Below are 115343 nucleotides of genomic sequence, written 5' to 3' on the forward strand. Positions count from 1 at the left end.
TAACCGTTTGAGAATTGCGCGTTCCATAGACATATTTCCGGACAATTGATCGGGATTGGATTGGAGTGCCCGATACACTTGCTTATTTAGCCTGTTGATCATCTGTGAGTCGTAAAGATTCTGGTGAATCTCTGTAAAGCCAGACTATGTAGCTGTAGTGTATAGATGTTATTGTAATTCATATCTTTTGTATAGATATTTTATACAAATAATTTTAAATTACAATATTTAATATATATTTGTATATTAAATCTATACTAGTTATTTATTGTTAAATCTCTAATTATGCAACTTAACACCCAATTATTGGTCGATCGATTGGTTCATCGGATTGATTTAGATCGTATTTTTTTGTTCAATTTTCTAGATGAGAACCGTGAAAGTCCACATCTTTTATTAGTTGTTAATCCTATAAAGGGCATCTCTGTTCAAAGTATTGAACCTATTATCCGCCTCTGTATGGCTGACATACCAGATCTACCATTTACTGTTATCTGGACTGGAGAGTGGAGTAATCAGTTGAAAAAAGGAAGCCTTTATTATACTTATGCTTCTCTGCCGGGACACCAACTTTATCAATCGGGAAGGAAAAGTTATCCAATTATATCAAATAAGTTGGTCGCTAGTTTATTGGAATTGTCTCAGGTGGAATATGGTAAGGGTAAAAGGACAGCCGATGATTTTATGACGGCCTGTTATTCTTTTAGATCAAAAACAGATTATTTCCAGGCGACTACGATGTTGCATCAATTTATCATGTTGCGGTTAAAAGGTTTTCAAACTATGGTGGGCGTATCACTAGGCAAATCGCAGAATCTGGAACATATCCTTAAGCAGATGCGTGGAGCTGTTCCAGGACTCTTTAAGATTTTCACTTATGATGTTTATAGTACGCCGTTGCTTCGACTGTTGGATACTAGTCATGCTTATTCGAAGAAAAAGGATCGTATTGACATTTTGGAGGAGGAGTTTGAGTTTTTATTAACGCATTGTCAGGCATTTGGTCAGGCTTTGGATAGCATGGTTGATTTTATATGGAATGGTGTAGCTGTCTATCGAAAGAATCGGGAAGATAATGCCGCCAAAACAGTTCAGAATATTTCAAGTGTAGAAAAAGTGTTAATTCCGGTGGAGAAGAAGCGTAATGAAAAAGATGTGGGACCTCATATCCTCGAAGATTTTACAGGCTTTCCATGGCCACAAAAATATAAGGATGATGCTAATTTACTTCTTGATAAGTTGTATTCAGGCTGTCATCCAGAACAGATTTTATTGGTCAACTATCAAACGGAAGGCTTATCACATGGTAATCCTTTTCAGGAGCGTGTTGCAGAAGAGGAGAGTGGTATCAAAGTTGAACTTTTTCTGGTTGTGCTTACTAAACGGAACTCACCCTATACATTTCAGATTAGGAAAGTGGGTGATGTTCGCGCTTCAGTTGTATTTCTTGATTTACCTTATGTGGAAAAGCAGTTGATTCTTGGAGGTCGGTTTGTGAGTATTGTCTGGCAGAAGTCCTGGGTTTTGCGGCAAAAGTCCACTTTCAATTCTATAATGGTTCCTGTGGTAATAGATTGGTCTGCAAAATTTCAAAAAATTAAATTCATATCGGAAAACGCGGTTGTTGTCATGCGTAACATACTATTAACGATGACAGACTCTCCTCTATTGATGGCAGACACAGCTTTGTTGCTATTGCGCGAATTGTACAGTATCGGTATACAAACCTATCTACGCTGTGCTGTCGGATATATTCCCAAAAATACTGATTTATTGGATCTCATGGAATGGTCTGCTATTGCCAGTACCGATGTAATACAGGGTATTCTGAATGATAATGAACTCGATATGTTGATTCTTTCTATCATTTTGAAACCACAGGATATCTGGTGGAAAAGTGCGGCAATGGATATGGATGATCAGCACAAAAATTTAATCATAACGCGAGCTCGTGCTGTGGTTGAATTGTATGAACGACTGTTAAAAGCCGTCGTTCAATCTATAGAACAGCGTATTGAGAAACAAGCAAATGTAGAGACGATATGAAAAGTGATATGATGATTAAGAGTTCCTATTCAGGAATGATGTATTCGCACGATTTTCAATTGTGGTATACATACTTTAACCGGAGGCTAAAAATAGGGTGGAGTCCTCAGGATCTTTCTTTTTTATTAGGTAAGCCTGATCATGCTTATCTGGATTTTGAAAAACTATTTGAGGTTCCTAAATTTTTATTATCTGAATCTATTTTAATGGATCGCATTTATGCTTGTTCGGAAGTTGTGCCGATGGAATTTTTTAGGGAACCGTACGAAGGTTCTACAGAGCGAATTGTTCGTGTTAAAGTAGTCGAAGATGAGGTTAAATGGTATTATAAAATAGAATTAGGCTGGACGTTTCAGCGGGGTAAAGATAAACCTGCTGCTCCTTTGCTTTCTCTGGAAGAATGGAAGCCGGAAATTAATCTTCTACTGGAGTCTGATGCCATGATTCATGTGCGCTCTAGATTGGAAGGATTGTTCTCGAGAGGGGAATTTGAAGAAGGGAGATCGTCATGGGAATTATTTCAAAATGTGCGGCATACGGGTTTGTCGAAATTAATTATTTATCCGAGGCATTTGAAAAACTGTTTGTATCAAATGATTCAGCAGGGAAAAATAGTGGTGCGCATTGTAGATGATCGTTATTGTTTTAGTTCTGTGAAATAAGAGTGATTTAATATGATAGAATTATTTAAAAGTGACAAGGAGAAGCATCGTTTTTCTTCAACGATGAAGTATGCAAGTTCGATCTATTTTTTGCTGTTGCATCGAATAAGTTGCGATTACAGTCCTGAAGAGCTTTCATTCTTATTAGGACAGGATGATGACTTTGTATATCAATTAGAGCGGTTTAAGATATCTATGAGTAATCTAGAACTGATGACTCACCTAACTTGGGTTTTTGAAAAAAAGGAGCTAAGTTTTGAATCTTATGATGACAAAACAAGTTATGAGTTTGAACTTGGGGTTTGGGTGGAGAATGGGGTGAGATACTACCAAATGGATTATTTTATTAATGCAGTTGAAAGCATTTCTTTTTTTAGATTAATGGAAAATCTAAATATCAAAAGAATTGAAGATGCTGAAAGTCCAAGTTCATTTGAACGGGGTGTATGCCAAACATTTTTTGAAGCGATATTGTCCACCGATTATTTTAAAAGGCCTAGGACAGCTAGACAAATCAAGGATTGCCTTGACGGCCATTTGGAGGATTATAAGATTCCTGTTATTTATTTTAAGAGAGAGTTGGATTTGCTCTGGGGTAGGAAGGGAACTGCTCCTCTAAAAAGAAGCAAAGCAAATAGCTATAGTTATCGGTATAGCCTGCATAAATAAACAGAAGTTATTATTTTTTAAACTAAAAATCTATGAAAAATATGGATTCAGAGGCTATTGCTATACCCCAAAGTTTTCAACTCGCTTGTCAGCTTTTTGGTATTAAAGTGGCTGACTTTTTACAGCTTTATGTAAATCATTTTTCTTACATGGACCTGCATTTTGATGACAAATCTGTGTATTCTTTGGTAACTAAATCTTTCGATTATGTGATTCCAAAACAAGAAGAGGATAAACATAAATTGAATATTGAATTAACTGCAATAGAGCGCGATAAGGGGGTGAAATTAGTTCAGAGGCAAATTAAACTGGCGATGAACAGAAACTACAGTTATTCGCAAAGGAGAATGAAGGGTAAGCTGTTGACGAATCAACTTTATGATCTTTTTTCAAAAGATTGTGAGATAAAGAATGTCATTTATCTGGATGAAGAAACCAAAATAACACTAAATAAAGATTTGATGTTTAGATCACTTGTTTCGGGTATTTCGGCAACGCAGTTTTTGAATGGTATCATGCAATGTGTGGCGATCCCAGATTATCTAGCGAGAATACATTTAAATAAATTCATCTATAACCCAGTTTTAGGTGTATTTATTAGGGTATTTGATGGTTACGGTAGTATACGTGATAAGGAATTTCAAGATTCGGTATCATGCAGAGAAATGATGATGGAAATTCAAGAATTGAATAAGCGTTATTTCTTTTGTAGAGATTTGGACGAGAGAAAAGCGCATTATCAGGGATGGTTAAATAACTATTTAGAAAATAACAGTTTAATTTAATGATATGAAGAATTTAGAGAATATTAAGCTCACTGATGAGTTTAAACAATTTTGTGATATTTTTGATTTCACACCTGAAAATGTTATTCAGGCTTTTGTTGATAAAGTTGATATAGCGGCGTACATGTGCTTTCCTTTGGATCCTGATCGATGGGCCAATTTGTTTATGATGGAGTATTTAATTAAATATACGGATTCGGAAGGAGTATTGCAGGCTTACTTTGAATTTGGGGAAAAGTGGGCTATGATTATGAGAGCAGGGGAAAAGGATGCTCTTGAGAAAACTAAAAAACTGCTGGCGGATTGGCATAAATCTGTATTGGAAGACCGAATTAATCAGATTATGATGGGGGATGACGATAAGTTACAAAAATAAAAGTTTGAGACCTAACAGTTGAATTATCATGTTATGTTTACGTAAAGCTGTAGCACTCCTTCACTTATTTGCGTTATCTTTATACTAACGATATATAAACTATGACAAAAAAAATTTTTTATGGTGTTGCTGTTCTGGCATTAATTAGTAGCTGTGCAAAAGATAGTGGTACTCCAGACCCTGACTTTTCGAAAGATATTCAAGTTCGATTGGGGGCATATGTGTGGCATCCTGTTGTAGGGAACGTGAAGGAAACCGATTATAATCTAGATGACTGCGAAATGGATAACAGTTACCGCTTTATCTTTCAGGAAAAGTCAAATCAATTGAATTTGGATAAAGGAGTGAAGATCTGTGAGGCGAATAAAGGAGCTTTTGAAAAGTTTACTTTTAAGGATAAAAATAATATAAGCTTTACTTTTAATAAAGAGAACGGAGTAATTAAATTTGAAAATCAGGATCAGTATTCTTCTTACGCGGTTGCGATAAATGGTGATAAGTTGGTGTTAACAAGTCAGAATAATAATCCTGCGGCTTTTGTTGCTCCCGTGAAATATTATTTTAAAGGGGTGAAAGCTCCATAATTTCGAAGATGTTAATTGCGAGGGTTATAGTGTCGTTCTTTTTTTAAATTATTTAGAACAACAAAGGGCTTCAAATCTTCTAAGAGTCAGCGATTATTTACCATATTTGGACCATGTTGTTTCTTTGCAACAGATTTATACACTCCATAAAAAAGGACGATCAAAATCGTCCTTTTTTATGGAGTGTATTTTTAGTGTTATTATCATGATGAATTGCTGATTATTAATGCTAAAACGTTAATTTAGTGTTTTACAAACCGACCAATGGTCTCTTTTATATCATCTTAAATGAAACTTAGCAGTATATTTTTTAGTGGAGTGCTATTTCTAGCGATTCCAAGCTTACAGGCGCAGCAGTTACCTTATAAAAACAGTAAACTTCCTACAGAGAAAAGGGTTCAGGACCTACTGGGAAGAATGACTAAGGAAGAAAAAGTTGGTCAATTATCGAAATTGTTAGGTTGGGAGATGTATGAGAAGGGTGCCAAAGGTGTTGGTGTAAGTGCTAAACTAAAAAAAGCAGTTCAGGATCAGCATATTGGTTTGCTCTGGGCTACCTTGCGCGCTGATCCATGGACTCAAAAAACATTATTAAACGGTTTGAGCCCAGTAGAAGCGGCACGAGCGACAAATGCGATTCAACGCTATATGTTGGATAGTACACGTTTAGGTATTCCTTTGTTGTTATCTGAAGAGGCTCCACATGGTCATATGGCTATCGGTGCTACTGTTTTTCCAACGGCAATTGGTCAGGCAAGTACTTGGAATCCGGTTTTGATTGAACAGATGGCGTCTACGATTGCAAAGGAAACTTACGCTGTAGGTGGAAAAAATGGTTATGGTCCTGTATTGGACCTGGCACGTGATCCGCGGTGGTCACGAACAGAAGAGACTTATGGTGAAGATGCGTACTTGATCGGTCAGATGGGGAGGGCGATGGTGAAGGGCTTCCAGGGTGATGTCATTGGGAAAGAAGATAAAATAATCGGTACACTTAAACACTTTGTTGCCTACGCTGTTCCTGAAGGTGGGCATAACGGTGAGGGTGTTTCTGTTGGTGAAAGAGCAATGCGTCATCATTATCTGTATCCTTTTGAACAAGCTGTTCGCGCAGGAGCAGGTTCTGTGATGACTGCTTATAATAGTATTGATGGTATTCCTTGTTCTGCAAATCCCTGGCTACTGAAAGATGTATTGCGTAAAGATTGGGGATTTAACGGTTTTGTTGTATCCGATTTATTAAGTATTTCTGGATTAAACGGAGGACACGCCACAGCTTCTACTGCAGCAGAGGGAGCCTCACAAAGTATACATGCCGGTCTTGATGTAGATTTGAGCGGTACAGGATATGGTGCTAATTTATTGGAGGCGGTCAATAGTGGTCTTGTAGAAACTTCAGTTCTTGATACTGCTGTGGCACGTGTACTGCGTATGAAATTTAATCTGGGTTTATTTGACCGTCCTTTTGTGGATGAAAAACTGGTTGCAAAAAAGGTTGCTACTGTTGAAAATGTAGCAATAGCACGTAAAGCAGCTCAAGAGTCTATTGTATTGCTTAAAAATGAAGGAGACTTATTACCTCTGAAGAAAACGGTTAAACGTATTACTGTGGTTGGTCCTAATGCAGATAATGCCTACAATCAATTGGGAGACTATACTGCTCCGCAGGCTGATGGTAAAGTGAAAACAGTATTGGCTGGTATTCGCGCTGCGGTAGGTAAAGGTACACAGATTGATTATGTGAAAGGCTGTGCGATCCGTGATACTTTAAATAGTAATATCGAAGATGCGGTTGCTGCAGCACAACTATCGGATGTGGTTGTCGTGGTATTAGGAGGTTCTAGTGCTCGTGATTTTAAAACAACTTATCAAGCTACAGGTGCAGCAAATGTGGATATCAATGCTGTCAGTGATATGGAAAGTGGCGAGGGGTTTGACCGTGTCTCTTTGGATATGATGGGGCATCAGCTACAGTTATTGCAGGCTTTGGAGAAAACTGGTAAACCTATTGTTCTTGTAACCATTATGGGAAGACCTCTGAACCTGAATTGGGCGGCCGCACATATCCCAGCTATTGTCAATGCCTGGTACCCTGGTCAGGAGGGTGGACTTGCAATAGCTGATGTTCTTTTCGGAGATTATAATCCTGCTGGACGTATGCCGATTTCAGTACCTCGTTCTGTAGGGCAGTTACCTGTTCATTATAATCATAATAAGCCTAAGCATCATGATTATGTGGAGATGTCGGCTAAGCCTTTATATGCTTTCGGCCATGGTTTGAGCTATAGTAAATTTGAGTATTCTAATCTTGTTGTTGATGTGAAGGAAAGTGCAGACGATTTTGCATGTACGGTTTCTTTTGATGTGGAAAACAAAGGACTGTTAAATGGTGATGAGGTGGCTCAGCTTTATGTTGTGGATGAGGTTAGTTCAGTAGTTACGGCTATCAAACAATTGAAAAGATTTGAACGTAAGTCTATTGGAGCTGGAAAACGTGAAAGGGTCTCTTTTCAATTGACAAAGGAGGATCTGAAGCTTTGGGCTGTGGATAACCGGTGGAAAACTGAGAAGGGAAAATTTAAATTACTGATTGGTTCGGGATCTGATGATGTGCGATTGGAAGGTGTGTTGGAATTGAAGAAAGACTATTTGTAGGAAAAATAATACACTCGGAAAGTATACTATACTTGCTTCTTTAATGATCCTACTCGTTTAGGATGTAAAATAAAATTGGGGCTGTCTATTATTGACAGCCCCAATTTTATTTTAATACAATGTGTTTAATACTCTTTCTATTCGAGGTGTAGGTAATATGTATCAAACCATCATCATCTTGTATTATTGTCGGGTAGGAGTATTCATCTCCCTTTTTACCATCTTCTAAGATCAATGCATCTTTCCAATTCAGACCATCTTTAGATAATGCCACGCGTAGTTTCGTACGTCCTTCCCACCAATCTTTTCCGGCAAGATCGGGATTATAGACGATCATAAATTGTCCGTTTTTTAATCGTATCGCATCTGTTGCGGAATTTGGGTTAAGCAGGTTTGTCGCTTGCCAAGGTTGCCATGTCTTTCCGTTATCGTTGGAAAAGGAGCTCATCACTTTGTTTTCTTTACTACGACACAGTACTTGAATTTTTCCATCTGCATGTTGTACAATACTCGGTTGGATCACCTGAACTGGGCTCTCATGGTTAATGTCAACCATTGACCACGTGTTACCTCTATCTGCGCTGATCTCTAAATGTGCTTTCCAAATTTCGTCTTTTGATTCGGTACTTGAAGGGGAAAGGATAGTTCCATTTTTTAGGGTGATGGGTTTATTTTTAATGGGACCTAAAATGTTTTGGGGTAATGCTTTAGCTGTTGACCAGGTATTGCCTTTATCTAGCGAATATTTGTAATAACCTTTCCATTCTCGAGGATTAGGTCCTATTTTATAATAAAGATATAAGCTGTCTGATTGTGGATGTTGATAAAATACGGGGTTCCATGTTGGATAGCGTTTGTCTCCAAGGACTCCATCAGCTACTTGAACGGGCTTCTGCCATTTGCCATTAATATAATGTGAAGTCCAGATCACAACATCGGGATTGGATTCATGTGTACCTCCAAACCAGGCGGCAATTAGGCTATCTTTTCCAATTTGTTCGATGGTAGAGGCGTGGCACTGTTTGAAAGATACCTGACTTTCATTAAAAATCTGAGTTGATGTTAATAGTGCTGGTCTATAATTATTGCAAGAAGAAAGTATAGTTAGTATGATAATAGAAAAGAAGAATAGTTTATTCATATAAGTTTATTTGGTCCTGCACTTTTTCATATGTTAAACGAAGTGCAGGAGTCTTTTTGGTTTTATTTTTTAGTTCGTTAATGTTTTAATATTTGATATATTGATTCCGGTAAAGCAATCGTCCTGACAATTTCCTATGACATAACCACACGATGAGATCATCCCATTATTTTTCGTTTCAAAAAATATCTTTTTCTTTTCTTGTGCTACAAGCCATTCACCTTTTGCTTTGGTATAAATGTCATCGAGTGTCATAATTTCAGTTGCTCCTAATCCATTATATTTTCCTAATTCTTTTTCAGATTCTGACCAGCTGAGGTATTCTTTTAATGTAATTTTCTTGCTAACCAGATAATTTTTAAAAGATTCTTCTAGGTTAGCATAGATTGCATCTATTTCTTGATCTGTCCAACCTGTTGGTGATTTTGATACGGATCCATTGAATACTATTACGCGATGTTCTCGTTTTGTAACTTTCCCATTGATTACTGATATCGTCGTTTTGGAACTTTGTTCCATTGTTACAATACTAGTTTGGTACTGATAGGAATTATTATTTTCTTTTTTGAATTCTTTAAATTTGTCAAAACTGTCTTCAAACTGATTTGAATACTCAAGATCGCTATTTTTACAGGAAAATACAGACAGAATCAACAATAAAGATAAGGTGTAAATGATCTTTTTCATATATAGGTATATTTATTGGTTGAAATGATAACGAGATTTGATGAAATATTGCTACAAAACAAAGGAAGCCACTTATGTGGCTTCCTTTATTAAGATTATTTTAATGTTAATTAACGTCCCAGAAAAGTTTGGTATTGACATTATCTTGTGCTTTTACTGCTTCATAATTTGTCGCATTGTACACACTTTCTGAAGGAGGCAATGTAAATTTAACAGGTACCGTTTTTTGAATATCTGCGCCTTGTACTACAAAATCAAATTTAGGGAAATCTAGTCTTCTTTGTTCTGACCATGCTTGTACAGTTTGGATAACATTAAAATGAATCCATTTTTGTGTTGCTATTAATTCCAATTTATTACCTGCCGCATCCCAGTTAATGTTGTTAATGTAAGCGGTAATTGCCGATTCTGTGGGATTTGCAGGAGCAGGAATAAGATTATCATTCGATTTACTTCTAATAATCTTATAAAGATCGATAGATTCTTTTATACTTTTTTCAAATGCTGTTTTTGCAGCACCGGCATTTCCAGATTTGTTGTAATACTCTGCTAGTAATAAATTTGTTTCTGTAGCTGAAAATAATACACCCGGGAAGTATTGATTTCTTGAATATGTTGATCTATTAAATATAGACAGTGTACCCCCGTTTACTAAGGCAACCTGATCTGCACTTGGTTTAGTTTGATCAAGTCCAATGAATTTACCAGTGGCTGCAGTTCCTGGTTCAAACATATAAGGTAATCTAGGGTCAACCTTATCAACCATGTGATCGATCATTCTTTTACTAGCTAAGTTGGCATACCATCCACTAGCTTCAAAAGCATCTCTAATATTTTTGGTGTTAATACTGTTATCATCAAGATTATAAATATCCAATTGCGCATTTTCAGCATTTGTTAAAATTAATGGATTTGTATTTTGATTATTGATGATTTCGGCAATTTCTTGGTTTGCCTGAGTTCCAAATTTTGAACTAGCTGCTACTCTTGTCAATAACCTTAAACGAAGCGAATTACAGTATTTTTTCCAAAGATCAATATCACCGTTATTAATGATATCCTGTGTTTTGAATTTTTCTGTCATAGATTTACCTACCGTAATTGTGTTCAATTCAGCACTTATACTTTTTAAATCGCTGATCATGGTCGAGTAGATATCTTCCGGCTGATCATAAGCAGGATATGAATTTTGGTAATCACTTTTGTTGGTGCTTAACATACCTGCTTTTGACCATGGAATAGGGCCATGTAAATCTACTGTTTGCTGGGTTTGATCGTAAAAAAGAATTTTAGCCGTTAGGAAAAAGATTCTTTTTTCTTCTTTCTCAGCCGCGACTGAATTATTATAGATTGTTTCTAATTCACGATATTGTGAAAGTCCTTCATAATAACGGCTCCATCTATCCTCAATTGCTGCTCCACCCGGTAGAAGTTGATTAGTTTCATTGATCCAACCGGTTGTATGCAAATATCTAAAGATTGTTGGACGTAATGTCACAAACAAATTTCGATACTCAGGCACAATTAGTTGTCTATAACTATAGATCATTCCGGCAAATTGTTTCTCGACAGTAGTTTCAGTCACCTTTCCGGGATCCCGATACATTTCCTCAAATGAATTCTTTTTACAAGAGCTTGTATAAGTTAATGTGGCTGCACATAAGCCTATAAATAATAAGTGTCTTTTCATGTTTTTAATTTTTAGAAGCTAGCGCGTAGCATTAAACCATATGTTCTTGTGGCTGGACTTGTTCCTGCATTGGAAACTTGATTTATCCAGTTTGATCCACCTGTCATTTGTTCTGGATCTAAATCTTTTATACTTCTATAAATAAAGAATAAATTACGTCCAAATGCTGAAATTTGAACATTTTTAGCTCTTAATTTCTCAGCTACAGATTTTGGTAATCGATATGCTAGTGAGATTTCACGCATTTTGATATAATTATTTTTTTGGACGTATAATTCATATCTTGAGTTTGAGTATTGTGGTCCACCCCAATTATACGTGTTGTTGTAGTACGTTGCTTGAGAAATGATGTTATCATTTTTAGAGCCATCTGCTTTTACTCCATCCATTAACATCCCATCGTGATACACGATTTCTCCGTTAGGTCCTTGTGTTGCATTGGTTGCGATACCTTGTGTACCAACTTTATAGTAGCTTAACCCACCATGTTCTGCATCCATCGCAGTTAAACTTTCTTCTAATAAACCTCTACTGATCATCCAGTTGATCCCGGTCGGCATGACATGACCACCCCATCTGAAATCCATCAGTGCATCTAAAGTAAAGTTTTTATAGGTGAATGTATTTGTAAATCCACCCACAGCTTTTGGCATTGCATTTCCAGCTTTGATCCATGTGTTTCCATCAAGCTGATAAAGACCGTCACTTTTAACAATTTTATTGCCGTTACCATCTGTCGCGACTGGGCGCACCATAATATCTCCCATTGGTTGACCAACTTTTGATATCAATTGTGCAGCAGAACCATCATAATCTCTATGTAAAAGTTCAGAAACTCCTCCTGGTAGGGCCTCCACAATGTTTTTATTCATGGAAAAGTTTAAAACTGAATTCCACTTGAAGTTTTCATGCTGTATAGGTGTACCGTTGATTCCAAATTCCCATCCTTTATTTCGTAATGTTCCGACATTTGCTAATATAGAGTTAGATCCCATCGAGATTGGTAAGGTGTAATTTAAGATTTGATTTTCAATCAATCCGTTGTAGTAAGTGATATCAAATCCTAAACGATTACTGAATAATCTAGTTTCTAAGCCAAATTCATACTCTTTCTTTCTTTCCGGTTTTATTTTTTCATTACCGAATGCAGTCGTAGGCACATTAGTATAAATAACTGCTGCTCCTCCTTGCGTCTGTACTCCTAATGTACTTTGTGTATAACTTGTAGCGCTTTTGTATATTTCAGGATAATTACCAACAATTCCGTATGATCCTCTTAATTTTGCATATGTAAAAGCTTCAGGAAGTTGGAAAGCCTCGGATAATAATAAACTGGAGTTTACAGAAGGATAAAAAGTCACGTTGTCGTCAGGATGCATCGTTGAGATGATTTCTCTTCTTAATGTTCCTTCCATAAACCAGTAATCTTTCAAATTGAAATTTACGGTTCCGAATAATGCATCTCTTAATTGATTTCTTCTGTAATTAAGGTTTACATTTCCACCGATTGTATTTGTTGATGCATTGATGTCAAACCAGTCTCGTACACTTAATCCGCCTGCTGTTTCTCTTTGAACATATGTGTCCAAACTTTTTGTTGCGGTATATCCAGCAATTGCACCAATTTTAATATCAGTAGTGATCTGCTTGTTGTAAGTAGCTAAGAAGTCACCATAATAGATATTTGCATTTTGAAGACCCAAACCGAAGTATCCTGTATTGGCAAATGCCAAAGGTTTTTCATTAGGCTGTTTATCTTCAGTTCGCAAATTGGTCATATCTGCTGAAAAACGAGCTCTTAAAGAGAAATCGCCTGTTACCTGCCATGTATTGGTAACAGAGCCTAATACACGATTAGAGTATTCATCATATTGTCTGGCCTTAGAATTCCACATAAAGTCTAAGATGTCGGTTTTAGCACCGTTGTATTTTATGTTTTCATCTGGAGTTAAGCTTTCAACATTTGGTTCTTGAATAACGTATTTATAGCCCAAACTTGTCTTATATTTATTAAGATACCATTCTGGATTATCAAATGTGGACATCATTCCTGTGAAATTGTTGATTAAACGATCTGTTAGGAAAGGTCTGTTGTGTGTATGTTGATTGACATAATTAACAACGATGTCAGTAGTTAATTTGTCCCAAAGTTTGAATGAAGTGTTTAGATTAGCAATGTTTTTCTTGTTGTAAGAATCCAGTGCTGTCATTTGGTTGTCCTGCCTAGTGATGGAAAACCGTGTATTTGAGTTTTCAGTAGCGTGGCCCAGAGCAAGGTTAAAAGTGGTGTTGTTAGGATTATTAAAAAGTTTATGGTATGAATTCTGAGCTTCGTAAGGCCTAACAACTCCATCCCAGGAGATGACATCTTTGCCGTCAAATTTTGGTCCAAAATTTACGGTTGCGGGTAAAACTCCTCTAGTAACTCCGTTGATTGCGCGGTCTGCTGAATAATAATAAAACATATCATCAGCTTGGCCGTCATTTTGATATGCTTTGGTGTAACCAGGCCCTCTTACATCTTGGAATCTAGGTAAATAAGCAATCTGATCATGTGTGTAGGTTGCATTGAAATCGACGGAGAATCCTTTTCCTCCTTTTCCAGATTTTGTGGTTACTAAAACAACTCCGTTCATGGCTTCAGATCCATAGAGAGCGGCAGCAGATGCACCTTTTAAAATGGTAATATTCTCAATATCCTCTGGATTTAAATCTTCTAAACCATTACCGCGAGCACGTTGGTCACCCCAGTAATCGGAGTTATTAAAAGTTGTTTGGCGCATTGGAACTCCATCAATAATGACTAAGGGCTGTGAGTTTCCTGTAATGGAGTTTGTTCCCCGAATATTGATGTTGATCCCTGAAGTTGCTCCACCTGGCGCCGCCGTAATACGGACACCTGGTGCTTTACCGTATAATGCCCCAGCGAAGTTAGGACTTCCTGTTTTGGTAAGCTCTTCGGCTCCAACCGTACTCATGGCGTATCCCAGCTCTTTTGGAGCTCTTTTTATACCCATCGCGGTTACAACAACTTCATCCAGTGCTGAAGCATCTTCTGTTAAAGTAGCATTAATCGTTTTAGTTGATCCAACTACAATTTCTGTTGACTTGTACCCAATATTGGAAAAACGTAAAGTTTCGCCTTGTGAGGCTTGAATTGTAAAACTACCATTTGCGTCCGTCTGTGTTCCGCGAGCTGTTCCTTTTACGGAAACTGTTACACCGGCGACCGGTCCTTTTGCATCTGTTACTCTCCCGGTAATAGTTTGCTGTGCGAAAAGGGAGGATGCACTAAATAAGGTGCATAATGCCAATCCCGCACTTTTTTTGTAAAAATAACTCATAACGAATGGTTTATAAGTGTGATTAGTTTGTGTGAAAAAGTGTTTGTATAAAGTTGTCTATAATGAAGGCTGAAGTTCCTAGACTCTGGGCCTGTTTATTGGTATCAGATATTTTAAGTTGTGTGGCTTGCGCTAATCGTGGAATACAAAACTCGTTGATTGCGGTTTGGATCTGAGGCATTAAAATGGTTCCTGCCCGAGCTCCTCTGCCACTAATGATGATTGCTTCAGGATTGAGGATGTGAATTAATGTCGCTATTCCTTTTCCTAGCATGTAACCTATTTTTCCAAGATTGGCGACAGCTAATTGATCGCCATTCAGTGCACTTTCTAATAGTGCATCACCCTGAGCTAACAGATTATTATGCTGATCACTTTCTAAGCTTGATTTTTCTCCAGCATTAATTGCTGTCTGCACGTTTTTTACTGCTGCAGTAAGAGAAGCTTCTACTTCAAGACAGCCTTTTTTTCCGCAGGAGCATAATTCGTTACTGTCACTGAGTGGAATATGACTGAACTCGCCGGCGTAACCGCTTGATCCTTTGAATATTTGGTCGTTCACGATCATGCCTAGACCTACGCCCCAGTTGAGATTAATGACTAAAGAACTTTTTATATTTTTAGCAGCACCAAATTTTTGTTCTGAAAAAGCAATACAGGTAGAGTCATTCTCAATGATGGTTGGGATTTTAAAATGATCGGATATGTGCTTTTTAATATGATATAGCTTAGATTGTTTATCATATGAATCATTGATACCTTTCTCTGTATCAACGAAGCCAGGCATACTAATACCTATACCTAAGAAATCGGTAACAGGAATTTTTGATTCAACAATTATGGCTTCTGTTAGACTGATAATTGTCTCTAAAGCTTTATTGCTATTTTTTAAGGGATTATAGTTATCGACATTTTCTGCAATCACGTTATTTTCCAGATCAAATATGTAAATGGAAGTGTAGAATTGGTCCAATGCTATAACTAAAGTATAAGTATTTAAATTGTTATTTATTTTAAATTGAATAGCTCTTCTTCCACCAGTAGATGCTGCAAGGTCATTACCCTCAATTAAATTCATTTCAAGTAATGAATTTACTGACTTTGTAATGAGTGGAATACTCTTATTAAATGTCTTACTTAACTGCGCAATCGATTGCAGTTTTTGAAAGTATATTGCTTTTATAATCTGGTTATTCATAATTGGATTGGTTTTCCGTAATAGTAAAGTTACAGTTATATTATTAAGATGCAAATACTTTTTACTTTTTTTTAATAAGTAAATTTTCTTAATAACGGGAATTAATATCATTTTAATCTAGTTAAGATATTTTGATTAAGATTTCAATATTTTGTAGGGAATAAAATGGGGAATTTAAAATTTTTGGGAGATTTTATTATTTTAAAACTATTTTTTGAGAAGAGATATAAGTTTCGAACAATTGTAACAGGATTCGATGAGATGGGCAAAAAAAAACCTACTGCAGGGTCAGATGCAGTAGGTTTTGTCTAATTATTTATTGTTAAACCTTATTTCGATTTTAATTGAATAACGGTAGCATAGTTTAATTTTGTGCTTGGATTCTTAACAATAATTTTATTTTCCCTTTGTGTCCATTTTAATTTTCCTTTGTGGCCTAAGATACTCATGTCTTTAATTTTGAAATTATCTGGAACATTGAATGTAAACTCAGTTGGTTGTTTATAGCTGTCGCCTTCGACAATATGGAAAACATTGACGGTCTTGCTATCCTTACTTCTGGTATAGTAATAATCTCCTTCGTGATAGGGAGCAACCGGACGGGTAGCATATACTGCGCCTTGGTTGATTTGTATCCACGAAGCTAATTCTTTTAATCTGTCATAAGCCGCTTGGTCGTAGTCCCCATTTGGTCCAGGCGCGATGTTCATTAAATAATTGCCTCCTCGTGCGATAATTTTGATTAAAGTTTCTACAATTTTTTTAGTGGGCTTGTACTGATCATTTGGAACATAGCTAAAAGAGTTACCCATGGTGATGCAACTTTCCCACGGGATGTCTAATGTGTGTTCTGGGATGGCTTGTTCTGGTGTGACATAATTTTCCCACTTACCTGGTACAGTACGGTCGACGACAATGATTCCGGGTTGATTCTTACGCGCCATATTACCGATACGGTCCATATCAATATCTTGTTCTACCTTAATGGTTCGTTGCCAGTCAACAGATTGGTCAATAGTTTTGAATGGTCTTACCCAACCGCCGTCTAGCCATAAAATATCCACTTTTCCATATTCAGACGTCAACTCGTTCAATTGGTTGTAAGTATAGTTTTTAAACTTCTCCCATCTTTCCGGATGTTTTTGCGGATCGTAATTTACGTTACGATCTTTAGGCGGGAAATAGTTCCACCAATAAAAATCGGTATGCCAATCCGGTTTCGAAAAATAAGCACCTATTTTAAAACCATCGTTTCGGAAGGAATTGAAAATTTCTTTAGTGATATTTGCTTTCGGATTCTGTGAAAATGGTGTATTGGGCGAGGTAACTTTGTAGTCAGACTCTTTCGTGTCAAACATGGCAAATCCATCGTGGTGCTTTGTGGTAAATACAACATATTTCATCCCGGCAGCTTTTGTGGCATCTGCCCATTTTTTAGGATCGAAATCTGTTGGGTTGAATGATTTTTGTAAGTTTTCGTAATTTTTCACATAATCAAAATAGTTTTTCCCATGCTCTGGTTTACGTTGTGTCCAACCTTCATCTTCTGGACATAAGCTCCAGCTTTCGACAATTCCCCATTGACTGTACGTGCCCCAGTGCATAAAAAGTCCGAATTTCATGTCCTGCCACTGTTCTAGATTTTCAATAACTAATGGGTCGGTTGGTTTTTGGTAACCAGAAGATACATTATGAGCCTGCCCAAAACTATGTTGTCCCGACCATAGCAGTGCAAGGGTAGGGATTAAGGTTTTTAATTTCATATGGTTATAATTTGTTATTATAAAACTAAAGCCACTTACGTGGCTTTAGTTTTAAAGGTAAAAAAAAATTATTTTACGGCCCAAAATATTTTGGTGTCTCTCTTATCTTTCCCTTTTACTGCTTCATAGTTTGCTTGATTATTAGCAATTTCTTCAGAAGGGTACATCAAACGTGTTGGTGGTGTCGCATAGTTAGCTAAGCCCCCTTCTGGGTGAGTTAAGACAGGGTATCCTGTTCTTCTTAATTCTGCCCATGCTTGTTGTGCTTGAAGGAAACCGTAATGCAACCATTTCTGTGTCCAGATCAATTCAAGATCTTTAGTTTGATTGTTTGTGAATGAAATACTCGATTTTTCTGTAAAGTCATTAATCACAACATCATTAGGTTTAACTTCTGTTTTTAATCCGGAATCATTGATGTTGTTTAGATAATAGTAAAATGAAACCGACTGTTTTACAGCTGTATTATAAGCTTCTTTTGCTGTAGTACTAGCTCCCCACCGTAATAATGCTTCTGCTTTATTAAAGTTGGTTTCAGATGCTGAAAATACAATTCCTGGTAAAGCATTGTTATCAAAGATGGTTGCAGAATCTAATACAGCATAGTCTTGGTAGTTCGTATTGATTTCTTCTGATGTGAACGTAATAGGCATAGCTTTGTATTCTTTGTTTGGATAGAATACACCCTTAATAGTTCTTCCGAATTTATCGAAAAGTACAGGAATACGTGGGTCATTAGATGGCAACATCACTTTATTGAGCATATAGTCTGGCGCATATTGATTCGGACCTTCAATCAATGCTTGTCTCAAACTTCCGGTATAATTCGTTAATGGCTGTAATAAAATGTCTTCTGTTGCAGGATTGTAGTTTGCAACATTGCCCCCATCGGCCAAAGGATATTGAGCGGGGTTATTTAGCATTTCTAGTGCTTCAGTTCTGGCTTTATTTTCATCTACAAAAGAGATACGCATTAATAAACGAAGTCTCAGAGAGTTCGTATATCTTCTCCATTTATTGACATTTCCACTATTAAGGATATCGTATTTAGAAAAATCAGCATTTGTCTGAGCAGTTGCTAAATAGGTGTTGATTTTTTTTAATTCATCAATAAATAAGTTGTACAATTCTTTTTGGTCGTCGAACTTAGGTTTTATTATTTCTCCAGTAGCGGGTAAACTTCCAGCTTCGCTGAATGGAATATCCCCGAAGTTATCAATCATTTTTGCAGCTTCATCATACATCAATACTTTTGCTGTTTGCATGAAAATTTCCATATTCTTTTTTTCAGTTTCTGAAAGTTCTGAATAGGCTTTATTCATACTGCGGTTCAATCCTAACACTCCGGTCGAATAAAAGTCTGACCAATAGGTGTACGAGTAATTATCTCCTGGTTGATACATACTCAATGAAGGAGTAAAAGATGCCGTTTGCGTATAGACGGTCTGATTTGATAGTATGAAAGTTCTATAGTGATAATAAGAAGGTCTCACACGGTCATTGTTGAGCATTTTCGCAAAAAAAGCAGGAATATTTGCTTTAGTGGAGGCATCTGGATTTTGGAATTTCTCCTCCAATTGCGATTTACAACCCACCATAGTAGTGCAGGCTGTTATTAATGTTATGATTGATAAAAATATTTTTTTCATGATTTCAGTAGATTAATGTTAGAAATTAGCATTTAGTGAAAAACCAAAGCTTCTTGTCGCAGCTGTTGAACCTACGTCAACACCTTGAGACCACCATGCATTTCCAACTGGAGCTTCTGGATCCAGGTTCTTTAATGTTCTATAGATATAGAATAAGTTTCTTCCTAATAGGGATACGCGAAGATTGTTGATTTTCAGCTTGTTCGTGAAACTGTCAGGAATCTTGTAACCGATCGATAGCTCTCTTAATTTAATGAAGTTATTGTCGTATACTGCCCCTTCTTCCGACCATGAGTTTGCTCCCCAGCCGAACGTATTCATATAGTATTCAGGAGCACTTAAATGTACATCATTTGCTTTTCCTGTATTTGCATTTACTCCTTGAAGCGTTACGCCAGTCTCTCTATATGGGAGTGTGTTTTCATATAAACCTGCACTCATACCGTATTTTAGGTTTTCAGACACCATTTGTCCACCGAAACGGTAGTCTGCCGTAAAATCTAACATAAAGTTTTTGTAAGTAAAGGTATTGGTCCAACCCCCGATTGCTTTTGGCATAATGTTACCTACGTGTTTATACTTTGTTTTATCGATTACATATAGACCTTCATCTGAAATTATATTATTGCCTTGCTGATCTTTTGCAATGTCGTATACATAGATATTTCCTAATTTTTCACCTTCTCTAGCTGTGATTTTTAAAGAGTTTTCATCTGCAGAATAAAAAAGAAGTTCGTCAACGCCTGGTGCTAATGTTTTTACTTTAGAATTGTTGAATGAATAATTTAGTCTTGATGTCCAAGTGAAGTTATCATTTTGGATCGGCGTGCCGTTTAAAGATACCTCTAAACCATTATTTGCAACTTTACCTATGTTAAGAATCTGACTTCTAGCACCTGTTGAAGAGGGAAGTGTCAAGTTAAGGATTTGATCTTCAATGTAGTTATTGTAGTAACTTACATCTAAGCCTAATCTATTTTTAAGAAACTTTAACTCTACACCAAATTCCATTTCGTATTTACGTTCAGGTTTTAGGTTCAGATTACCATAATTGCTGGTATATGTTAATGAAGGTACTGCACCATTTACACTTAAAAGTGGTGCTTGCGTATTGGAGATATTAGCGGCATAAATTGGGGCATCGTTACCTACAATACCGTATGAAGCACGTAATTTACCATACGAGAATTTATCAGACTTTAGATTGAAAGCATCGCTGAAGATAAAACTTCCACTAACTGATCCATACTGGTAGTTGTTGTTTGCTGGAGGTAATGTTGAAGAGTACTCGGAACGATAGGTTCCGTCTAAGTAAGCGTAGCCTTTATAACCAATGTTTAATGTTCCAAAATACGCATATTTAAGCATTTCTTTTCTGCTATTGCTGGTCTCAGCTTGAGCATAACTGTTATTTATACTAAACCAGTTTTCAGTGACTAGACCAGCTGCTGTATTTGAAGATTGGTCATTATAATTTTCAGTTCTGGATTGAAAACCGAAACTCGCAGAATAGTCAAAATCTTGATTAATCTTATTTGTGTACGTCAACATTGCATCACCATATAAAATCGAATAGGCTCCTTTGGAAGTTCCAAAACCACCTGTGCTACTTTTTGGCGAGTTGTAAGCAGTTGCATATTCGGTATATTGCTTATTTGTACTGGTCGCTGAGGTGAAATCATTACCAATACGTCCTCTGAATTTTAAATGATTGACCACATCCCAATTTAAGGTTGCACTGGTTAAAATTCTATTCTCTGTTTCATCGTAGCTGTTTTTGTACTGATTCCAGAAGTAATCCAACAGATTAGATGCTCTCATGGTATAGGTGAAATCTTCTGGTCGACCCGTTCCAAATTTAGAGTACTTATAACCATCAGAAGTTTGGTATGCATTTTTCATAGCAGACATATCTTCTGTTCTGCTGAAAAATCCATCAAATGTTCCTAAAACCTCACCTAATAAACGAGCTCTGTTATGCGTATTTGTATTGACAAAGTTGGCTACGATATCGGTTGATAATTTACTGCTTAATTTAACAGTACTGTTTAAATTGAAGGTGTTTTTATTTTGCTTACTGCCTGGACTTGTACTTTTGTAGTCCATACGTGTTGCGCTTAAGCGATAGTTAATTTTATCGGTTTGATTGGATATCCCAACGTTGGCTGTTGAATTATATCCTTTGTCAAATACTTCGTAATAATTATTTTCTCTTAATTTATAAGGTCTTACTTGACCATCCCACCATAGCACATCTTCGCCTGTGAATTTAGGCCCGAAACTTCCGTATGCTCTGTAGTAAGGACGACGGCCACTTGGTGATTTGTCGTCTATAAACCAGCCTTCTGCAGTAGCACCATTGGCAATATTTGTTGCTGCATCATAACCAGGACCATAAGTATTCTGAAATTTAGGCAGGAAAGCCGCTCTTTCAATTGATCCATTGTAATTAAAATCAACACCTAATCCTTTTCCTTTAATACCTTTTTTAGTTGTGATCACAATAACGCCACTTGCTGCATCGGAGCCATATAATGCACTTGCGGCCGCACCTTTTAAAATAGAGATATTTTCGATATCGGAAGGATTGATATCTAACATACCATTACCGCGGATGCGTTGATCATTCCAGTAATTATTATTATTTGCGCCACTGGACCCATTTTGCTGATCATTACGGATAATGATACCGTCAACTACATAAAGAGGTTGTCTTTGAAAATTTAATGAGTTAATGCCTCGAATTTGTACGTTTACGGCACTTGCAGAACCACCTGGTGCTGTTGTGATTTTTACACCTGGAGCTTTACCATATAAAGCCGATCCAAAGTTCGTGTTACCCGCTTTTGTAATTTCTTCTGCTTTGATACTGCTGACAGCATATCCTAAAGCTTTTGCATCGCGTTTAATACCCATTGCTGTCACAACCACCTCATCTAAAGCTGAAGCGTCTTGTATCAACGTTACATTAATCGATTTAGTTGAACCAACCAAAACTTCTGTTGGTTTGTATCCAATCGTAGTAAATCGTAAAGTTTCTCCTGGTGAAGCCTGGATGGTAAAGCTGCCGTTTGCAGTGGTTTGTGTCGCTCGTGAGGTTCCTTTTACGGTAACCGTTACGCCGGATACTGGTCCCGAAGCATCTTTTACTGTTCCGGTAATGGATTGCTGTGCGAATAAGGATGATGCACTGACTAAAGTGCATAACGCTAATCCTGCACTCTTTTTCTGAAAATAATTCATGAGTAATGATTTATAAGCTAATTAGTTTGTAGTTATAAGGGTTTGTAATGTGTTTTCTATAATAAAGGCGGCAGTCCCAATACTTTGTGCCTGTTTGTTTATTTCTGATATTTTTAATTGTGTTGTGCTGGCCAATCGGGGTATGCAAAATTCATTTACTGCAGTCTGAATCTGAGGCATGAGTATGGCACCGGCTTTGGCTCCCCGGCCACTGATGATGATGACTTCAGGGTTGAGGATATGGATTAAGGTAGCAATGCCTTTTCCTAACATATAACCAATTTTTCCAAGACTGGCAATAGCAAGCTGATCACCCTGTAATGCATTCTCCAGTAAAGCATCTCCTTGTGCTAATAGGTTATTATATTGCTCGGCTTCTAAACTCGATTTTTCTCCGGCCTTTAAAGCATTTTGTACATCTTTTACTGCAGCGCTGAGGGATGCCTCTACTTCTAAACATCCTTTTTTTCCACAGGAACAAAGAGTGTTGCTATGGCTTAGCGGTATATGGCTAAATTCTCCTGCATAACCACTCGATCCTTTAAATATTTGACCGTTTACGATCATGCCTAATCCGACTCCCCAATTTAAATTGATGACTAATGCATTTGTTGTCTTTTGTGCGGCGCCAAATTTTTGTTCGGCAAAAGCAATGCAGGTGGAGTCGTTTTCAATAATCGTCGGAATTTTAAAATGATCAGTGATGTGTTTTTTAATGTGGTGTAGGTTACATTTTTTATCGTACGAATCATTAACGCCTTTTTGTGTGTTTACAAATCCGGGCATACTGACACCAGCCGCAATAAAATTGGCTAGTGGAATCTGTGACTGAGTAATAAGCTGATCAGCATAACTGATGATGTTTTGGAGTGCTTCTGACTCGCAAGAAAGGGGATTATATTGATCAGTAATCTGTTCAATTATTTTGTTTTCGAGATTATAAATGTAAATCGATGTATAATATTGATCAAGCGCAATAACTAACATATAATGAGAAAGGCTATTGTTTAGCTTGAATTGAATAGCGCGTCTTCCTCCCGTTGATGTCGCAAAACCATTACCCTCAATGAGTTTCATTTCCAGTAAGGAATTTATTGATTTGGTAATAACCGGAATACTTTTATTAAAAGTTTTACTTAGCTGTGCAATTGATTGTGATTCCTGAAAGTAAAGTGCTTTTAAGATTTGGCTGTTCATCATTAATAATCTTCGTATTGTCGTATTGAAGGGGTAAAGAAAGCAAATTTCTTTGTAAAATCCATGACTTTATAATATTTATTAATAAGTATAAGGGTCTTTGTCTTGTTTTATTAATAATTGGCAGTTTAATTTGATTTATTTTTCAAAAGTTTTTTGGAATGTAACAGACCTAAAAAGCTCGCGGATCCTTTTACAGTTGTTATGCATACTTTATTGCTTCTTCTTTCTTTTGTTTTTGTTTGAGGTGATGATGGATAATATTGATTTTTATTTAAAAAAACAAAAATCCGTGTTTATGCCATTTTAAATTAAATTGCGCGTAAAAGTGAATAGTAAAATTGTTATTTTTATGCCTTAAACAAACTATTTTATGAAACAGCGTTATTATTCACTTGACGTATTCCGAGGAGCTACAGTTGCTCTGATGATTATGGTCAATAACCCCGGAACATGGGCTCATATGTTCGCACCATTAAAACATGCCGGTTGGCATGGCTGTTCCCCAACAGATCTTGTTTTTCCTTTTTTTCTATTTGCAGTTGGTAATGCTATGTCTTTTGTTATTCCTCGACTTCAGGAAGCTGGAGATGCTGTATTCTGGAAGAAAGTGATCAAAAGAACGGTTTTGATTTTTGCTATTGGTTTATTCCTTAACTGGGCTCCGTTTGTGCAGTGGGACGGTGATACACTTGGATTGAAACATTGGGTAAATCCAAATAATCCTGAAAAGGGCATCCGGATATTAGGTGTACTTCAGCGCATTGCTTTGGCGTATTGTTTTGCTTCTATTCTGGCTTATTACTTTAAAGAGAAGGCGTTGATCTGGATTTCTGCTGTTATCTTATTGGCTTATTGGGCTATTTGTGCTTTTGCTGGTCAGGCAGGTGATCCTTATAGCCTTGCAGGCTGGTTTGGAACTCCGATTGATATACAGCTATTGGGAGTAGCTCATATTTATAAAGGAGAAGGGGTACCTTTTGATCCTGAAGGCCTGATGAGTACATTACCGACTATTGTGCAAGTCGTTTTCGGTTATCTTGCCGGTACTTATATCAAGAAGCAAGGACAGGTAGATTGGTTATGGTCTAAGGTTCCCGAAAGTAAAGAGCTTCATTTCAAATTACTTTCAGGGTTGTTTGTAACGGGGTTTATTCTGGTGGTTTTAGCATGGATTTGGTCATTAGGTTTTCCAATCAACAAAAAAATATGGACAAGTTCTTATGTTCTGTACACAACGGGATTAGGAATTATGACCATCGGCGGAATGATCTGGTTTGTTGAGGTGCAAGGTGTGAAAAATGGGTTGACTAAATTTTTTGATGTGTTTGGTAAAAATCCGCTTTTTATCTTTGTACTAAGTGGTGTTTTACCGCGATTGGTAGGGCTGATCCGTATTCCGAATGGAGTAGGAGATGATGGAACTGTTTTATACACCAACGCATTTACCTGGTTTTATACAACAATCTGCAAACCATTACCTGGTCCACCAGAAATAGGTTCTTTCTTTTACTCGTTATGCTTTTTGGCCTTGATGTGGTGTATATGCTATTACTTGGATAAAAAGAAAATCTATGTGAAAGTTTAAGGCATTCCTTATTAATGCAAAGCGAATTTTAAGTTTATTGTTGTCAGGCATTTTGTCCATAAATTGATTTGAACTTTATGTAAATTACCAGGTCCCCATTAAGATGGTACTTTAATACTACATCGTTACTACTTAAACTTTAATCTTCATTTTCTTTGCAGATTAAAGTTTAAGTGCTACCTTTGCAGTCAATTAACAAAAATTTTTAACGCTTTAATATTATTTCAGAGATGTATTTAAGTAAAGAGTACAAAGCAGATATCTTCGCGGAATTTGCAGGTTCGGCAACGAACACAGGTTCTACAGAAGGACAAGTAGCTTTATTCACTAAGAGAATTGCTCACTTAACTGAGCATTTGAAAAAAAACAGAAAAGATTTTAACACACAACGTGCCCTACAAATGTTAGTAGGTAAACGTCGTTCATTATTAGCTTACCTGTACAAAACTGACATCAACCGTTACCGTGCGATCATTAAAGGTCTTGGTTTACGTGATATCATCAAATAAGCTTTTAGTTATAAAAACTTTAGAAAGCCGTCTCTTTGGAGATGGCTTTTTTTTGTCGCTAATTTTTGAAATGATGATCTTGTGCTACTTATTATTATAAAACCACCTTCAATGGTTAAGGGTAGCATGATAATTACTGTCATAAATGCAACTTACGTCAGTTTGATTATAAATATTTTACCTTATCTTTGCGATGAAATTAAAATATTTTTAATATAGGTATGCTGCCAAAAGATGAAAAGCATATCGCAAATAACAACGAATGAGTTATAACGAAATCAAAACAGTAATTGATATGGGCAATGGCTCCCAGATCGAACTTTCTACTGGTAAATTGGCTAAACAGGCTGATGGTGCAGTAGTTTTAAAACAAGGTGATACGATGCTTCTAGCAACAGTCGTTTCTGCTAAAGAAGCGAAATCTGGAGTTGACTTTTTACCTTTGTCCGTAGATTACCAAGAGAAATACGCGGCTACAGGCCGTATTCCTGGCGGTTTCTTACGTCGTGAGGCACGTTTGTCAGATTATGAGATCTTAATCTCTCGTTTGGTAGATAGAGCTTTACGTCCTTTATTCCCTGAAAACTATCATGCAGATACGCAAGTAATGATCTCTTTGATTTCTGCAGATAAAGATATTATGCCTGATGCATTGGCTGGTTTAGCAGCTTCTGCTGCTATCGCGGTTTCTGATATCCCTTTCAATGGACCTATTTCTGAGGTTCGCGTTGCGAAAATCGACGGACAATTGGTGATCAATCCAAAAATGTCTGAATTAGAAAGAGCAACTTTAGAATTTATCGTAGCTGGTTCTGCTCAAGATATCGGTATGGTTGAAGGTGAGTGTAGTGAAATTTCTGAGGCTGAAATGGTAGAAGCAATTGCTTTTGCGCATGAGGCGATCAAAAAACAAGTTGCTGCTCAAGTTGAATTAGCAAATTTAGTTGGTAAAAATGTAAAACGTGAGTATAACCACGAGCCAACTAATGAGACATTGAGAGCTGAAATTTTCAGTGCGACATACGATAAAGTATATGCTGTAGCAGCTTCTGCTTCTGCAAAACATGACCGTTCTGAAGCCTTCGCAAAAATTGCTGAAGAATTCAGAGCGACACTTCCAGAAGAATTGGATGAGGATACAAAATTCTTATTCAAAAAATATTTCCATGATGTACAATACGATGCAGTTCGTAATTTAGTATTGGACGAAGGAAAACGTCTTGATGGACGTGATGTACGTACTGTACGTCCAATCTGGTCAGAAGTAAATTATTTACCTGCTGCTCACGGTTCGGCTGTATTTACACGTGGTGAAACACAATCATTGACTTCTGTTACTTTAGGTGCTAAAGATGCAGAACAAATGATCGATGGTGCTTTCATCAACGGTTATAACAAATTTATTTTACACTACAATTTCCCGGCTTTCTCTACAGGTGAGGCTAGACCAAATAGAGGTCCAGGTCGTCGTGAAGTAGGTCACGGTAATTTAGCATTACGTTCATTGAAACAAGTATTGCCTGCTGATACTGAAAACCCTTACACGATCCGCGTTGTTTCTGATATTTTAGAATCTAACGGTTCTTCTTCAATGGCAACTGTTTGTGCTGGTACATTAGCATTATTAGATGCGGGTATTAAATTGAAAGCGCCAGTTTCTGGTATCGCTATGGGTTTAATCTCGGATGAGAAAACAGGTAAGTATGCAATTCTTTCTGATATCTTAGGTGATGAAGATCATTTAGGTGATATGGACTTTAAAGTAACGGGTACTGAAAAAGGTATTGTTGCTTGTCAAATGGACTTAAAGATCAATGGATTGAAATGGGAAGTTTTAACACAGGCTTTGGATCAAGCTAAAGAGGCTCGTCTTCATATCTTAGGTGAAATGAAGAAAACAATTTCTGAGCCACGTGAAGATTACAAACCTCATGCTCCTCGTATTGTTCAGATCATTATCGATAAAGAATTTATTGGTGCTATCATCGGTCCAGGTGGTAAAATTATCCAAGAAATGCAACGTGAAACAGGTGCTACTATTTCTATTGAAGAAGTTGACGGTAAAGGTATCGTTCAGATCTTTGCGGACAATAAAGCTGCTATTGATGATGCAAGTACACGTATTAAAAATATCGCTGCTAAACCTGAGGTAGGTGCTACTTACGAAGGTAAAGTGAAGTCTATTATGCCTTTTGGCGCTTTCGTTGAAATCATGCCAGGAAAAGATGGTTTATTACACATCTCTGAGATTGATTGGAAACGTTTTGAAACGATGGATGGTATCTTTACTGAAGGTGATAAAGTAACGGTTAAATTATTGGATATCGACAAACAAGGTAAATTGAAACTTTCTCGTAAAGCTTTATTGCCTCGTCCTCCTCGTGAAGATAAACCTGCTGCTGACGCAGCTCCACAAGCGTAAGTTTTAAAAACTTAATCATATAAAAAAGCTCACTGAAAAGTGAGCTTTTTTTTTGCTAAAAAAACAGGCTGTCTATTTGACAGCCTGTTTTCATTTGTTATAACATGATAACGGATTCTATTTTAGATACTTCTTTGTAATAATCAATTACTTCATCGGCATTATTGACAAAAGTCTCTACAGTGATGGACTTGTATTTACCACCTGATGATTCTTTTTCCGCGTATTTGGTGCTTGCATGCGTAAATACTTGTTTTACTTGCTCTATTTTGTCCAAATCGGCTTTTACAATGAATTTGAATTTGTACAAGGATGGAAATTGTTCTACAGCAATCAATTTTTCTTTGAAATTTGTATAGAAATCTTGCTGATTATTTCCGTCTTCAATATCTTGGATATTGATGTTGTTGTTTAATTCTGACATTTTTAATCTCCTTTTGTTGATTATTATCAAAAGCTATTCCATAAATAGTGGCCTGACAGACTTGCAGATTAATTGTCGACTGCAATAGGTCTATCCTGTGGTGCTTTACCCCAATTTTTGTTTGGTGTACTGCTCATTTCAATTTCGATCGTACCACCTTTTAAAACTTCGTCATAAGTGATGAATGATTTGGAATAAGATACGCCATTGCGTTTTATACTTTTGATATAGCTGTTTTTCTTCGCTTGGTTTTTAACCTGTATCGTTAACTGTTTATCATTTGGAAGGGTAATTGTAGCTTTTTCCATCATCGGTGATCCGAAAACATAAACACCGCTAATTGGATTTAATGGATACATACCCATTGCTGAAAACACATACCAAGCACTCATCTGTCCAGCATCGTCATTACCACACAAACCATTAGGTTTGCTTGTATAAAATTCCATCATGGCTTTACGGGCAAGTGCAGAACCTTTCCAAGCTTCTCCTGCATATGCATACAAGTAAGGGACATGGTGATTGGGTTCATTGCCTTGGGCATATTGACCAATAAGACCAGTAATATCATTTGAAGCTTCTCCGCCCAGATCTGAAGACATTGTTGTGAACTCGTCAAGTTTTTTTAAGAAGTTTTTATCGCCTCCAAAAAGATTGATTAGGCCTTTTACATCTTGAGGAACTAACCAGGTGTATTGCCATGCATTACCCTCACAGTAATCGTTTTCGCGGTGTTTAGCCATCAATGCGTTGAATGGTCTTCTAAACTCACCGTTAGCTTTTCTTCCCACAAAATGACCTACTTCTTTATCAAAATATTGCTCATAAAGCTTATATCTCTTCTCAAAATATGCAGCATCTTCTGTTTTGCCTAATTTCACCGCCATTTTGTAAGCACTATAATCTGCAATAGCATATTCTAATGCCCAAGCTACAGATTCATGATCCATGCTGTCAATTGGAATATATGTTAAGTCACGTACGAATTTTAACCCGTTTTCGTAACCCATTGCGGTGGTTTTTACTGCTTCCCAAGCCAATTCGTAATCTTTCTCATCTAAAATCCCTTTGATAACTGCATCAGCTACTACAGGTATTGCCGGTAATCCAACCATAGTATTGGTCTCATTACCCTGTAGATGCCATACCGGTAATTTTCCCTGTTGCTGATAAATCGCCAGCATGGTTTTAATAAAATCCTGATTGATCTTACGATCCTCCAGTAAATTCATTAACGGGTGAAGGCCACGGTAAGTATCCCATAAAGAGAATACGGTATGGTTGGTAAAATCCTGTTTTTCGTACACTTGTTTGTCTGTACCTAGATAATCACCATTTGCATCATTAAAGATGGTCGGTGCAAAATAGGTATGATACAAAGCGGTATAAAAAATGGTTTTGGTATCTGCATCTCCTTCAAATTGAATTTTATTTAAAGTGCTGTTCCATTTGTCATTTGCTTGTTTCTTGGCATCTGCAAAATTCCAGTTCGGCATTTCCACCTGTATGTTTTCTAAAGCATTTGTCGTACTTACAGATGAAAGACCAACCTTCACTTCAATGGTTTTATTTTTTACAGCATCAAAAAATAAAGCAGCTTTAATCGCTTGACCTTTTACGGTAGAAGAACCCAATTTTTGACTGTTCTCCTCATAGAACTGCACTTTTTGGATAGGAACAGATGTTTTTAAAGCAAAATATACTTTTTGATCACTTGCCCAACCTGAAGAAAAGCGGTATCCGACGAATGTGCTGTCATTGATTTGCTTAATGTACGAGTCTGTTGTTTTATCCCAGTTCATCTTAAAAGAAAGGTCGATGAATAAGTGGGCATTGTCCGATTTATTATAGACATACTGATGATAGCCAACACGCTCAGTTGCTGTTAGATTTGCCTGAACTTGGTAATCGTCTAATAGAACACTATAAAATCCAGGCTGGGCTATTTCATTTTCTTTTTTAAAGCTAGATCCATATCCAGTACCCATCTTGTTAAACTCTGCAGGTTTTAACTGTACTTTACCGTTTGCAGGTACAATCATAATATCATTAAGATCGCCAATACCGGTACCACTAAGATGTGTATGGGTAAAACCCAGAATTTCTTTGCTTTTATAATTGTAACCACTGCACCAGTCCCAGCCATTAAACTGATCCCAGGTCTGTGCAATCTGAGATGGACCTAATTGTACAGCTCCTAATGGCACATTGGCTCCGACAAATACGTGTCCATGATCTTCGGAACCGATAAAAGGGTTCACATATTGAGTCAAATTTTGTTGAGCCATTAAACTTAATGGCGATAATGCAAGAATACTTAATAAAATTTTATTGTAATTCAATTGAATCATAATTAATTAGTTTGATCTTATTTAGGGGTGAAATATAGCATTTTTTTTGCTTAATAAATCCTTTTAGCTTAAATATTTTTACAATATATGGCGTTATTACTTTATTTTTTTTTAGATTAGTAACTCATATTATAAACACATTATACTTAATGAAGAAGAGAATTTTGATCAGTGATATAGCAAAGGCTTTAGGGGTTTCGGTTACTACGGTATCTTTTATATTGAATGACAAAGCCAAGGAGAAGCGTATAAGTGAGTCATTGACAAAGCGAGTTCTTGATTATGTTAAAAAAGTCGGCTATAAACCTAATGAACTTGCTAAAAGTTTACGTACAGGTAAAACGAAAATTATCGGTCTCATCATCGAAGATATTTCAAATCCATTCTTTGGTAATATCGCGCGTTTGATTGAAACTAAAGTTTATGAGCAAGGATATCGGATTATCTATTGTAGTACCAATAATGATAGCGAGAAGACCAAAGAGCTGATCGGTATGTTCAATGACAGACAGGTTGATGGTTTTATCATTACACCTTCCGAAGGAATTGAGGAGACAATTTCTAATTTGCTTCAATCTAATGTGCCTGTTGTTTTATTTGACCGCTATTTGCCGGATGTGGAAACAGATTATGTTATCGCTGATAATTTTCAAGGCGCCTTTGATGCCACCGTTCATTTTAATGAGCAGGGCTATAAACGAATCGGTCTAGTGTCGTTATACTCTGATCAGACCCAAATGCGGGATCGCCTAGATGGCTACATGAAAGGTATGGATCAATTTAAAAAGCAGGTATACATCAAGAAAATACAACTGGACGCATCAGAAGCAGAGGCAATTGATGACTTACATGAGTTTGTTGTAGATAATCGCCTAGATGCTGTTCTATTTGCAACTAATTATTTGGCAATTACAGGACTTAAGTCTGGGAAGAAACATAATTATAAATTACCGGCACTAATTGCATTTGATGATCATACGGTATTTAAATTGCACGAACCTGCCATCACTGTTGTTTCGCAACCTATTGAAGAAATTGCGGATCACATTATCAATATTTTATTGCTAAAATTGCAGGGTAAAGCCAAATCAATAAAACATCTGACACTACCCTGCGAATTGAAAATACGTGAATCTTCTATTTTGAAGCAATAGTATCTGCTACAAATACCATAGAAATGGAGTTGACACAATGACGTGTGTTTTTATCGGTCAATCTTTCGCCGATGAAAACATGCCCGAGGTGTGCTCCACATGCGTTACACAGAATTTCTGTTCTTCTTCCATCTGCATCTGTTTCTTTTCGTATGGCCCCTTTGATTTCATCATCAAAACTAGGCCAGCCACAATGCGAATCAAATTTATCTTCCGAACGATAAAGTGCCGCGTTGCATCTTTTGCAAACGTAAGTTCCTTTTGTTTTATTATCCAGTAGGGTGCCCGTGTAGGGACGCTCCGTTCCTTTGTGAACAATAACATGTTCCTCTTCTGGCGTTAATTTGTTATATTTTGTTGAATCTTCCATTGTCTTAAAGATTGATGTTTGTTTTGAAGCTTTATGCGTCTGTGCATTACAGGAGGTTATTAAAAAAATCAAGCCATATAAAAATACTAATTTTCTCATGATAACTGCATATCCGTAAAGTTACAATTCTCTAATCAATTCTTTGTCAGCATACTGTTATCAAGAATCACTTTTGGGCAGTTTTGAATTTTTTTATGTCCTATTGATGTCTTAAATTTGAGGCTTATCAATTTCCGCCTTGAAGTACAAGAGGTGGTTTAAATCTGCATTAAATAGTCATTTTAAAATAATTTAGAACGATTATAAATTGATAAATAACGTCACAAAATTGTCAGGGATTTATTAATAAGTTATACTTTTGTGGCATTACTAGGCAGAGTGTGCTCTGTTTAGAATGGTGTTTAAATTTTTATATTCACAAATAAATAGTATAAAGTGTTAAATATGAGAAATATCTCATCCGTTTTGGGAAAACTTGCGAGGATAGCGTCAATGAGTTTGGTGCTGTTATTTGCCGTTACGACGCTGCATGCGCAAGATGTCAAGGAAGGTGAAAAAATCTTCAAAGCAAAGTGTACGAGCTGTCACAAAGTTGATAGAAAAGTTGTTGGTCCTGCCTTAAAAGGTATAACCGAAACTAAGTCTGAAGAGTGGTTGATTAAATGGATTAAAAACTCTCAAGCTTTAATTGCTTCCGGTGATGCCGATGCAATTGCAATTTTTGAAGAGTACAATAAATCTGTGATGACTTCTTTTACAGATTTGTCAGATGATAATATTAAGTCAGTATTGGCTTATATTAAAGCTGAGTCTGTTGAGAAACCTAAAGAAGATGGTGCTACAAGTGGTGGAGCTGCGAAAGATGACAATGCTAACATGTTTATGATCTTCGGATTAATAGGTGTTGTTGTTTTAGCAATTGTTGTTATCGTTGTTTTAAACCGTGTTATCCGTACTTTAGAGAAAGTAATCGCAACAAATCAAGCTGCTGTTGAAGCAGAAGAAGAGCCTCAAACGAGTTCTAAATTCCTTGCTTTTGCTAAAGCTTTTGTTAAGAACAAGAAATTAGTCGGATTTGCTGTATTAATGCTTGTTGCTTTATTGGCTGTTGGTGGTTGGAAAACCATGTGGAACGTAGGTGTTCACACAGGTTATCAGCCGGTTCAACCGATTAAATTCTCGCACCAATTACACGCAGGTGTAAACAAAATTGAGTGTCAATATTGTCACGGTGGTGCTTTCAAATCTAAAAATGCATCTATTCCTTCTGCAAATGTTTGTATGAACTGTCACAATACGATTACTGGTTCTGAGCATTATGATGGTGAAATTTCACCTGAGATTGCAAAAATCTACCGCGCATTGGACTTTAATCCAGAGACTCGTACTTACGGAAACAATCCTAAGCCGATTCAATGGGTTCGTATTCACAACTTGCCAGATTTTGCTTATTTTAACCACTCACAACACGTTACAGTAGCAGGAGTAGAGTGTCAGACTTGTCACGGACCTATTGAAACAATGGAAGAAGTATACCAATACTCACCATTAACAATGAAATGGTGTGTGGATTGTCATAAGGCAACAGATGTGAAATCAGATAACAAATACTACGAAGACTTAATCAAAGCGCATGAAAGCATCAAAAAAGGTGAAAAAATGACAGCGGCGATGATCGGTGGTCTTGAGTGTGGTAAATGTCACTATTAATAATTATTCAGAAATACGCAATCTTATATACAGCTTAAATGGATAGCAATAAAAAATATTGGAAAGGTTTGGAAGAATTGAAACAAACACCTGCTTTTGTAGAAAAAAGCAAGGGTGAGTTTGCCGAATCTATTCCTGTAGAAGATGTCTTAAATGAAGCAGGGTTGAGTACAAAAACTCCTCGCCGTGACTTCTTAAAAGCATTAGGTTTTGGTGTTGGGGCTGTTACTTTAGCAGCTTGTAACAGCACTCCTGTGCATAAAGCAGTTCCTTATTTAATTAAACCAGAGGAAATTACTCCAGGTATTCCTAACTTTTATACTTCGACTTTTAACGGTCAGAGTATCTTAGTAAGAACGCGTGAAGGTCGTCCTATTAACGTAGAGGCAAACCCGAACGCAATTGGTTTAAATCAAGGTACAGATTCGGGAACTGCAGCATCAGTTTTAGACTTATATGATGAGTCTAAATTAAAAACAGCCCAAATAAAAGGGCAGGATGTTGAATGGTCTAAATTAGATAGTACTGTTATCGCTGCTTTAAATGCAGCAGCTACTGCTGGAAAACAAATTACTATTGTTGCAAGCACAGTAAATAGTCCTACTACATTGGCTGCAATCGCTAAATTAACAGCGAAGTACCCAACGACTAATTTGGTTCAAGTAGACGCTGTTTCTTATAGCGCTATTATTGAAGCGAATAAAAACTCCTTTGGTAAAGCAGTTGTTCCTTCATACAATTTTGAAAAAGCAAATGTTGTTGTTTCAGTAGCAGCTGATTTCTTAGGAACTTGGTTAGCGGGCGAGGAGCATACACAGCAATATATTAAAAACCGTGATTACAAATCATTGAAAAATGGTAAGATGTCACGTCACATTCAGTTTGAGTCAGGTCTAAGTATGACTGGTTCAAATGCCGATGTGCGTATCGCAATTAAACCTTCGGAAGAAGCAGCTGTTTTAATTTCATTATATAATGCAATTACAGGTTCTTCTTTAGCAGGTGGTATTGCTGCAAAAAGAGCACAAACTGCGGTTACTTTAGCGGCAAAAGAATTGTTAGCGAACAAAGGTGCTGCTGTTGTGGTTGCTGGTTCGAATGATATTAACATTCAAACATTAGCAAATGCGATCAATAGTGCATTAGCTTCATACGGATCGACAATTGATTTAGATAATTTCTCTAAACAACATCAAGGTTCTGACGTTGCATTTGCACAATTCTTGACAAACGCAAATGCTGGTCAGGTAGGTGTTGCTTTATTCTTAAACAGTAACCCTGTTTATGATTATTTCAAAGCTGAAGACGTTAAAGCGGCATTGAAGAAAGTTGATTTTACATTATCTTTCTCTCAACGTGCTGATGAAACAGCTTCAGAATTGACTGCTATTGCTCCAACAAATACATTCTTGGAGTCTTGGGGTGATGCTTCTCCAAAAGAAGGTTTATTCTCAATCGTTCAACCGACAATTAATCCTGTATTTAACACACGTCAAGCGGATCAATCTTTATTGGTTTGGGCAGGTGATACAACAGATATCTATTCATTCGTTAAAAACCTTTGGACTTCAACTATTTTAACTGGAAGTACAAAGAACTGGAATAGCGTTTTGCAAACAGGATTTGAATATAAAGGTGCAAAAACTGCAGCTTCTTATTCATTCGCTGGTAATGTAGAGGCTGCTGCTAGTGCTGCTATCGCAGCTGCTAAAACAGTAGTTGGTGAGTTCGAATTGAAATTATATGAATCAAGCGCTTTACGTGACGGTAGATATGCAAATAATGCCTACTTACAAGAAGTTCCTGATCCGGTTTCAAAAGTAACTTGGGACAACTATGCTGCTATTAACCCTAAAGATGCTGAGAAATTAGGATTGGGTGAAGATGCAACAGTTACTGTTGAAGCTAACGGTTACAAAGTTGAGTTACCAGTTGTTCAACAACCGGGACAAGCTTTGGGTACTGTTTCAGTAGCTATCGGTTACGGACGTACTAAAGTTGGTAAGGCTGGTAATAATGTAGGTAAAAATGCTTACCCTTTTGCAAGCTTAGTTAATGGTACAATTCAGTTTGTAGCTAAAGCAACTATCGCTAAAGCGAATACCATTTATCAATTAGCGCAAACACAAACACACCACACAATCGAAGGTCGTAACATCATTCGTGAAACTACTTTCGCTAAATATTTACAAGATCCTAACTCAGAGTCAGGCCGCTTTACAGATAAACACAAAACGTATGATTTGTGGAACAAGTATGAGCAACCAGGTCACAAATGGGTGATGGCAATCGATCTAAATGCATGTACTGGTTGTGGCTCTTGTATCGTTGCTTGTAACGTAGAAAACAATATTCCTGTTGTAGGTCGTGATGAGGTTCGCCGTCGTCGTGAGATGCACTGGTTACGTATTGACCGTTACTACACGATCGAAGAAGATGGTAAAGAATATACAAAAGAAGCGGATATTGAAAAACTGAATAGTTTCGAAAATGTAACCGTTGTTCACCAACCGATGTTATGTCAGCATTGTGCACATGCACCATGTGAGACGGTATGTCCAGTATTAGCTACTGTTCACTCATCAGAAGGTTTGAACCATATGGCTTACAATAGATGTTTCGGAACACGTTACTGTGCGAATAACTGTCCATATAAAGTACGTCGTTTTAACTGGTTTAACTACTGGAATGATTCACGTTTTGACAACTACTTGAATAATGAGTTTACACAATTGGTATTGAATCCAGATGTAACGACACGTTCACGTGGGGTTATGGAGAAATGTTCGATGTGTATCCAACGTATCCAAGCGGGTAAATTACATGCGAAAATGGAGAACCGTAAAGTAAAAGACGGCGATATCCAAATGGCGTGTCAACAAGCATGTTCTGCAAATGCGATTATCTTTGGTGATGCTAATGATCCAGAATCAGAAGTATCTAAAGCATTACGCAATGAGCGTGTTTATTACGTACTTGAGGAAATCAATGTACAGCCGGGTATCGGTTATATGACAAAAGTTAGAAACACTTTTGAGGCGTAATCTTGTTCATTATTTGAAATAAAAATACTATGTCATCGCATAACGAATCAATATTAAGAGAACCATTAATGACCGGTAAGGACATTACGTATGCTAAAATTACGGATGATATCTTACTACCGGTTGAAAATAAACCGAATAAAGCATGGTGGATCGGATTCACTGTAGCCGTATTAGGTGCTTTATTATGGGTAGTCAGCGTTAGTTATACCTTTTGGACAGGTATCGGCGCTTGGGGTCTGAACAAAACTGTAGGCTGGGCTTGGGATATCACCGACTTTGTATGGTGGGTAGGTATCGGTCACGCAGGTACGTTAATTTCGGCCGTATTATTAATTTTCCGCCAGAACTGGCGTAATTCTATCAACCGTTCGGCAGAGGCGATGACGATCTTCGCCGTTATCTGTGCCGCAACGTATGTTGTAGCTCACATGGGGCGTCCTTGGTTAGCATACTGGATTTTTCCTTTGCCAAATCAGTTCGGATCTTTATGGGTTAACTTTAACTCACCATTAGTATGGGATGCATTTGCGATCTCTACATACTTCACAGTATCCTTAGTATTCTGGTACTGTGGTTTATTACCGGATATCGCGACTATTCGTGACCGTGCTACTGGTTTAAGACAAAAGATTTATTCTGTATTGTCTTTCGGTTGGAACGGATCAGTAAAAACTTGGCAACGTTTTGAGATTGTGTCAATTATCTTGGCAGGTATCTCAACTCCATTGGTACTTTCGGTACACACGATTGTATCTTTTGACTTTGCAACTTCTGTTATCCCAGGATGGCATACAACAATTTTCCCTCCATACTTCGTTGCTGGTGCGATCTTCTCAGGTTTTGCGATGGTGCAGACTTTATTGTTGATCTTACGTAAAGTAATGAATTTTGAGAATTATATCACGATGTTCCACATTGAAGCCATGAATAAAATTATCATGACGACAGGTTCTATCGTTGGTATTGCATATTTAACAGAGTTATTCATCGCGATGTATTCACAATCGGAGTACGAAATGTACGCTTTCCAAAACCGTATGTTTGGTCCTTATGCTTGGGCTTACTGGTCAATGATGACTTGTAACGTAATTTCTCCACAATTATTCTGGTTTAAGAAAATCCGTACGAGTATTCCTATTTCATGGATCTTATCAATCGTGGTAAACATCGGTATGTGGTTTGAACGTTTCGTAATTATCGTGACTTCATTACACCGTGATTATTTACCTTCATCTTGGGCTATGTTTTACCCAACTTGGACAGATGTTGGTATTTTCGTTGGATCGATCGGCTTATTCTTTACATTGTTCTTATTGTTCTTACGTTTCTTACCAGGTATCGCGATTGCAGAGGTTAAATTATTGCTGAAAAGCTCTAGTTTACAACAAAAAACGAAATTGGTTAAAGAAGGCGCATTCCCAGCTGAACAAGTGGAATACTTTAGAGATTCTTTAGGTAAATATGATTCGGTAACAGAACAAGAAATTAAAGAGTTAAAATAATAGCAATGGGCAATACAAAATATATATTAGGTAGTTTTGCTGATCCAGATGAAATGATGCATGGGATCGACAAATTGCAGAAAAATAATGTAAGCATCTATGATTGCTTTACTCCAATGCCAATTCACGGTATTGAAGATAAATTGGGCGTTAAACCTTCGCGTTTGCCTATTGCAGCATTTTGCTTTGGAGCATTAGGAACAACATTAGGATTCAGTTTATTGTACTATACAATGGTACACGACTGGCCAATGAATATCGGCGGTAAACCATCATTCGCTATCCCGAACTTTGTTCCAGTAACATTTGAGGTGACTATTTTAATCTGTGCCTTGGGTATGGTTGCAACTTTCTTTTATCGCAATCATTTATTCCCGGGACGTACACCTCGCGTAATGGATTTAAGAGCTACAGATGATCGTTTCGTTATCGCTATAGATGCTCGTGAGAACACAGACCATGCTTTGATCGATTCTTTATTGAAAGAAGCCGGTGCTGTAGAAGTTAAGTACAATGATAGAAAATATGTTAGTTATGAATAAGAAGAATTTACTAGTTACAGTATGTGCAGCTCTGTCGTTGACAGCAGTCGTTTCTTCTTGTGGTGACAAGACTACTCGTAGTACAGGTTGGGAGTTTTCTCGCAACATGTACGATCCGATTGCTTTCAATCCTGATCAACCAAACGAGAATTTTAAAAACAAGCAAACTGCACAAACACCTCCAAAAGGTACAGATCCAATCGGTTTTACCAGATTTGAATATGCTAACACTTTGGAAGATTACGAACGCGCAGGACGTGAAGTTACTAACCCTTTTGAGTTAACACAGGCAAGACTTGAAAAAGGCCAGGCTTTGTTTACTACTTACTGTGCTGTTTGTCACGGACCAGAAGGTAAAGGTGATGGTTCTATTACAAAAGACCGTGAAATTACAGATTCTAGAGGCACACGTAAGCTTGAGAATTTCCCTAATCCACCGTCTTATCATAAAACGGATGCTGCAAATTCTTCTCGTGGCGGTATGATGGCTGATTTGACAGATGGTAAGATTTACCATACGATTTATTACGGTCACAACTCAATGGGATCGCATGCATCGCAGTTGTCTCCTGAAGAACGTTGGGAAGTTGTTATGTACGTTCATGAATTACAAAAGAAATAATCTAACATCAGATAAATAAATGGGAACTCACAATCATCATCACGATTATAATTTCAACGAGCGATTCGAGTTTGCTGGTAAAGCAAAAACATTCAGTATCATCGCAATCGTTGTTGGTATAGCTGCAGTAGCCTACGGAATGCTTATGGGCGATCATATTCTAGTAGAGCGTACTTATGCTAACTTATTATTGATGGGTTATTATTTTACATGTGTATGTGCTGCTGGAGCTTTTTTCCTAGCATTACAATATGTAACACAATCTGCTTGGTCAGCTGGTATCATCCGTATACCTCAGGCTATGGCAGGTATTTTGCCTATTGCGTCAATCATTTTATTAGTGATTGTTGCATTGGGATTAAGCACTCACAATCTATACCATCACTGGTATGCAGAAGGTCTTACAGATCCGAATAGCCCTGCTTATGATAGTATCATCGCTGGAAAGTCATGGTATTTGAATTTTTCAGGTTTTTTAAGTCGCCAGGTAATTTTTATGGGACTATATAGTATTTTTGCCATTATCTTAGCGAAATTGTCTTATAAAGAAGATTTAGAAGGTGGTTTAAATTCTTATAAAAAGAGCTTTAAATTATCAGCTATATTTTTAGTTATTTTTGGTTTCACAACTCCAATTTGGTCATTTGATACCATCATGTCATTAGAAGCACATTGGTTTTCTACGATGTTTGGCTGGTATAACTTTGCAGCAATGTGGGTTAGTGGTCTTTGTGTGATTACAATTATTTTAATTGTATTACAAAAAGCAGGTTACATGAACTGGGTAAATGAAAATCATTTACATGATCTAGGTAAATTGATCTTTGGTTTTTCTATCTTCTGGACTTATGTTTGGTTTGCACAGTTTATCTTAATCTGGTATGCTAACATGCCTGAGGAAACTGTATATTTTTACAAACGTTGGGAGCCGGAATATAAACCATGGTTCTGGTTAAACATTGTTATCAACTTTTTAGCTCCTTTATTGCTTTTAGTTGATCGTGATGCAAAACGTAAGAAAAATGCCATGTTATTCGTTGCGATTTTATTACTAGCAGGTCACTGGTTAGATTACTATATCATGATTATGCCTGGTACAGTTGAATCTCACCGTGGGTTTGGTATTGTAGAAATTGGTACAGCACTTGGATTTGTAGGTTTATTTACATTCTTAGTAATGAGTAAATTGAGTAAACAGAGCTTAGTGGCTAAAAATCATCCTTTCTTGGATGAGAGTTTACATCACCAAATATAGTTTCGCTTTTAAAGGGATATTACGTAAAATCGTTATAAAGAAATGAGCTTTAAATTAAATAATAGATTCAAATCCATCTCAGGTTTGGTCCTTGCAATCGGGTTGTTATTCACAGTCCCATCGTTTGCAAGCCAAGATTCTGTAGTGGTAGATACGACTAAAGCTACGGAAGCTGTTGCAGCTAATGCAACAGCTGCTGGAGCAAATGTTGTCGATTCGGCTACAACTGCAAAAGCAGAAGTTGCTGCGTCAGCAGGTACGGCTACAACAAAAGTTGACGCCAAAGCTGCAGAGGTAGAGAAGAAGATAGACCCTCAAGTCTATAAAAACTTCATTTATTATGTTTTATTATTCTTAGTTATCTGTACAGTTGTTGCTGTTATTGGTAAAGTTATCTCAATCTATGAGTTAACAAATAAGATGAATAGAAAGCATAATCCTTTAGCATCAAATAGTTTTCAGGCATGGTTATTATTCATCTTCCTATTTGTTTTCTTAGGAGGTGTGTATTATTCATTCTCTCACCACGGCGGTATGGCATGGAGAGATGCTGTAACAGAACATGGTGCTAAGATTGATACGATGTTTATCATCACAACTGTTATTACAACATTTGTATTGGTTATCACACACATTTTATTACTGACGTTTACGTTCATTTATAGAATGAAGAAAAATGGTAAAGCTTACTATTTACCACATAACAATACAATTGAAAAAATCTGGACAATCGTTCCAGCTGTTGTTTTAACAGTATTGGTGTTATTTGGTTTCTTTACTTGGAGATCAATTACAAATGTGCCAGAAGATTTACAGAAATCTGCTCTTCAGATTGAAGTATTGGGTGAGCAATTTGCTTGGAGCGTTCGCTACCCAGGATCTGATGGCGTGATTGGTAAACGTAATTATAAGATGACAACTCCGACTAATCCTTACGGTATCGATTTCAATGATAAAAACTCTTGGGATGATATCCAAGGATCTGATATCGTGATTCCGGTTAATAAGTCTGTTCGTTTTCATATTATCTCAAAAGATATTATTCACTCATTCTACATTCCTGATTTCCGTGTTCAGATCAATGCTGTACCGGGTATGACGAATTACTTCCAATTCACTCCTACAGTGACAACAGAAGAAATGCGTGAGCGTATGAATGACTACAAGTATGATTATGTTATGTTATGTAACAAGATCTGTGGTTCTGGACATTATAATATGCAGAAAAAAGTAGTTGTAGTTACTGAAGCAGAATACAAAGAGTGGTTAGCAACACAGAATAAATATTTTACTGAGGATTTACAGAAAGAGTTTGCCGCTAAGGATGCTAAAGCTCCACAGTTAAAAGATAGCGTAAACGTTACTGCTTCAATAAATTAATTAGAATAATTGAATTTTAAAAACGAATATGTCAAGTACAGTTATTTCGCATAGCGCTGAGCATCACGATTCGCACGGACATCATCAAGAGTCATTCATTTCGAAGTATATCTTCAGTGGTGACCACAAGATGATTGCTAAGCAATTTTTGATCACGGGTATTTTCATGGCGGTATTTGCTATGATCTTATCCATCTTATTCCGTATCCAACTTGCGTGGCCGGATAAAGAATTTCCAATTTTGGAAGTATTCCTAGGTAAATGGGCTGCAGGCGGCCGTATTGCACCCGAATTTTTCCTTTCTTTGGTAACCATACACGGTACCATCATGGTATTCTTCGTTTTAACAGCGGGTCTATCGGGTACTTTTAGTAATTTACTGATCCCTTATCAAATCGGTGCACGCGATATGGCGTCTCCTTTGATGAATATGTTGTCTTACTGGATGTTCTTCGTAGCTTCAGTTATCATGATTGCTTCTTTCTTTGTTGAAAGTGGACCTGCTTCAGCTGGTTGGACAATTTATCCACCGCTATCTGCAGTACCTACAGCAATTGCAGGATCTGCTACAGGTATGACTTTATGGTTGGTAAGTATGGTTCTTTTCGTAGCTTCACAGTTGATCGGTGGTATTAACTACGTAAGTACAATCTTAAACATGCGTACGAAAGGTATGGATCTTTGGAAAATGCCTTTAACAATCTGGGCTTTCTTCTTAACTGCCATCGTAGGTATGTTATCTTTCCCAGTATTAGTATCAGCAGTTGTTCTATTGATTTTTGACCGTTCATTCGGTACTTCTTTCTATTTATCAGATTTAGTTGTTCAAGGCCAGATTTTACCTAATGAAGGTGGATCTCCAATTTTGTTCCAACACTTATTCTGGTTCTTAGGTCACCCGGAAGTTTATATCGTTGTTATGCCTGCATTGGGTCTTACTTCGGAGGTTATCTCGACAAACTCTCGTAAACCAATCTTTGGTTACCATGCCATGGTTTACTCGTTAATTGGTATTACAGTTTTATCATTTATCGTTTGGGGTCACCATATGTTTGTGACAGGTATGAATCCTTTCTTAGGAGGTGTATTTATGATCACAACATTAATCATTGCAGTTCCTTCTGCGGTAAAAGCATTTAACTACATGGCGACATTATGGAGAGGTAACATCCGTTTCACTCCAGCGATGATGTTTGCTATTGGTTTAGTATCTTTCTTTATCTCAGGTGGTCTTACAGGATTATTCTTAGGTAATGCAGCATTAGATATCAACTTGCACGATACTTACTTTGTTGTAGCCCACTTCCACTTGGTAATGGGATCTGCTTCGATCTTCGGTATGCTATGTGGTGTTTACCACTGGTTCCCTAAAATGTTTGGTCGTATGATGAACACTAAACTGGGTTACTTACACTTCTGGATGACATTTATCGGTGCTTACTTGGTATTCTTCCCAATGCACTTTATGGGTATAGATGGCGTTCCACGTCGTTACTATGCATTTACTGAGTTTGCCTTCATGGAGAAATGGGTTTCAGTTAATATGTTAATTACTTGGGCTGCTATCGTTGCAGGTTTAGGTCAAGTAGCTTTCTTGTTCAACTTCTTCTACTCCATTTTCTTTGGAGAAAGAGCTCCTCAGAACCCTTGGAAGTCCAATACATTAGAGTGGACTACTCCAGTAGAACATATCCACGGTAACTGGCCAGGAGAGATCCCAACAGTACACCGTTGGCCATATGACTACAGTAAGCCAGGACATGATGAAGATTTTATTCCTCAGACTGTACCTTTCTCAGAAACAATGAGCTCTAATTTCCTTCATGATTTCGAAGGTAATGAAGAAGCTGAGCGTATCCAGACAGAATGGGATGCTCAAAATAGAAAATAAGTAAAATGAATATTTAGAGTAAGTTGTGCGAAATGACTTACTCTAAATATTATTGATAACCAAAAAGGTAAAAGATATGTTTCCAGCAGCTGAAAAGCGTTTTATTCGATCCAATTTCATTACAATAGTTGTTTTGTTTTTAGTGATTGTAGCTGGAGGTGTTGTACGTAGTACGGGGTCTGGAATGGGATGTCCCGATTGGCCTAAATGCTTTAATCGGATTATTCCCCCTACGGATGTATCACAGTTGCCGGTTGGTTATGAAGAACATTATATAACAGGTAGAGCTAAGAAAAATGAGCGATTTGCCAAGATGATTGAATTCTTTGGCTATCGTGATTTGGCAACTAAAATTCGTCAGGACAAAAGTATTCTTGAACATGAGGAGTTTAATGTAGCAAAAACATGGACAGAATATGCCAATCGTTTAGTTGGTGTTGTTGCTGGCTTTTGTTTATTGTTTACAGCCATCTATTCTTTTACCTATATTAAATCGAAACGATCAATTTTTATTTGGTCGGTGGTTAATGTTTTTGTTGTTGTCGTTCAAGCTTGGTTGGGTTCGATAGTTGTTTCAACTAATTTAACTCCTTGGGTGATTACAGTACACATGCTTCTTGCATTGGTTATTGTAGCAATCTCCATCTATACCTACTTTAAAGCAACAACATTACGGGATAAGTCCATCCTGATTAACCGAGATTCCAGTGGATTAAAAGTACTTGCTATCGTCTCTTTAGTGTTGATGTTAGTGCAGGTTGTCTTCGGAACAGAAGTACGGGAAATTGTTGATATGTTGACAGCTTCCGGTATGCCTAGAGAAGATTTTATACAAAATATTGGCCAACATTTTGAAATACATCGTTGGCTAGCATATAGTTCTTTGATTTTAGTAATTGTATTGTTCTTTTTAGTGCGTACAAAGTTTAGTAGTAGTACAGTTCAAGCAAGATTTGGTACGCTACTCTTTATTTTAGTAGGTATTCAGATGTTATCGGGTATTATCCTGGCAAGATTTGCTGTTCCTGCATTCGCACAGACAACTCATTTGGTCATTGGCAGTCTTTTATTTGGATGTCAATATTATTTGATGTTGTTGTTAGGAAAATCGCAACGTTAATTGAATGAATGAAATGGATGTATAAGGTAATTTAGTTTTTACTTTGTACAAACAATTAAAAAGAGGACATTTGTCGCTATGAAAGAATTTATTTCTGATTTCAAGAAATTAGTTAAGTTAAGACTGACATTAACGGTTGTTTTTTCGGCATCCATCTCTTTTTTGATCGGAGCAAAGCAACTTGGAGGGGATATTTTGTGGATCAATTGGTTGCTATTGACATTAGGAGGCTTCCTAGTGACAGGTGCAGCGAATGGTTTCAATGAGATTATCGAAAGAGATCTAGACAAGTTAATGACCCGTACTGCTGACCGTCCGCTTCCTTCAGGAAGAATGACAACTGGTCAGGCCTTGATTCTAAGTTTATTTATGGGAATCTTGGGAACTTTGGTTTTGGTACGTTTGAATTTTGTTGCGGGATTATTATCGGTGTTTTCCATATTGTTATATGCATTTGTGTATACGCCATTAAAAAGAAAATCACCGATTGCTGTATTTGTAGGTGCCTTTCCTGGTGCATTGCCACCATTGATTGGTTATTTTGCTGCATTTAGTCAAGATGACTTAGCGATCTACAGTCAAACGAATGAAAGTGCAATCATTATGATTCCATTTATTTTGTTTGGAATTCAGTTTTTGTGGCAATTTCCACATTTCTGGTCTCTAGCATGGGTGATTGATGACGATTATAAACAGGCGGGTTTTAGGTTATTGCCAACAACCAAGCGTGATAAGATTTCTGCTTTTATGGTCTTTCTTTCAGCATTGATCATGATACCAGCAGCATTTCTTCCCATGTATTATGGTTTCGGAGGCTGGATCTTTACAGCTGTTTCTGCGATAGGGGGTGTGTTCTTTGCTTATTATGGCTTTCAGCTTTTTAAGAATCAGGATATTGCTTCGGCTAGAAAAGTGATGTTTACTTCATTTTTTTATCTTCCTATTACGCAATTAGTGTTATTATTTGACTTTATACCTTTGAAATAATGTTAAATCAAGGAGTACAACAAACTGACGAGAAGTTAGTATCGCGTAAGGCTCAAAAATTTACCCTATGGTTGGGTATGCTGGGTATGTTTATGATGTTCGCAGCATTGTCCAGCGGTTTTATTGTCTATACGGCAAGTGGTGTTGATAAAGGACTTAAAACATTATTACCAGATACTTTTATCTATAGTACGATGGCAATTGTTTTAAGTAGTATTACCATGCATTTTGCTTATAAGGCAGCGCAGGTGGGTAATTTGGCTAGACAGAAAGCGTTGCTTTTTGCTACCTTAATTTTGGGAATTATATTTTTTGCGCTACAGGTTTATTCGTGGGAAATATTAACAGAAAGAGGCGTTTATTTTGTGAATAACAATGCGTCACAGTCTTTTGTTTATGTTTTTACAGGAATGCACTTAGCACATATTATTGCGGGAGTGATCGTGTTGATTACCGCTTTAGTGGGAGTATTTAAACCACTTCCTCCAGACGGCAATCAATTCCGCATGAATCTAGCCACAATTTTTTGGCATTTTCTCGATCTTTTGTGGATTTATATATATGTTTTCTTACTTTTGAATCAATAATAGTAAACAATGAGTACAACTGTATCACAATTGGATAAGGTAAAAACCGGTCCATGGAATGGTGGAAAATCACCTTGGAATTTGGAATACGGAAAAATCATGATGTGGTTTTTCTTAGTTGGGGATGCCTTTACATTTTCTGCGTTTTTGGTTTATTACGGAACGCAACGATTTGCACATAGTACATGGCCAGATGCGGATAAGATTTTCCAATCTATACCAGGTATTGCAGAACACGGACAACCTTTAGTGTTCGTTGGTATTATGACTTTTATTTTGATTATGTCTTCTGTGACTATGGTTTTAGCTGTAGAAGCAGGGCATCGTAACTCAAAAAATGAAGTCGTAAAATGGATGTTATGGACAATACTTGGTGGTATTGCTTTCGTAGGCTGTCAAGCGATTGAGTGGACTCACTTACACCATGCTGGTTTCTGGTTTGGTCAAAACCCGGCTACAGGTTTAGAGGGTGATGCTATTAAAGATGCTTTGCAACCGTATTTTACACATGATATCTCCTATACTTCAGCGTTGCAGTTTGCCAATCTGTTCTTTACGATCACAGGTTTTCACGGTTTTCACGTTACTGTAGGTATTATCTTAAATATTATCGTCCTGTGCATGACTTTGAATAACACATTCGAGAATCGCGGTTCGTATTTAATGATTGAAAAAGTAGGTTTATACTGGCACTTTGTGGATTTAGTTTGGGTGTTTGTATTTACATTCTTCTATTTAGTATAATTATAAGTTTTTAATTTTAGAAAAGCTATGTCACAACATCACGATAATATTGCTCATGAGGAGCACGGACACGGAGAAGGAATGGACAAAAAGGGTATCTGGAGAATTTTCTTCGTCCTTTTAGCATTAACTGCTGTCGAATTCTTAATCGCATTGGGGTTTGTTCATCATTGGCAAATCTTAGCAAAAGGTGCTTTAGTTAATACCATCTATATTGTATTAACATTAGTAAAAGCTTACTATATTGTAGCTTACTTTATGCACTTGAAATTTGAGAAATCCAGTTTCATCGTTACTGTAAGTATTGTATTTATCTTCATTATTTATTTTATCATTTTAATGCTAACTGAAGGTAACTTCTTATTGAATGATTTGCATCCTCACCAGTTGTGGGAAAATAAATAAAATAAATGGGTAAAAATACTGGTAAAAATAAAGGTATTCAAACTATCATGATCCTGGCAATAATATTATTATTGCCAGGATTTTTGTATGTAGTGCTGAATAGAACTGGAATGGCGAATTCGTATTCTACTTTGCCAATATTCGGTCAGAAAGAAGTTCCAGGTACTACCCATCGTAAATGGGGCAGAGATATCATGGATACAATCTATCATCAGGTTCCAAATATGTCTTTTATCAACTACGATGGCAAACCCGTTGAGCTGTTTGGGAAGGATAGCGCTATTACTGTTGTACATCTTTTTTATTCAAGAGATAAGTCGTTTTCGACAACAATGATTAATAGCCTAAATAAGATATCTGGTGAGTTTAGACATAATAAGATGATTAAGTTCTATTCTGTTTCTGTCGACACGACTTATGACACACCCGATGTATTAAAAAATTACATTAAGAATATTGATCCCTCAGATAAAAGATGGTACTTTGTAAGTAAACCAAATTCGGATATCTTTAAATTTGCAAAAGATGGTTTACTGCAGGATGCTTTAGCCACAGCAGATGTCAATAATCCTTTTGTTGTAGGATCATCTTACGTTTTGATTGATACGAAACGTAGGATCAGAGGATTTTATGATATCACGATGAAAAAGGAAGCGGAACGCTTAAGTGATGAGATTAAATTGTTGGTTGTGGAGGAAATAAGAAATCATCCTCCAAAGATTGAAACTAAATAAAATGGGACAAACAGCAGAAGAGAAGAAGTATAATAAGTGGATTGTCGTTTTATCGGTTGTTATACCACTTGTAGTAGCAGCTTTGTTTGGCGTTAATTTACGCAAACTGGGATATGATGTAGAGCCTTTGGGATTTTTGCCCCCTATATATGCAACGATCAATGGTATCACTGCGGTATTATTGTTCTGGGCGGTTTTAGCGATTAAAAAAGGTAATCGTAAATTACATGAAAGATTAATTAAACTTTGTGTATGTTGTTCTGTTGCGTTTCTAGGGATGTATGTTGCTTATCATATGACCGCTAACTCTACACCATACGGTGGAGAGGGCATATTACGCCCGATATACTATTTTATATTAATAACACATATAGTATTATCTGTTATTATTATTCCTTTTGTACTGATTACTTATGTAAGAGGTATTGCCGGGTCGTATGAAAGACATAAAAAAATAGCACGTATTACGTACCCGATGTGGTTATATGTAGCGGTAACGGGTGTTATTGTATATTTGATGATTTCACCATATTATGTTCACTAATTAATTCAAAAGTTATGACAAGTGCGTGGGTATATCAATCAAATCGTTTCTTTACTGATGATGAAGCGTTATTGATTCAAAACAGGTTGGCAGATTTTGCCGCAGGCTGGAAAGTGCATGGAGAACCTTTATCTGCTCAGGCGGAGGTTAGGTATAACTTGTTTATTGTGCTATCCGTGGATGAGCAGATTGCTGCAGCATCTGGTTGTTCAATTGACAGTTCCGTTCGCTTTTTGAAGACACTAGAAGCAGATTTTGATATTCAGCTTTTTGATCGTATGAACGTTGCTTTTAAAAAGGAAGGTCAGTTGCATGCTGCATCCAGATCTGAATTTGAAAATTTAGTAAAAGATGGTCAAATTGACGACACAACTGTTGTCTTTGATAATACGATCACCTCTTTAGCGTCTTTAACTGATAAATGGCAGATTCCTTTTGGAGAAAGTTGGCATAAACGAGTTTTCGGCTAGATAATAAAAGAAGCGATGATTGATTAGTCATCGCTTCTTTTATTATAACCTGATCATATTTTTGCTATTCTGGTATTTGGTAATGATCCATGTAACGAACAATACTATTTGCTCTACGATTGACATATGCTGAAGGATTTCGGGCATCCCACTGTCTTGGATTGGGCAGGATTGCAATGATCAGGGCCGCTTGTTTCTTTGATAAGGTAGATCCTGATTTTTTGAAGTAATACTGGGATGCAGCTTCTGCTCCATAAACACCTTGCCCCATTTCAATAACATTGAGATAGACTTCCAGAATTCTTCTTTTACTCCAGAATGTTTCGATTAAAACAGTAAAGTAAGTTTCTAAACCTTTTCTAAGCCAAGAACGTTTTGGCCACAGGAATACATTTTTTGCTACCTGCTGACTGATTGTACTTCCCCCACGTAATTTTTTTCCATCTTTATTTTTCTCTATAGCTTTTTGAATAGCATCCGTGTCAAAACCCCAGTGCGTCATAAAATGAGCATCTTCACCTGCTATCGCAGCACGTTTTAGGTTGTCCGAGAGCTCATCGTAATCTAACCAATCTTTTTCCAGTTTAAATCCTTTATCAGCTGCTTGTAGCTCAAACCCACGTTGGATCATGAGCCAGGTAATAGGTGGATTGATGAGTTTAAGTGCGAGTACCCAAAATAGAGTTATTGCAAAGAAACCGCCAACAATACGTATTGACCAAGTTTTAACTTTTTTTTGCCAACCTGTTTGAACCTTTTTTTTCTTTACTTGATTCGTTCTTTTAATTGCCATATCTTTTGAAAAACAATGCAAAGGAACGAAATATTTTGCCCAATTGTTATGTTCAGTATTGTTTATGATATGCTTTTTTTTAGATGTTCTTTTTTACAAGCCTGAGATCGAGGTAATGGATATTCTTCGGTATGTATGTATATTGAAAAATGATTTAAGGCGAAAAGAGAATTAAGTTTTTCATATTCTACGAGATCGTTTGTCTAATCAGGTAGATTATGTTATTTTTACGGCTTATTATAAATAAACGAAATCCAATTGGCAAAGGCAGAAAAAAAGGTAACTCCATTAATGCAGCAGTACAATGCGATCAAGGTGAAATATCCAGGTGCATTATTGTTGTTCCGTGTAGGTGATTTTTATGAAACATTTGGTGAAGATGCCATTAAGGCCGCCAGTATTTTAGGGATCGTACAAACAAAGAGAGGAAATGGAACCGAATCGGAAACTGCTCTGGCAGGTTTTCCGCATCATTCTCTGGAGACTTATTTGCCAAAACTTGTCCGTGCAGGTCAGCGTGTAGCCATCTGTGACCAATTGGAGGATCCTAAGCAAACCAAAACCATCGTTAAACGTGGAGTGACAGAATTGGTAACTCCTGGGGTTTCTTATAATGATAATATTGTCCAACAGAAGTCCAACAATTATTTAGCCTCAATTTATATTGAGAAAACGCAGATCGGAATTTCTTTCTTAGATATTTCTACCGGTGAGTTTTTAGTCGCACAAGGTACGCAGTCTTATATTGACAAACTTTTGCAGGGATTTAAACCTACTGAAGTCATCATGTCGCGTAAGCAATCTAAAGAGTTTTTGGAGCTATTCGGGAGTCAGTATTATACCTATACGCTAGACGAATGGCCTTATACTGGAGATTACGCAACAGAGCACTTATTAAAACATTTCGAAGTTAATTCGATGAAAGGTTTTGGTATCGACCGGATGCCTATTGGAATGGTTGCTGCCGGTGTTGCCTTACATTATCTAAATGAAACAGAACACCGCAATCTGCAGCATATTTCTAATATTTCGCGTATTGAAGAAGATCGCTACATGTGGTTAGATCGTTTTACAGTTCGTAATCTCGAACTGATCGGATCTACAAATGAAAATGCGACGACTTTATCGGATGTTTTGGATCAAACTGCTTCTCCCATGGGGGCGCGATTATTAAAACGTTGGATTGTAATGCCATTGAAAGATCGTAAATCAATTCAAGAGCGTCTCGATGTGGTAGCTTACTTTTCAGAGCATAGAGATTTACGTGATGCCTTGATTCAAGAGATTAAGTATGTAGGCGATCTTGAGCGGCTTATTTCTAAAATTGGTCTTCAGAAAGCTTCACCCCGCGAAATTGTACAGTTGAAACGTGCCTTGTATGCTGTTGAAAAATTAAAGGAGCTAACGAATCAGGAAAATTCTGAATCCCTTCGAGCCATTGCTGATCAGTTGGATATCTGTCGTATCATTCGTGATAAGATTGAAAAAGAAGTTTCTGCAGAACCTCCTGTTGCCTTGAATAAAGGAAATGTAATAGCTGATGGTGTGGACGATGAATTGGATCGTTTACGTAAGATCGCTTTCGGAGGAAAAGATTATTTAATCGAAATCCAAAAGAGAGAAGCGGAGGCAACCGGTATCCCTTCCCTTAAAATTGCTTTTAATAATGTTTTTGGCTATTACCTAGAAGTTACCAATACACACCGTGATAAAGTACCTACGGAATGGATCCGTAAGCAGACTTTGGTGAATGCCGAACGCTACATCACCGAGGAGCTAAAAGAATATGAGGATCAGATTTTAGGTGCTGAGGAAAAAATTCAGGTCATTGAGAATCGTCTTTATGCCGAATTGTTAATTGCTATTGCGGCTTATATTAAACCGATTCAATTGAATGCGCAGTTACTGGCTAAATTAGATGTGCTTTTGAACTTTGCTGTTATCGCAGAAAAGAATTATTATGTTCAGCCCGAGATATCAGAAAGTAAAGTATTAGATATAAAAGGTGGTCGTCACCCTGTTATCGAAAAGATAATGGCCATTGGTGAAGATTATATCACGAATGATGTTTATTTGGATAATACGACGCAACAGATTATCATCATCACTGGTCCCAACATGGCCGGTAAATCGGCGCTCTTGCGCCAAACTGCATTGATCGTACTTATGGCTCAGATCGGTTCTTTTGTCCCTGTAAAGGAAGCAAAGATAGGTCTTGTGGATAAAATCTTTACCCGGGTAGGAGCATCTGATAATTTATCTTCCGGTGAATCAACATTTATGGTTGAAATGAATGAAACGGCGAGTATCATGAATAACCTCTCTGACCGGAGTTTAATTTTATTGGATGAGATCGGTCGAGGAACAAGCACTTATGATGGTATCTCTATCGCTTGGGCTATTGCTGAATTTCTTCATAACCATCCTGCAGCTAAGGCCAAAACATTGTTTGCTACTCACTATCATGAATTGAATGAATTGACCAATTCCATGCCACGTATCAAGAATTATAATGTGACGGTCAAGGAGATGAACAATAAGGTCATATTCTTACGTAAGTTAGTTCCTGGAGGCTCAGAACATAGCTTTGGTATCCACGTAGCTAAATTAGCAGGTATGCCACCAAAATTACTATCCCGTGCAAATGAAATCTTAAAAAGATTAGAACAGGAGCGGACTGGGGGCGAACAGATTAAGGATAGTATGCGCAAAATCCAAAAGCAAGCCTATCAATTACAGATGTTTTCGATTGATGATCCCGTCCTTGAAAAAATCCGTGATATGCTGAATAATCTGGATGTGAACACGCTTACGCCTGTGGAAGCCCTTATGAAACTGGATGAGATCCAGCGGTTATTGAAAAATTAGAATCTGAAAAATAATTCGATACTTCCGTAGTGGTTGTAGATGTTGCTGAGCAGATTATGATCCCACTGGTATGGGGTATAATGATATCCAGCTTCTATTCCTATATAATTTTTTCCTTTAATCTGACGCATTCCTGCCATACTAAGTCCCAAGTGCATGGTATTCACTGTATGTAATTTTGTGGAATTTCCGCCGGATATATAATCGCCATAACCATCGTAATAACCATCTGTATAGATGTCTTCAGATATACCGGTGTCGACAATATCTATTCCGATATTAAGTTTAGGAATGACAATATACTTGGTGTTATCATAGATTTTGTAACCGACAGCTCCGCCAAAAAATAAACCAAAATTGGAATTCACAGATTCGCTCTGATCATAATAGTTGTAGTCAAAATTTTTATCGTTGCTATTGATACGGACCTTAAATCCCCCTTCAAATATAAATGACTTTTGGAGCGAGCTCATAATAGTAAAACCAAGAGAAAGATTGGGTCCAAATGTAGTGTTTTTTCCCCCTAAAGGACCATATACACCTATATACGGAAGAAAACCTATCTTAGACTTATTGTAATAATCTGCTAAAGCTAATGTCTCCTCCTGCTCCTCTTTTATTACATTATCTTGTTTTTCAGGTACGGTTTGTTTTACAGATGATGCCTGATTACGTAATAGCTCTTCGTTCGAAAAAAGATTTAAGATGTCAATTTCTGCATCGGAAAGCGTATAGGATTGAGACTGCAATAAAGCTTTTGCACGTGTTTTAATGAGCTGGTCGATCGGATGTCTCAGTGGAACATAATTATATTGCTGTTTATTAGATTCATACTGATAGGCAAAATCCTCTCTTGCAGCATCACGAAAGCGGTTCAGTAATTGTTCATCAAAACCATTGTCTAAATAGCGCTCGATGGCATTGCCACTACTTTGTTTAGCGATGATCAAATGTACTATTTTGATTCGCTGAACAAGCTCTATAGTCCCACAGCTTTGTTCTATCTGAGCTAAGATCGGTGCTAATTTATCGTACTGGTTTGCATTTAATATCTTAGTCAAGGGTTCAAGCGAGCTGTTGATCGTTAGTTCGCATTTATCTTGTGCAAAGGATGTTGGAATGATCGTGAATAGGGTGATAATACTGAAGAATATAACAGAAATATATCGGTTCATATGTATTTGTTTTTATTGACCTAAAGTAATAAAAATTTATTCAAATATTGTACTGATCAAATAGTGCAACGGTTTTAAAAGGATTATCTTTGTGACAATGGCTTCTATATTTCAGTTTAAAGAGTTTGCCGTTGATCAATCTGATTGTGCGATGAAAATTAATACCGATGCTGTGTTATTAGCTTCACTCGTTCATGTTGATTCTTCGGAACGTATATTAGATATTGGTACAGGTACAGGTGTGATTGCGCTCATGTTAGCACAGCGCTGTGCGGATAGCGAGGTGATCGCTGTAGAAATTGATCCTGCAGCCGCGAAGCGGGCAGCAATAAATTTTAGAAACTCCAATTTTGGAGACCGAATGGTGATGCACGCTTGTTCATTTCAAGATTTTACTGATACAGGCTCTTTTGATTTTATTATTTCTAATCCGCCCTTTTATACCGATTCGTTGCATAATCCAGATGCAAGGAAGAAGTTGGCCAGACATACCAATCTTCAGTTTTTTAACGAGCTGTTGACCTTCGCCGCAGACAAGCTACAGGTAGATGGGCAATTGGCTTTGATCGTTCCAAAACTATTGGCCGATGAACTGAAGGAGATTGCGGAAACCTTGAATTTATGTTTAAAAGAGGAGATTCAGATCCGATCTTTCGAAGGTGATGCCATCATCCGTAAGATTATTGTTTTTCAGAAAGCTTATCGTGGAGTTTCAACAGTTTCTGATTTTATAATTTATGAAGCGAAAGGTGTTTATTCAGAAATGTATAAGACCGCTTTGCGACCTTATTTTTTAGCTTTTTAGTATGACAAGAATTGGATTGATATCAGATACACATGCTTATCTGGACGAGTCGGTGTTTAAGCACTTTGAAAACTGTGATGAAATCTGGCATATTGGTGACTTTGGGAATGCCGAAGTTGCAGACCAACTGGAAGGTTTTAAACCTTTACGTGGAGTGTATGGCAATATCGATGATCAAGGACTACGTCATCGTTTTCCCGAAGATCTGAGGTTCACCTGTGAAGGCGTAGATGTTTGGCTGACACATATCGGCGGGTATCCCGGTAAGTATGCACCACGGATAAAGAAAGAAATAACAGCTCATCCTCCCCAGCTTTTTATAACGGGGCACTCGCATATCTTGAAGGTGATGTATGATCAGAAGTTAAAATGCCTGCATCTAAATCCAGGGGCTGCGGGAAAACAGGGCTGGCATAAAGTGAGAACACTCATGCGGTTTGAAATAAATGGCAGTAAAATTGAAAATTTAGAGATTATTGAACTCGCAGGAAGATAGGTTTTTAGCTATAGGCTGTCACGTACTTCCAATAAAAAACTCTTCAATTTTTCTAAAGAATCGACGACACGCTGGTTTTCTTTTGCTTCCGATTTATTTGTACGCAGATATTCACGTGCACCTTGAAGGGTATAACCTTTATCTTTAACCAGATTGAAGATGATTTTTAAATTAGCAATATCATCTTGGGTAAATAGACGATTTCCTTTTTTATTCTTTTTTGGTTGAATAATATCAAATTCACGCTCGTAGAAACGAATTTGGGAGGCGTTGACATCAAACATGGTTGTCACTTCACCCATCGTATAATACAATTTATTAATTTCGCGCTCTTTGTAAGGCATACTAATCTGTTAATTTTTATATAACAAACTTAAATAAATTTGTTGAATATCATTGCACCTAATATAAAACAAATTTATCGTTCTTTCCTTTATCATCAAGAATTATTTTATAGAGGAAATATACAATGTAAGATAGATAATAAAAATTATCTATCTTGATTCGTAGTAATTTATAGAATTGGATTTAATTTGAAAAGATATGATTTTGGTTAGTCGGTTTTGGACAAAAGTATTTTCATGGGGAAAGGCTGATGCCATTACTATTTATCCTTTTATTTTTCTAAAGAAGCGTATATTTAAAGATAACCGTCAATTGATCAATCATGAGCAGATACATATGAGGCAGGCGGTGGAATTGCTTATCATATTCTTTTATATCAGTTATCTTATTGAATTTTTATTTCGTTATCTGCAGTACAGAAATTTCCATCAAGCTTATCTGAATATATCTTACGAGCGGGAGGCTTATGCGAATGAGGCTGATTTTGATTATTTATCCAAGCGGAGATTTTGGGCTTTTCTAAAGTATCTAAAAAAACAAGAGCTCCAATAGTAGGAGCTCTTGTTTTTTTCGGTGTTCCACCGAAGATATTTTAAAGACCGATTATTATTTAATCAATCTCAAGTATGTTGATACTTTTTCTTTTAATTGTCTTCTGTCTACGATAAAATCCAGGAAGCCGTGCTCTAAAATAAATTCTGAAGTCTGGAATCCTTTAGGAAGATCTTTTTTGATTGTTTCTTTGATAACACGTGGACCTGCGAAACCGATTAAAGCCCCTGGTTCAGCAATATTGATATCTCCTAACATGGCGTAAGAAGCGGTAACACCTCCTGTCGTTGGATCTGTAAGCAAACAAACATAAGGCAATTTTGCTTTAGCCAATAGGGCTAATTTTGCCGCTGTTTTTGCCATTTGCATCAATGAGAATGCAGCCTCCATCATACGGGCTCCACCTGATTTGGAAATCAACATAAAAGGAATGTTATGTTCGATACAGTAATCGATGGAACGTGCAATTTTCTCACCTACTACAGAACCCATAGAACCTCCGATGAAGTTAAAGTCCATACAAGCGATAACCAGTTCCTGCCCATCGATTTTACCATGACCAGAACGAATAGCATCAACCAGACCTGTTTTAGCCTGACTTTCTTTTAAACGTTCTGTATAAGGTTTTGAATCGAAGAAATTGATCGGGTCACCTGAGCTTAATGTCGGGAATAATTCAGTAAACTCGTTATTATCAAAAATGATTGAAAAATAAGCTGCAGAACCAATTCTAAGGTGGTATCCACAGTATTGACAAACGTAATTGTTTTCGATTTGTTCAAGGTTCAACAACGGTTTTTTACATGATGGACATTTGTTCCACAATCCGTCTGGCGCCTCTTTTTTATTTTCTGTTGCCGTGTTAATTCCGGCTTTATCTCTTTTAAACCAACTCATACGATAGTTCTAATTCAGTTACAAATAAACAAAATTATTTTGTTTAGTAGAAGTATTCCTTAAAATTGCTGTGTATTTACGATTTGTGAAAGGAAGCTGACCCGAAATTTTGGGCATAAAAAATGGGTAAGCTCCTTTTATCGCACCGCTCAACCAAATACCCTTGCTTTGTTCCCAACCTGGGGGAGTCAATGGGAGCTGGTCGTAAAAGACTTACCCGTCACAAAAGTAGAAAAAAAATCCTTCTAAAGAAAGATATTTTGCTATTAGTGCTTACTTCGCTGATAGTCAATAAGAATAATTTTAAGTCTTGTCTTTTCCATACTCGCCACAGAGCGAATAATACCCAAAAAGACCTAGACCAAGTGAGATAATTGGTGTTAAAATGAACATAATAATGATTCCGAATACTAAATCTTCTTGATGTCCGATCATTATTTTAGGAATTGCGAGTTCAAAAAGACAAAAGTATGCGGTAAATACCGCCAGCGCAATCCAAAGAATCCCTAATATTTTTTTTAGCTTATCCATTGTTGAGGTGATTAGGTTTATTTTTAATATACAACGATCCGATTATGAAACATACAGCCGCAATAATGATCGGATACCATAGTCCTGCTAAATAGAATTCAGGATCCTGAGCAACCTGTGCATTTGTTGTCAGGTAAGTCGAAATAGCGGGCAATAAGCCTCCGAAAATACCATTACCGACATGGTAAGGTAGGGACATCGATGTGTAACGAATTTTAACCGGAAACATTTCCACCAGAAATGCCGCGATTGGTCCATACACCATGGTGATGTATATGATCTGAATAAATATCAATGCTGTCAAACTTATGCGGTTACTAACATGCACAGTTACCGTTTTTTTAATAAGCCTATCCTGTTCGGTCGATTGATCGTGGCTTATTTCTTGAGAACGTGTTCCATCAGTATACTGGATAATCGTTTGAAGCTTGTTATCGGCCAATTTTAATGTTTTGGTCGAGCTCACTTCTTTTGTGCTGGTATCCGCTAGTTGATACATCGCTTTGTATATAGGTCTATAGGTACAAAGTGCCAATAACATGCCCAAAAGCATAATCCATTTACGGCCGACTTTGTCACTTAACCAGCCGAAAAGAATAAAAAATGGTGTTCCGATCAGCAATGCCGTTCCTAAGATCATATCAGCTTCGTCCGAATTGAGGTGCATCACAGTTTTCATGTAACTCATGGAATAGAATTGTCCCGTATACCATACGACTCCTTGTCCCATAGCTGCGCCAAATAAAGCAAGCAGTACAAATTTTAAGTTATACCGGTTTCCAAAGCTTTCTTTTAAAGGATTTTTGCTTGTTGTACCCTCTTCTTTCGCTTTGGCAAACTCGGGCGATTCACTCATGTTTTTACGGATGAGGTAAGACACATACACCATCAATATGGATAGAATAAATGGAACACGCCATCCCCAGGCGTCAAATTGTTCTTCGGTCAAGATGTATTTTGTTAGGAGTATAACAACCAAAGAGATAAATAAACCAAAAGTTGCTGTCGTCTGTATCCAGGATGTCCAATAGCCACGTTGACCTTCAGGGGCATGTTCTGCCACATAAGTTGCCGCTCCACCATATTCACCACCGAGTGCCAGCCCTTGCAATAAACGTAAGATCAGTACCAGTAAGGGGGCAAGAAAGCCAATGCTCTCATAGCTGGGTATACAACCGATCAAGAAAGTGGCACCTCCCATGAGCAACAGTGTAACCATAAATGTGTATTTTCTTCCGATAAGGTCTCCTAATCTACCGAAAAAAAGTGCACCGAATGGTCTGACAACAAAACCAGCAGCAAACGTGGCTAAGGTAGAAAGGAAAGCAGCAGTTGGATTATCCGCAGGGAAAAATTTGGTTGAAATGACGATGGATAAACTTCCGAAGATAAAAAAGTCATACCATTCAATCAGTGTTCCCATGGAGGACGCACCGATTACTTTCCAAATAGTTTTGGTATTTGTATTTTCTTTCATTTAGATTTATAAGGTTGTTTAGGTTTAAATTTTATACATTTTTCCAGGTAAAGAGGTGATATGACCATTCATCTCCATTTCGAGTAAAATCATCGCAAGTTTACTTTGTGGCCAGTTACAGTAACGCGTGATGTCGTCAATACCAACTTGCTGTTTACCCTGTAGAAAGAGATAGAGGTGCAACTGATCTTTATTTAACTCAGGAGGTAGGAGTGGGAGCTGTATACCTGTTTGCTTTTCTGGAGCTTCCCAGTTCATCAAGTAGCAAAGATCTTTCGCATCCCGGATCAGATGTGCGCGGTTGGTTTTAATTAAATAATTACAACCTGCCGAATAAAGCTGATCTATTGCTCCCGGGAATGCGCATACATCTCGGTTATAGCTATTTGCTATTTCTGCAGTAATGAGCGCGCCTCCCTTTGTGGCCGCCTCTATGACAATCGTTACATCAGACATACCTGCTATAATGCGATTTCGCATCGGGAAATTTTGGCGGTCAAGATTGCTATCTGATGGAAATTCAGTTAGTAATCCACCCTGTTGAAGCATTTTTGATGCTATTTCTCTATGAGTCGCCGGATAAATCCGGTCTAGTCCATGTCCTAATACACCCACTGTTGGTATCCGATGCAGTAAAGCATTTTTGTGAGCCATGATATCGATGCCATAGGCCAGTCCACTCACAATTGTGGTATCAAGAGGCTGCATCTGTTCAATGAGCGTATCGCAAAGTTTGCGACCATAGCTGGTGGCATTTCTCGTTCCGACAATGCTGACCATACGTTCTTTATTGAGGTCGGCATTCCCTTTGTAATATAAGACCAGTGGTGCATCCTCACAATTTCTCAATTTCTGAGGATAATCCGAATTATCTATCCATAAAACTTTTATCTGGTGTTTTTCAACAAATGCCATTTCTTTTTCGGTTGCTTCCTGATAGTTTTTCGACGCGATTTCATTAGCTGTTCGACTGTTTACTCCTGGAATTTTTGCTAAAGTGCTGGCATTTGTCTCCAAGATTTCTTGCACAGAACCGCAGTGCGTAAGCAAAGCTCGCGCAGTTTTAGGTCCTACCCCCTTAATTTTGGTAAGTGCTATTTGATGGTAAAAGTTCATATTCGGTTATTTAAAGATAATAATATTTTACTGAAATTCAGGCTTAAACGGTTTTACTTTTGATATCAAAAATGATTAGAAAAGAATTTTACTTTCATATTTTAGAGAATTATGAGATAGCTTGTATCTTTGTTTGAAATAAAAATATATGACTATGGAAATGAAAGAACCGTTTGATATAGAAATTGAAGATATTGTTTACTCGGTATTCCCAGAAGAGGAAGATACTTATGTGATTTTTAAAGAAGGGGTAGAATATGTACAGATTATTAAAGATACAGAGAATCTGTGGTTGAAAACCAATCCCGAGACTGGTTTACCAATGTTTGGTATGGACGAAGAGATTAATGCGATTGGCAAAAAAATTATAGAAGAATTGGGGTAATAATTCAAGATAGATAGACAGTTAAACAAAGTTAAAATCGTCGTTCGTATTTCTTTTGTAGTTATTTTTAAATAACTAATTATAAAGAAATGAATCCAGGTCGCTTATTTTTTTTGCTGTCTATCTGTCTGCTTTTATTTTTTAGCAAGGCCAAATCTTCATCTGCTCATTTTATTTTTTCCTATCCAGATACCACTCTTCGGAATAAAAAAATAATTAATCAGGATACCAACATACTGGATACTGCGCTAATAGTTGGGGAAAAATTAACGGCGGAAGAGAAAATGGCCGAAAAGCAGGTTACATATAAGTCCATATACTTTTGGGGAGATACCAAAAATATGGTGACCTTACCACATCAGGGCGGTCTTGCCGTTAATCTCAATAAGTTGTATAATCTTTTGAGTAAGAAGGGCCGTGCTTCTCGGAGACTTCAAAGACTATTCGAGCGGGAGTTCGAACAAGACAAAGTCTTAGCACAATGGACTGCGCTAACTGAAGCTTACACTCCTTTAACGGGAGACTCTTTGGTTAAATTTCGGGCTTATTATGAACCTTCCTCCAAATGGTTGCGTAAGGCAGACCATTACGATCAGATCGCTTATGTGCAGCACAGTTTAAAAAACTACCTCGATTCTGTCGAAATCATTCATCAACGTCTGAGTCTCCCTAAATTAGAAATCTTAAATCCCTAAATTACATCGGAACATAAACGACATATTTCGTTTCAAAGAAGTCTTCTTTAAAATAATCGGATAGTGGGTGCAGCTCAGCTTTCAGTCGTGACTCTTTAATTTCTTCTTTTAAATCACCACCTTTTAGATATAAGATACCGTTAGGAATTCCATTTTTATCCTGTTTAAGGAATTTATTGCGGATCCAAGGAGCAAAATCTGCTAATCGTGTTACAGCACGTGATACAACAAAATCATATTTGTCGTCCAATTGTTCTGCACGGATGTGATCTGCTTCAACATTCTCAAGTCCTAAAGCAGACGCAACTTCGCGAACAACTTTAATTTTTTTTCCGATCGAATCTACCAAATGAAATTTTACTTCAGGAAATAAAATAGCCAATGGTATTCCTGGGAATCCTCCGCCTGTGCCAACGTCTAAAATACGAGTGCCCGGAGCAAATGTCATGACGTATTTTGCAATACCTAAAGAATGTAATACATGATGCAGATAAAGGCTTTCAACGTCTTTTCGTGAAATAACATTGATCTGATTGTTCCAAAACGGATAAAGTTCTGCAAGTTGTGCAAATTGTGTTTTCTGAACTTCTGTTAAGTTTGGAAAATACTGATATATGATGTCTACTGTAGGATTCAAAGTGAAAGTTTTAAAATATGAATATTATTTCCAGCTAAGTGATTTCTTTTTACGGTTGAATAGTCCGTTGATGCAAATATAGAAATAGTAGATGATGTCTAATAATGGTAACCACCAAATGAGATCAGAAACTGCTAATTTCTTATATATTGCCCTAAAAACGATGAGTTGTGCAAGTAGGCGAATTAGATATGCAGCTACAGGTACGTACCAGTAATTAGGGAAAATAATCGCAGTTAGGATAATCGTAACGTAGAATAAAAATGAAGTGATCAATTGCATACCCAACATACGCTGATGTCTTTTTTTGTAGATAACCGAAGCGCCCGAATGCCGTGCTTTTTGTTTGTAATAGCTTTTCCAGGTTGTTTTAGGTTCTGAGTAAACGATAGCATCATTATGAATGGATATGGCTACATTTTTTTTCGTAGCGTTTTCATTGACAAAAAGATCGTCATCACCAGATTTGATGTGCATGTGTGATGCAAATCCCTTTTTACTGAAAAATAACGTTTTTGTGTAGGCCATGTTTCTGCCTACAGCCATGTAGGCATCTTTTTTTATTGCATACGATAAATAACTCATTGCTGTATGCGTTGTCTCGAACCGAATAAGTTTATTGAGAAAACCTTTATATTTAAAATAAGGGGAGTAACCGATGACAATCTCTGTATCGGGTTGGTTAAGTGCTCCAGCTATTTCTTTTAACCAATTGTTTGAATTTGGATTGCAATCAGCATCTGTGAAAACCAGTTTTTCGTAAATAGCAGATTTAATTCCTAGGGTAACGGCAAATTTTTTTCCGTGCTTAAGTCGTATATGTTCCTTAATATCGACAATTCTTAAGTTATCATATTGAGATTGATATTCCTTTAAAATCCATTTTGTCTCGTCAGTAGAGTAATCATTAACAACAATCACTTCAAATTGGGGATAATCCTGCTCTAAAATTGATGCTAAAAACTGCTTTAGATTTTTTTGTTCATTGTGTGCACAGATGATGACAGAAATAGGATCAAATTGATCTTGTTCCTGATAAGAATGCACTTTATGACGACTCAGTTTTCCGTATACAATTATAATATAGTACAACTGGATGAGCAGTAATAAACCGAGGATGCCAAAGGCGATATAAGGGTAATAGAAGGCGTATTGCTGTACGATGTTCATAGGTTGCAAAGATAGTATGTTCCATGGATATTTGCTTTAATAATGTTTTTTGTGCTGTAAATGTTAAAATCTTGTAAAAGGTCAATCTTTGCATTGCTTTTTATAGTATTTTTGCAAAGATTTTAAAAAAAGCATGTTGGGGAATTTGCTTCTGAAACAGTAAAAATCATCAAATTAGAATCCCCAAAAAATAAAAGATTAATGAAATTCACCCTTCAAGTACAAGATAAATTTTCTAAAGCGCGTGCAGGTGTTGTTGAGACAGCTCACGGAAAAATTCAAACTCCTATTTTTATGCCGGTTGGAACAGCTGGTACGGTCAAAGGTGTGCATCAGCACGAATTGAGAAATGATATTAAAGCTCAAATTATTTTGGGAAATACCTATCATTTATATCTACGACCAGGACTGGATGTTTTGAATAAGGCAGGTGGTCTTCACAAATTTAACGGTTGGGACCGTCCAATTTTAACAGATTCTGGAGGTTACCAAGTTTATTCATTGTCAGACAATCGTAAGATACGAGAAGAAGGTGTGACGTTCCGGTCACATATTGATGGTTCAAAGCATTTATTTACGCCTGAAAATGTGATGGATACACAACGAGTAATCGGTGCGGATATTATCATGGCTTTTGATGAGTGTACTCCTTATCCATGTGACTATGGGTATGCCCGTCGTTCGATTGAAATGACTCACCGTTGGCTGAAAAGATGTTGTGATCGTTTTGATAGTACAGAACCCTTATATGGATATGACCAGACATTGTTCCCCATTGTTCAAGGATCAGTATATAAAGACTTACGTGAAAGATCTGCTGAGAAAATTGCGTCTTTCAATCGTGAAGGTAATGCAATCGGTGGTTTATCCGTAGGAGAGCCTGCTGAGGAAATGTATGCGATGACGGAAGTTGTCTGTAATATTCTTCCAGAAGATAAACCTCGTTACCTGATGGGTGTAGGTACACCAATCAATCTACTTGAAAACATCGCTTTGGGTATCGATATGTTTGACTGTGTAATGCCAACGCGTAATGCACGTAACGGTATGATTTTTACACGTCACGGAACGATCAATATCAAGAATGAAAAATGGAAAGACGATTTTTCTCCAATTGATCCCGATAGTGATCTTTACTCAGATCAAGTATATACAAAAGCATATTTACGCCATTTGATCCGTTCGCAAGAACTTTTAGGTGCACAGATTGCTTCTTTACATAACTTACACTTCTATTTATGGCTAGTAAATGAGGCGCGTGAGAAAATTGTAGATGGTACATTCTACGATTGGAAAAATAAAATGGTCAAAGTATTAGGTCAACGTTTGTAATTTTTTTGCATCTTAGTAGTATTATGTTTTCTATTATCGATCGTTACATTATTAAAAAGTACTTGAGCACATTTGTGTTCACGATGGCTATTTTTACAGTCGTCATGGTCATTTTTGATATTTCTGAGCGATTGGATGATTTCTTGAAATATAATGCTCCTATGGACAAAATTATATTTGAATATTACGCAGGATTTATCCCGTTTTATTTAAATTTCCTTTGTCCTCTGATCAATTTTATCGCTGTTATCTTCTTTACTTCGAAGATGGCCGATCAAACGGAAATTGTACCCATATTAAGTGCTGGCTATAGTTTTAACCGGCTTTTAAGACCTTATATTTTTTCGGCAACGCTCATATTTGCAGTTTCTTTTGTCTTTAACCTTTATATTATTCCGAAAACGAATAAAATGAAGATCGGTTTTGAAAATGTGTATGTAAAACCTTTGAAAGATAATACGAAAGTGTCCACGCATATGCAGATTGATAAAAACAGTTATGTATACATAGACAACTTTGATAACAACTCCAAGATTGGATATAAGTTTGTACTGGAAAAATTTAAGGGTGATACCTTATTGGAAAAAATGATCGCTGAGCGTATTACATGGGATTCTGTAACGACTAAGTGGAAAATACATGATTATACAAACCGGATTATTAATGGTCTTCATGAACGAATGGACAAGGGTACCGTAAAAGATACCACTTTGGATATGAAGCCGAGTGATTTTGAACTGTATGATAATATTTTTACAGCCATGGATACGAAAGAGCTGGATGAGCGTATCCATAAAGAGGAAATTAGGGGTACAGGGATGATGACAGATCTTAAATTGGAGAAATATAAACGTTATGTCTATCCTTTTTCGGCATTTGTACTTACTTTGATGGGCGTTGCCTTATCCTCTAAGAAGGTCAGGGGAGGTATTGGTCTTAGTTTGGGTATCGGTATCGGATTGAGCTTTACCTATATTGTGTTCATCCAGTTTGCCACCATGTTCTCATTAAAAGGAGGGCTCCCTCCTTTGATTGCAGTGTTAATTCCCAATATTACATTTTTAATTATTGCAATCTATTTGGCTATAAAAGCGCCAAAATAAACTAACCGACAATGTCAAAAATTAAAATTAATCAGAATGTTCTTATTCTGCATTTAACAATCCTGATATGGGGTTTTACAGGAATTTTGGGTAATTTGATTTCGATATCTGCTATCCATCTTGTTTGGTATCGGGTTTTGATTGCGGCGATTTCTCTCTGGATTTATCTTGCTGTTAGCAAGCAGCAGATTCTGGTAAAAAGAAAGGATTTTATCTCTTTCATAATGGTCGGGGGTGTCGTAGGGCTTCACTGGGTACTCTTTTTTTATGCAATTAAGGTATCTACAGTATCAGTAGCTTTGGTAACATTATCTTCTTTGACATTGTATACTTCTATTTTGGAACCCCTTATCAATAAGAAAAAGATCGCTCTAATGGATATGTTAGTTGGTGTAGTGATAATAATGGGTATCTATATGATATTTCAATTCGAATCCAATTATATCGAAGGTATTCTTGCGGGCTTAGCCTGTGCATTCTGTGCAAGTATTTTCTCGATTGCAAATGCCAGAATGGTTAAAAAATCGAGTGCTACCGTAATCACATTTTATGAAATGCTGGGCGCTTTTTTCTGGGTGTCAGTTTTTATGTTATTCAGCGGAGATTTTAATGAAAAGATGGTTCTCAACCAGTCGGATTTAATTTATCTATTGATCTTAGGGGTATTGTGTACTGCCGTTGCGTATGTGTTAGGTGTTGCTGTAATGAAAGAATTGAGTGCTTTTACAGTTGCTTTAACGACAAATCTGGAACCTGTTTATGGAATTTTATTGGCCATGCTGATCTTCGGTCAAAAAGAGACGATGAGTTTAGGTTTTTATGGTGGTGCTGCCATTGTTTTAGGTGCAGTCTTCTTTTATCCTTACTTAAAAACAAAAATCGAGAAACGGAAGCAGGACTTGGTTATTAGAAAAATCTATTAATTATCTATTTTAGCTTTATATATCTGCTCTTGTTACAGAACGGAATTTAATGGATATATTGCGTATCCTGATCAAAAAAGCGTGCTTAAAACTGATTTTAAGCATGCTTTTTTTTGACTTAGCACTGGATTAAAAATCAAATGTTCCGATGGTCACATGCTGCTCTTTGGTTTTATCTAAGTACAGGGTGATGATTTTACGTTCCTGTTTTCCGGAGCTATAATAGGTGAAGATTTCTGCCATAACTGCTGTTGGACCTGCTAACGTTAGCGAATTATCATTATAAAAATCTACTTCGACTTTATATTTTCCTTTGACTGCTCCTTTTAATAGAAATTGTTCAGGGCCATATCCTCCTGTAAAATCATTACTTAAACGTCCTCCCATTGCAGTGCTATTATTGCTGTAAAAGCATTTTTCTCCATGTGGATCTGTGACCCAAAGATCAATATCTGTATTGTTTGAATTCCAATTGATCACCACACGAATATCAACAGGAAGATCTGCTATGAGTTGTTTGCTGATGTTATTGGTATTAACAGGAGCCTGGTTTAATTTTAATAAATTGTTCAACTCCATTACAATAATTTCTTCAATACCATCGTCGCGATCGGCTGCTTCAGGGGTATAACTTTGCGTTAGGATACTATATAATTGATCAAAAGCTTTTTGATATTGTTTATTATCTAATAATGCTAAAGCATAATCGCGGTGGCTTTGCGGATCCATAGGACGCCAGTCTAAGATTTTCTTATTGATGTAAAGTTCATATTGATATTGTTCCCATTGTTTAAGTGTGTAAGCTATTGTCTTAAATAAATCTGCATTTTCAATTTGAAGATCTGCAAGTGAGCTCAACACTAACAATGCTTTATCTTTTGTGCCTTTTCGATAGAAAAAATTAGCAACGTCAAAATAGAAGCTCGGAGTACCCAAGTATGCTTGGCGAAGTTCGAGATATGTTTGATAGGGATTCGCTGATTTTTCTAAGACCTGCAGATACATATTGTCATTTTTAATGTCAGGAATGGTGATTTTTGCACCAGCAGTTGTTCTGTCACTCACATCAGTGCCGGAATAATGCTGTTGATCAGAAACTGGGTCTTCTGAATTGCTTATCACTATTTCCTCCAGATTTGAAGATCGATCATCTGCTAAAACCATCTGTCTGCTTTCTGATGATACCATTTTTGATGTTGAAGCTTGGGCATTATTGATTGGATGAACTTCGGGCTCTACAAATGACTCTTCTACGATCCTGCTAGGCTGTGGATAAGTTTTCTTTGCTTTGAAGTCGGTCTGCCACCATTTTTTTAATTCTTGGACAGAGCTTTCAGCCTGTGCCAATAAATCATGCATACGTTCCTCCCGAAGAACGCTTTGTTCTTTGGTCAGTTTATGATAAGCTGGAAGTAATTCTGTTGGAGGCAGGATGGCATATCGTACATAATCTTCCACGGTTTCCAATACAATTAAACTTGTGTTACGGGTAACAATACCAAATTGCTTACCAAGTTCTTCAATACGTTCTTTATTTTCCGTGTAATCAACATCTAATGTTGTAATCTTTTTCTGAGCCCAGATTTTATGAATATCCAGCTCATTTTCTTGATAATTGATGTCAATCTTCACTTCTTGAGTTGGCCGATTCCCGTAGCCAAAGAGTAAGGTAATTTGTTTTAGATTGTTGTTTTTTCCGAGACCTGTGATCGCGATATGATCCTGTACTTCTGTATGGATAGCTGGATATATTTCTGAGAAATCAGCTTGTTCTTTAATCCCTAAAAATTTTAAATTTTCTGAACTTAATTTCTTAATACCGTCAATAGGCGATGTATTCAATAGATTGAGCGTTTTTGCACCAGTTTTTTTGCTAATGGCCTGGAGGGTGCTGTAATCTGCAATAGCGGAGGAAGAGATGCAATATATCGGTTTGTTGATGGTTACTTGATTTGACCCAAATGTGGATAATCCTTCGGTAAAGAATAGATATTCCTCCGCTTGCAGCACTTGATCATTCAATTTTGAATAGTCTGTTCCGCCATCATAAGTTAAATGCAAGAGATAATTTTTTAGAGCAGTCCAATTTCCCTGTTCTATGTGAAATGTTCCCGCTTTTACATAGCTGATATTCAGTAAGCCCAGTTCTACAGTTAAATTCTTTTTTTGTTGTATGATGAGATCCAGAAGTGCTAATTCTTTTTGAATGTCTTTATCTTTAGCGCTTAAAGAATTGTCCCAAATGATCCCAATTTTGTTTTTCCAGGTTTTTGCTTTCGAAGAAGCATCGATAAATATATTGCTAAGGAAATAGAAAGATTGATCTTGATTAACCTGTGTCAAAATGTTGTTCTCATTTGGTCGCTTAGGTAGTCCAATAACTAATGATTTCTCAGGTATAAAATTGTTTTTAGCTATAGCCGCTTGATAAATGTGATTTTTTTCTGAAAATAGGAGTGATCCATCTGGTTTGCTGATCAATGTCGGTACCTGGTCTGTTTGGTAGATATTTACCTGAAGTTTAAACCGCTCGATCGCTTGTTTATAGGCTAAAGGTAAATGGTATTGAAAACCAGTCGAAGCATGGAATTGTAAATTCTCTTCATAAGTTATGCTAATGGTTCGTTGACCTTTTGCAGGTATAGGATATATTCTGGTCTTAAAATTATTGCCTTCTACACGCTCTAATAATCCAGGATCTACACGACGAGATTCAATACTTTCGAAGACCTCAGTCCCTTTGCTCTTATCAACTGCAACAGCTTGACGTAGTTTTCCATTAATATCAAGGGCGTATCCTGTTATCGAAACACCTTCAGGCATGGGGAATGTCAGTATGCCCTCCAAGTCTCTGTTTTCATTATTACGGAAGATCATTGTCATCGTTGTTTTCGCGATGTTACCAAAAATATTAACTTGAATATCGAGCTCTTGTAGATTAACTTTTGCCTGATCTTTTGGATCATTCGATATTTTTAAGCTGGGAATAGGTCTATTTGGATTATTCTGTGATTTAATATTCTCTCCCTGAAGTAGGAGACATAAAATCAATGCTATTATGAGGATCTTATTCATATTTTTTGAATTAGCTTGCTGTGTTCATTTAAGATGATGCATCTTAGTAACGAATTCCATAATTAACCGCAGGATTAAAAAACTTCATGTAGGTTGAAAATCTTAGTCCCGGTTAAAATGAATAAAAGCTTTTTGAGATCAGCGAGGGTCCATATGCTACTCATTTTTGAGATGAAATAACCGGATGAGTCAGTGACAGGAAGTGCTATAAAAGAATAAACCCCGTAAATATATTTACGGGGCTCATTCTTTTCTATTTAGGATTGGTATTAAGCATATTGATGAATCGCTTCTTTGCTTTCAAGCTCCGAATGCCCCATTAGGAATTCGTCTACTTTTCTAGCACACTCACGGCCTTCTGATATCGCCCATACAACTAATGATTGTCCTTTCCTACAATCTCCAGCTGTAAAAATCTTATCTACCGAAGTCTGGTAAGCTTTATCTGTCGCAACTATATTTCCTCGGCTATCGACTTGAACACCCAGTTTTTCTGGCAATTGTTGCTCTGTATGTTGATAACCGACAGCTAAAAGAACAAGATCGGCCGGAATTTCTTTAGGCTCTGATTGACCTAATTTTGTTCTTCTACCGAAATCATCTACTTCGTATTCGACCTCTATGATCTGAACAGCTTTGACATTTCCATGGTCATCACTTATGAAGGCTTTTGTTTCGGTCGCCCAAAGTCGGTCACAACCTTCTTCTTGTGATGATGAAGTGTTGAAAGTGATTTTATCTGATGGCCATGGATTATTCTTTAATCTTTCCTTTGAAGGGATGGGTTTACGTGCGATCTGGGTAATGCTCTGTGCCAGTTGTCGATTGGAAGTACCGATACAATCCGATCCAGTATCACCGTCACCGACTACGACTACATGTTTTCCTTGGGCGATGATGTGCTCTTCCGTGTATTCAATACCACTCACTTTTTTATTCTGCTGTTTCAGAAAATCCATCGCGAAATGAACACCCTTTAATTCTTTTCCAGGAATATCCAAATGCCAAGGAACAGTTGAGCCTGTTGCTAAAATAACAGCATCAAAAGAAAGTAACTCATGGGTGGAAATGTTTTTGCCAACCTCAGCGTTTACGTTAAATTTAATACCTGATTCCTGCATCACCGAAATCCGGCGGTCAATAATTTTCTTGTCTAATTTAAAATCTGGAATACCATAACGGAGTAAGCCTCCCAATTGATCATCACGTTCAAAAACGACAACGTCATGACCAGCTTTATTTAATTGTGCGGCTGCAGCTAAACCCGCAGGTCCTGATCCAACAATAGCAACTCTTTTATCTGTTTTAATATAGCTTTTGTTAGGTTTTACATAACCTTTATTGAAAGCAATTTCAATAATATGTTTTTCAATTTCTTCAATGGTAATAGGAGAACTGTGTATACCCAATACACATGCCGATTCACATGGAGCCGGACAAATTCTTCCCGTAAATTCGGGAAAGTTATTTGTTGAGGTCAATATGTTGTATGCATCTTCCCATTTTCCATCGTAAACGGCATCATTAAACTCAGGTATTACATTGCCCAAAGGACATCCTGAGTGACAAAATGGAATACCGCAGTCCATACATCGCGCGGCCTGTGTATGCAGTTGACTATCTGTGTAACCCTTGTTGAATTCCTGAAAATTCTGTATTCTGTAAGCTACCGGTTCTTTTTGCGGAAGCTCACGATCGTATTCTTTAAATCCTGTTATTTTTCCCATGATTTTTCCTCCTGATTATGCTTCAACTAATTTTGTACGTAATACCTGTTTGTATTCTTTTGGAAATACTTTGATAAAGCTGTTTTTCTCAGCAGTCCAGTTTTCGAGGATATGTTGTGCAATTTTGCTGTTTGTGAGTAAAATATGTCTTTTTAGCAATGCAATAATTGCGGTTTCATCTTCTTGTTCCAATGGATCAAGATCTACCATTTCAGTATTGCAATTGTCTCTAAATGTTCCCTGCTTATCATAGATCCACGCGATACCACCACTCATACCAGCGCCGAAATTTCTTCCAGTTGCTCCTAAGATAAGTGCACGTCCGCCGGTCATGTATTCACAACCATGGTCGCCAAGACCTTCTACTACTGCTGTAGCACCGGAATTACGAACAGCAAAACGTTCGCCGGCTTGTCCATTAATAAAGAGATGTCCCGATGTAGCACCAAATAGAGCAACATTACCGATGATGATATTTTCATGTGGTATCAATTTACTTTCTGCTTTCGGATAGATCGCTAATTGTGCGCCAGATAAACCTTTACCAACATAATCATTTGCTTCACCTTCTAATTCAAATGATAGTCCTTTTGTTGAGAATGCACCAAAACTTTGTCCCGCAGAACCTTCAAATTTGTAATTGATGGTATTATCAGGTAAGCCTTCGGATCCGTATAGTTTAGAAATCTCATTCGACAATAGCGTACCGATGGTACGATCCGTATTTTTAACCGTGAAAGTTCCAAAAACTGGAGTTTTGCTTTCTAAGGCATGTTTCGCTTGTTTCAATAATCCCCAGTCTAAGATCATACCCATGCCGTGATCTTGTTCTTCAGTATTGTAAAGAGACTGATTAGGATCGTTGGGCTCAACATATAATATCCCTGAGAAATCAATTTTGGAAGCTTTCCAATGATCTATGTTCTCACGTTTTTTAAGGAACTGTGCTTTTCCTACCATTTCATTGATGGTACGGAAACCCAATTCTGCCATGGTCTCTCTGATTTCTTCGGCCATGAAGCGGAATAGGTTAACAATGTCCTCAGGTTTACCGGTGAATAGTTTTCTTAATTCTGGATCTTGTGTGGCTACACCTACTGGACAGGTATTCAAGTGACACTTACGCATCATGATACATCCACCAGCAATAAGCGCAGCAGTTGATACACCCCATTCTTCAGCACCTAATAAGGTTGCGACAACGATGTCACGTCCAGTTTTTACCTGTCCATCTGCTTGTAGTACGATACGGCTTCTAAGTTTGTTTTTCACCAAAGTTTGGTGTGCTTCTGCTAATCCCAATTCCCAAGGTAGACCTGCGTGCTTTGTCGAACTGATCGGAGAAGCTCCTGTTCCGCCGTCAAATCCTGCTATCAGAATAACGTCGGCATGTGCTTTTGCAACACCCGCAGCAATAGTTCCAACACCCGCTTTTGAAACGAGTTTGACATTGATACGTGCAGCACGGTTTGCATTTTTTAAATCAAAGATTAATTGTGCTAAATCTTCAATCGAATAGATGTCATGATGTGGCGGTGGGGAAATTAACCCTACACCTGGCGTTGAATGTCTTGTTTTGGCAATCCATTCATTAACCTTAGGTCCAGGAAGCTGACCGCCCTCTCCAGGTTTAGCGCCTTGAGCCATCTTGATCTGTATTTCGTCTGCCTGTGTCAGATAGTTGGATGTAACGCCAAACCTTGCGGATGCTACTTGTTTGATTGCAGAACGCATCGAATCACCATTAGGAAGAGGCTGATAACGGAGCTCATCTTCACCACCTTCTCCAGTATTTGATTTTGCACCGATGCGGTTCATCGCAATTGCCAGTGTGCTGTGTGCTTCATGTGAAATAGAACCAAATGACATCGCACCTGTGGCAAAGCGTTTTAAAATATCACTAGCTGGTTCTACTTCCTCTAAAGGAATTGCTGTTCTATGTTTAGCAAAATCTAATAAACCACGCAGGGTGAACATCTGTTCTTTTTGGTTGTTTATTTTTTCCGCATATCTTTTATAAGTAGCATAGTCGTCATTGCGACAAGCCTGTTGAAGAAGATGTACAGTATCAGGGTTCCAAAGATGTCCTTCACCTCTTCGTTTCCATTGGTAAAGACCACCTTCAGGAAGCAATGTTTGTGGAGTACGGCTTTCTTTGAAATTCACCCAGTGTTTTGTCAGTACTTCCTGTGCAATATCGTCCAAGTTTAAGCCCCCGATACGGGATACAGCACCGCAAAAATATTTGTCTACAACAGTTTTATCTAAACCTAATACTTCAAAGATTTGTGCACCATGATACGACTGCAGGGTCGATATTCCCATTTTTGAAAATATCTTTAATAATCCTGCATTTACTGCCTTTACGTAGTTTTTGGAAAGTTCAGGCCATGTTAATTCGGTTTCGATTTTACTTTGTTCTTTCATCGTACGAATACTCGCAAGCGCCATGTAAGGATTGATTGCAGTGGCACCAAATGCAAGTAAACATGCGAAATGATGAACTTCCCAAGCATCTCCAGCTTCTACAACAAGACCGACAGCACCACGGTTTCCTGTTTTGATTAAATGGTGATGTACTGCAGATACTGCTAATATGGACGGGATAGGAGCATGTTGTGAATCAATGGCACGGTCTGAAAGTATCAATACTTCGAAGCCATCACGTACAGCATCATCTGCATAACGGCAAAGGCGTTCTAATCCAGCTTCCAGAGAACCATTTTGACCATCTGCTCGGAAATAAGATTGTAAAGTTTTTGCCTGAAATACACCCGTGTCTATTGACCGTAGCTTTTCTAATTCTTTCGAGGTCAATATCGGATGTTCAAGCGTAACGCAGTGACAGAATTTTTTATCTTCAATGAGTATGTTACCTGCATTTCCAATGAATGTTGCTAGACTCATGACCAAACGCTCTCTTATTGGATCAATAGGAGGGTTTGTGACTTGAGCAAAAAACTGCTTAAAGTAACTGGATAAGTGTTGCGGTTGATCGGAAAGTATAGCTAATGGTACATCAGACCCCATGGAACCTGTTGGCTCATACCCGGTCAGTGCCATTGGTGTTAGAATTGTTTCTAAGTCTTCTCTCGAATATCCGAAAGTCTGCTGATACTTAAATACCGATTCTTTAGACAGATAGGTATAGGTAACACGAGGCTCAGCCAATTCTGTTAATTTTATTTTATAACTGTCTAACCAATCGCCATAAGGCTGTTGACGTATTAAGTCGCCTTTTACCTCTTCGTCAGATAAAATTTTACCTTGTTCCATATCGACCAAGAAAATTTTACCAGCTTGTTGTCTTCCTTTTTTGATGATCGTTGATTCATCAATAGGAAGTGCGCCTGCCTCTGAAGCAACGATAACACGATGATCTGAAGTAATAGCATAGCGTAAAGGACGCAATCCGTTTCGATCTAGGGTTGCACCAATGGACTTGCCATCAGTAAAACAAAGAGCAGCTGGACCATCCCAAGGCTCCATTAATGTGGCGTGGTACTCATAAAATGCTCGTTTTAATGGATCCATTTGTGTATTGCCATCCCAAGCCTCAGGGACCAGCATCAGCATCACATGGGAAAGGCTGCGGCCACTGTGTAATAAAAGTTCTGCAACATTGTCTAAACATGCGGAATCAGATTGACCACGGTCTACAACAGGTAATAAGATCTCCATCTCTTCTTCTGTAAAATAAGGAGACGAAAGCGCACGCATGCCTGCGTAAAACCAGTTCAGATTTCCTGTTAATGTGTTGATCTCACCATTATGCGCTAACATACGGAAAGGCTGTGCTAAAGACCAGGAAGGGAAAGTATTGGTTGAAAAGCGAGAGTGTACTAATCCAAATGCAGAAACAACTCTTGGATCGCGAAGGTCTTTAAAATAAGTGCCAACTTGGTAAGTTGTCAACTGACCTTTATAAATAATTGTTTTGCAAGATAGGGAAGCGAAGTAAAGCGGTAGTGGGTATTCTTGATATTGTTTGATTTTTTGGATAATCAAACGTCTGAGGACAAATAATTTGCGTTCAAATTCTTCAGTGTTATGTACGGTCTCGGGTCTGTCGATAAAGAATTGAACTATTTCGGGTTCAGCGCTTAATGCTGTCGGGCCTATACCTGCTCTACTTACTGGTACATCCCGAAATCCAAGGAATTTCATATCCCTTTCAGTAGCCGCTTCTTGTATAACTGTTCTGCAAATTTTGTTCATTTCAGGTTCTTTGGGTAGGAAAACCATTCCTGCTCCATAATATCCTGGTTCTTTAAGTTGTATACCTAGGTTAATACATTCTTCCCAAAGAAACTCATGTGGTAATTGGATCATAATACCTGCGCCATCTCCACTCTCTGGATCACAGCCACAAGCACCACGATGCTCCATATTTTCTAACATGGTCAAGGCATCTTTTACCTGTGCATGTGATTTTATTCCTTTAATATGCGCTACAAAACCAACCCCACAGGCGTCATGCTCAAAACTCGGGTCGTATAGCCCTTGCTGATTTGTGTTACTTTCAATCATCTTCCTATTCAATTATTACTTTGCTAATATATGAATAAAAACATAAAAATATTATAGATTTTATAAATTATTTTAAATAAGCTTATGTTATTTGTAAATAAAAAGTCTTTTATTGCTGATATTGTATTTTGTAAGAGCTTTGGGATTTGTTTTTTGAATGAGCATTTTAGGTGTTGTAATAAAAGGATTTGTATCATCTTAATGATTGGTGAAGCAGTTTTTAAAGCGGGTTTATCATGATTATCTGCCTTTTAATCGATTAGAGTATGCTTCACTCTTTATTCGCACTTTGTTCGGGAAGCCTTCGGTAAAGCTCTACCTTTCGTCTTCCGTTTGTCTACTGTTTCAGTAAAGGCGGGGTATAGGATGGGTATAGGATGAGTATAAGCAAGACGAATCCTTTTCGAACCTTTTGCGAACGAAGGGCGAAATCAACTCTTACTTTATTCAATTGTGAATGACTGCCGTTTGACTTAAGTTCGAGTTTGCTAGGGGAGAGATAGGAGACAAGCCCCACAGTTGTTCGTGGTTTATTCGGTAGGTGTTCGCCACCCGGCTGAATACCTGCCGAATAATAGTCGAAGGGTACTCGAACCAGACTCGAAGAGTTGTCCTGCCAATGCCCTAGCAATGTCGGAGTAAGGCGAAATAACGTATGCACTTGTATGGACTTTTACGGACTTCCATGGACTTTCACGGACTTTCTTTTACGCATTGTATTCCGATCTCAATAAGAAGTCGATCGGAGACAGGTTCTTAAAAAATAATAGATTTCAGCATATAACTAATTCTGGAACGGATAAGCTTTGCGCTATATTTTAGATATTCTTTATCTATCTTAGCTTTTGTTATTTTCGCTGTGAGGTAGGAAATACATAATAGTTTAAACCATGAAAATCACTGAAATAGAAATTTATAGATTAAGCATTCCTATGGAGCCTTTTGTCATTGCAACAGGCACTATGGATTTTGCACAGAACACCTTTATTCGGATTCGTACGGATACCGAAATCGTTGGGGTTGGTGAATGTTCTGCCTTTCCTATGATTGTTGGGGAAACCCAGGACACCTGTTTAGTGATAGCGCGTGACTTTGCGAAGTTATGGAAAGGTAAAGACCCTTTAAATATAGAGGAGCGTCTCGCAGAGCTAAATATGTATATAGCCGGCAATACAACAATAAAATCTGCATTTGATATGGCTTTATATGATATTGCATCAAAAAATGCAGGAGTTCCGTTATATCAATTTTTAAAAGGTATTCCACGAGAGATCGTAACTGATATCACTTTAGGTATCGCCAGTCCGGAAGAAATGGCAGCTAAGGCAAAAGAGTTGTATCGTGCAGGGGCTGTGATGTTGAAAGTGAAATTGGGCAAGGATCCTAAGACGGATATCGCAAGGATTCGAGAAATCCGTAAAGCGGTTGGCTTTGATATGCCGATTCGTATTGATGCAAATCAAGGATGGACATACGAAGGTGCTGTAGAAGCTTTGCAGGGACTGGAACCTTTTAAGATTCAGTTTTGTGAACAGCCTATGCGTACTTATTTAGATCATTTGCTTCCTGAACTTCGTACTGAAACAACGGTTCTGATCATGGCAGATGAATCTGTTTATAGCCATCATGATGCGGAACGCTTGTGTCGTGCAGATGCCTGTGACTATATTAACATTAAATTTTCAAAATCAGGAGGCATTCATGAGGCATTAAAAATCGCCGCAATAGCAGCTGAATTTAATATTCCCTGTATGATAGGGGGGATGCTTGAAAGTCGATTGGCTTTAGCCGCGAAAGTTCATTTTGCTTATGCAGCGTCGAATGTGAAGTTTTATGATTTGGATACTTGTATGGTCGGCCATCTAGAGGATCCTGTTGTCGGTGGTATTCAATATAAAGGATATCATATTCATCTTTCGGATCTTCCGGGTATTGGTGCTGATATTAACCAGGAATTTTTGGATTCCTGTGAGCGATGGGTAATTTAAGATTGCAAATATTTTTTAACATTTGTTAAAAAATGCTTGAATAGCATGCTGTTTGGCAGACCTCCAAGCTTAAAATAAATAATATTCAGTACCTTTGCTACACTTATTATTTTATTAAAAGTAACAAAATATTATGAGTACACAAAAAGGTCCTATTTCTCAGTTTATTGAGGAAAATTACCTTCACTTCAATGCTGCGGCATTGGTGGATGCAGCTAAAGGTTATGAGGCTCATCTATTAGAAGGTGGTAAAATGTTAATTTCTTTAGGTGGTGCAATGAGTACTGCTGAATTGGGAATTTCTTTGGCTGAAATGATTCGTCAAGATAAAGTACATATCATCTCATGTACAGGTGCTAACCTGGAGGAGGATGTTATGAATTTAGTAGCACACTCACATTACAAGCGTGTTCCTAACTATCGTGACTTGACTCCAGAGCAAGAAAGAGAGTTATTAGATCAACATTATAATCGTGTTACAGATACTTGTATTCCTGAAGAGGAAGCATTCCGTCGTTTACAGAAACATTTGGAAGATGTATGGCATGCTGCTGAAGCAAAAGGCGAGCGTTATCTACCACACGAGTTTTTATACCAGGTGGTTAATTCTGGAGTGTTGGAACAATACTACGAAATTGATCCTAAAAACTCTTGGATTGTTGCTGCTGCAGAGAAAAACTTGCCTATCGTTTGTCCAGGATGGGAAGATTCAACGACAGGTAACATCTTTACTTCTAATGTAATCAAAGGTAAATTAAATGTTCATACAGTGAAATCTGGTATCGAATATATGATTTACTTAACAGAGTGGTATCGTGCTAACTCTTCTGGTAAGGGTGTGGGTTTCTTCCAAATAGGTGGTGGTATCTCTGGTGATTTTCCTATTTGTGTTGTTCCGATGATGTACCAAGATCTAGAGTGGGAAGATGTTCCTTTCTGGTCTTACTTCTGTCAGATCTCTGATTCAACAACATCTTACGGTTCTTACTCTGGTGCTGTTCCAAATGAAAAAATCACTTGGGGTAAATTAGATATCGATACACCTAAATTCGTAGTTGAGTCTGATGCAACTATTGTTGCTCCTTTGATTTTCTCTTATATTTTGGGTAAATAATAAGAATATGTCGAATTTACTGACTACAGACCCCATTGCTTTACAGGCATTCATGTCCGAGACTATATTCGCGACGGCCGATGCTGTAGAAGCTTTTTCGGGTCAGTCTGAATCGGTATCTTCACCTTTAAATCCTCAACAGGTTACTGCTCATCAGGAATCTGTTGAGGAATTTATATATCAAGGCTCTAAAGCAAAAGGAATTCTGTTTATCTTAAGATATCCTGCTTATCCTTACTTTTCTCCGGAAGCAGAGGAGGCATTTGTAAAGACAATTGGGGCGCTTAAGCTAACAGTTGCTGATGTTGCGGTTGTTAATTTAGCCAATGCGCATAATCCAAATGACTTTAAGCGAATCATGTCATTTTTCACTCCTAAAAAGATTATTCTTCTAGGCGTTGAGCCTTTATCATTAAAGTTGCCTGAGATTGCGCATAACTCTTATATGCACGGTCGTATTGCGACAGTCTTTAATACCTACAGTTTTGAAGAGATGTTTGCAGATATGGTTAAGAAAAAAGCTTTTTGGACTGAGTTTAAGTCATTAATTCAACATCAGAGCTAGTCTTTAGCTCGGATAATTAGCTGTTTTTTCTATTATATTTAATACATTTGAATAAAATCTTATTCGGATGATTGAACTTATTTTTGCGACTAATAATGCACATAAATTGGAAGAGGTGCAGGCTATCGTAGGAAAGAAATTCCTACTTAAATCTTTGGCTGATATTGATTGCCATGAGGATATTCCTGAAACAGGTGTTACTTTTCATGAGAATGCAAAACAGAAGACAGATTATTTAGTCAATAAATATGGATTAAATTGTTTCGGAGATGACTCTGGGTTGGAAATTGATGCATTAAATGGTGAACCAGGTGTGTATTCGGCCCGTTATTCTGGTAGCCGTGATATGGAAAAAAATATCAATTTGGTTCTGGAGAAGTTAGCAGGTATCGCTAATCGTACCGCTCGATTTAAAACAGTGATTTCACTTAACCTAAACGGTCAGCAACATTTTTTTGAAGGTAGTATTGAAGGCCACATTATTGATGAACGTAAAGGTGCGGATGGATTTGGTTATGACCCTATTTTTATACCAAATGGCTATAGTAAAACATTTGCGGAAATGACTGCAGACGAGAAAAATAGTATCAGTCACCGGGCAGTCGCTGTTCAGAAATTAGCAGCGTTTTTGAGTAATTAGAAATGAATATAAAACGAATATTTTTTAAGAATAAGAATTTTAAGTTTGGATATTATGTGAAAGCGAGTTTCCGGGAATATTCATTTTTGCCTTTGTTTCGATCCAAAAGAGTAGCAATGATCAACAATCTTTCTTCTTATGACCAGGCTATTGTTGATCGTCTGGCTTATTACAATAAGCTAGATGAAATTCAAACAGTGGGAGAGGGTGCTTGCTACTTAAAGGATATGAAGAGACCTAAAAAAGGTTCGGTTTATTATTTTGATCTGAAAGAATATTTACGATATTTTGACGGTGATCTTCGAATAGATATGATTCCAGGTGATGTTGTTGATATTCCCAAAACACCTGCAATTGTGAAAAGCAGACCTATTGGAGGAAATAACTGCAATTCAGTATTGCTAAATATGGATAAAGTCAGGCATTTTAATTTTATCAAAGATGAGATTGTTTTTCGAGATAAAAAAAATATGTTGTTGGGACGCGCTACAGTTCAACAAGAGCACAGAAGCCGTTTTTTTCAGATCTATTTTGATCATCCTCTGTGCGATTTAGGAGATGTCTCTAAAAAGAATCAACATAAAGGCTGGTATAAACCTGCGATTTCAATAACAGAACATTTACATTATAAATTTATACTGGCCTTAGAAGGAAATGATGTGGCGACCAATTTGAAATGGGTGATGTCATCAAATTCTATTGCCGTAATGCCAATTCCAAAGTTTGAAACATGGTTTATGGAAGGGTTATTGATCCCTGATTATCATTATATACATATCCAAGATGATTATTCGGATTTAGAAGTGAAATTAAATTATTATATCGAAAATCCGGAAAAGGCAGAAGAAATCATTAAGAATGCACATCAGTTTGTGAAACGGTTTGAAAATCAGATGGTAGAAGATCTGGTTTCTGTCCTAGTATTAGAAAAGTTTTTTATAAAAACTGGTCAAAGAGCAGTATTATAGCAGTGAGTGTTACTTTTCAATTTAGCCAGCTGTAAATCGATGTTACTTTAATTAAGCGAACGCTAGAATAGTCTATTTTATTTTTTTTCAAAGTAGATTATAATGGAGCTAAAAATTTAGGAGAAAAACTATGTTAATCGATATTCAGCATCTTCATACATCTTCGCTCGAAGATGATTTTCAATCGGCTTTATATCAGATTTTTATGCTCGAAAATCCGGCGAAATTTTCGGTTGATTTTTCAAATTATTCCAGCGCGGCTTATAGTTTGGTTTTTTTATCTCCTTATCAACATTTCCAGTGGCAGGGGCTAGCACCGACTTCCATTATTAAATTGGAGTTCCATGGTGATTTTTACTGCATTGAATATCATAAAAAGGAAGTTGCTTGCAATGGTTTATTATTTAACAATATCTACTTAACACCATTTGTGACTATTTCTCCGATTTTATTTACTGAAATAAAAACAATTTTTAATAAAATTGAAGTGGAGAAGGATGGAACAAGTCCATTTTCTGAATCTGTATTAAAATCTTATCTACAACTTGTTTTGGCCCTTTGTAGTAAGGAAAAATCTCTTCAGCTTGTTCATACTGGTGTTTATCAGAACGAATTGACAGTTAGTCTAAAATTTCAAGAATTATTGGAGTCTGCTTTTCTTTTCGAGAGATCGGTGCAATTTTATGCACATGAACTTGCTCTTGGAGTAGATTCATTCAGCAAAAAGGTTAAAAAAGAATTGGGAAAATCTCCTTCCCAATTGATCCAGGATCGTGTTGTTCTTGAAGCAAAAAAAATGTTGCATCTGACATATTTATCTGTCAAAGAAATAGCGGCAAAGCTTCAATTTGAAGATGAGTTTTACTTTAGCAGGTATTTTAAGAAGAATGTTGGTGTTTCTCCTTCAGGTTTTCGAGAGCGTGTAGGGATCTCCATTGTGGCTAAATAATCTATTGAATTTACCGATTTGTCCATGTCATAGCTGATTTATTAAATGGAAATTTGTAGCTATATCAAATATAGACAACTATGTACAGATTTATTTCTTTTCTAGCAGGACTACAAAATCAATTTATTAATTTTTTACGTTTTGCAGTCTTTCTTGTGATGGCATGGATAGGTGGTTTAAAGGCATTTCAGTACGAAGCTGATGGTATTGTTCCTTTTGTAGCCAATAGTCCTGTTATGTCTTTTTTTTACAGCAAGAAGGCACCAGAGTATCAGCAGTATAAAAATCCTGAAGGTAAAACTGTTCAAAAAAATGTGGATTGGCATAATGAAAATAGGACATATTTATTTTCTTATGGCTTGGGAGCGGTTATTGTCGGAATTGGATTTTTTGTTTTATTGGGTATATGGTTTCCGAAAATAGGATTGCTTAGTGGTGTTTTGACATTTGGGATGTCCCTCGTGACTTTATCATTCTTGATTACCACGCCAGAAACATTTGTGCCAAATTTAGGTGGTGATTTTCCGACACCTCACTATGGATTTCCCTACCTTTCCGCAGCAGGGCGTTTGGTTATAAAAGATATTATTATGTTGGCAGCAGGTCTTGTGATCGCAGCGGATAGTGCTAAGCGCTTGTTGGTTTCCGAAAGAGGTTAACTAATTTATTTGAAAATCATCAACAATGCAACATTATTTATATGCCGCATCGTTGATGATCTTTTAATTACATCTTACTTTTTGATCGGTTCTTTATTTGGAGAAACTGCTTTAATAAGAGTGCTATCTTGTACGGCCTGCAATTTTTCTCCTTGAGTTTTACTTTCCATTTTCTGAATTTCTCGCTTAGGAGCAGTTTGTTTTTTAACTGCTTCTGGAGTCTTTTCCTCCGGTTCGCTTTCTATATTCTTAATTGTTTTCTCTTTAGGTTTTCCCTCTTTGTTTTCGGTCTCGGGAACTTTAATCTCGTCTTTTGCTACAGATCGTTTTCTATTGAGTAAATCTTCTTTTGACTTCGGTCTATCTTCCGGCCTCCAAATAAACCCCGGTAGAAATTCTTTTTCTTGCGTTAACTGGGCAATTGGATAAACCTTACCATCAACTTTTCGAATGGAAACATACTCTTTCAATTTATTGTTTTCCATATAAATTTTAATGCGGCTGCTGCGATCATGGAATAATTCTGTTGCTACATTGGTTTCTTCATTGACGACATAAATGATGTTTTCGGCATTTCCATCGACAAACATCCGTTCTAAACTGTTTTTATCAAAGAATCCTGTTATTTTACGGCCTTTTAACTGATTGTACTTAGCTGAGTCCAAAGTTGCATTTACCATAAAAGCATTACCTACAATTAACGTATTGTCCAGTTTCTGATTCACAAATTGCAGAAAAATCGTATCACCGGATATTTGAGATTTCTCTGCCCAGATCATCGGTTTTCCCATTAGCCTGAACATAGAATCTGCCATACCATAGTAAACAGAATCTGCTACAGCTTGAAAATCGGATTTAAACATGCGCACATTATGGTATGCTTTGACAATACGGGTTTTTGCTGTGTCGGGTGGAGCCGCAGGTTTTTCTTGATTGTTTTTCGCAGCTTTAAGAGCTTTATTAAAGATCTGATCACTATAATCTGCTTTTGGAACAACTGCATTTTTTCGCAAAATACTGTCAGCCTTACTATTTTTCTCTAATTCAAAACGATTTAAATCTTTTACAACAGGTTTTGCTGTTGTTTTGTCGGTATTCGGAATTCCCTTTTTAGGCTCCTGTTTGGTTTTTTCTTTTAAGACAGCTTGCTTGTCTTTAATTTTCTTTTGAGGTGCATCGGTATTGATTTCCTTTTTTCCTAAGGTATCACCTTGCTGCTGTAAAGAATCTAAACCTGCTGTAAAATCCGTATCCGTACTATCACTATCGTCTCCATAATCTTCATCTACCTCTACATCGAGCTCACCACCGTCACGGCTTAGTTTGAAGTTTTTGGGAATATAGGTGCTTCGGATAATCATTTTTGAGAACAGGGTATCTGCAGTCATAAATATAGAATCCATCTGTACAGAGTCCTTAGGTACTACTACAGGATCTAATTTGACTAGTTTATTCTCTCCCTTGTTATCATCTTTTGAGACAACTTCTTCTTTAACCTTTTTATCTTCTTTTTCTTTCTTCTTTACCTCTTTTTTGTTGGACGGACTGGCTTTTGTATTTCCAGTATTTGTTGAATCACTTTGCGTACTATCTTTTTTGACAACAGAGATGATCAAAGGCTTGTCGGTCATTGTGATGGATTCATCCGACTGTCGATATAGTCCTTTGTCCCCATAGGCATAAAACTTATCGGTCGTGTCGACAAATACAACATTACGGATCGCTTCTCCTTCTCCGGTTCGTCGATCATAATGCAACGTATCTCCTTTTAGCATTTTACTGCCTTCGGTATATAGATTTTTCTTTGTGAAGTTTGCTACGCCGGTATTGGTATTATAATCTCCTTTTTCTGTATATAGATTTTCCCCTTTATTCCCTTTGATATTGGTAGGGGTATAGAAGTAAGTCATACTGCTAGGCGAATTATACTTCATTGAATCCGTGTATATTTTGACATTTGGTGTGCGTACCACGACTTTTTTATTGAAAAAGGCATCTTGTGTATTTTCGAAATAAGTCGCATTGGTACTCGTAATGGTATCTGTCCCACTGGTGATACGGCCGCCACCATAATAGTTTCCAACACTGCTTCTCATGTTATACTGCAAATGATTGGTCGTAAGTATGGAAGACCGACTGACCATACGGACGTTTTGCGTTAGCGTTGCATTTTGTGAAGCCGCATCGTAGTGAAGTTTATCCGCGAATATTTGAGTCCCGGTAGGCTGTGTAATGATCACATTGCTGTAAGCTTCAAAAAACTGGCGCCCTATGTCGTCTTTATGTAAATAACCGCTATCTGCAGAAAGGGTAGATCCTTTATGTTCATAGACCGGTCTGTAAAACATTGCATTGCCTGTTTTTGAATTGAGAACACTGTAAGAAGACGACAATAAACGGAGTTCATCTTGCTGTTGTGCAGATGCTAGCATGAGGCCTAGGGCCATAAATATAAAGGACAAAAAGTATTGTTTCACAGAGACAAAAATATGTATTTTAATTGAACTTGTTGATTAATGGTAATTTTTCATTTAAACAAATATATGCTCAAAAAATATACATTATCTTTGATATATGAATTTGCTGGAAAGATTAACATTTTTTATCAAAGATAATAGCCTTTTTGAGGCTGATGATAAGATCTTGTTGACAGTGAGCGGTGGACGCGATTCGATGCTTTTGACTTTTTTATTGGCAAAGGCCGGTTATCAGATAGCTATTGCTCATTGTAATTTTAAATTACGTGGTGCAGAATCTGATCTGGATGAGTGCTTGGTTCGGGATTTCGCTGAAACGCATGGTATCCCTTTCTATGTGAGGCATTTCGATACAGAGCAAATAGCTTCCGAAAGAGGAATTTCTATACAGATGGCTGCACGCGAACTGCGGTATTCCTGGTTTGAAGAATTAAGAGAAGCGTTAAGTTTTGACAAAATAGCTGTTGCACAGCATTTGAATGATCATATTGAAACGGTACTGTTAAATCTATCCCGTGGAACAGGCCTTCAAGGCCTGCAGGGCATTCAGGCAAAACGCGACCGCCTGATTCGTCCATTACTGTTTCTTAAAGCAGAGGAAGTATTGCATTATGTCCAGGAATATCAGATTCCATACCGTGATGATCAATCCAACTTTTCGACAAAATATGCCCGTAATAAAGTACGTATCGACATTATTCCGCAATTTAAAAAAATGCAACCTGATTTTGAACGTATTTTTGAACAGAACATTGCTCACTTCAAAGAAAGCTATGCTTTGTTGCAACAATTCATAACCCCCCTTCGTAATGACCTTTTTATAAAGGAACAGGAAGCTTGGATTATAGAAAAGGAAAAGCTTCGGAATCATATAACGGATCTTCCGCTGTTGTATGAATTATTTTCACCATTTTGTTTTAGTAAAAGTGTGCTGACCGATCTCCAATCGTGTTTTGATAAGGAATCCGGTCGATTGTTTCAATCTGAGGGATACGATCTGTTACTTGATCGCGATTTTTTGATTATTCGTGAAAAAGAGTATAAGCAGGAAGATGAAACGATTATTACTTCAGAAACTAAATCTGTATCTTGGAGAAATTATAGTTTTTGTTGTGATTATAGTCATGATGTTTCTATTGTTCCGGATAAGCAGATTGCAAAAATAGATGCTAATCTTCTGATTTTTCCTTTGACGCTAAGAGCTTGGAAAACGGGTGATTATTTCTATCCTTTGGGAATGACAGGACGTAAAAAATTGAGTGATCTTTTTAATAATTATAAGGTGAATGTTTTTGAAAAGGGAAATGTTCCCATTTTAATAAACGGTAACGGCGATATCATCTGGGTAGCAAACTATCAACTTGATAATCGATATAAAATAAGTGGAAATACAAATAAAGTGTTTATTTTAAGCTGTAAATAACATGATAAAAGAAGGACTTCTATATACTGAAAATCAATATTTGGGACGGGACCGTGTTTGGATAAGTGTACGTCTGGTTCTGGCCTTGTTTTGTTTTACAGCTGTTTATCTCAACATAGATCAATTACTTTCCAGCCAATTGTTTTTTTTAGTCGGAATAGCGATTATTATTACCTCTGTAGTCATGATGTATCTATTGCTGTACCGTATCGAAGTTTTTGAAGGAAAGGTGATGTTGAGTGGCTTATGGACTACGCGCTTAGTTAAAATTGAATTGAGTTCAATTGTTAAGGTAGAAAAAAAACCATTTAGTAAGTTTTTCTTCAATAATCCTGTTTATAATCTACATATTAATGGTAAGATTAAATTTTATGCAGGTGGGAAAGATGCGGTATGGTTAACAGATAAAGACGGTCTGGTATACGTAATTGGTACGCAACGTCAAGAGGAATTATTTCGTGCAATTGAGAAAGCAAAGTCCAATACGAATCCTTAAAAATTGTTAAATCGAATATACTGACATTTTTAAGACAACTGTTTTGGACGAGATTCTTTATTTTTGATTAAAATGACAACGAATATAAAGTTATGGCAGGATTATTAAAATTTTTATTGATTGCATTCGCTGTATGGTATTTAGTTAAATTCTTAATTCGATTAATATTACCATTTGCAATGCGTAAGGCTGCAGAAAAGCTTATGAAAAAAGCGCAGCAACAAGGTGGCTCTACCTATACCAATGGTGGTGGCTCGTTCCATTATGAAACATTTGGTCAAAATAATAACAGTTCGCAATCAGCTCCAAAAACAGATGGTCGTATATCGGTAGATTATGTTCCACCTAAACAAGAGTCAAAAAGAAAAGTGGCTGACAATGCTGGTGAATTTGTGGATTTTGAAGAAATAAAATAGATGAGTTGCTGCGCTAAATAGCGTATCTTTGTGCTATGTGGTTGCGTCAGCTTTCAGTTTTAAATTTTAAAAATTATTCAGAGTCTTCTTTAGAATTCCTACCGGAGGTAAATGCTTTTGCGGGGGATAATGGTGTTGGTAAAACCAATCTTTTGGATGCTATACATTATCTTTCCTTATGTAAAAGCTATTTTAATCCCATCGACTCGCAACATATTAAACAGGGCCAAGACTGGTTTATGTTGCAGGGTTCATTCGAAAAAAACGAATTTCAAGATGTTATTTCCTGTAGCATCAAACGTAATCAAAAGAAACAATTTAAGAAAAATAAAAAGGATTATCCTAGATTGGCTGATCATATTGGTCAGTTTCCTTTGGTAATGATCTCTCCTAATGATACCCTAATTATTACTGATGGCAGTGAAGAACGCCGTAAATTTATCGATAATGTCATCTCGCAGACAGATAATAAATATCTGGATACGCTTATTATATACAATAAAATCATTGCCCAGCGTAATATGCTACTAAAGCTGGCCAAACAAAGTGGGGTACTGGATCTTGGTCTAGTTGAAGTGCTAAACATGCAACTCGATGAAGTTGGTACTGTCATTTATAATAAACGTATTGCTTTTATGGCTGAATTTCAGCCGGAATTTGATCGGCATTACTTATACCTGACTGAAAATGCAGAGACTGTCCAGCTTGTCTATGAATCTCCTTTGATGGAAGATTCATTTTTGAACATTTTGGAAAAGAACCTGGAACGCGACCGGGCACTGGAGAGAACCACAGTGGGTATACATAAAGATGATCTAATTTTCACCATCCACGGAGGTATGCCCTTGAAAAAATTTGGTTCTCAGGGTCAGCAAAAATCATTTTTAATTGCACTAAAATTAGCGCAGTATTCCTTTTTTCAACAAAAGAAAGGCTTTAAACCACTATTGCTTTTGGATGATATTTTTGATAAATTGGATGATAAACGTACGCACAAACTGATGCAGATGGTATCTGATGATGAATTTGGTCAAATTTTTCTAACAGATACAGATGCAAAAAGAATTAAGCGAATTTTTGATGCGATTGCCAGTCCAGTGCGTATCTTTGACATAGCAGGAGGTGAAGTTTATGTATAATAAGAAGTATAAGGGCGGGTTGGAATATATTCGTTCGAGTGATGATATCACAATAAAAGAGGCGATTGACCGTCTTTTGGATGCTTACAAATTGAAACGTAAATTTGAAGAAACTTCTATTCTGGCAGTATGGCCAACGTTGATCGGTAAAGCTATTGCCAATCGGACAAAACAGATCTATATTAAAGACAAAAAACTCTTTGTAAAGGTCGAGTCTGCTGTAATTAAAAATGAACTTGTTTTAATGCGCAGGCAGATATTGGGACGAGTCAATGAGCATGTTGGTCACGTCATCGTTGAAGAACTTGTCGTTTTATAATTTAATTCTCAAATCTTCAGTATTAGGAGATGAATACTTTTTTTCAAGATCAAATTGCGAAGCTTTTTGATGTGTCCCCCAATAATCTGACCGCCATATTATCTTCTTTTGTCGAAGAGGATCTTTTAAAAGGAACATATTTTTTAGAGCACGGTAAACGCTGTGATCGATTAAGTTTTATTCAGTCGGGTATTGTCCGCGTGTTTAAAGAAAATGCTTCAGGCGAGGTTACGCAATGGATAGGGCAGGAGGGGTACTTCGTTACTGACTTATCTTCGTTTCTTTTTGATGAACCTGCCAGATGGAGTATTCAGGTCTTAGAGGATACGAAGTTACTTTCCATTTCTAAAAAGGATTATCTTTTATTTGAACAGCAGATCCCTGATTGGAACCGGTTGGAAAAAAGATTTATAGCGAAATGTTTTTTACAATTGGAAGATCGCATATATAACTTTATAGCGCATACGGCAGAAGAACGCTATCATTTATATTTTGAACAGCATAAAGCGCTGTTTAACCGAGTGCCGCTTCAATACATTGCGTCTGTACTGGGGATGTCTCCAGAAACATTGAGCCGAATAAGAGCAAAGATTAATTCTTGATAAAAGTCAAGTGTATGGTTATTTGAATATACTAGATTTGGTATATGAAAGCACATATCGAACAGACAATTACTATTAATACCTCAATCGAATCAGTTTGGAATGTATTAGCTGATTTTAATAGTTATCCTATCTGGAGCCCTACAATTAAGCATTTTTTTTCTATTCCAAGCGTTGGAGAAAGATCGAAGGTTAGATTGGAACAGCCTGATGGTCCAAGTATGACCATGAATCCGATGTTTTTAGTCATCAATCTTCAGAAGGAGCTTCGTTGGAAGGGCAGTCTTTTTATTCCAGGTTTGTTCGATGGCGAACATTATTTTATACTCGAAAAAAAATCTGATCATGAAACAGTTGTGACTCAAGGTGAATATTTTTCAGGAGTGTTGGTTTATTTTTTTCGAAAGATGATTTATGGTGTAACCTCCAATGGTTTTAAGGCTTTTAATGAAGCTTTAAAGAAACAGGTGGAGAATAGGAATATCTTATAGATATTCCTCTAAGTTTCCTTTGCCAGCTCTGATAACTTCAAATTCGCCCTCTGTAAGGTCAACTACTGTAGAAGCAACATTATCACCATAACCACCATCAATTACTAAATCGACTAGATTTTCATATTTTTCATGGATCAATTCTGGATCTGTTGAATACTCTAGAATGTCATCTTCATCTCGAATGGAGGCTGTAACAATGGGATTACCAAGCACACGTACGATTTCGCGTACGATATTATTATCAGGAACACGGATACCCACTGTTTTCTTTTTGGAACTTAATAATTTTGGAACTTGACTGCTGGCATTAAAGATAAATGTAAATGGACCTGGAAGGGCTTTTTTTAATACTCTAAAAACGGTTGTATCAAATGGTTTGGTATACAAAGATATATCTGTCAAGTCATAGCAAATAAAGGATAGATTGGCTTTATCTGCCTTTAATCCTCTAATTTCACAAACTTTTTCTATTGCTTTCTGATTTGTAATGTCGCATCCTATACCATAAACCGTATCGGTGGGGTAGATGATGACTCCACCTTTTTTTAGAACGTCAACAACTTGCTGTATTGACTTTTCATTGGGGTTATTATCGTAAATTCGGACTAACATAACGTTGAGATATAATACTAAATTACAAATTATTTATAGATAAAAGAAAAACGGTCAAAACTGGATATGTTTTGACCGCTTGCTATCGTATTGCTATCGATTAAAATTCTGCGTTGTTCGGTGTACGAGGGAACGGAATAACATCTCTAATATTGGTCATTCCTGTTACAAATAATACCAAACGCTCGAATCCTAGTCCAAAACCAGAATGCGGAGCTGAGCCATAACGACGTGTATCTAAGAACCATTCCATTTCTTCGGCAGGGATATTGACTTCAGCCATACGTGATAATAACTTATCTAAGTTTTCTTCACGTTGTGATCCGCCCACCATTTCACCGATTCCCGGGAAAAGAATATCCATCGCGCGTACTGTTTTGTGTCCATTAGCATCTACATCATTTTGCTTCATATAAAATGATTTGATCTCCGCTGGATAATCAATCAGGATCACCGGTTTTTTATAATGTTTCTCTACTAAATAACGTTCGTGTTCGGACTGTAAATCAGCTCCCCATTCATCAATTAAGTACTTAAATTGTTTCTTTTGATTTGGTTTACTGCGTTTCAATATGTCGATCGCTTCTGTATAGGTTACGCGTTCGAAATCATTATTCAGTACAAACGTTAATTTATCTATTAGATTTAATTCTGCTCTTTCTGCCGCAGGTTTATTTTTCTCCTCTTCTAATAAACGTGTTTTTAAGAATTCAATTTCTTCAGGACAGGTATCCAGCGCATACTTGATGACATATTTTAACAAATCTTCTGCTAAATCCATGTTATCTTCCAACTCATAAAATGCCATTTCTGGTTCAATCATCCAGAATTCTGCTAAGTGACGGGTTGTATTAGAATTTTCAGCTCGGAAAGTCGGACCAAAGGTATAGATATTCCCAAGGGCCATAGCCGCTAATTCACCTTCTAATTGTCCTGATACGGTTAGATTAGTAGATTTACCAAAAAAGTCTTCTTTAAAATCAATATCACCATTTTCTGTACGTGGAATATTGTTAAGATCTAATGAAGTTACACGGAACATTTCACCAGCACCCTCTGCATCAGAACCAGTAATAATTGGCGTATGCATGTACACAAAATCTTTGTCATTGAAGAATTTGTGAACAGCAAATGCTAAGGCATTACGTACTTTAAAGACAGCATTGAATGTCGTTGTACGGAAACGTAAGTGAGCGATTTCACGTAAAAATTCTAAGCTGTGTTTTTTAGGTTGCAAAGGATATTTTTCAGCATCTGAATCACCTAAAATCGTCAACTCATTTACTTTGATCTCAACTTTTTGACCCTTACCTTGTGATTCAATTAAATTTCCTTTTACGCGTAATGCAGCACCTGTTGTGATCCTTTTTAATAAAGCATCGGGTGTGTTTTCAAAATCAACTACTGCTTGGATGTTGTGAATGGAAGATCCATCATTGATTGCTATAAATTGATTGTTTCGGAAAGTTTTAACCCATCCTTTAACAATAACTTCATGCCCAAATTCAGTGGCATTTAATAATTCTTTTATACGTGTATGTTCCATTTTTATTGTGGCATTTCAAATCAGGTCTAAATAATAGATCAGGATCTTATTTTTTTGTATGAAACTCAAAAATAGGGTATAATTTATAAAAATCCTTTATTTATTTAGAAATATTCGGTATTTGTTTTAATTAAAAAAGCCTCTGAGATTTTCAGAGGCTTTTGATATTGTTTTAAAGGGAAGATTATCCTTTTAATACTTTAGTTACTAATTCAGCAGCTTCTTGTAATTGAATTGCAGAATAAACTTGTAAGCCTGAATCATCAATTAATTTTTTCGCTTCAGCAGCATTTGTACCTTGAAGACGTACGATAATTGGCACAGGAATATTTCCGATTTCATTGTAAGCATCGATTACACCTTGCGCAACACGGTCACAACGAACGATACCACCGAAGATGTTAATTAAGATTGCTTTTACATTTGGATCTGATAAAATGATATTGAAACCAGCTTTTACCGTTTCAGCATTTGCAGTACCACCTACATCTAGGAAGTTAGCAGGCTCACCACCAGCAATTTTGATGATATCCATAGTTGCCATTGCAAGACCAGCACCATTTACCATACAACCTACGTTACCGTCAAGTTTTACATAGTTTAAGTTAGATTTACCAGCTTCAACTTCTGTAGGATCTTCTTCCGTTACATCACGTAATGCTGCATAATCCGGGTGACGGTATAATGCGTTCTCATCTAAGTCTACTTTCGCATCTACAGCTAAGATTTTATCATCAGATGTTTTTAATACAGGATTGATTTCGAACATAGAAGAATCTGTTGAATCGTATGCTTTGTATAAAGCCGCAACGAATTTCACCATTTCTTTATGTGCACCACCAGTTAAGCCTAAGTTGAAAGCAATTTTACGTGCTTGGAAACCTTGTAAACCAACTTTAGGGTCGATTTCTTCTTTGAAGATTAAGTTTGGAGTTTTCTCTGCTACTTCTTCAATATCCATTCCACCTTCTGTAGAATACATAATGATATTACGACCTTTAGCACGGTCTAATAACACAGATACATAAAATTCTTTAGTTTCACTTTCACCAGGATAGTAAACATCTTGAGCAACTAATACTTTATTTACTTTTTTACCTTCAGCGCCAGTTTGAGGAGTTACTAATTGCATACCGATGATATCTGTAGCACGTTGTGATACTTCTTCTAGGTTTTTAGCTAATTTAACGCCACCACCTTTACCGCGACCACCAGCATGAATTTGAGCCTTGATTACAACCCAGTCAGAATTGTATTCTTCTTTCAATTTTTTAGCAGCTTCTACAGCTTGCTCTGGAGTTTCAGCAACAATACCTTCTTGTACTCTTACGCCAAAACTTTTAAGTATTTCTTTTCCTTGATATTCGTGAATGTTCATTGCAAAAATGTTTGTGTTGTAAAAGTATTATTTTTTAAGTGAATGGTCAAGTTCTGAAGCATAAATTTAGCTTAAATTGACTTTTATTATATACTACTTGGCGGATATGGAGTTAAAAGGTCTTGATTTATTCAAAGGTTTTGTTCATAAAAAATATTTAACTTTGTCATATGATGTTACAAGCCAAAAGTATTTTCAAATCATACGGTCCTTTACCTATATTAAAAGGGGTGGATATAGAAGTTGCAAAGGGTGAAATTGTGAGTATTGTTGGAGCTTCGGGAGCTGGGAAAAGTACGCTTCTTCATATTTTGGGGACCTTGGATTTAGCAGATAAGGGAGAACTGTATATCAATGGAACCAACATCAGTGCACTGAATGCAAAAAAACTGAGTGCCTTTCGCAATGAACATATTGGGTTTGTTTTTCAGTTCCATCACCTACTTCCAGAATTTACGGCTTTGGAAAATGTGTGTATCCCAGCATTTATTAAAGGTGTGGGACGCAAAGATGCAGAAGTTCGTGCGATGGAGATATTGGATTTATTAGGTGTAGCACATCGGGCTAGCCATAAGCCAACACAAATGTCTGGTGGAGAACAACAACGTGTATCTGTTGCTCGTGCCTTAATTAATAACCCTTTTATTATTTTGGCAGATGAACCTTCAGGAAATCTAGATTCTGAAAATGCTACAGCATTACATCAGTTGTTTTTTGACCTGAGGGATAAATTTGAACAAACTTTTGTCATCGTTACTCATAATGAAGAGCTGGCACGTATTTCTGACCGCACTATTCATATGCGAGATGGAATTGTGATCGTATAGTATGTATACAGTCATTATAAGTCGCTTAGAATACATATACCGCGATAAATGTATCGCTCATAATAAATTTATCGCTTAAAAAAAACACTTTATTCTGATGAAAAAAAGAATACTAATAACCTTTGGAACTAGAGGGCTTGGGCAACGTATTGCAAAGCTATTAGGGGATGAATTTGAAATCTTTTTTGCGAGTTCTGAGGAGATTCCATCACTGTTATTAAATTCAGGCAAGTATTTTAAATTGCCTGCGGGGTTAATGCCAACCTATGCTCACGAAGTATTAAAAATAAGTTTAGATCATCAGATTGACTATGTCTTGCCTTTGGGAGGTTATGAATTTGAACCTCTAGCCGTGGCCAAAATTTTATTTGAAGAATACGATATTAAGGTAATTGTTCCAGCTCAGGACGTTTTGCAAGATTACTATGTGATTGAAAATCCACCTAAAGAATTATCACTTGCTTTATTAGTTGATGGTAAGTCATTGATTGATGATTTTACAACTGAACATCCTGGATTGGATGGTTTGTTTGTGGTATCGGATTCAGGTGATGATTTTGCCTTATGTGCTGTTTCAAAAGATTAATTGTTTTATGTTAAGATATCAAGATTTCCCAACGGATAAAAAGGTATTTATTTTTGAACTGGATGACGTTATTTATCCAAAACGGGACTATTTATTACAAGTCTATTATCTTTTTGCTAATTTTCTTGAATTTACAGAGACCTTTCCTCCTCAGGCTGATTTGGTTACATTTTTTAAGAATCATCTAGATAGTCAAGGAGAAGATATGATCTTTGAACACGCTGCCGAAGTTTTTCATTTTGATTTAAAGTATAAAGAGCATTTCGAAAGATTATTTGTTAATGCTGTTTTACCCGTTAAATTATTGATGAAGGATGGTATTCCAGAATTATTAACAGCTATTGTTAATGCAGATAAACAGATCTGTATTTTGACGAAAGGGAATCCGCTTATGCAGTTGAATAAAATAAAGCATATGGAATGGGGGCCTTTGGCATCTAAATTAAAGGTTTATTTTGTTGATGAGTTAAAATTCCGCAATTTAGAGCCTCTCGATTATATAGCTGAAGAGCTACAAATAGCTAAAAATGATTTTATATATCAAGATTGTTAGTTTTTCGATTTAGCCATTGATTATCAGTTGTTTAAATTTGTGTAATTAATTGCTTTTTTCTAAAATTAAACTCTAATTCTAAAAAATATGCTAAAAAATGTTATATTTATCAGAATGTAAATTTAGTGAGATTCGACTATGAGTATACAAGGAGATAAACCAACAACAATTAAGGAAATAGCGAAGAAGCTGAAAATTTCACCCTCTACTGTATCTCGAGCGTTGAATGACCATCCAAGTATTGGATTAGTGACGACCATGCGTGTGAAAAAAGTTGCTGAGGAATTGAATTATGAGCCTAACCAAACGGCGATATTTTTTAAGCAGCGCAAAACTTTTACAATCGGTGTTTTATTACCAAGTCTATCTGAACCATTTTTCTCTTCTGCAATTAGTGAAATTGAAAATGTTTCCAACGACCGTAAGTATACCGTGATCATGGGGCAATCTTTGGACGATGCCGAAAGAGAAGAGAGAATTTTGAAAACTTTTAAAAGCCATCGTGTTGATGGTGTTTTAATGTCAGTAGGTAAAAATACCACAAATCTTGAGTTTCTTGAAAAGCTAGAAAATTCTGGAACACCAATTGTATTCTTTGACTGTGTACCCGATATTCCTAAAATTAATAAAGTAGAAAGTGATCTAGCAACAGGTATGAACGAAGCTATTGATGCTTTCGTTGCTCGGGGTCATGCTAAAATAGCACTTATTAATGGTCCACAATTGCTTCCTGCAAGTGAAGAACGCAAAAATTCCTTTTTATCCGCTTTGAAACGTAATGGCTTGGACTATGATGAAAAGTATATTGTGAATACGGATTTAACGACTGAGGGAAATGAGGCTGCTATGGAGAAACTATATGCCTTACCTGAAAGGCCTACAGCAGTTGTGTCTTTTAATGACTTTGTGACTTTAGATGTTATGAAGGCTGCCCGAAACAGAGGTCTGGTTCTTAATCATGATATTCACTTTATTAGTTATGCTAATTACCCTCTCTGGAAATATATGGAAAACCCTCCAATGGGATGTATCGAACAATTTCCAGGTAACCAAGCTAAGAAAGCAGCTGAGATTTTATTTGAAAAAATAAATAATCCTGATCTTGCTCCACAACAGATTGTATTTAAGTCGAGATTGATTATGTAATCATTCTTTTAAAATAAAATAGAAAGGGCTTATCATTATGATAAGCCCTTTCTATTTTATTTGTCCGTTACCGTTATAAGTGTATCACTTCATCGTAAGCATCGGCACAAGCTTCCATAATAGCTTCACTCATAGTTGGGTGAGGATGGATCGCTTTAATCATTTCATGACCAGTTGTTTCTAATTTTCTTGCTACAACAATTTCAGCAATCAATTCCGTAACATTTGCACCAATCATATGAGCTCCTAAGAATTCACCGTATTTTGCATCAAAGATAACTTTTACAAAACCATCTTTTGCTCCGGAAGCAGATGCTTTACCTGAAGCAGAAAAAGGAAATTTACCTACTTTAACTTCGTAACCAGCTTCTTTTGCCGCTTTCTCAGTATAACCTACTGAAGCAATTTCAGGAGAACAATAGGTACATCCAGGGATGTTGTTATAGTCAATTGGTTCTACATGAAGACCTTTAATCGCTTCAATACATAAAATTCCTTCTGCTGAAGCAACGTGTGCAAGAGCTTGTCCTTTTACGATATCACCGATAGCATAAACGCCGTCGATATTTGTTTTATAATAATCGTCAACCACAACACGGCCACGGTCTGTTTTTACACCAACTTCTTCAAGACCTAGGTTTTCGATATTTGGCATGATACCTACTGCTGATAATACAACTTCAGCCTCGATAACTTCCATGCCTTTAGCAGACTTGATATTTACTTTACTTAAAGTACCTGAAGTATCAACAGATTGTACTTCGGATGAAGTTAAAATGTTAATGCCTTGTTTCTTTAAGCTTTTTTCTAATTGTTTTGATATTTCTTCATCTTCAACAGGAACGATTCTGTCCATGAATTCTACTACTGTTACTTTCGTACCAATTGCATTGTAGAAATATGCAAATTCGATTCCAATAGCTCCAGATCCAACAATCACAAGTGATTTTGGTTGTTTAGGTAATACTAATGCTTGTCTGTAACCGATGATCTTTTTACCGTCTTGTGGTAAATTTGGTAATTCACGTGATCTTGCACCAGTAGCTAAAATAGTATGTTTCGCTGTGTATTCTTTTGATGAACCATCTGCAGCTTTAACATCGATCTTACCACCGGTTTTAATTTTTGCAGTACCATTAATGACGTCAATCTTATTCTTTTTCATTAAGAATTGAATACCCTTGCTCATTCCATCTGCTACGCCACGACTTCTTTTTACAATAGCATCAAAGTCAGGCTCACCACCTTGTACATTAATACCATATTCAGCAGCATGATTTAAATATTCAAAAACTTGTGCACTTTTTAATAGAGCTTTCGTCGGGATACAGCCCCAATTTAGACAAATACCTCCTAAAGATTCGCGCTCGATGATAGCAGTTTTGAAACCTAATTGTGAGGCTCTAATGGCAGCAACATATCCACCAGGACCACTACCAATTACAATGATGTCGTAATTCATAAAATAATTATTGTGTAGTTGAATGCTCAATCTATTTCTGAATTTCTTGAGATTCAGAATAGCAAAGCTTATTCAAAAGTACGCATTTTTTCTGAATGTTATAAAATTGAGCGACATTATATTGGCAGATTTTAATAAGCGCAGGTCATTTTAAAGATTAATATGTCAAAGGAAGGTCAAAGCATTCAGAAAAAATATCCATCTCACTAAATAATTCTATTTTTGGGATTACTTATTTTTAAATCAAGTTTTTATGCTCCGTATTTTTAGACAAATAGCACTTTGGGAAGCTGTTTCAACCATTTGTTTGTTTTTCTTTGCTATGCCGATGAAATATTTTTTTGAAACGCCCGAAGCGGTGAGAATTGCTGGCTCGATTCATGGCTTTTTTGTCGTCATATTTGTCATCATGTTGATCATGTGCACAGTAGAATATAAATGGAACTGGAAAAGACCATTGACTTATTTTGTCTTATCTCTAATTCCTATTATAGGTTTCTGGGTAGAATTGGATGTGAAGAAGATTATTAATGGACAAAAGAAATAGAAAATAAAAAAGGATGATTTACTCATCCTTTTTTATTTTATCAATACCGACATAAGCATAAGTAATTTCGGTGCGTCCGTGCGGTGTTGGTGTGCCTTCTTTATTAAGGTTGACAAAAACTAATTTGTCGATGGATAGAATTGTTTTTCTCGTAATTTTGTTGCGAACCTCACATCGCATCGTGATGGATGTTGTACCAAAATTAGTTGCTTCTATCCCTAATTCAATAATATCACCTTGTTGAGCCGAACTGACGAAATTGATTTCAGAAATATACTTCGTTACTACATGTGAATTGGCTAATTGCACAATTGCATAGATAACAGCTTCTTCATCAATCCATCTCAATAAGGTCCCCCCAAATAGTGAACCGTTAGGGTTTAAGTCTTCTGGTTTTACCCATTTTCTCGTATAGAAATTCATGTTTTATTTTGGGCTTGGTCTGTTGAAAAAGAAAGGGGAAAATTTTATTTTCCCCTTTTTAGTATTTTAAGCGTGAATTGCTCTATTAGAAGTTGCGGCTAACGCAGCTTCTTTTATTGCTTCAGTATATGTCGGGTGTGCATGGCAAATGCGACCGATATCTTCCGCTGATGCGCGATATTCCATCGCTACGACTGCTTCTGCAATCATATCAGCAGCTCTTGGTCCAATCATATGTACGCCAATAACCTCATCAGTTTCAGCATCAGCTAATATTTTTACAAAACCATCCGTATCCATCGAAGCTTTGGCACGACCAGAAGCTTTGAATGAGAATGAACCCGTTTTGTATTTAACACCAGCTTCTTTTAATTGCTCTTCTGTTTTACCCACAGAGGCAACTTCAGGCCAAGTGTAAACAACACCGGGAATTAAATTATAATCGATATGTGGTTTTTGACCAACAATGCTTTCTGCTACGAAGATACCTTCATCTTCTGCTTTGTGCGCTAGCATAGCACCTTTGACAACGTCTCCAATTGCGTATACACCTGGAACGATTGTTTCTAAATGATCGTTTACTGTGATTTTTTTACCTCTTTCTTCAACAGTGATACCGATATTTTCTAAACCTAAATTATCCGTATAAGCAGTACGTCCTACAGCTACGATACAGTAATCACCTTCTAATGAGATGATTTCACCTTTAGGGTTTTCAGCTGTCACAGTTACAGTTTTACCTTTTGAAGTTGCTCCTGTAACTTTGTGGCCAGTATAGAACTCCATTCCAACTGATTTTTTCAAAACGCGTTGTAATTCTTTACCTAAACCACCATCCATAGTTCCGATGATTGATTTTGCAAATTCTACAACAGATACTTTAGAACCAAGACGAGCGTAAACAGAACCCAACTCAAGGCCAATAACACCACCACCGATTACGATTAAGTGTTTAGGAATTTCTGTTAAATTTAAAGCTTCTGTCGAAGTAATAATTCTTTTTTTATCTACTGGTAAGAAAGGTAAATAAGTAGGTTTTGAACCTGTAGCAATGATTACATTTTTACCTGTAATTTGCTCAGAAGTACCATCATCTTTTGTAATTTTAATGGTGTTCTTATCTACAAATGAACCAATTCCTTGGAAACTTTCAACTTTGTTCTTTTTGAACAGGTATGTGATACCTGCCGTATTTTGATTGATAACATCGTCTTTACGAGCAATCATCTTTTTAATATCAACTTTTAAATTGCTTAAGCTAATACCATGTGCTTCGAAAGAATGTGCAGCATTGTGGTAATGCTCAGATGAATCTAATAAAGCTTTTGAAGGAATACAACCTACATTTAAACAAGTTCCTCCAAAAGTGTTATACTTCTCAATTACAGCAGTTTTTAACCCTAATTGTGCACAACGGATTGCTGCTACATATCCGCCTGGTCCACTTCCAATTACTATTACGTCGTATTGCATCTATTACGTTTTAAATGTTTGAGCAAATTTAGTCATAATTAACATTATAGGAAATCTATTTTGTTAAAAACGTGTATAAATTTGAAATAGTAGTCTCGTTATAATGTCATAAAAAAAGGCATCCCTATTTAAGGAATGCCTCATTGAAATATTTATGAATGATTATTCTGCAACAATCTTTCCTTGCATTACACCGTAATGTCCTGGAAAGCTACAGATGAAATCATAAGTTCCTTTTTCTAAAGTAAAGGTAATTTTATCTGTTTCACCTGGACCTAATAATTTTGTATGTGCAATCACAGAAGAAAGTGCTGATTTAGGCACATATTCATCTGCTTGAGCACCAGCTGCTTCAGCACCAAATGTTGCTAAGTCAGTTCCTGGTTTTAAAATGACAACATTATGCCCCATAGATTCTTTAGGCATAGTACCAGCATTCTTAAAATTTAACTCAACGCTCTCTCCAGCTTTTACGCGGAATAGGTTTTTATCATATTTCATTGCATCATTACCTTCTAAAGCTAAAGTATTAGAAAGCTCTACATTCTCAATTCCAGGGATTGCTTCTGTTTCCGCAACTTCTGGAGTTGTTTGTTCAGTTGTTGAACTGGTTTCTTTTTTTGTTGAATCGCCACCGCAAGAAGCAAAGGCTACTGCTAAGGCAATAACTGGTAAAACAAATAATTTTTTCATTATGTTAATTATATTTTTACTAAAAATAGGCAAAATATTGGTTTTAATTGTATTTTTTGCGTAACATTTTTTCTATCATTTCATGTAAGTGATTTGGATCGAAAGGTTTTCCAATCACATTGTTCGCTCCAGCATCAAGAGCTTCCTGTTGTTCAGCTTCAAGTACAGATGCAGATATCGATATGATAAGAATATTCGAAATTGCTGGATTATCATGCTGTCTGATTCTACGAATGGTTTCAAAACCGCTCATAATAGGCATATGTGAATCCATGAAAATAATATCAAAATCTTCACTTTCGACCTTTTCAAGTGCTACTTTACCATTATTGGCAGTTTTAATTTCGCAATTCCAAGTTCTCAGGATATTAGCAAGCATGAAACTATTCAATTCATTGTCTTCCGCCACTAATATTTTTAAATTATCGAAACTTTTGAGTTCTGAGTATAGTATTTTTTCAGGTTTAGACTTTGTTACGGCAGTTGTTCTGTCAAACCAACAGTCAAATGTAAATTCACTCCCTTTTCCATAAGTACTAACAGCAGTAACTTTTCCTCCTAGTAATATGGAGAGTTTTTTCACTATTGCTAAACCAAGACCTGTTCCGCCAAATTTTTTCGTTATTCCATCTTCCCCCTGTTCAAAAGCAAAGAAAATCTTCTCCAAAGAATGTTCCGGTATACCTATTCCGGTGTCGGTAACTTGAAATTGTAGGTGAAGTTTTGAAACATTACTATCAATTAAATTGATATTTAAAGTGATACTGCCTTCTGCAGTAAATTTGAAACTATTGGATATGAAATTGGTGAGAATTTGTTTTAATCGCAATGGATCTGCTAAGAAAAAACTATCTATTTTTTCATCGATAAAAATAGAGAAATTCAGACCTTGATGAATCGCCTTATGTACAAATAGATTTTTGAGGTCGTCTGTTATATCATGTACGGAGGTAGGTTCAATTTCTAGTTTCATCATTCCGGAATCAAATTTGGAAAGATCTAAAATATCATTTACGATATTAAGTAAATTGAGCGATGCACTATTTAACTTATTGACCCAATCTTGTTGTTCAAGTGAAAGCGGTGAGTTTTTTAACATTTGAGCAATGCCCATCACACCATTGATAGGTGTTCTAATTTCATGACTCATATTTGCTAGAAAAGTTTCTTTGGATTTTCGGGCTAATTCTGCCTCTTCCTTTGCTCGTATAAGTTCTTCTTTGGAATTCTCCAAAGCCTGATTTTTTTCTTTAATCTCGTTTTGAGTTTGTACCTGCTGAATAAAGGATTTTACTTTAGCAATTGTGATTTCGGGACTTAGGGGTTTATAAAGGTAGTCGACAGCACCGCTGTTCAATCCTTGAATGAGATATTTCTCTTCTTTGGATATCGCCGTAACCATGATGGCAATAATGTGACTGGTTTTCGGATTATGCTTGATGAGTTCCACAAATTCAAACCCATTAATGTCTGGCATTTGTACATCAACCAATGCAATATCAATGTTTTGTTTATAGCAGATGCGAAGTGCTTCATTAGGATCTTGGCTACTGATAATATTGATACCTGCAATATCATTTAATAATGCGGTAAGGCTAATGAGATTTTCAATTTTATCATCAACTATTAATAAGTTTATATTCTTCATTATACTAGTCCATTTAACTGATCAATGTACTTTGCAATTTCTTCTGTTGTATAAATATGATGTTGAGCATGTAAATCGATAGCTGCTTGAGGCATTGTAGGAACTTCTGCAGCATCTGGATGTTGCACAATACATATTCCGCCACTATTTTTAATTGCTAATAAGCCTTTTGCACCATCTTGATTCGCTCCCGAAAACAAAATTGCAATGCAATTCTCTTTATAAACTTCGGATGCTGATTCAAATGTGACATCAATGGAAGGCCTTGAAAATTGTACGGGCTCTGAATTATCTAATGCAAGTTTGAAATCAGGTTCTATCAATAAATGGTAACCAGGAGGCGCAAAATAAACCTTTCCTCCTTGAATCTGTTCTTTATCTTCAGCCGATTTAATTTGTAGAGCATAGTTTTTTTTTAAAACTTGTTCAAAATTAGATTCAAATTTTGGGTTACGATGAACGATTACAAGTATTGGAATCTGAAAGGTCTTCGGTATTGATTTTAATAGATTTAATATCACACCAAAACCTCCGGCAGATCCTCCCAACAGTAATATTTTATTGCCCTTATTCATATACGGCTAATTTTTTTAATGCGTGTTCGTTTTAGTGTTATTATTAAGCTCGTTTATAGCGTTAATGAAATCTTTGTTATGTACTGGATCTCGCCCGCTTACGAAATCGCTTATTCCATATGATATTTCTTACGCTATTTTTTGATAGATATTGTTTTTTTTATCAATTAACTTGAATCGGTTTGCGTGCTTATAGTTGATTAGGGATTCTTTTGATCCTAAGCATAGAAATCCTAATTTGCACAAAGAATCATAAAAAAGATCAAGTACTTTTTCTTGTAATTTAAGATCAAAGTAGATTAATACATTTCTACATGTAATTAATTGAAATTCATTAAAAACACCATCAGAAATTAAATTGTGAATAGAAAATAGTATATTTTTTTTTAGATCATTCTGAATGGTGGCTGCATCATACATCGCGGTATAGTACTCGGATAAAGAATGTTCAGTTTTTGTTTTGATATAATTTTCGGAATACTCCTTAAGCTTTGTTAAGGTGTAAATACCTTTTTTAGCTTTTTCTATAACCTGCGAATTAATATCAGTACCATATATAAACGATCTGTTGAGTAAATTAGCTTCTTTTAGTAAGATAGCTAGGGAATAAACTTCTTCGCCTGTCGAACAGCCAGCACTCCATATTTTTATATGGGGATAAGTTTCCAGATAGGGGAACAGTTTTGTGGTTACAGATGAATAAAAGTCGGGGTCCCGAAACATCTCTGTAACATTTACCGTCATTTCTGGGATGAAATAATGTATAAAACCTTCCTGATTGATCAGATTCGATTTAAGACCAACGACATCCAGTTTATTAATATCCATGATGCGGGTAACTCGTCTTTTTAAAGATGCTTTTGAATATCCAGAGATATCTAATCCATGGAAATTTTTTATGATTTCTATAACGTCGTCTAATTCGGAATAGTCTAACATATCTAATTCTATTTAACTAACCCAAACACGGATCAATGAAATTAATTTGTCAATATCAATAGGCTTACTGACATAGTCATTGGCACCAGCTTCAATAGCTTTTTCTTTATCACCTTTCATCGCTTTTGCTGTTATGGCAATGATAGGTAAATCCTGATACTTTTTATTTTTACGAATATTGGCAATAGCTTCATATCCATCCATAACGGGCATCATAATATCCATTAATACCAGATCAATGTTATTTTCTAAATTGAGAATATCAAGCGCTTCCTGACCATTATTGGCAATTTCAACATGAATATTTAAACTTTCAAATGCACTTGTCAATGCAAAGATATTTCGCATATCATCATCTGCTAATAAAATTGTTTTGTTTTCTAATGTTTTTTCAAGTTGAAAATCATTTGCATTATCAATTATCCTCGATTTATTTTCTGTTTTCTGGTCAATTTTATTCAGGAAAAGACGTACTTCGTCTACTAATCTGTCGTTTGACTTGGCAGATTTTAAAACCATAGCTTGTGAGTGTTTTAAAATTCTGGTAGTCTGTTCAGAGGTCAATTCCATCGCTGTGTTGATGATGATAGGAGTTTCATTGTAAGTCTCTAAGGATTTTATTTCGTCAAGTAATTCTAACCCTGATTTATCTGGAAGATTTAAATCTAAAATAATACAATCGTAATTATTCGCTTTATTCTTCAATAATTCAAGTGCTTTATTGGCGTCATAGGCTTGATCTACTGTTAGTTTTTCATCTTTTAGACCGTGCTTAATAAAATCGCTTTGTACTTTTTGGTCTTCAATAAGTAAAACTCTTTTCATAACATTTGAAAGCATGGATTGAATTTTTTCAAACGTGTTTTGAAGAGTTTTTTCAGAAACGGGCTTAGCCATAAATCCAATTGCTCCAGCATTTATTGGTTCATTGTCCAAATAGGTGCCCGCAGACATCATATGTACAGGTATTGAGGAGGTCTCCCGATTTGATTTTAAAACTTTTAGTACATTCCAGCCATCAATTTTAGGAAGCATAATATCCAAAATAATCGCCTTTGGTCTTAGTGCCATTGCCTTTTCTAATCCTTCTTCTCCGTCATGGGCAAGTATGACACGGTAATGATATGCTTCGGCATAATCCTTTAATATTTCTGCAAAAATCAAATCATCTTCAATGATCAACAAGGTATTCAGGTCATCCGGGTTTCGAATTATATCTTTATTTTCTGGTAACAATTTGGAATCATCGGTTTCAGTGGACGGGATTATTTTTTCCGTATGTTCCTCATTAGATTTAAGTGTTTGAATGGTACCAGGTGCAGTACGTAGTGGCAATGTAAAGATAAAGGTGCTTCCTACTCCGATTTCACTCGATAATGTGATTCGACCACCTAGTAATTTTGCAGTTTCTCTACATATTGATAATCCTAAACCAGTTCCACCATACTTGCGGCTTGTAGAACCATCTTCTTGTCTAAAAGCTTCGAATATGAGTTTTTGTTTATCAGCAGCAATGCCAATTCCAGAATCGATAACTTTAAAAGTAAGTTCATCACCCTTAGTTATACCAATATCAAGTGTTACATTTCCATTAGGATTGGTGAATTTGAAAGCATTTGATAGTAAGTTTTTCAAGATCTGCTGGATCCGATATTCATCCGAATAAAAATGAGTAGGCACATCGGGAGAAAGAGCTATCTTGAAATTGATGCCTTTGTCTTCCGCAGTATTCTTGAAGAAATTTAAGATATAATCGATGAGATCTTTGTTGTCAATGTTCTCTTGTGCCAGTTCCACTTTGCCCGATTCTATCTTAGCAAGATCAAGTAAGTCATTGATTAAATGAAGTAAATCAGTTCCTGCATTATGGATCACACTGGCATATTTGATTTGTTCACTAGTTAGATTGTCTAGTTTATTATCTTGTAATAATTTTGCTAATATTAAAATACTATTTAAAGGCGTACGCAGTTCATGGCTCATGTTTGCCATGAATTCTGATTTGTAATTAGAGGCTGACTCAACCTCTTTGATTTTTAAAGCAATGTTATCTTTTGCTTTTTCTAATTCATTATTCTGCTCCTGTAGTAACTTAGCTTTTTCATCCAGTTCATTATTTGTTTGTACGAGCTCCTCTTGCTGTACTCTCAATTCCTCTTCGGATGCTTCTAGCAAATTCGTTTTATAACTTAATTCCTCATTCGTTGTTCTCAGTTCCTCCTGTTGCGCTTCTAATTCTTCCGTTTGTTGCTGTAATTCTTCATAGAGTTCCGCCATCTTTGAATGCGCTTGGGCAACTTTCAAACTAACAGCTAATATTTTGCTAACGCGGTGTAAATATTCAATATTTTCATTTTCATTCTTTTTGTCTTTTGGACATACTAATTCAATTATACCAATAGATTCTTCTTCATATACGATCGGAATAAGATAGAGATTCGTTTCAAATTGATCAATTAACGAAGACGCAATCTGATATTTGTTTGCATTTACATCGCGAATGATCGTTAATTTTTGATCATTAATCACATCACTGAGTATCCCATCTCCTTCTGAAATAAAAGTTTTAATAGGGACATCTAATGGGATTCCTTTATTTGCTAATAGGGAAAAAAGGGTGCTATTTTCTTTTTTGACATATACTGTACCAGCAAGAGAGGAAGTCGTTTTACAGATATTATCGAGTCCTATCGTTGCAATTTGTTTTTCATTAAAATCGCCTCGAAGGTTGTGGTCTAAAGTGTTGATGTTATTTAAAATGGAGTTGTCTTGTTCAACTTTAGAGGTTAATTTTAAAAGGGCTGTATTGGACTTTTTTTCATCAATTATACTCTTTTTTAATGTTTTAAAAACATTAAGAACAATGATGAATATATAGATCATGATTGCTAGACCCACAAAAACTAAAAAGTAAGTTAAATACCTGATATTTTCTAATCTATCTGTTGATTTTTTAATTAATTCTTTTCTTTTATCGATTAAGTCTTTGGAGATTATAGAAATCTGATTTTGAATATCAGCTCGTTTATTGTTTACATTTAGCGCTTTAAATTTGTTTTCCTTACTTAACGAGATGGCTCGCTCGAAGTCATAGAAATCTAAAATGGTATTTTTTAAATTATTTAGCTTGTTAGCATCAAATGTATAGTAGCTGTCCTTTTTGCTTAAGTTTTTTATAGTTTCAAGGACCACAGTTATTTCACCAGCAAAGGGTGCAAATACACTTGCATTTTTTTCTGTATAAAACTTAAGTTTTGCATCATTTACTCGGGCAACACTATTCTTGATATTATCGATAAGATCAAACTTTGCTTCTGCTTTTTGTATAAGGTCTTGTTCATGAGCCGTACTTTTATCCAATTGGATGAAAAATAATAACGATGCCGAAAGTATGATTAGAAATGAAAATATAATTCCAATGATGAGTTGTTGTTGAAAACGTAGCTTTTTCATCTTGATATAAGAGTAATATTTTTTGATAATACGTTAAAATAATACGCTAATTGACATTAGAGTAATAGCATAATAATTTTCTGATTTCTTTTGATTCCTTTTTTATCTATTCAAATGCGTCAAAGAAAGCTGTTCTTTAGCGTGTTTCAATAATTTTTAAGGGAAAAGTGGCAAATTAGAAATCAATGCTAGTTCTAAGTAAAAGTAGTAAAAAAATGAGGAAGTACTCGTAGTTTTTGAGGTTAATATTTGGAAGTTGAGTTTGATTGGATTTTACTTTATTTACACTTTTTAAATTGTTTTGGCTCATGTTTGATCATTATTTGATATCTTTAAGACAATTACTATTTAATTAATCTAATCAAATGGATCCAAATTTTTCTTTCGCTTTAATGATTATAGGCTGTATTGTAGCCTTGTTTCTCTTGCTTTATTTATTACCTGTAAATCTTTGGTTTACTGCACAGCTTTCTAATGTTAAAATTAGTTTATTGAATCTAGTTTTAATGCGATTACGTAAAGTACCACCTTCTTTGGTTACAAACGCTATGATAATCTCATCAAAAGCAGGGCTAAACATCACTTCTAATGAAATTGAAACCCATTATTTGGCGGGGGGAAATGTTAATAGAGTAATTAAAGCTTTAATTTCCGCCGATAAGGCAAATATTCCTTTGAGTTTTAAGCTCGCTACAGCTATTGATCTGGCTGGTCGTGATGTATTTGATGCTGTGCAGTTATCAGTAAACCCTCAAGTTATAAATACACCTCCAGTGGCAGCTGTTGCAAAAGATGGAATTCAATTAATAGCGAAAGCAAGAGTTACTGTTCGCGCCAATATCAATCAATTAGTTGGTGGTGCCGGTGAAGAAACTATCTTAGCTCGTGTCGGTGAAGGTATTGTAACAACGATAGGCTCGTCGGAAAGCCATAAGCAGGTCCTAGAAAATCCGGATCGAATCTCTAAAACTGTTCTTTCAAAGGGGCTTGATAGCGGTACGGCATTTGAAATATTATCTATTGATATTGCAGATATAGATATCGGTGAAAATGTAGGAGCAAAATTGCAGACAGACCAAGCTGAAGCTGATTTGAAAGTTGCCAATGCAAGAGCAGAAGAGCGTAGAGCAATGGCTGTCGCGAGTGAACAAGAGATGCGTGCTAAGGCACAGGAAGCAAGAGCGAAAGTTATTGAGGCTGAAGCACAGTTACCATTAGCTATGGCAGAAGCTTTTAGAAATGGAAATTTAGGTGTAATGGATTATTATAAGATGCAGAATATACAAGCAGATACAGATATGCGAACTTCTATTTCCAAACCTGGTCATGATACCAGAGGAAATCAAAAGGATTAAAATCTGATGTAACAGATTTTTTATACGAATCAACAACCGATTGCAGTTAAAATGCAATCGGTTGTTTTTTTTTAAATATTTTAAACTGTTCTATATTCCTATTCCTATCATTATATTTAGTGCTATAATTAATTATTATAAACATGAAATCAATAAAAAAGTTATTATTTCTCTTCCTTTTTTTGAATCTGACGCTAGCTTACGCACAGTCTTTGACATCGGGAAAAGAGAATTTTGTTCCTATTGGAGGTAATAGTTGGGAGTATCCGAATAGCAATCATAGAGAATCAATTGTAAAGAATGGAAAGATTGAAAACTGGAAAGACGATAAACGGACAGTAAAAACATTTGTTCGTTTTGGTAAAACTGGTCAGGTACATCTTTCCGTTCAGGTACTTGAAGGCAATGCTGGAGGGAAATTCACTTTTAAATTCGCGGGTAAAAGTGTCGATGTAACAATAGAACCGAATCAAAAAGGAGTGATCAATGTTGCTGATTTTAGTATTGTAGATACTGGCTATCACACAATTGAAATAAAAGCAAAAACTACAGCTTCATTGTATCCGGCAATAGGTGGGTATGTTTTGAAAGGAACAGCGTCCGATGGTCAAATGAACTATGTTAAAGATAATGAAGATAATTTCTTCTACTGGGGTAGAAGGGGGCCGTCAACGCATATGGGATACCAGCAACCTAAAGATAAGAATATAGAATATTATTATAACGAAGTTACTGTTCCAAAGGGTAGTGATGTTGAAGGATCTTATTTTATGTCCAATGGTTTTAATGTAGGATATTTTGGTATGCAGGTAAATAGCAGTACGGAACGTCGTGTCTTATTCTCCGTCTGGAGTCCTTTTACAACAGATGATCCTAAGGAAATTCCTGATGATCATAAGATAATTTTGAAAACAAAAGGTCAAACAGTTCATACCGGCGAATTCGGAAACGAAGGCTCTGGTGGACAAAGCTATCTGAAATTTAATTGGAAAGCCGGAAGTACTTATAAATTCTTATTGAGAGGTAGACCGATTGCAAATAATTATACAGCTTATACAGCTTGGTTTTATGCACCTGAAGTAGGTAAATGGCAAATTATAGCCGAATTTGAACGTCCTCAGACTAATCAATATTTAACAGGCTTTCATTCTTTCTTAGAAAATTTCAACCCTGACCAAGGTATTTATCAACGGGAAGTACAATTTTCAAATCAATGGGTAGCCGATGACAAAGGGAATTGGTATGAATGTACTGAAGGTAGATTTACCATTGATAATACTGGCCGTAAAGGTTACCGTATGGACTATGCCGGTGGCGTAAATGAGAAAGGGTTTTATTTAAAGAATTTTGGGTTCTTTAATAAATATGTTCCGTTTGGTAGTAAATTTATTAGGAAAGCAACAGGAGTGAAGCCTAATATAGATTTCAAATCACTTCCAAGATAATAACGTTTTTTTTAGTAATTATAGCTGTAAATAGTTTATTTGCAGCTATTTTTTTGTCTTGCTAGTTGTTTAAAAAACAAAACCCTGGTGATGGGCACCAGGGTTTGTTACTAACCAATTATAAACCTAAATTATGAAAAGACATTTTTAATAATCACTGTTTTTAAGTAGTGATTTGATACAGCAAAATTAATGATAAACATTTGATATTATGTTATGTGAATGTCATTTCAAATATTTCTTGATGTCATTCATCATTATTCCCCTGCAATAGATAACCTTAATTATCTCCTACAAAGATACATCAAAAAACCTATTTATTCCAAATGTTTTTGAATTAAAGTTGTCTCCACAATATGTGTTGTGACATTAATATGATTTTTTGTCTATTTGTAATAATAAGTTGTCTTAATAGCTGTAAATTTTGTATTATTTTATATTGCATTTCGAATTATATATTACTTATTTTTGAAAGAAAACAGCTATGATTTTTGATAATCTTAAAAAAGTGAAAGCTTTTGTATTGGACGTGGATGGTGTATTGACTGATGGACGTGTGCTGGTCAATGAGGCTGGTGAACAGTTGCGCACTTTTAATATTAAGGATGGTTATATCATGCAGTTAGCTGTTAAGCGGGGTTATCCAATCATCATTATTACAGGTGGAAATTCTACTGGTGTTGTTAAAAGGTTAAAGGGGTTAGGTGTTCAAGAAATTCATTCAGGAGTCTTCGATAAGATTGGAAAGCTGAAAGAAGTCCTGGCTTCACTGGGCCTGAATTTTGAAGATATCCTTTATATGGGAGATGATATGCCAGACTTTGACTGTATGAAACTGGCTGGTCTTGCCACATGTCCTGCTGATGCTATTGAGGAAATTAAAGGAATTTGCCATTATATTTCTCCAAAAATTGGTGGTGATGGGGCTGTACGAGATGTAATGGAAAAAGTATTAAAAATTCAGGGTAAATGGCAAGTGGATACAACAGTCAAAAGTATATAAGTAATGATAAATTTAGAGAATAGACAAATAATACTGGGCTCCCAATCGCCGCGAAGAAGCCAATTATTAAGTGAATTGGGTTTGAAATTTGAAGTGGTGGTTCGCGAGACGGATGAAGTTGTCGATGAACTTCTAAAACCTATAGAGGTAGTAAAGGCCATTGCGGCAAAAAAAGCTGAGGCTTTTCTTAATGATTTTGAAGGAGCTGTAATCATTACTGCAGATACTATTGTTGTAACCTCTGATCAAAAAATATTAGGAAAACCTAAAAGTAAAGCAGAAGCTTTTCACGTGTTAAAGATGTTATCGGGTGATATCCACGAAGTAATTACTGCGGTTTGTATTCTGGAAGATGAAAAATTAATTACTTTTTCGGAATCCACTGAAGTAGAATTTTATCCGCTTAGTGATGATGAAATTAATTTTTACATTGAAAAATATGAGCCATTTGATAAAGCGGGCTCTTATGGAATACAAGAGTGGATAGGTCGTATCGGGATCAAAAGTATCAAGGGAGAATATACAAATGTGGTAGGATTGCCAACAGCTCGACTCTATCAGGAACTAAAGAAACTACAATAAAAAAGGGAACCGCTAACTTGGTTCCCTTTTTATTTTAGTTGATATGAAATCTTACACCGGTGTAGAACATTCTTCCCGTTAGTGGTCCCCATAATAGAGAGGTGTCAAAGTACGATCCAAATGGATCATCTGCTCCTAAAATTGGATTATGTTGGAAATAATTTGTTAAGTTTTCACCACCGACATAAATTGTGAAGTTTTTATTTTTTCCAAAATCTTTACTTACCTGCGCATTCATGGTTACATAAGCATTTGATTTTGTTGCTACCTGATATTCAACTGGGTTTTCTATTGTTGAAGGTATTCTTTTATCTCCTACAATATTTAAGGTATAGTCAAAACTCCATCCTGATGAAGGTAATGTATAAGCTAGATTAGTAAAACCTCGGTGCTTAGCCAATAGCGGTTTACTTTTTCGACCACTTTCAAAGTCAGTTTGAACATCGAGTAAACGATATGCGAGTCTTGTTTCTAAACGAGGAAGAGGATTAAAGCGTAATTCTGCCTGAAGACTATTTGAATATGATTTACCTGTTAAGTTATAAAAAGATATTTCTCTAGGGTTTTCATAGTCAACTACAACCTGATTTTCAAAACTGTTTCTAAATAACTCAACCGATGCAGTTGCTTCTCTGTTGAACAATCTGAAACTTTGATCAATTGTAAAGCCAGTATTCCAAGAAACTTCAGGGTCTAATCCGTAAGCATTTTTAAAATTGTCTGGAGATTTGATAATTAATGTGCGGCTACTTGCTAGTGCAGACATATTTTCGGCAATAATGTTAGCCGTTCTTTGCCCTCTACCAGCACTTAAACGCATTGTATTACCTGTAAAAGGTGCATAACGTAAATTTAAACGAGGTGTAGTAAACCAACCGTATAGTGAGTTATAATCTTGTCTTAAACCTACTACGGCATCAAATTTTTCATTTGGACTAAAAGTATATTCTACAAAAGCACCGGAAACAGTTTCTTTTCTCTTAAAATTCTGAACATCCAGATATAACTCATCATAGTTATCATAATTTACAGAAGCTCCCACACGGTATTTGTGAGCTACAGTTCCGAGAACATCTTGAAATATCAAATTGGCATATCCATTCTGTTGTTCACCATTATAATTTTTTAGACCAAAATAACTTTTTTGATTGTAGTTTGAACCTGCAAGTTGTAGACCTATACTACGGTGTCTGTTTTCTGGAAATACATAGCCGATTTTAGCAAAGCCTTCGATTCTTTCAATATCAAAACCTAGACCATATCTATTGGTAGTGCCTTTATCTGTTTTTTTGTTAAAATCTGTTTGACCACCAGTACGGTCATCATTTAAATATTTAATTCCAAACTGTGCCATGAAACCTTTTCCGTTTTCATAATTCCAACGGTTTACTCCTGAAAAGAGGTTTCCAACAGGGATATCGCGAAAACCGTTATCACTGAAATTCATTGTTTTATTATACATGAAATTATCATGTAATAGGACAGCGGTAGACCAATTGTTGTTTATTTTTTGAGCTAAATTTAAGTTTACATCTGTTCTTCCCATGTTGTTTGCATAGGCATTGAAATAAAGTCTGTCCGAATTTTGCGGTTTTTTAAGTTCAACATTAATCTGTCCAGCCATGTTTTCATATCCATTTGCAACGGAACCAATACCTTTTGCAATTTGAATAGATTCGATCCAGCTTCCAGATATCGAATTTAAACCTAGTGGAGCTGCTAAGCCTCTAGGGCCGGGTAAGTTCTCTACAGTAAGCTGTGTATATATACCGCTTAATCCTAGCATTTGAATCTGTTTAGAACCTGTTACAGCATCATTACTTACGACATCAACAGAAGCATTTGTTTCGAAACTTTCACTTAAATCACAACATGCAGCTTTAAATAGTTCTTTAGTTGTTAATACCTCTACACGTGCAGGATTCATTCGATTGATGAAGTTTGATCGTCTGCTTCCTGTTACTACCACCTCAGATAAAACATTGCTTTTTGCATTTATCATCAATACTTCATGCAAGTCTTTTATTGTAATCGTATCCGATTGCATACCTGCAAAACTCACAACGATTTTCTTAAAATTTCCATGATGCTGTAATTTGAAAACACCATTTTCATTTGTTCTTGCATTTTTGCTTTTATCTTCTAACCAATGGATGTTAACACCTGTGA

97 protein-coding genes and 1 other RNA gene (2 of these 98 cut by a window edge) are annotated in these 115343 nt (G+C 36.5%); 59 read left to right on the forward strand and 39 right to left on the reverse strand.

The annotated features are described in order from the left end of the window. Positions 1-102, reverse strand: partial view of a hypothetical protein gene (locus ACFS6I_RS04665; RefSeq protein ID WP_168128289.1) — the 5' portion only. 48 nt of this gene lie to the left of the window's left edge; only the first 102 of its 150 coding nucleotides appear in the window; the start codon lies at positions 100-102; its stop codon lies off the left edge, out of view. A gap of 183 nt (positions 103-285) precedes the next feature. On the opposite strand from ACFS6I_RS04665, the gene ACFS6I_RS04670 reads away from it, so the two are divergent. The 7 genes from ACFS6I_RS04670 to ACFS6I_RS04700 all read left to right on the forward strand — a co-directional run bounded on the left by ACFS6I_RS04670 (position 286) and on the right by ACFS6I_RS04700 (position 7777). Further along, the gene (locus tag ACFS6I_RS04670; protein ID WP_380918496.1) at positions 286-2046 is read left to right on the forward strand and encodes a hypothetical protein; all 1761 of its coding nucleotides are present in this window, start codon (positions 286-288) and stop codon (positions 2044-2046) included. Between the two features lie 8 nt (positions 2047-2054). After that, positions 2055-2708: a hypothetical protein gene (locus ACFS6I_RS04675; protein WP_380918498.1), complete on the forward strand. Its 654-nt coding sequence runs from the start codon at positions 2055-2057 to the stop codon at positions 2706-2708. A 12-nt stretch (positions 2709-2720) separates the two neighbouring features. Continuing rightward, complete coding sequence (locus ACFS6I_RS04680; protein WP_021189872.1) at positions 2721-3377, forward strand: hypothetical protein; 657 nt, start codon at positions 2721-2723, stop codon at positions 3375-3377. A gap of 32 nt (positions 3378-3409) precedes the next feature. Then, a complete protein-coding gene (locus ACFS6I_RS04685) occupies positions 3410-4162 on the forward strand; it encodes a hypothetical protein (RefSeq protein WP_380918500.1) in 753 nt (250 codons plus the stop codon). A 4-nt stretch (positions 4163-4166) separates the two neighbouring features. Further along, the gene (locus ACFS6I_RS04690; protein WP_380918502.1) at positions 4167-4538 is read left to right on the forward strand and encodes a hypothetical protein; all 372 of its coding nucleotides are present in this window, start codon (positions 4167-4169) and stop codon (positions 4536-4538) included. Between the two features lie 101 nt (positions 4539-4639). After that, positions 4640-5122 carry a hypothetical protein gene (locus tag ACFS6I_RS04695; protein ID WP_380918504.1) on the forward strand — a complete coding sequence of 161 codons (483 nt, stop codon included), beginning with the start codon at positions 4640-4642 and terminating at the stop codon, positions 5120-5122. A 288-nt stretch (positions 5123-5410) separates the two neighbouring features. Next, positions 5411-7777: a glycoside hydrolase family 3 N-terminal domain-containing protein gene (locus ACFS6I_RS04700; protein ID WP_380918506.1), complete on the forward strand. Its 2367-nt coding sequence runs from the start codon at positions 5411-5413 to the stop codon at positions 7775-7777. A gap of 106 nt (positions 7778-7883) precedes the next feature. Here ACFS6I_RS04700 and ACFS6I_RS04705 read toward each other — a convergent pair whose 3' ends face one another. From ACFS6I_RS04705 to ACFS6I_RS04745, 9 genes are all read right to left on the reverse strand, one after another. After that, the gene (locus ACFS6I_RS04705; protein WP_380918508.1) at positions 7884-8918 is read right to left on the reverse strand and encodes a sialidase family protein; all 1035 of its coding nucleotides are present in this window, start codon (positions 8916-8918) and stop codon (positions 7884-7886) included. Positions 8919-8987: 69 nt separating this feature from the next. Further along, on the reverse strand, positions 8988-9605 hold the full coding sequence (locus ACFS6I_RS04710) for a hypothetical protein (RefSeq protein ID WP_380918510.1): 618 nt from the start codon (positions 9603-9605) through the stop codon (positions 8988-8990). A 106-nt stretch (positions 9606-9711) separates the two neighbouring features. Further along, entirely contained in the window at positions 9712-11295 is a 1584-nt protein-coding gene (locus ACFS6I_RS04715; protein WP_380918512.1) for a SusD/RagB family nutrient-binding outer membrane lipoprotein, read from the reverse strand. Positions 11296-11306: 11 nt separating this feature from the next. Continuing rightward, positions 11307-14639, reverse strand: a complete 3333-nt coding sequence (locus ACFS6I_RS04720; protein ID WP_380918514.1) for a SusC/RagA family TonB-linked outer membrane protein — start codon at positions 14637-14639, stop codon at positions 11307-11309. 22 nt (positions 14640-14661) lie between these two features. Continuing rightward, positions 14662-15837, reverse strand: a complete 1176-nt coding sequence (locus ACFS6I_RS04725) for an ROK family protein (RefSeq protein ID WP_380918516.1) — start codon at positions 15835-15837, stop codon at positions 14662-14664. Positions 15838-16166: 329 nt separating this feature from the next. Next, on the reverse strand, positions 16167-17600 hold the full coding sequence (locus tag ACFS6I_RS04730; RefSeq protein ID WP_380918518.1) for an alpha-L-fucosidase: 1434 nt from the start codon (positions 17598-17600) through the stop codon (positions 16167-16169). A 68-nt stretch (positions 17601-17668) separates the two neighbouring features. Next, complete coding sequence (locus tag ACFS6I_RS04735; protein WP_380918520.1) at positions 17669-19249, reverse strand: SusD/RagB family nutrient-binding outer membrane lipoprotein; 1581 nt, start codon at positions 19247-19249, stop codon at positions 17669-17671. Between the two features lie 18 nt (positions 19250-19267). Continuing rightward, positions 19268-22492: a SusC/RagA family TonB-linked outer membrane protein gene (locus ACFS6I_RS04740; protein WP_380918522.1), complete on the reverse strand. Its 3225-nt coding sequence runs from the start codon at positions 22490-22492 to the stop codon at positions 19268-19270. Positions 22493-22513: 21 nt separating this feature from the next. Then, positions 22514-23692 carry an ROK family protein gene (locus ACFS6I_RS04745; protein WP_380918524.1) on the reverse strand — a complete coding sequence of 393 codons (1179 nt, stop codon included), beginning with the start codon at positions 23690-23692 and terminating at the stop codon, positions 22514-22516. A gap of 370 nt (positions 23693-24062) precedes the next feature. Here ACFS6I_RS04745 and ACFS6I_RS04750 point away from each other — a divergent pair, with 370 nt between their 5' ends. The 3 genes from ACFS6I_RS04750 (at position 24063) to pnp (ending at position 28208) form a co-directional block, all read left to right on the forward strand. Continuing rightward, complete coding sequence (locus ACFS6I_RS04750; protein WP_380918526.1) at positions 24063-25277, forward strand: acyltransferase family protein; 1215 nt, start codon at positions 24063-24065, stop codon at positions 25275-25277. 230 nt (positions 25278-25507) lie between these two features. Beyond that, positions 25508-25786: a 30S ribosomal protein S15 gene (rpsO, locus tag ACFS6I_RS04755; RefSeq protein ID WP_021191167.1), complete on the forward strand. Its 279-nt coding sequence runs from the start codon at positions 25508-25510 to the stop codon at positions 25784-25786. Positions 25787-26048: 262 nt separating this feature from the next. Then, entirely contained in the window at positions 26049-28208 is a 2160-nt protein-coding gene (gene pnp, locus ACFS6I_RS04760; protein ID WP_380918528.1) for a polyribonucleotide nucleotidyltransferase, read from the forward strand. A gap of 97 nt (positions 28209-28305) precedes the next feature. Here the strand turns inward: pnp and ACFS6I_RS04765 are convergent, their stop codons facing one another. Beyond that, positions 28306-28632, reverse strand: coding sequence for a DUF493 domain-containing protein (locus ACFS6I_RS04765; protein ID WP_168128271.1), 327 nt, complete (start codon positions 28630-28632; stop codon positions 28306-28308). A gap of 68 nt (positions 28633-28700) precedes the next feature. Beyond that, entirely contained in the window at positions 28701-30983 is a 2283-nt protein-coding gene (locus tag ACFS6I_RS04770; RefSeq protein WP_380918531.1) for a GH92 family glycosyl hydrolase, read from the reverse strand. Between the two features lie 149 nt (positions 30984-31132). Between ACFS6I_RS04770 and ACFS6I_RS04775 the strand changes: the two genes are divergently transcribed. Then, complete coding sequence (locus ACFS6I_RS04775) at positions 31133-32137, forward strand: LacI family DNA-binding transcriptional regulator (RefSeq protein ID WP_132772425.1); 1005 nt, start codon at positions 31133-31135, stop codon at positions 32135-32137. On the opposite strand, the gene ACFS6I_RS04780 is transcribed toward ACFS6I_RS04775, so the two are convergent. Continuing rightward, positions 32121-32606: a methionine-R-sulfoxide reductase gene (locus ACFS6I_RS04780; RefSeq protein WP_380918533.1), complete on the reverse strand. Its 486-nt coding sequence runs from the start codon at positions 32604-32606 to the stop codon at positions 32121-32123. The genes ACFS6I_RS04775 and ACFS6I_RS04780 overlap by 17 nt on opposite strands. Before the next feature lie 345 nt (positions 32607-32951). On the opposite strand from ACFS6I_RS04780, the gene ACFS6I_RS04785 reads away from it, so the two are divergent. From ACFS6I_RS04785 to ACFS6I_RS04860, 16 genes are all read left to right on the forward strand, one after another. Continuing rightward, positions 32952-34217 (forward strand): c-type cytochrome, encoded by a 1266-nt coding sequence (locus tag ACFS6I_RS04785; protein ID WP_132772421.1) that lies wholly within the window; start codon positions 32952-32954, stop codon positions 34215-34217. 38 nt (positions 34218-34255) lie between these two features. Next, entirely contained in the window at positions 34256-37261 is a 3006-nt protein-coding gene (locus ACFS6I_RS04790) for a TAT-variant-translocated molybdopterin oxidoreductase (protein WP_380918535.1), read from the forward strand. Positions 37262-37290: 29 nt separating this feature from the next. Continuing rightward, positions 37291-38766: an NrfD/PsrC family molybdoenzyme membrane anchor subunit gene (nrfD, locus tag ACFS6I_RS04795; protein ID WP_021189355.1), complete on the forward strand. Its 1476-nt coding sequence runs from the start codon at positions 37291-37293 to the stop codon at positions 38764-38766. A 5-nt stretch (positions 38767-38771) separates the two neighbouring features. Further along, on the forward strand, positions 38772-39308 hold the full coding sequence (locus ACFS6I_RS04800; RefSeq protein WP_021189356.1) for a DUF3341 domain-containing protein: 537 nt from the start codon (positions 38772-38774) through the stop codon (positions 39306-39308). Continuing rightward, entirely contained in the window at positions 39292-39930 is a 639-nt protein-coding gene (locus tag ACFS6I_RS04805) for a c-type cytochrome (protein ID WP_380918722.1), read from the forward strand. Before ACFS6I_RS04800 ends, ACFS6I_RS04805 begins: the two co-directional genes overlap by 17 nt. A 19-nt stretch (positions 39931-39949) precedes the next feature. Continuing rightward, positions 39950-41185, forward strand: a complete 1236-nt coding sequence (locus ACFS6I_RS04810; RefSeq protein WP_021189358.1) for a hypothetical protein — start codon at positions 39950-39952, stop codon at positions 41183-41185. A 42-nt stretch (positions 41186-41227) separates the two neighbouring features. Then, on the forward strand, positions 41228-42565 hold the full coding sequence (locus ACFS6I_RS04815; RefSeq protein WP_380918538.1) for a cytochrome c oxidase subunit II: 1338 nt from the start codon (positions 41228-41230) through the stop codon (positions 42563-42565). Positions 42566-42593: 28 nt separating this feature from the next. After that, complete coding sequence (locus tag ACFS6I_RS04820; RefSeq protein ID WP_380918540.1) at positions 42594-44456, forward strand: cytochrome c oxidase subunit I; 1863 nt, start codon at positions 42594-42596, stop codon at positions 44454-44456. Positions 44457-44532: 76 nt separating this feature from the next. Next, positions 44533-45576: a COX15/CtaA family protein gene (locus ACFS6I_RS04825; protein ID WP_380918542.1), complete on the forward strand. Its 1044-nt coding sequence runs from the start codon at positions 44533-44535 to the stop codon at positions 45574-45576. Positions 45577-45654: 78 nt separating this feature from the next. Beyond that, positions 45655-46563: a heme o synthase gene (cyoE, locus tag ACFS6I_RS04830; RefSeq protein WP_380918544.1), complete on the forward strand. Its 909-nt coding sequence runs from the start codon at positions 45655-45657 to the stop codon at positions 46561-46563. Next, positions 46563-47150 carry a cytochrome c oxidase subunit 3 gene (locus ACFS6I_RS04835; protein ID WP_380918546.1) on the forward strand — a complete coding sequence of 196 codons (588 nt, stop codon included), beginning with the start codon at positions 46563-46565 and terminating at the stop codon, positions 47148-47150. Before cyoE ends, ACFS6I_RS04835 begins: the two co-directional genes overlap by 1 nt. A 9-nt stretch (positions 47151-47159) precedes the next feature. After that, the gene (locus ACFS6I_RS04840) at positions 47160-47894 is read left to right on the forward strand and encodes a cytochrome c oxidase subunit 3 (RefSeq protein ID WP_021189363.1); all 735 of its coding nucleotides are present in this window, start codon (positions 47160-47162) and stop codon (positions 47892-47894) included. Between the two features lie 27 nt (positions 47895-47921). Next, positions 47922-48299: a cytochrome C oxidase subunit IV family protein gene (locus tag ACFS6I_RS04845; RefSeq protein WP_021189364.1), complete on the forward strand. Its 378-nt coding sequence runs from the start codon at positions 47922-47924 to the stop codon at positions 48297-48299. Positions 48300-48304: 5 nt separating this feature from the next. Continuing rightward, positions 48305-49033: an SCO family protein gene (locus tag ACFS6I_RS04850; RefSeq protein WP_380918548.1), complete on the forward strand. Its 729-nt coding sequence runs from the start codon at positions 48305-48307 to the stop codon at positions 49031-49033. A 1-nt stretch (position 49034) separates the two neighbouring features. Beyond that, positions 49035-49577 carry a DUF420 domain-containing protein gene (locus tag ACFS6I_RS04855; protein WP_132772411.1) on the forward strand — a complete coding sequence of 181 codons (543 nt, stop codon included), beginning with the start codon at positions 49035-49037 and terminating at the stop codon, positions 49575-49577. Positions 49578-49591: 14 nt separating this feature from the next. Beyond that, positions 49592-50047: a hypothetical protein gene (locus tag ACFS6I_RS04860; protein WP_021189367.1), complete on the forward strand. Its 456-nt coding sequence runs from the start codon at positions 49592-49594 to the stop codon at positions 50045-50047. Between the two features lie 64 nt (positions 50048-50111). Here ACFS6I_RS04860 and mtgA read toward each other — a convergent pair whose 3' ends face one another. Then, entirely contained in the window at positions 50112-50840 is a 729-nt protein-coding gene (mtgA, locus tag ACFS6I_RS04865) for a monofunctional biosynthetic peptidoglycan transglycosylase (RefSeq protein ID WP_380918550.1), read from the reverse strand. Between the two features lie 258 nt (positions 50841-51098). Between mtgA and mutS the strand changes: the two genes are divergently transcribed. Then, entirely contained in the window at positions 51099-53708 is a 2610-nt protein-coding gene (gene mutS / locus ACFS6I_RS04870; protein ID WP_380918552.1) for a DNA mismatch repair protein MutS, read from the forward strand. On the opposite strand, the gene ACFS6I_RS04875 is transcribed toward mutS, so the two are convergent. Next, a complete protein-coding gene (locus tag ACFS6I_RS04875; RefSeq protein ID WP_380918554.1) occupies positions 53705-54883 on the reverse strand; it encodes a hypothetical protein in 1179 nt (392 codons plus the stop codon). The genes mutS and ACFS6I_RS04875 overlap by 4 nt on opposite strands. A 97-nt stretch (positions 54884-54980) precedes the next feature. Here ACFS6I_RS04875 and ACFS6I_RS04880 point away from each other — a divergent pair, with 97 nt between their 5' ends. Together ACFS6I_RS04880 and ACFS6I_RS04885 are read left to right on the forward strand one after the other, a co-directional pair. Then, complete coding sequence (locus ACFS6I_RS04880) at positions 54981-55688, forward strand: tRNA1(Val) (adenine(37)-N6)-methyltransferase (RefSeq protein ID WP_380918556.1); 708 nt, start codon at positions 54981-54983, stop codon at positions 55686-55688. 1 nt (position 55689) lies between these two features. Further along, positions 55690-56184, forward strand: coding sequence for a metallophosphoesterase family protein (locus ACFS6I_RS04885; protein WP_380918558.1), 495 nt, complete (start codon positions 55690-55692; stop codon positions 56182-56184). An 8-nt stretch (positions 56185-56192) separates the two neighbouring features. Here the strand turns inward: ACFS6I_RS04885 and ACFS6I_RS04890 are convergent, their stop codons facing one another. Beyond that, positions 56193-56528, reverse strand: coding sequence for a MerR family transcriptional regulator (locus ACFS6I_RS04890; protein WP_021188513.1), 336 nt, complete (start codon positions 56526-56528; stop codon positions 56193-56195). A 199-nt stretch (positions 56529-56727) separates the two neighbouring features. Between ACFS6I_RS04890 and ACFS6I_RS04895 the strand changes: the two genes are divergently transcribed. Beyond that, positions 56728-57081 (forward strand): hypothetical protein, encoded by a 354-nt coding sequence (locus ACFS6I_RS04895; protein ID WP_380918560.1) that lies wholly within the window; start codon positions 56728-56730, stop codon positions 57079-57081. Positions 57082-57135: 54 nt separating this feature from the next. Here ACFS6I_RS04895 and accD read toward each other — a convergent pair whose 3' ends face one another. The 5 genes from accD to dprA form a co-directional block, all read right to left on the reverse strand. Beyond that, entirely contained in the window at positions 57136-57978 is an 843-nt protein-coding gene (gene accD / locus ACFS6I_RS04900; RefSeq protein ID WP_021188511.1) for an acetyl-CoA carboxylase, carboxyltransferase subunit beta, read from the reverse strand. A 121-nt stretch (positions 57979-58099) separates the two neighbouring features. After that, positions 58100-58197, reverse strand: an RNA gene (gene ffs / locus ACFS6I_RS04905) — signal recognition particle sRNA small type. Between the two features lie 84 nt (positions 58198-58281). Beyond that, the gene (locus ACFS6I_RS04910) at positions 58282-58509 is read right to left on the reverse strand and encodes a DUF6814 family protein (protein ID WP_380918562.1); all 228 of its coding nucleotides are present in this window, start codon (positions 58507-58509) and stop codon (positions 58282-58284) included. Beyond that, on the reverse strand, positions 58502-59986 hold the full coding sequence (locus ACFS6I_RS04915) for an MFS transporter (RefSeq protein WP_380918564.1): 1485 nt from the start codon (positions 59984-59986) through the stop codon (positions 58502-58504). Before ACFS6I_RS04915 ends, ACFS6I_RS04910 begins: the two co-directional genes overlap by 8 nt. Positions 59987-60010: 24 nt before the next feature. Continuing rightward, positions 60011-61102, reverse strand: a complete 1092-nt coding sequence (gene dprA / locus ACFS6I_RS04920; protein WP_380918566.1) for a DNA-processing protein DprA — start codon at positions 61100-61102, stop codon at positions 60011-60013. 154 nt (positions 61103-61256) lie between these two features. On the opposite strand from dprA, the gene ACFS6I_RS04925 reads away from it, so the two are divergent. Next, on the forward strand, positions 61257-61487 hold the full coding sequence (locus tag ACFS6I_RS04925) for a hypothetical protein (RefSeq protein ID WP_021188507.1): 231 nt from the start codon (positions 61257-61259) through the stop codon (positions 61485-61487). Positions 61488-61576: 89 nt separating this feature from the next. Further along, the gene (locus tag ACFS6I_RS04930; RefSeq protein ID WP_380918568.1) at positions 61577-62182 is read left to right on the forward strand and encodes a hypothetical protein; all 606 of its coding nucleotides are present in this window, start codon (positions 61577-61579) and stop codon (positions 62180-62182) included. A gap of 1 nt (position 62183) precedes the next feature. On the opposite strand, the gene rsmG is transcribed toward ACFS6I_RS04930, so the two are convergent. Next, the gene (gene rsmG, locus ACFS6I_RS04935; RefSeq protein ID WP_132772388.1) at positions 62184-62819 is read right to left on the reverse strand and encodes a 16S rRNA (guanine(527)-N(7))-methyltransferase RsmG; all 636 of its coding nucleotides are present in this window, start codon (positions 62817-62819) and stop codon (positions 62184-62186) included. Positions 62820-62843: 24 nt separating this feature from the next. Next, positions 62844-63989, reverse strand: a complete 1146-nt coding sequence (locus ACFS6I_RS04940; RefSeq protein ID WP_380918570.1) for a glycosyltransferase — start codon at positions 63987-63989, stop codon at positions 62844-62846. Positions 63990-64190: 201 nt separating this feature from the next. Here ACFS6I_RS04940 and tgt point away from each other — a divergent pair, with 201 nt between their 5' ends. Genes tgt through ACFS6I_RS04955 form a run of 3 tightly spaced genes read left to right on the forward strand, consistent with a single transcriptional unit; the run spans position 64191 to position 67347 of the window. Continuing rightward, entirely contained in the window at positions 64191-65321 is a 1131-nt protein-coding gene (gene tgt / locus ACFS6I_RS04945) for a tRNA guanosine(34) transglycosylase Tgt (RefSeq protein ID WP_108160421.1), read from the forward strand. A 23-nt stretch (positions 65322-65344) separates the two neighbouring features. Beyond that, the gene (locus ACFS6I_RS04950; RefSeq protein WP_132772385.1) at positions 65345-66424 is read left to right on the forward strand and encodes an LptF/LptG family permease; all 1080 of its coding nucleotides are present in this window, start codon (positions 65345-65347) and stop codon (positions 66422-66424) included. Positions 66425-66435: 11 nt separating this feature from the next. After that, positions 66436-67347 (forward strand): DMT family transporter, encoded by a 912-nt coding sequence (locus ACFS6I_RS04955; RefSeq protein WP_380918573.1) that lies wholly within the window; start codon positions 66436-66438, stop codon positions 67345-67347. Between the two features lie 129 nt (positions 67348-67476). On the opposite strand, the gene ACFS6I_RS04960 is transcribed toward ACFS6I_RS04955, so the two are convergent. From ACFS6I_RS04960 to gltB, 3 genes are all read right to left on the reverse strand, one after another. Beyond that, positions 67477-70422: a VIT domain-containing protein gene (locus tag ACFS6I_RS04960; protein WP_380918575.1), complete on the reverse strand. Its 2946-nt coding sequence runs from the start codon at positions 70420-70422 to the stop codon at positions 67477-67479. Positions 70423-70691: 269 nt separating this feature from the next. Continuing rightward, positions 70692-72149, reverse strand: coding sequence for a glutamate synthase subunit beta (locus ACFS6I_RS04965; protein ID WP_380918577.1), 1458 nt, complete (start codon positions 72147-72149; stop codon positions 70692-70694). A gap of 15 nt (positions 72150-72164) precedes the next feature. Further along, positions 72165-76679 carry a glutamate synthase large subunit gene (gene gltB / locus ACFS6I_RS04970; RefSeq protein WP_132772377.1) on the reverse strand — a complete coding sequence of 1505 codons (4515 nt, stop codon included), beginning with the start codon at positions 76677-76679 and terminating at the stop codon, positions 72165-72167. A gap of 890 nt (positions 76680-77569) precedes the next feature. Here gltB and ACFS6I_RS04975 point away from each other — a divergent pair. From ACFS6I_RS04975 to ACFS6I_RS05005, 7 genes are all read left to right on the forward strand, one after another. Next, positions 77570-78667: a mandelate racemase/muconate lactonizing enzyme family protein gene (locus tag ACFS6I_RS04975; protein WP_380918579.1), complete on the forward strand. Its 1098-nt coding sequence runs from the start codon at positions 77570-77572 to the stop codon at positions 78665-78667. A 133-nt stretch (positions 78668-78800) separates the two neighbouring features. Next, positions 78801-79781: a deoxyhypusine synthase family protein gene (locus ACFS6I_RS04980; protein WP_021188785.1), complete on the forward strand. Its 981-nt coding sequence runs from the start codon at positions 78801-78803 to the stop codon at positions 79779-79781. A gap of 7 nt (positions 79782-79788) precedes the next feature. Further along, positions 79789-80346 (forward strand): hypothetical protein, encoded by a 558-nt coding sequence (locus ACFS6I_RS04985; protein WP_168128248.1) that lies wholly within the window; start codon positions 79789-79791, stop codon positions 80344-80346. Positions 80347-80413: 67 nt separating this feature from the next. Next, entirely contained in the window at positions 80414-80986 is a 573-nt protein-coding gene (locus tag ACFS6I_RS04990; RefSeq protein WP_132772372.1) for a non-canonical purine NTP diphosphatase, read from the forward strand. Positions 80987-80988: 2 nt separating this feature from the next. Further along, a complete protein-coding gene (locus tag ACFS6I_RS04995) occupies positions 80989-81954 on the forward strand; it encodes a glycosyl transferase family 90 (protein WP_380918582.1) in 966 nt (321 codons plus the stop codon). Positions 81955-82084: 130 nt separating this feature from the next. Further along, the gene (locus ACFS6I_RS05000) at positions 82085-82903 is read left to right on the forward strand and encodes a helix-turn-helix domain-containing protein (RefSeq protein WP_380918584.1); all 819 of its coding nucleotides are present in this window, start codon (positions 82085-82087) and stop codon (positions 82901-82903) included. A gap of 80 nt (positions 82904-82983) precedes the next feature. Then, positions 82984-83562: a DUF417 family protein gene (locus ACFS6I_RS05005; protein WP_380918586.1), complete on the forward strand. Its 579-nt coding sequence runs from the start codon at positions 82984-82986 to the stop codon at positions 83560-83562. 74 nt (positions 83563-83636) lie between these two features. Here ACFS6I_RS05005 and ACFS6I_RS05010 read toward each other — a convergent pair whose 3' ends face one another. Continuing rightward, complete coding sequence (locus ACFS6I_RS05010; protein ID WP_380918587.1) at positions 83637-86009, reverse strand: OstA-like protein; 2373 nt, start codon at positions 86007-86009, stop codon at positions 83637-83639. A gap of 127 nt (positions 86010-86136) precedes the next feature. Between ACFS6I_RS05010 and tilS the strand changes: the two genes are divergently transcribed. From tilS to ACFS6I_RS05045, 7 genes are all read left to right on the forward strand, one after another. Then, on the forward strand, positions 86137-87462 hold the full coding sequence (tilS, locus tag ACFS6I_RS05015; RefSeq protein WP_380918588.1) for a tRNA lysidine(34) synthetase TilS: 1326 nt from the start codon (positions 86137-86139) through the stop codon (positions 87460-87462). 1 nt (position 87463) lies between these two features. Next, positions 87464-87958, forward strand: coding sequence for a hypothetical protein (locus tag ACFS6I_RS05020; RefSeq protein ID WP_380918590.1), 495 nt, complete (start codon positions 87464-87466; stop codon positions 87956-87958). 92 nt (positions 87959-88050) lie between these two features. After that, entirely contained in the window at positions 88051-88374 is a 324-nt protein-coding gene (locus ACFS6I_RS05025) for a DUF4834 family protein (protein WP_021188792.1), read from the forward strand. A 35-nt stretch (positions 88375-88409) separates the two neighbouring features. Next, entirely contained in the window at positions 88410-89513 is a 1104-nt protein-coding gene (gene recF, locus ACFS6I_RS05030; RefSeq protein ID WP_021188793.1) for a DNA replication/repair protein RecF, read from the forward strand. Continuing rightward, positions 89506-89832: a DUF721 domain-containing protein gene (locus tag ACFS6I_RS05035; protein ID WP_021188794.1), complete on the forward strand. Its 327-nt coding sequence runs from the start codon at positions 89506-89508 to the stop codon at positions 89830-89832. Before recF ends, ACFS6I_RS05035 begins: the two co-directional genes overlap by 8 nt. 29 nt (positions 89833-89861) lie before the next feature. Continuing rightward, positions 89862-90434 (forward strand): Crp/Fnr family transcriptional regulator, encoded by a 573-nt coding sequence (locus ACFS6I_RS05040; RefSeq protein ID WP_380918593.1) that lies wholly within the window; start codon positions 89862-89864, stop codon positions 90432-90434. A gap of 44 nt (positions 90435-90478) precedes the next feature. Continuing rightward, on the forward strand, positions 90479-90925 hold the full coding sequence (locus ACFS6I_RS05045; protein ID WP_380918595.1) for an SRPBCC family protein: 447 nt from the start codon (positions 90479-90481) through the stop codon (positions 90923-90925). Here ACFS6I_RS05045 and ACFS6I_RS05050 read toward each other — a convergent pair. The 3 genes from ACFS6I_RS05050 to sucC form a co-directional block, all read right to left on the reverse strand. After that, positions 90920-91540, reverse strand: a complete 621-nt coding sequence (locus tag ACFS6I_RS05050) for an L-threonylcarbamoyladenylate synthase (RefSeq protein WP_021188797.1) — start codon at positions 91538-91540, stop codon at positions 90920-90922. The two genes, ACFS6I_RS05045 and ACFS6I_RS05050, sit on opposite strands and share 6 nt — an antisense overlap. 100 nt (positions 91541-91640) lie before the next feature. After that, positions 91641-93086, reverse strand: coding sequence for an asparagine--tRNA ligase (gene asnS / locus ACFS6I_RS05055; protein WP_132843754.1), 1446 nt, complete (start codon positions 93084-93086; stop codon positions 91641-91643). Positions 93087-93270: 184 nt separating this feature from the next. Continuing rightward, a complete protein-coding gene (gene sucC, locus ACFS6I_RS05060; protein ID WP_132772350.1) occupies positions 93271-94464 on the reverse strand; it encodes an ADP-forming succinate--CoA ligase subunit beta in 1194 nt (397 codons plus the stop codon). Positions 94465-94637: 173 nt separating this feature from the next. Here sucC and ACFS6I_RS05065 point away from each other — a divergent pair, with 173 nt between their 5' ends. The 4 genes from ACFS6I_RS05065 (at position 94638) to ACFS6I_RS05080 (ending at position 97576) form a co-directional block, all read left to right on the forward strand. Next, entirely contained in the window at positions 94638-95291 is a 654-nt protein-coding gene (locus tag ACFS6I_RS05065; protein ID WP_183916712.1) for an ABC transporter ATP-binding protein, read from the forward strand. A 97-nt stretch (positions 95292-95388) separates the two neighbouring features. Further along, a complete protein-coding gene (locus tag ACFS6I_RS05070) occupies positions 95389-95877 on the forward strand; it encodes an ATP-grasp domain-containing protein (RefSeq protein ID WP_132772346.1) in 489 nt (162 codons plus the stop codon). Between the two features lie 7 nt (positions 95878-95884). Further along, the gene (locus ACFS6I_RS05075) at positions 95885-96430 is read left to right on the forward strand and encodes an HAD family hydrolase (RefSeq protein ID WP_168128239.1); all 546 of its coding nucleotides are present in this window, start codon (positions 95885-95887) and stop codon (positions 96428-96430) included. A 138-nt stretch (positions 96431-96568) separates the two neighbouring features. After that, the gene (locus ACFS6I_RS05080) at positions 96569-97576 is read left to right on the forward strand and encodes a LacI family DNA-binding transcriptional regulator (RefSeq protein WP_021188801.1); all 1008 of its coding nucleotides are present in this window, start codon (positions 96569-96571) and stop codon (positions 97574-97576) included. A gap of 73 nt (positions 97577-97649) precedes the next feature. Here the strand turns inward: ACFS6I_RS05080 and lpdA (ACFS6I_RS05085) are convergent, their stop codons facing one another. Then, a complete protein-coding gene (gene lpdA, locus ACFS6I_RS05085) occupies positions 97650-99038 on the reverse strand; it encodes a dihydrolipoyl dehydrogenase (RefSeq protein ID WP_132772342.1) in 1389 nt (462 codons plus the stop codon). 253 nt (positions 99039-99291) lie between these two features. Here lpdA (ACFS6I_RS05085) and ACFS6I_RS05090 point away from each other — a divergent pair, with 253 nt between their 5' ends. Further along, positions 99292-99585, forward strand: coding sequence for a DUF3817 domain-containing protein (locus ACFS6I_RS05090; RefSeq protein ID WP_346598622.1), 294 nt, complete (start codon positions 99292-99294; stop codon positions 99583-99585). Between the two features lie 18 nt (positions 99586-99603). On the opposite strand, the gene ACFS6I_RS05095 is transcribed toward ACFS6I_RS05090, so the two are convergent. The 7 genes from ACFS6I_RS05095 to ACFS6I_RS05125 all read right to left on the reverse strand — a co-directional run bounded on the left by ACFS6I_RS05095 (position 99604) and on the right by ACFS6I_RS05125 (position 108789). Beyond that, entirely contained in the window at positions 99604-100008 is a 405-nt protein-coding gene (locus ACFS6I_RS05095) for an acyl-CoA thioesterase (protein ID WP_021188803.1), read from the reverse strand. Positions 100009-100074: 66 nt separating this feature from the next. Continuing rightward, a complete protein-coding gene (lpdA, locus tag ACFS6I_RS05100) occupies positions 100075-101481 on the reverse strand; it encodes a dihydrolipoyl dehydrogenase (protein WP_021188804.1) in 1407 nt (468 codons plus the stop codon). A 162-nt stretch (positions 101482-101643) separates the two neighbouring features. Then, a complete protein-coding gene (locus ACFS6I_RS05105) occupies positions 101644-102174 on the reverse strand; it encodes a plastocyanin/azurin family copper-binding protein (protein ID WP_380918600.1) in 531 nt (176 codons plus the stop codon). A gap of 43 nt (positions 102175-102217) precedes the next feature. After that, a complete protein-coding gene (locus tag ACFS6I_RS05110; protein WP_380918602.1) occupies positions 102218-103822 on the reverse strand; it encodes a response regulator in 1605 nt (534 codons plus the stop codon). Then, complete coding sequence (locus ACFS6I_RS05115; protein ID WP_380918604.1) at positions 103822-104397, reverse strand: chemotaxis protein CheB; 576 nt, start codon at positions 104395-104397, stop codon at positions 103822-103824. Before ACFS6I_RS05115 ends, ACFS6I_RS05110 begins: the two co-directional genes overlap by 1 nt. A 129-nt stretch (positions 104398-104526) precedes the next feature. Then, complete coding sequence (locus tag ACFS6I_RS05120; RefSeq protein ID WP_132772339.1) at positions 104527-105336, reverse strand: CheR family methyltransferase; 810 nt, start codon at positions 105334-105336, stop codon at positions 104527-104529. A 12-nt stretch (positions 105337-105348) separates the two neighbouring features. Next, positions 105349-108789, reverse strand: coding sequence for a response regulator (locus ACFS6I_RS05125; protein ID WP_380918606.1), 3441 nt, complete (start codon positions 108787-108789; stop codon positions 105349-105351). A 365-nt stretch (positions 108790-109154) separates the two neighbouring features. On the opposite strand from ACFS6I_RS05125, the gene floA reads away from it, so the two are divergent. The 4 genes from floA (at position 109155) to ACFS6I_RS05145 (ending at position 113174) form a co-directional block, all read left to right on the forward strand. Continuing rightward, the gene (gene floA, locus ACFS6I_RS05130; protein WP_380918608.1) at positions 109155-110144 is read left to right on the forward strand and encodes a flotillin-like protein FloA; all 990 of its coding nucleotides are present in this window, start codon (positions 109155-109157) and stop codon (positions 110142-110144) included. Positions 110145-110287: 143 nt separating this feature from the next. After that, complete coding sequence (locus ACFS6I_RS05135; protein WP_380918610.1) at positions 110288-111589, forward strand: DUF3472 domain-containing protein; 1302 nt, start codon at positions 110288-110290, stop codon at positions 111587-111589. Positions 111590-112073: 484 nt separating this feature from the next. Continuing rightward, positions 112074-112592: a KdsC family phosphatase gene (locus ACFS6I_RS05140; RefSeq protein ID WP_380918612.1), complete on the forward strand. Its 519-nt coding sequence runs from the start codon at positions 112074-112076 to the stop codon at positions 112590-112592. Positions 112593-112595: 3 nt separating this feature from the next. Further along, positions 112596-113174, forward strand: coding sequence for a Maf family nucleotide pyrophosphatase (locus tag ACFS6I_RS05145; protein WP_380918614.1), 579 nt, complete (start codon positions 112596-112598; stop codon positions 113172-113174). Between the two features lie 34 nt (positions 113175-113208). Here ACFS6I_RS05145 and ACFS6I_RS05150 read toward each other — a convergent pair whose 3' ends face one another. After that, positions 113209-115343, reverse strand: partial view of a TonB-dependent receptor domain-containing protein gene (locus ACFS6I_RS05150; protein WP_380918616.1) — the 3' portion only. Its footprint extends 799 nt past the window's final position; the window shows 2135 of its 2934 coding nt (coding positions 800-2934); its start codon lies beyond the right edge, outside the window — the gene reads right to left on this strand; its stop codon occupies positions 113209-113211.

Origin of the sequence: Sphingobacterium anhuiense, from assembly GCF_042686355.1 — a bacterium.
Classification (GTDB): Bacteria; Bacteroidota; Bacteroidia; order Sphingobacteriales; family Sphingobacteriaceae; genus Sphingobacterium; species Sphingobacterium anhuiense.

Coding starts and splice junctions, on each gene's coding strand:
- ACFS6I_RS04670 (WP_380918496.1), top strand. CDS start 286: ATGCAACTTAACACCCAATTATTGGTCGATCGATTGGTTCATCGGATT.
- ACFS6I_RS04675 (WP_380918498.1), top strand. CDS start 2,055: ATGATGATTAAGAGTTCCTATTCAGGAATGATGTATTCGCACGATTTT.
- ACFS6I_RS04680 (WP_021189872.1), top strand. CDS start 2,721: ATGATAGAATTATTTAAAAGTGACAAGGAGAAGCATCGTTTTTCTTCA.
- ACFS6I_RS04685 (WP_380918500.1), top strand. CDS start 3,410: ATGAAAAATATGGATTCAGAGGCTATTGCTATACCCCAAAGTTTTCAA.
- ACFS6I_RS04690 (WP_380918502.1), top strand. CDS start 4,167: ATGAAGAATTTAGAGAATATTAAGCTCACTGATGAGTTTAAACAATTT.
- ACFS6I_RS04695 (WP_380918504.1), top strand. CDS start 4,640: ATGACAAAAAAAATTTTTTATGGTGTTGCTGTTCTGGCATTAATTAGT.
- ACFS6I_RS04700 (WP_380918506.1), top strand. CDS start 5,411: ATGAAACTTAGCAGTATATTTTTTAGTGGAGTGCTATTTCTAGCGATT.
- ACFS6I_RS04705 (WP_380918508.1), bottom strand. CDS start 8,918: ATGAATAAACTATTCTTCTTTTCTATTATCATACTAACTATACTTTCT.
- ACFS6I_RS04710 (WP_380918510.1), bottom strand. CDS start 9,605: ATGAAAAAGATCATTTACACCTTATCTTTATTGTTGATTCTGTCTGTA.
- ACFS6I_RS04715 (WP_380918512.1), bottom strand. CDS start 11,295: ATGAAAAGACACTTATTATTTATAGGCTTATGTGCAGCCACATTAACT.
- ACFS6I_RS04720 (WP_380918514.1), bottom strand. CDS start 14,639: ATGAGTTATTTTTACAAAAAAAGTGCGGGATTGGCATTATGCACCTTA.
- ACFS6I_RS04725 (WP_380918516.1), bottom strand. CDS start 15,837: ATGAATAACCAGATTATAAAAGCAATATACTTTCAAAAACTGCAATCG.
- ACFS6I_RS04730 (WP_380918518.1), bottom strand. CDS start 17,600: ATGAAATTAAAAACCTTAATCCCTACCCTTGCACTGCTATGGTCGGGA.
- ACFS6I_RS04735 (WP_380918520.1), bottom strand. CDS start 19,249: ATGAAAAAAATATTTTTATCAATCATAACATTAATAACAGCCTGCACT.
- ACFS6I_RS04740 (WP_380918522.1), bottom strand. CDS start 22,492: ATGAATTATTTTCAGAAAAAGAGTGCAGGATTAGCGTTATGCACTTTA.
- ACFS6I_RS04745 (WP_380918524.1), bottom strand. CDS start 23,692: ATGATGAACAGCCAAATCTTAAAAGCACTTTACTTTCAGGAATCACAA.
- ACFS6I_RS04750 (WP_380918526.1), top strand. CDS start 24,063: ATGAAACAGCGTTATTATTCACTTGACGTATTCCGAGGAGCTACAGTT.
- rpsO (WP_021191167.1), top strand. CDS start 25,508: ATGTATTTAAGTAAAGAGTACAAAGCAGATATCTTCGCGGAATTTGCA.
- pnp (WP_380918528.1), top strand. CDS start 26,049: ATGAGTTATAACGAAATCAAAACAGTAATTGATATGGGCAATGGCTCC.
- ACFS6I_RS04765 (WP_168128271.1), bottom strand. CDS start 28,632: ATGTCAGAATTAAACAACAACATCAATATCCAAGATATTGAAGACGGA.
- ACFS6I_RS04770 (WP_380918531.1), bottom strand. CDS start 30,983: ATGATTCAATTGAATTACAATAAAATTTTATTAAGTATTCTTGCATTA.
- ACFS6I_RS04775 (WP_132772425.1), top strand. CDS start 31,133: ATGAAGAAGAGAATTTTGATCAGTGATATAGCAAAGGCTTTAGGGGTT.
- ACFS6I_RS04780 (WP_380918533.1), bottom strand. CDS start 32,606: ATGAGAAAATTAGTATTTTTATATGGCTTGATTTTTTTAATAACCTCC.
- ACFS6I_RS04785 (WP_132772421.1), top strand. CDS start 32,952: ATGAGAAATATCTCATCCGTTTTGGGAAAACTTGCGAGGATAGCGTCA.
- ACFS6I_RS04790 (WP_380918535.1), top strand. CDS start 34,256: ATGGATAGCAATAAAAAATATTGGAAAGGTTTGGAAGAATTGAAACAA.
- nrfD (WP_021189355.1), top strand. CDS start 37,291: ATGTCATCGCATAACGAATCAATATTAAGAGAACCATTAATGACCGGT.
- ACFS6I_RS04800 (WP_021189356.1), top strand. CDS start 38,772: ATGGGCAATACAAAATATATATTAGGTAGTTTTGCTGATCCAGATGAA.
- ACFS6I_RS04805 (WP_380918722.1), top strand. CDS start 39,292: ATGTTAGTTATGAATAAGAAGAATTTACTAGTTACAGTATGTGCAGCT.
- ACFS6I_RS04810 (WP_021189358.1), top strand. CDS start 39,950: ATGGGAACTCACAATCATCATCACGATTATAATTTCAACGAGCGATTC.
- ACFS6I_RS04815 (WP_380918538.1), top strand. CDS start 41,228: ATGAGCTTTAAATTAAATAATAGATTCAAATCCATCTCAGGTTTGGTC.
- ACFS6I_RS04820 (WP_380918540.1), top strand. CDS start 42,594: ATGTCAAGTACAGTTATTTCGCATAGCGCTGAGCATCACGATTCGCAC.
- ACFS6I_RS04825 (WP_380918542.1), top strand. CDS start 44,533: ATGTTTCCAGCAGCTGAAAAGCGTTTTATTCGATCCAATTTCATTACA.
- cyoE (WP_380918544.1), top strand. CDS start 45,655: ATGAAAGAATTTATTTCTGATTTCAAGAAATTAGTTAAGTTAAGACTG.
- ACFS6I_RS04835 (WP_380918546.1), top strand. CDS start 46,563: ATGTTAAATCAAGGAGTACAACAAACTGACGAGAAGTTAGTATCGCGT.
- ACFS6I_RS04840 (WP_021189363.1), top strand. CDS start 47,160: ATGAGTACAACTGTATCACAATTGGATAAGGTAAAAACCGGTCCATGG.
- ACFS6I_RS04845 (WP_021189364.1), top strand. CDS start 47,922: ATGTCACAACATCACGATAATATTGCTCATGAGGAGCACGGACACGGA.
- ACFS6I_RS04850 (WP_380918548.1), top strand. CDS start 48,305: ATGGGTAAAAATACTGGTAAAAATAAAGGTATTCAAACTATCATGATC.
- ACFS6I_RS04855 (WP_132772411.1), top strand. CDS start 49,035: ATGGGACAAACAGCAGAAGAGAAGAAGTATAATAAGTGGATTGTCGTT.
- ACFS6I_RS04860 (WP_021189367.1), top strand. CDS start 49,592: ATGACAAGTGCGTGGGTATATCAATCAAATCGTTTCTTTACTGATGAT.
- mtgA (WP_380918550.1), bottom strand. CDS start 50,840: ATGGCAATTAAAAGAACGAATCAAGTAAAGAAAAAAAAGGTTCAAACA.
- ACFS6I_RS04875 (WP_380918554.1), bottom strand. CDS start 54,883: ATGAACCGATATATTTCTGTTATATTCTTCAGTATTATCACCCTATTC.
- ACFS6I_RS04880 (WP_380918556.1), top strand. CDS start 54,981: ATGGCTTCTATATTTCAGTTTAAAGAGTTTGCCGTTGATCAATCTGAT.
- ACFS6I_RS04885 (WP_380918558.1), top strand. CDS start 55,690: ATGACAAGAATTGGATTGATATCAGATACACATGCTTATCTGGACGAG.
- ACFS6I_RS04890 (WP_021188513.1), bottom strand. CDS start 56,528: ATGCCTTACAAAGAGCGCGAAATTAATAAATTGTATTATACGATGGGT.
- ACFS6I_RS04895 (WP_380918560.1), top strand. CDS start 56,728: ATGATTTTGGTTAGTCGGTTTTGGACAAAAGTATTTTCATGGGGAAAG.
- accD (WP_021188511.1), bottom strand. CDS start 57,978: ATGAGTTGGTTTAAAAGAGATAAAGCCGGAATTAACACGGCAACAGAA.
- ACFS6I_RS04910 (WP_380918562.1), bottom strand. CDS start 58,509: ATGGATAAGCTAAAAAAAATATTAGGGATTCTTTGGATTGCGCTGGCG.
- ACFS6I_RS04915 (WP_380918564.1), bottom strand. CDS start 59,986: ATGAAAGAAAATACAAATACCAAAACTATTTGGAAAGTAATCGGTGCG.
- dprA (WP_380918566.1), bottom strand. CDS start 61,102: ATGAACTTTTACCATCAAATAGCACTTACCAAAATTAAGGGGGTAGGA.
- ACFS6I_RS04925 (WP_021188507.1), top strand. CDS start 61,257: ATGGAAATGAAAGAACCGTTTGATATAGAAATTGAAGATATTGTTTAC.
- ACFS6I_RS04930 (WP_380918568.1), top strand. CDS start 61,577: ATGAATCCAGGTCGCTTATTTTTTTTGCTGTCTATCTGTCTGCTTTTA.
- ACFS6I_RS04940 (WP_380918570.1), bottom strand. CDS start 63,989: ATGAACATCGTACAGCAATACGCCTTCTATTACCCTTATATCGCCTTT.
- tgt (WP_108160421.1), top strand. CDS start 64,191: ATGAAATTCACCCTTCAAGTACAAGATAAATTTTCTAAAGCGCGTGCA.
- ACFS6I_RS04950 (WP_132772385.1), top strand. CDS start 65,345: ATGTTTTCTATTATCGATCGTTACATTATTAAAAAGTACTTGAGCACA.
- ACFS6I_RS04955 (WP_380918573.1), top strand. CDS start 66,436: ATGTCAAAAATTAAAATTAATCAGAATGTTCTTATTCTGCATTTAACA.
- ACFS6I_RS04960 (WP_380918575.1), bottom strand. CDS start 70,422: ATGAATAAGATCCTCATAATAGCATTGATTTTATGTCTCCTACTTCAG.
- ACFS6I_RS04965 (WP_380918577.1), bottom strand. CDS start 72,149: ATGGGAAAAATAACAGGATTTAAAGAATACGATCGTGAGCTTCCGCAA.
- gltB (WP_132772377.1), bottom strand. CDS start 76,679: ATGATTGAAAGTAACACAAATCAGCAAGGGCTATACGACCCGAGTTTT.
- ACFS6I_RS04975 (WP_380918579.1), top strand. CDS start 77,570: ATGAAAATCACTGAAATAGAAATTTATAGATTAAGCATTCCTATGGAG.
- ACFS6I_RS04980 (WP_021188785.1), top strand. CDS start 78,801: ATGAGTACACAAAAAGGTCCTATTTCTCAGTTTATTGAGGAAAATTAC.
- ACFS6I_RS04985 (WP_168128248.1), top strand. CDS start 79,789: ATGTCGAATTTACTGACTACAGACCCCATTGCTTTACAGGCATTCATG.
- ACFS6I_RS04990 (WP_132772372.1), top strand. CDS start 80,414: ATGATTGAACTTATTTTTGCGACTAATAATGCACATAAATTGGAAGAG.
- ACFS6I_RS04995 (WP_380918582.1), top strand. CDS start 80,989: ATGAATATAAAACGAATATTTTTTAAGAATAAGAATTTTAAGTTTGGA.
- ACFS6I_RS05000 (WP_380918584.1), top strand. CDS start 82,085: ATGTTAATCGATATTCAGCATCTTCATACATCTTCGCTCGAAGATGAT.
- ACFS6I_RS05005 (WP_380918586.1), top strand. CDS start 82,984: ATGTACAGATTTATTTCTTTTCTAGCAGGACTACAAAATCAATTTATT.
- ACFS6I_RS05010 (WP_380918587.1), bottom strand. CDS start 86,009: ATGGCCCTAGGCCTCATGCTAGCATCTGCACAACAGCAAGATGAACTC.
- tilS (WP_380918588.1), top strand. CDS start 86,137: ATGAATTTGCTGGAAAGATTAACATTTTTTATCAAAGATAATAGCCTT.
- ACFS6I_RS05020 (WP_380918590.1), top strand. CDS start 87,464: ATGATAAAAGAAGGACTTCTATATACTGAAAATCAATATTTGGGACGG.
- ACFS6I_RS05025 (WP_021188792.1), top strand. CDS start 88,051: ATGGCAGGATTATTAAAATTTTTATTGATTGCATTCGCTGTATGGTAT.
- recF (WP_021188793.1), top strand. CDS start 88,410: ATGTGGTTGCGTCAGCTTTCAGTTTTAAATTTTAAAAATTATTCAGAG.
- ACFS6I_RS05035 (WP_021188794.1), top strand. CDS start 89,506: ATGTATAATAAGAAGTATAAGGGCGGGTTGGAATATATTCGTTCGAGT.
- ACFS6I_RS05040 (WP_380918593.1), top strand. CDS start 89,862: ATGAATACTTTTTTTCAAGATCAAATTGCGAAGCTTTTTGATGTGTCC.
- ACFS6I_RS05045 (WP_380918595.1), top strand. CDS start 90,479: ATGAAAGCACATATCGAACAGACAATTACTATTAATACCTCAATCGAA.
- ACFS6I_RS05050 (WP_021188797.1), bottom strand. CDS start 91,540: ATGTTAGTCCGAATTTACGATAATAACCCCAATGAAAAGTCAATACAG.
- asnS (WP_132843754.1), bottom strand. CDS start 93,086: ATGGAACATACACGTATAAAAGAATTATTAAATGCCACTGAATTTGGG.
- sucC (WP_132772350.1), bottom strand. CDS start 94,464: ATGAACATTCACGAATATCAAGGAAAAGAAATACTTAAAAGTTTTGGC.
- ACFS6I_RS05065 (WP_183916712.1), top strand. CDS start 94,638: ATGTTACAAGCCAAAAGTATTTTCAAATCATACGGTCCTTTACCTATA.
- ACFS6I_RS05070 (WP_132772346.1), top strand. CDS start 95,389: ATGAAAAAAAGAATACTAATAACCTTTGGAACTAGAGGGCTTGGGCAA.
- ACFS6I_RS05075 (WP_168128239.1), top strand. CDS start 95,885: ATGTTAAGATATCAAGATTTCCCAACGGATAAAAAGGTATTTATTTTT.
- ACFS6I_RS05080 (WP_021188801.1), top strand. CDS start 96,569: ATGAGTATACAAGGAGATAAACCAACAACAATTAAGGAAATAGCGAAG.
- lpdA (WP_132772342.1), bottom strand. CDS start 99,038: ATGAATTACGACATCATTGTAATTGGTAGTGGTCCTGGTGGATATGTT.
- ACFS6I_RS05090 (WP_346598622.1), top strand. CDS start 99,292: ATGCTCCGTATTTTTAGACAAATAGCACTTTGGGAAGCTGTTTCAACC.
- ACFS6I_RS05095 (WP_021188803.1), bottom strand. CDS start 100,008: ATGAATTTCTATACGAGAAAATGGGTAAAACCAGAAGACTTAAACCCT.
- lpdA (WP_021188804.1), bottom strand. CDS start 101,481: ATGCAATACGACGTAATAGTAATTGGAAGTGGACCAGGCGGATATGTA.
- ACFS6I_RS05105 (WP_380918600.1), bottom strand. CDS start 102,174: ATGAAAAAATTATTTGTTTTACCAGTTATTGCCTTAGCAGTAGCCTTT.
- ACFS6I_RS05110 (WP_380918602.1), bottom strand. CDS start 103,822: ATGAAGAATATAAACTTATTAATAGTTGATGATAAAATTGAAAATCTC.
- ACFS6I_RS05115 (WP_380918604.1), bottom strand. CDS start 104,397: ATGAATAAGGGCAATAAAATATTACTGTTGGGAGGATCTGCCGGAGGT.
- ACFS6I_RS05120 (WP_132772339.1), bottom strand. CDS start 105,336: ATGTTAGACTATTCCGAATTAGACGACGTTATAGAAATCATAAAAAAT.
- ACFS6I_RS05125 (WP_380918606.1), bottom strand. CDS start 108,789: ATGAAAAAGCTACGTTTTCAACAACAACTCATCATTGGAATTATATTT.
- floA (WP_380918608.1), top strand. CDS start 109,155: ATGGATCCAAATTTTTCTTTCGCTTTAATGATTATAGGCTGTATTGTA.
- ACFS6I_RS05135 (WP_380918610.1), top strand. CDS start 110,288: ATGAAATCAATAAAAAAGTTATTATTTCTCTTCCTTTTTTTGAATCTG.
- ACFS6I_RS05140 (WP_380918612.1), top strand. CDS start 112,074: ATGATTTTTGATAATCTTAAAAAAGTGAAAGCTTTTGTATTGGACGTG.
- ACFS6I_RS05145 (WP_380918614.1), top strand. CDS start 112,596: ATGATAAATTTAGAGAATAGACAAATAATACTGGGCTCCCAATCGCCG.